Origin of the sequence: Nocardioides panzhihuensis, assembly GCF_013408335.1 — a bacterium.
In the GTDB taxonomy this organism is placed as follows: Bacteria; Actinomycetota; Actinomycetes; order Propionibacteriales; family Nocardioidaceae; genus Nocardioides; species Nocardioides panzhihuensis.
The window spans coordinates 2,317,001-2,429,317 of the sequence record NZ_JACBZR010000001.1 but is presented as its reverse complement, the minus strand read 5'-3'; the positions used below and the strand labels follow the sequence as shown (position 1 = coordinate 2,429,317).

The following is a 112,317-nucleotide window of genomic DNA, read 5'->3' as shown; positions in this document are numbered from 1 at the left end:
GCTGGTGGTGAACGCGACGATTGGGGCCGGCGCCGCCCTGCTCGCCTTCGCCGGACTCTCCTTCCTCGGCATCGGCGTCCAGGCGCCGTCGTACGACTGGGGACGGCTGCTCGGCGATGGCATCAACCGCATCTACAGCAACCCCGCTGGCGCGCTCGGTCCCGCGGTCGCGGTGATGCTCGCCGGGTTGGCCTTCAACCTGCTCGGCGAGACAGCGGCCGCAGTCGTCGGTGGGCGGGCCCGAACGCGGCCGGGCCGCGCGCCCACGGTTCCACCGACTGCGATCGACGAGACAGTCGACGAGGCTGTCGACAACGACGTGTCGGACAGCCTCGACACGCTCGAGGACATTGTCCTGAGGATCGATGACCTGCGTGTCTCCTTCCCTGCCGGCAAGGACTGGGTGACGCCGGTGCGCGGCGTGAGCTTGACGATGCGCGCCGGCGAAGCAGTCGGGATCGTCGGGGAGTCCGGCTCGGGCAAGAGCCTGACGGCGCTCGCGGCCTCTCGGCTGATCGAGGAGCCGGGCGTGGTCAGTGCCGGCCGGCTCGACTTCTGCGGCATCCCGCTGCTGGGGACCCCTGCACGGGGGACGCGCCGCGTGCTCGGGCGATCGTTGGCCATGGTGTTCCAGGATCCGATGAAGTCCTTCAACCCCACGATGCGAGTCGGGCGCCAGCTCGCCGAGACCGCGGTGGAGCACCAGGGACTCGACCCCCGCGCAGCTCTCGCCCGGGCGATCGATCGCCTGGATGCGGTGCGGGTGCCCGCCCCGGCACGGCGGGCGCGACAGTACCCGCACGAGTTCTCCGGCGGCATGCTGCAGCGTGCGATGATCGGCATGGGCCTGATGAACACGCCACGGCTGGTTGTGGCCGACGAGCCCACCACCGCACTCGACGTCACGGTCCAGCGCCAGGTGCTGCGCCTGCTCGCCGAGGTGCGGGCCGAGACCGATGCGGCGATCCTGCTGATCAGCCATGACATCGCGGTCATCTCCCAGATGTGTGACCGGGTGCTGGTGATGTACGCCGGACGGATCGTCGAGGACCTCCCGGTCACCGAGCTGCGCACCGCACGTCACCCCTACACCCGCGCCCTGCTCGACGTCGTCCCCGACCTCGACGCCGACCGAACCAGTCCGCTCGGCGTGATCGCGGGGCGTCCGCCCGAGCCGGGCCAGTTCCCGACGGGCTGCGCCTTCGCCGATCGGTGCGGCTTCGCCACCGCGGCCTGCCGCGACGAGGACCCGCAGCTGAGCCAGGTCGACAGCGGTCACCAGGTGGCGTGCTGGCACCCCGTAGACGGCGAACATTCCGTCGCGAAGCAGGCGTTCGTCCCCGTCGAGACGGTGAAGGCAGGTGAGATCGGTGGGTGAGCTGAGGTTCGACCACGTGAGCGTGCGGTACGGCGGCCGTCGTACCGGGCACACGGCGGTCAAGGACGTCGACCTGGTGGTGCCGTCCGGTGCGGTGGTGGGCCTGGTCGGTGAGTCCGGCTCCGGGAAGTCGACCCTGGCTCGCGCGGCCGTCGGGTTGACGCCGGTCACGGCCGGCTCGATCACCCTCGAGGGCCGCGACCTGCTGCGCTCGTGCGGCGACAGCCGGCCGGTCCAGATGGTCTTCCAGAATCCGTACTCGTCGCTGGACCCGCGGATGACGATCGGGGAGTCGATCGCCGAGGCGCTCCCACGATCCGAGCGGCACGACCGGCTCGCGCGCACGGCAGAGGTCGTGCGGCTGCTCGAGCTGGTCAATCTCGACGGTGATCGCGCGGCAGCACTGCCTGGGATGCTGTCCGGGGGCCAGCGCCAGCGGGTGGCGCTGGCCCGTGCCCTAGCGGCACGGCCTGGTGTACTCGTCGCTGACGAGATCACCTCGGCCCTCGACGTCTCGGTCCAGGGCGCCGTCGTCAACCTGATCCGCGAGCTGCAGCAGCAGATGGGGCTCACCATGCTCTTCATCTCGCACAACCTGGCCGTGGTCCGCTACCTCAGCGACTATGTCGCCGTCATGAACCATGGTGAGCTCCTCGAGTTCGGTGCCGCGGACGAGGTGCTCACCGAGCCCGACCATCCCTACACCCGCGAGTTGCTCGACTCCGTGCCCGCGCTCGGCAGCAACCTGTGAAGGAGATTTCCATGGAGACCCGACCGCTGGCATTCGAGGACCTCCACGACCTTGCCCAGGTGGAGCAGCCCGCGATCAACCCGGACGCCACCTCCGCGGTGTTCGTGCTCCGCACGGTGGATCGCGGCCGTGACCGCTACCAACGCTCGTTGTGGCGGGTCCCCGTCAGTGGCGGTGAGCCCCGGAGACTCACCCGCCACGGCAACGACGCCTCGCCGACGTGGAGCCCAGACGGCGCCCGCGTCGCGTTCCTGCGCAGCCAGGACGGACCGGCCCAGGTGTGGGTCCTCGCGGCGGATGGGGGAGAGCCCGAGCAGGTGACCGACCTTCCCCACGGCGTCGGCACACCGGCCTGGAGCCCCGACGGCACCCGACTGGCCTTCACGGCTGTCGTCGACAGCACCGGTCACCACGACCTCGCTGCGCCCGTCGTGGCCGACGACCTGACCTACAAGGTGGACGGCGCCGGCTTCCTGGGGGCGCTCCGTCGACAGGTCCACGTGCTGGAGCTGGCCTCCGGTGAGGTGCGGCAGGTCACTCGCGGTTCTTGGCAGGTCGGGGACCCGAGCTGGTCGCCGGACGGCCACCAGCTCGCGTTCTCCGCGGCTCACGAGCTCGATGACAACACGGGTTTCTCCGGACCGGCGTATGTCGTGTCGTCGACCGATCCACGTCAGAAGCCGGATCAGGTCGGCCCGGCGAGTGCGCGGCTCCACGTGGTCGGCTGGACGGGTGACGGCAGCGACCTGCTCGCGGTCGGCCGAAACGACTCCGACATCGGCCACGCGCAGCTGCTGCGGATCTCGCTCGACGACCACAGCATTCAGGACCTCTGCCCGGACCTGGACCGCAACGTCATGCCCGGAGGTCCGGCCTATCCCGGTGCCCTGCCCCAGGTGTACGACGACGGGCGGGCCGTCCTCTTCTGTGCCCGCGACCGCGGTCGCACCCACCTGTATTCGGTCGCACTTGCCGGGGGCGATGCCCGGTGCCTCGTCGGAGGTGACGCGAGCATCTCCGGGATGTCGCTGACAGGCGGGACCGCGGTGGCCGTGGTCGCGACACCCACCACGTTCGGCGAGATCGTCGCGATCGACCTCGCGACTGCGGACCGCACCGCACTGACGTCGTACCAGCCAGCGCATCTGGGCCTCTTCGCGCCGCAGGAGCGGACGTTCGCCGTCTCCGACGGCGGTGAGGTGCACGGGTGGCTGGTCCGTGATCCCGCATGCACGGGGCCGATGCCGGTGCTGCTCGACATCCACGGCGGGCCGCACAACGCGTGGAGCGGCACGGCCGACCCGGTCCACCTCTACCACCAGGTGCTGGCCGCGAAGGGGTGGGCAGTGCTGCTCCTCAACCCCCGCGGCAGCGACGGCTACGGCGAGAAGTTCTACACCGCTGCGCTGGGGGACTGGGGTCGGGCGGATGCAGCCGACTTCCTCGAGCCGCTGGACCAGCTGGTCGCCGAGGGCACGGCCCACCCGGATCGGCTTGCGGTGACCGGCTACAGCTACGGCGGCTACATGACGTGCCACCTGACCGCACACGACGACCGCTTCGCGGCGGCTGTCGCGGGCGGCGCGGTCGCGGATCTGACCAGCATGGCCGGCACCTCGGACGTCGGTCCGCCGCTCGCGCGACTCGAGTTCGGCGACTCGCCGTCACCCCTGACCCGCGTCCATGACGTGCGAACGCCGACCTTGCTGCTGCACGGCGCCGCCGATGAGCGCTGTCCGCTGGGCCAGGCCGAGCAGTGGTTCACGGCCTTGCGGGATCGCGACGTGCCCACCCGTCTGGTCGCCTATCCCGGTGGCTCCCACCTGTTCATCCTGGACGGTCCGCCCTCCCACCGCATCGACTGGAACCGCCGCGTCGCGGAGTGGGTCGAGGAGTACGCCCCGGAGGCCGGACAGCTCCAGCGCAGGCCCATCGACCAGCAGCACTGGCAGGCGCGGCTCACCGAGCTCGCGGTGGCGCACGGTGTTCCCGGCGCCGCTCTCGGCGTCCTGCGTCTGGGGGAGGACCCGGTCATCGCGCACCACGGCGTGCTGAACACCGCCACCGGCGTCGAGGTCACCGACGACTCCCTCTTCCAGATCGGATCCATCACCAAGGTGTGGACCGCAACCGTCGTCCTGCAATTGGTCGCTGAGGGATCCTTCGATCTGGACACCCAGGTCATCGAGCTCCTTCCCGAGCTGAAGCTCGCCGACCGAGACGTGGCCGAGGAGCTCACTGTCCGGCACCTGCTGACCCACACCAGCGGCATCGACGGCGACTTCTTCATCGACACCGGCAGGGGCGACGCCTGTCTCGAGGACTACGTCGCGGCACTGGCCGACGTCGAGCTGAACCATCCGCTCGGCGCCACCTTCTCCTACTGCAACTCCGGCTTCGTGATCGCCGGGCGGATCATCGAGAAGGTCATGGGCCAGACATGGGACCAGGCGATGAGGGCGCGGCTCTTCGTGCCGATGGGTCTCGCGCACACCGTCACCTTGCCCGAGGAGGCGCTGGCGTTCCGTACGGCGATCGGGCACGTCGGGAAACCAGCCGTGCCAGCGTCAGTCTGGGGACTACCCCGCGCGCTGGGACCAGCGGGCCTGATCAACGCAACGGCCTCGGACGTACTCACCTTTGCGGCGCTCCACCTGCGCGAGGGCAACGCCGCGGACGGGCGCGAGATCCTCCCCGTCGGGCAGGTCGTGGCGATGAGACAGCGACAGGTCGACGTACCGGCACCCCATCCGATGGGTGACTCGTGGGGCCTCGGCTGGAACCGGTCCACCTGGGACGGGCACGAGGTCGTCGGCCACGACGGGAACACCATCGGCCAGTCAGCCTTCCTGCGAGTTCTGCCCGACCAGGGGCTGGCCGTCACGCTGCTGACCAACGGTGGCAATGCCCGTGACCTCTACCAGGACCTGTTCACCGAGATCTTCACCGAGCTGGCGAATGTGACCCTGCCGGAGCCCTTCGCCCCGCCGCCCGAGCCGCCGCGGGTGGACACCGCGGGCTACGTCGGGGTCTACGAGCGGGCGGGCCAGCGCATCGAGGTGCGCCCGGGCGCGCTCGGGCTGCGGATGATCACGACCGTGACCGGTCTGCTCGCCGACCTGATGCCAAAGACCACGGAGGAGTTCGACCTGGTCCCGGTCTCCGAAGGGACCTTCGCCTATCGGGCGGACGGTGTGGAGTCGTGGACATCGGTGGTGTTCGAGCCGCTGGCGACGGGGGCGACGTACCTCCATTCGGGCGGGCGGGCGACGCCCAGGGTCTCGTGATCGGATTCGTTCATTGTCGAGCTGGACGAAACATGGGTACGGTTCTGTCGTGATCCACCAAGGTCGTGCGAGTCTCGGCCGTGTCCTCGACAACCTCGGGTCCACGCTGCTCGAGGTCGCCTGCGGCGATGCCGACCTGGTGGAGGAGATCCGGAACGTGGTGATCCACGACCCGCTGGACGGCTCGCCACCTCCGCGCCAGGCGCTGGTCCTCGGTGTCGGGCTGCAGCACCCGGCCGACATCGCCACGCTGGTCACCGACCTCGGCGACCACGGCGCCGCGGGTCTCGTGGTGCGCTCGCCCGTCGTGGTCGATGACGCCGTCCGCGCCGCGGTCTCGGCGACGGGCGTCCCTGTGCTCGGCCTCACCAGCAGAGCCTCGTGGTCGCAGCTGACTGCCCTGTTGCGCGCGCAGATCGCCGAGGGCGACGTCGGCGTCTCCGAGGCAGAGACCCTCGGCGGGATGCCGTCCGGCGACCTCTTCGCCCTGGCCAATGCGATCTCCACCCTGCTCGACGCGCCGATCACCATCGAGGACCGCAGCTCGCGGGTGCTGGCGTTCTCTGAGGGCCAGGACGATGCCGACCCGGTGCGTGTCGAGACGATCCTCGGGCGCCAGGTGCCGGACCGCTTCGCCCGCCTGCTGGAGGAGCGGGGCGTGTCCCGTGATATCCAGCGCAGTCGCACGCCGGTGCACATCGACCCGATGCCGTACGACGACGAGCAGACGACCGCCCCGAAGGTAGCCCTTGCGGTGCGGGCGGGTGACGAGGTCCTCGGGTCGATCTGGGCGACGGTCAAGGAGCCGCTGTCGGCAAAAGGCAGCCAGGAGCTGCAGGAAGCAGCCAAGCTGGTTGCGCTCCACCTGCTGCGCCTGCGGGCCGGGGCCGATGTGGAGCGCCGCCTCCAGGCCGACCTGGTGGCCACCGCGCTCGAGGGTGGTCCCGGTGCGCTGGAGGCTGTCGACCGACTCGGGCTCCTCCACCGGGACTACCTCGTGCTGGCACTTGCAGCCGGTCGCCTGCCGGAGGGCGCCGACGGAGGCGGCTCCTCGGCAGCGGCGGCCGGTGGCCGCGCCCAACGCGCCGCCGAGCATCAGCGGACCACCGATGCGTTCGCCATGCACCTCAGCGCCGTCTATCCGAGATCGGCTGCGGCGCAGATCAACGACGTCGCCTATGCCATCGTCAACGTGCGCGGTGACAGGGGGAGCGCGAGCCATAGGGCCGAGCACGTCGTCGGCGAGTTCCTCGAGCGCATCGGCGACGACACGCCGTTGCTGGTGGGCATCGGCACCCTTGCCCTGACCCGGTCGGACCTGACCCGCTCGCGCGCCGCCGCGGACCGCGCGCTGCGGGTGTTGCGGGCCGGCCGCACCGGCCGGCGAGTTGCGGTCATCGACCAGGTGCACGTCGACGCACTCATGCTCGAGCTCGCGGACCTGAGCGCAGATCGCGACGTGCCAGCCGGGCCGCTGGCGCGGCTCCTGGAGCACGACGAGCGGAAGGGCTCTAACCTCGTGGAGACCGTCGATACCTGGCTCAACTCCTTCGGCGACGTCACCGCAGCCTCGGCCGCGGTGTTCACCCACGCCAACACCTTCCGCTATCGGCTGCGCAAGGTCGCGGAGGTCGGTGGGGTCGACCTCGACGATGCGGAGGCGCGGTTCGCGCTGATGCTGCAGTTGAGATTGCTGAATCAACATTCGTTTCCGTCGACTGACCCGAGACCACATACCCGAAACCCAGCTGAATAGGTTCGACGGCATGGCGAACTCGGCACGTGGTTGAGACCAGTTCCAACGCCCTCAGCTCTGGATACGCGGGCGGCGTGGATTGGCGGCGATGAAGTGTTCGCGGTGGACTACCAGGTCTGCCCTCGTTGGCGGCTTGGCTGGGTGGAGCAACCGTGGACACATGAGGAGTATCGGCACAGGTCTGACTGCCGCGGCGCTCTCCGCGCTGCGTGCCGAGAATCCGGGATTGGCGTGGCACACGCTCGGCGGGCACATGCCCGAATCGCGAGGATTCTGGGCTGTGATCGGTGACGGAGTCATAGGCGCCGCGTATCAGTCGTTTGGTTTCGAATTGCTGCGCTTAGTTCCGTGATGCGGACAAGGGCTCGTGATTTGCGTCATATGTCGCGGTTGGATCTTGCCTCCGCGTTTCACTGCCGCATGCCGCCCCTGGACGCAGGGGTGTGGTCCCCGGTTTGATTTGGCAACAAAACGGCCACATCATCACAACGAGGCCCATTCTCGGCGTACTCGTGCGGGTTGGGCTCTCCAGCACTGGAACAGGATCCCCCTCCCATGAACCAGACCAAGTTCGTCGTCGCAGGTGCCGTGGTGCTTCTAGGTGCCATCGTCTTCAGCGGTCAGTCCTCAGGGCCGGCTCCATCCGCAAACGACACGGCGAGCGCCTCGGTCGGAGGCACGCTCCGGATCGGCGTCGGAAGCGGCGAGCCGGCGTACTACAAGACCGACGGCGTGACCAAGGGCTTCGACTATCAGATGGCGCGCAGCGTTGCCGAGGGCATGGGTGTCGATCCGGAGTTCGTGGAGATGGAGTTCCGTCAGCTCTACCCTGCACTGCGATCGGGCAAGATCGACATGATTGGCGCGCAGGTCACCAAGACGCCGGAGGGGGAGCGGGAGTTCGACTTCAGCACTCCATACTTCGTGACCTATGTGTCCTTTCTTGCCGCCGAGGGGTCGAGCATCCGAAGCCGTCGCGATGTCGACGGGAAGAACGTCGCCGTCGTCGACGGCACCATCCACGAGCGTTTCCTCGAAGAGCAGTACGAGGACGTCAACATCATCAGGGCCAGGGACGCGGCCGCCGCGGTCGGATCGCTGGGGAGGGGCGAGGTCGATGCGTTCTTCTACGGCGCTCCGTACGCCGCCTCCATTCTCAAGCGTGCGCCTATCCGGCTGGCGCAGCCGATCGTCTACCAGGCCGAGGAGGCCCCGATCGCGTTCGTGGTGCGTGAGGGCGATCCGCGCAAGGAGCGGATCGACAGGGTCATCGAAGACATGGTCGTCAACGGTGAGTGGCTGAAGATCAAGACGGACTACTTCGAGGCAGACCCGCTCTCCGAGGTTTTCAGAGAGAAGGGCGTTTGATCCCGGTCGGCCACCCAGCAGCTACTTGATCGCAACCGACGTGGTCGTCCATGCGGCGAGCCGCACCAAGTTCGCACTCGGGCGAAATGCGTGTCCATGTGGTTCTGATGTCTCAGAAAGGTACGTTGGCGAGCCAGTCCTCGACGGACCGCGGCGAGATGCCGAGAAGGCTTTGAGCGCTGTTGTCGGGGGCGATGGTGTTTCGTTCCTGGGTGTTGAGGGCTTGGTAGAGGTCGACGACAGGGCCGCTGGCCTCCGGTCCGAAGAGCGGGGAGATCAGCTCGCCGAACGCCTCGGGTGTGATCGCCTCGTAGGTCACGTCGCGGCCGAGCCGTCCGGCGAAGGCTGCGGCCAGGTCGGGACCAGTGAGTCCGGGATGGGCGCCGACGGCGACGATGCCTGTGGTGGAGTGGTCGGTGAGGAGCCGGACTACGACCTCGGCGACGTCGCTGTGCGAGATCCAGGACGTCGCGAACGCGGTCGGGAGGGGATAGCGGAGGACGCCGTCGAGCGTCGCGGAGCCGGAGACGACGGGCAGGAGCAGATTCTCCAGGTAGAGCCGGGTGGCGACGACGGCGGTCGAGACGCCGGTGTCGCCGACGCGGCGAATGAGGGTGGCGATCGGGCTGTCGTCGTTGGCTTGCAGGGGCGAGCCGGGCTGGTCCACGATCTGGCCGCTGGTGGAGATCACCACGCGGGCCGGCTTTGCTTTGGCGACCGCGGTGGCGATCGCCTCGACGTACTGCAGGGACTGCTCCGGCGGCCCCATCGGCAGATGGACGAACACCCCGTCCGCGCCGGCGTACGCCTCGGCGAGGGAGCCGGCATCGGCGAGGTCGACGGCAACCGAGGCGACGCCGTCGTTTACGGCGTCCAAGGTGCGTACGGCAGCCACGGCCGGGTTCCCGGCGGCGAGCATCGCGGCGAGGACAGGGGAGCCCTGGGCGCCGGTGGCGCCATGGATGATGTAGGTCATGGACCTATTGGTGCATATGGTGCACCAGTTACGTCAACTGCACTATTGGGCTAGGGTGAAGAAATGTCAGATGTCGACCTTCCTGAGCTTCCCGAGTGTGGTGTGTCGCGTTTCCTGATGCTGTTCGACGGTCCGTGGGCGACGCTCATCGTCCGGGAGCTCATGCATGGCCCGCACCGGTTCGGTGAGCTGCGAACCGCGCTTCCCGGGATCAGTGCCCATACGCTGACCAACCGACTGCGCCTTTTCGAGGCTCGCGGCATCGTGACCCGCACCGCGTATGCCGAGATCCCGCCGCGGGTGGTCTATGAGCTGACTCCGCTCGGCTGGCAGCTGCGTCCGGTGCTGGATGCGATGTACGAATGGGGGATCGCCGCACCTGTCTCAGCTTTGGTCTCCATGCCGGCTCAGGCGCCGGCGACCGACGAGGCCCATCGTTAGCCGGGTCTCTGTCAGTGCGTCCGGACCGAGACGAGCGCCGCGTTGCCGCGGGAGTCGACCTTCACCACCGCGATCGCATCGCCGCGGCCGACGTCGCCCTCGATCTCCTTGGCCCGATCCTGCGGGACGAAGAAGCTCTCGATGCCGCAGGCGAGCCGCGAGCCGTCGTCGTGGCACTTCAGGAACAGTCCCTCGGCAGGCGGGTCTACCGAGACGCTGGTCGCCTCCCAGACCTGGCCACGTCGTGCCAGCGAGGCGTACGCATCCCCGGTCTCGTGAGTCGTACGTTCGGTGATGTCGGTATAGGCGAGGTCGACATAGGCGCCACGGAACGGGTCGATCGGATCGACCGGGGCGACGCGGAGCCGGATCTCGTCGCCGGTGAGACGTGCGGAGAGCTGGCCGGCGACGGCGAGGCCGACCAGTCCGAGGTTGAGGAAGCAGACGAGCATCACCTTGGTACGAGCGTTCATGAGAGGGCCTCGCTGAGGTTGGCGGCCACGCCACGTCGGGCGCGGTCGAAGACGAATCCGGTGGCGAGCAGGAGCACTCCCAGCATCAGGAACAGGGTCGCGCCGGACATGATCGGCGCGAAGACCGCGAAGCTCTGCATGGTCGTGAAGACGACCAGCGCGCCGGTGGCGAGCACGACGAGCAGCGTATGGTCGCGCACGGAGCCGTCGATGGCGACCGCACCGGCAACGACGACGTAGACCGCGATGCTGACGAAGGCGGAGAGCCACGCCTCGCCCGAGACGGAGCCGAGGTCGCTCACCTGCGGGTCCCAGGCGACCAGTGCGAGTCCGATCGGCACGATGAGCGCCGAGGCCAGCACCTCCCACCGGGACCACCCTCGCGTACGCCCCACCGCGACGGCGGCGAGAAGCGCGGCGATCACCAGCGCCACGACGAGGGTCGGGCTCCACGCCAGCTCGCGGTCGCCGACCTGCGGGATGGCGGCGACGAAAAGGCCACCCAGGACGAGTACGCCGCCCGCGAGCCGCCATACCCGGGCGAACGCCTCCCGGCCTCGGTCGTGCAGTGCGGCTGTCGCAGTCGCGATCACGCCGCCGACCAGCACCGCGAAGACGCCGGCGAAGGTGCTCTCGCTGCTCGCCACCACCTGCCAGTCGAACCAGATCATCGTGGTCACGATGCCCACGACCAGCGGCGCCACGCCTGCGCTCGCGTAGGCGTAGAGAAGTGCCCCGAGCCCCCAGAGCCCGACCAGAGAGGGCTCGTAGGCCGGCACCTGGAGGCTCTGCGCCGCCTGGAAGATGACACCGCCGAAGCCGAGCGCCGCGATCCCGCGGAAAGCGCCGCGCAGCGGGCCCGGGAGCGTGGGCACTTCCGCGGCAGCGGTGAACGCGAGCCAGATGACGACGATCCCGGCGAACCGCACCAGCGGCGAGAGCGCGTCGAGGTTTGTCGCCACGAGCCACACCAGCCCGACACCCAGAAACGCGCCGCCGAGGTAGGAGATGACCCGCGTCAGCGAGCTGGTGTGGGAGGCGACGTACTGTGCCTTGATCCTCTCCGCGGTGTGCTCGGTGAGGAGGCCCTCGCCAACCCAGCGGGCGGTCTCGTCGTGCAGCCAGTCGAGCCGCTTCGGCGCGACTGGTCTTGCTCCTGTTTCCATATGACCATTGCAGCGGCTCGCGGGGCTCGGCGCGTGAGCATGGGTACTCAACTCGACGGCTCGTGCGATCGGGGAGACCGGGCGGGATGTATTCGGCTGCGGGTGCGGGGCCCGCGGGCTAGTGTTTGAGCGTTCGCGGGAGCGGGCCGGAGAATGGGGCGTCAGATGGCAGCGTGGTTGCTGATCCTGGTCGGAGCGGCGGCGCTCGTCGTCGTGGTCGACCCGAACAACGCCCCGGGCGTGCAAGCCGCAGCACACGGCCACGCCGAGCGAACCAACATTCAACACAACTCGGGGACCTCGGCCCCGGCATCTGATTCCTAAGGTTGATCGACGTGGCAGACGAGATGGCGCGCAAGGACATCGAGGCTGGGCTGGAGACCCGCCATGAGCTGGGGGACGCCTTCGACGCCGAGCTGGTCGCGGGCTTCGCCGACCGCATCGAGAAGACCGTCCAGGAGCGGGTGGGCGCCACCGCCTCGGCCCGCACCCTCGCCGAGCGCAACGAGTCGCGCACCTCGGTCTTCCAGTTCGTCCTGGGCGCCGGATCGGCCGTCGCCGGCATCCCGATCAGCATCACCCTCGGCGTCACCGACAACGTCGGCGCCCTGGTGATCTCCTGGGTGGGCCTCGTCGGCGTCAACGTCGCCCACGCGCTGCGTACGCGCAAACGCTGAGGCGAGATCACTCGGGAGCAACGGCCCGCCCGGCCGAGAGGTACCCCCACGGACGGGAGAGCGCCGGCCCCGGGAGGTAGGACTGCTCCAGCGCGTCGAGGGTGAAGCCTGCCGACTCGATCAGCCTCGGGATGTCGCGGGTGAGGTGGCAGCCGCCGAAGAGCCGCTGCTGGAGGCCGTCGAGGCGATGCTGCCAGCGGGCGACGGAGGCGTCGGGGGAGAGGCCGTGCTCGGCGAAGCCGATCGTGCCGCCGGGGCGCAGGACGCGGCGCAGCTCTGCGAGCGCGCCGGCGACGTCGGGGATGGTGCACAGCGAGAACGTGACCAGGCCCGTGTCCACCGACGCGTCCGCGAGGGGGAGCCGGGCGCCGTCGAGCCCGACCCTGCTCACCGGGACCGACGAGTCCGAACGTCGTGACGCCGAGAGCCGCCAGGCGACGTCGGAGGGCTCGACGGTGACGATCTCGGTGACGCCGGATGGATAGTGGCCGATGCTGCTCCCGCTGCCGAAGCCGATCTCGACGACCTGCCCGTGGAGCCCGGCGCAGGCCTTCTCACGAAGCGGGTCGAGCTGCTCGATCCCGCAGGTGCGGTCCACGATGTGCGGCACCACGCGCGTCTCCCACAGTCCTATGGGAGCTCACTCTTCCATCTCGCCGGTCCATTGGACCCCGAGGAGCAGCGTGCTCTCGGTCTCGGCGATCGTCGTGAACCCCAGGCGCTGGTAGAACCCGATCGCGCGGGTGTTGGCAGTGCTGACGCCGAGGTGGGCGCCGCGTACGCCCGCGACGTGGAAGGAGCCGAGCATCATCCCGATCAGCTCCTTGCCGACGCCCTGGCCCTGGGCGCGGGGGAGCAGGTTGATGTGGAGGTGGGCCGGGAACTCGCTCAACAGCTCGCCCGGCGTCCGCACCGGCCGGTGGATCAAGGAGCGGAGCCGGGCGTTCCAGTCGTTGGGGTCGTGGTCGGGTCCGGGGTCGGGGTTGACCACGCGCAGGGCGGGCCACCAGTCCTCCTCGCACTCCAGCTCGTAGGCACGGGTGAACGGGGTGCCGACGACGTATCCCACCACGCCCTCGGAGTCGACCGCGACGAAGCCGAGGCCGAGACGGAGCACGATGTATGGAGCCGCGTAGATGTTTCCCGGCAACCGAGGGTCGTCGTAGAACTCGGTGGCGTCCTCGCCCGAGGCGCCGGTCAGCAGACAGATCGAGAAGAGATCGTCGAGGTCGTCGGCGGTCGCCCGCCGGATCTCAGGAGTGCCCATGGTCCAACCTCACCATGACCCGCCTCGGCCGTCTCCGCCGCCTCCGCCACCACGTTCGGCGACGGTCTCGCCGGTGCGTTCCGAGACCGCGGCCGCGGCGAGCGGCCACAGCACCAGCATCGCGAGGACGGCCGTTCCGGCGCCGTACCACCAAGCGTAGCGTCTCACGTGCGGGATCCTCCTGGTTCCGTCCAGCCGAACAACTGCCGCCGACCTCAGCGCGGCGAGTGGATGCTCACGTGGCTTCACGCACCCGGCCGGTAGCCTTGCAGGCATGAGCGAGCGTCAGCGAGCGACAATCAATCTCATGCCGCCGCATCCGTACGATTTGCGGGTCCTGACGGAGGCGGCGGTATGAGCGTACGACGGGTGATGGGCACGGAGGTCGAATACGGAATTTCCGTGGCCGGACAGCCCCAGGCCAACCCGATGGTGGCGTCCTCGCAGGTCGTCAATGCGTACGCGACCTCGACTCTCAAGGCGAGAAGAGCGCGCTGGGACTTCGAGGAGGAGTCACCGCTGCGCGACGCGCGCGGCTTCGACATGTCGCGGCAGGTGGCCGACCCCAGCCAGCTCACCGACGAGGATCTCGGGCTGGCCAACGTCATCCTCACCAACGGCGCCCGGCTCTACGTCGACCACGCCCATCCGGAGTTCTCCTGCCCCGAGGTGACCAACCCCCTCGACGCGGTGCGCTGGGACAAGGCCGGTGAGCAGGTGATGCTGGACGCCTCCCGCGCGGCTGCGCGGCTGCCGGGCAACCCGCAGATCCACCTCTACAAGAACAACACCGACAACAAGGGCGTCTCCTACGGCGCGCACGAGAACTACCTCATGCGCAGGAGCACCGCGTTCGCCGACATCGTCAAGCATCTGATCCCGTTCTTCGTCTCCCGGCAGGTCTTCGCCGGCGCCGGGCGGGTCGGGATCGGCCAGGAGCGCCCCAAGCACGGCTTCCAGATCTCCCAGCGCGCCGACTTCTTCGAGGTCGAGGTCGGCTTGGAGACCACCCTCAAGCGGCCGATCATCAACACCCGCGACGAGCCCCACGCGGACCCGGAGAAATACCGCAGGCTCCACGTGATCCTCGGCGACGCCAACCTGGCCGAGGTCTCGACCTACCTCAAGGTCGGGAGTACGTCGCTGGTGCTCGCCATGATCGAGGACGGCTACATCACCCGCGATCTCAGTGTCGACGGGCCGGTCTCGGCACTCCGCGCGGTCTCCCACGACCCGACCCTGAAGACGCTGATCACCCTCAAGGACGGTCGCAAGCTGACCGGTGTCCAGCTGCAGATGGAGTATCTGGACCTGGCCAAGAAGTTCGTCGAGGAGCGCTACGGCTCGGATGCGGACTATCAGACGAAGAACGTCCTGGAGCGCTGGGAGTCGGTGCTCGACCGCCTCGAGCGCGACCCGATGGAGTGCGCCACCGAGCTCGACTGGGTGGCGAAGTACAAGCTCCTGCTCGGCTACCGCGATCGCGACTCCCTGGAGTGGGACGACCCCAAGCTCCACCTGATCGACCTGCAGTACGCCGACATCCGCCCCGAGAAGGGCCTCTACCAGCGGCTGGTCCGCTCCGGCCGGATCGAGCGCCTGCTCACCGACGACCTGGTGGAGAAGGCGATGCACGAGCCGCCGACCGACACGCGGGCCTACTTCCGCGGCCGCTGCCTGGAGAAGTACTCCGAGAACGTCGCCGCGGCCAGCTGGGACTCGGTCATCTTCGACCTGCCCGGTCGCGAGTCGCTGCAGCGGGTGCCGACGATCGACCCGTTGCGCGGCACCAAGAAGCACGTCGGTGGCCTGCTCGACTCCTCCGAGACCGCCCTCGATCTGTTCAACCGACTGACCGGTTCCTGACCCGTCGATCGCGACTCGTGCCACCTCACGGTCCAACCGACGACTTCTGCTTCCTCCCGTAGCGAAATCGGGCATTGTTTCCTCAGGTTTGTCGGTGCGAGTGGATAGGTTGAAGACATGGCACAGGAGCAGAAGCAGCCGAAGAAGTCCTCCGAGACGGAGGAGTCCGTCGAGACCGCGCCCGAGACCGATGTGAATGAGCGCAGGGAAGCGCTCGACTCCGACGTCGACGACATCCTGGACGAGATCGACGACGTCCTGGAGACCAACGCCGAGGACTTCGTGAAGTCCTTCATCCAGAAGGGCGGACAGTAGTAGATGTCGGAATCCCGTATCCCGGCCGCCTTCATGACGCCGGGCACCTCGTCCTTTGCCGATTTCTTGACGGCGCAGTCCCCAGAGCTGCTCCCGCGACACGACGGTGTTCCGGGCAACCTGAGCGACATCGCGCCGCACGGCACCACGATCGTCGCGGCCACCTTCCCCGGCGGTGTGATCATCGCCGGTGACCGGCGGGCCACGCAGGGCAACCTGATCGCCGAGCGCGACATGCGCAAGGTCTTCCCGTCCGATGAATACTCCGCGGTCGGCATCGCCGGCTCCGCGGGGATCGCGGTCGAGCTGGTCAAGCTCTTCCAGACCGAGCTCGAGCACTACGAGAAGATCGAGGGCACCACGCTCTCGATCGAGGGCAAGGCGAGCCGGCTCTCCGCTCTGGTCCGCGGCAACCTCGCGATGGCGATGCAGGGCCTTGTCGTCGTGCCTCTCTTCGTCGGCTTCGACCCTGACGCCGAGAAGGGGAGGATCTATGGGTACGACCCGACCGGCGGCCGCTTCGAGCAGACCGGATACACCGGCGTCGGATCGGGATCGCTGTTCGCCAAGGGCTCGCTCAAGAAGCTCTACCGGCCCGACCTCGACGAGGCCGGCCTGGTCGCCGTCCTGATCCAGGCCCTCTACGACGCGGCCGACGACGACTCGGCCACCGGTGGCCCGGATCTGTCACGCCGACTGTTCCCCCTGGTCCACGTGATCACCGCCGACGGCGGGCGCACGCTGCCCGACGCCGAGGTCGCGGCCGTGGCCGAGAACGTCATCGCCGGGAGGCTCCAGCGGCCCGACGGTCCCATCGCCGAGCTGGAGGCCAAGTGAGCGAGCGTAGCGAGCGAACAATTCAACACCGCCATGAGCCAGTCTCTTCGGCGGCACGAGCGAAGCGAGGCCGTCGATGAGCACACCCTTCTATGTGAGCCCTGAGCAGCTGATGCGCGACCGCGCGGACTTCGCGCGCAAGGGCATCGCCCGGGGCCGGGCCCTGGTCTCGCTGCAGTACGCCGACGGCATCGTCTTCGCCTCCGAGAACCCTTCGGCCGCGCTGCACAAGGTGAGCGAGATCTATGACCGGATCGCCTTCGCAGCGGTCGGTCGCTACAACGAGTTCGAGAACCTCCGCATCGCCGGCGTGCGGCTGGCCGACATGCGCGGCTACGCCTACGACCGGCGTGACGTCACCGGCCGCGGACTCGCCAACGCCTACGCCCAGACCCTCGGCACGATCTTCTCCTCCGGTGGAGAGAAGCCCTACGAGGTTGAGCTCTTCGTCGGCGAGATCGGCGACTCCGCCGAGGACGACCAGCTCTACCGGCTCACCTACGACGGCCAGGTCGTCGACGAGCACGGTTTCGCCGCCATCGGCGGTGCCGCCGAGTCCGTCGGGGGCTACCTCAAGGAGCGCTACACCCAGGGCGCCACGCTCGAGGACGCCATCAGGCTGGCTGTCGCCGCGCTGGGCCACACCGACACCGACGATCGTGAGATCGCCGCCAAGGACCTCGAGGTCGCGGTCCTCGACCGCAACCGCACCCAGCCGCGGAAGTTCCGCAGGATCCGGCCGGCGACGCTCGTCGAGATCCTCAGCTCGGTGACCACGAAGCCGCAGGTCGAGGAGGCGAAGCCGGCCGCTGTCGAGGCGCCCGCCGAGAAGACCGTCGAGAAGGCCGGCGAGAACGCTGGCGACAAGTCTGCCGAGAAGCCGGTCGCAGACTCGCCCCTGGCGCCACCCGCCGAGGACGACGGCGAGCCGCCGATCGCCCCGCCGCTCGACTGAGCCCAGAAGCCGGGGAGTCTCAGACGCACCGGGTGCGCCTGAGACTCCCCGGCTTCGCTCCGTGTCCGATCTAGGGCCTAGGCCAGACCGGCGACGGCGACCAGGATCAGCACCACCCCGGCGACCGCCGGTGCGGCGAGGCGCTCGCCGAGGACCGCTGCGGCAGCCACTGAGGCGGCGACCGGCTCCATCAGGCTGGCCACGGTGGCCGCGCTGCTGCGCGTGGTGCGCAGCCCGGCGTAGAGCAGGCCGTACGCCAGCGCCATCGTCGCCACGCCCAGGTAGACCAGCCACGCCCACACCGTCACCGAGGACGAGCCGAGCGGCCCGCCGCCGAGCAGCGCCAACGGGGTTAGGAAGACGGCCCCGACGCCGGTCGCACCGGCGGTCACCAACAGTGGGCTGCGCTGCTGAACGAGCGGGCGCCCGATCGCAGTGGTGAGCGCGTACGCAGATCCGGACGCGATCGCGAGCAGGATCCCGGTCACCGGCCGGTCGCCGCCGGCGCCGCTGCCGGCGTACGCCGAGGCCAGGACCAGCCCGGTCAACGCCGTCGCCAGCACCACGAGCTGCCGACCGGTCGGCCGCTGACGTGACGCGATGGCCTCGCCGGCCAGCAGGAGCGCCGGAGCGATCCCGAGGCTGACGACGGTGGACACGGTCACTCCGACGGCGACCACGGAGGCGAAGTAGAGCGCTTGGTAGAGACCGGTCGCGACACCGACGACCACCGTGCGGAGGTCGAGGCGAAGGTCGCTCAAGCGGCCGATGACGGCAAGGACGGCGAGCAGCACGACCGCGGCGATCAGCATGCGGTAGGCGCTCACCGTGAGCACCGACATCGGCGTGATCGCGCGGACGATCTGGAGGACGAGGCCGCCGGTGCCCCATAGGACCCCGGCGAGACAGATCTGAACGAGCCCGAGACGGGCGGAGAGAGAGGACATCGAAGAGGTGCTCCAGGTTCGAGAAGACGACAGGGCAGCGTCTGGAGCACGCCAAAGAGAGCCGATCCGCGCTCTCAGCGGCAGATCGGCGAGGCCGCTCCGGTCAGGCGACCGGCGGCGGAAGCAGGCCGAGGTGCTTCGAAGTCATGGCTCGAAGTGTGGCACACGCCCGAGACCCGGACCCTCCTGTCTCGGTGCGACGCCCTGTGTCAGCCGATCCGGTCCGTGAGCGAGACGACGATGCCCTCGGGGCCGCGCACGTACGCCATCCGCACGGTGTCCTCGTAGACGCCGACGCCTCCGACGAGGCCATAGCCGTCCGCAGCCACCCGCTCGAGGACCACGTCCAGGTCGTCGACCTCGAAGCAGACGTTGCGCAGACCCAGCTCGTTGGCCATCGCCTCGGGCGAGCCGGGCACGTGGTCGGGGCGTACGAACCGGGCCAGCTCGAGCGCGGTCTCGCCGCCCGGCGGTCGTAGCATCACGATCTCGCAGCGCGAGTCCGGGATCCCGCAGACGGTGTCGATGAACTCGCCCTCGACGAGACCACGTCCCTCGATCTCCAGGCCCAGGCCGACGAAGAACTCCGCGGCCCGCTCGATGTCGGCGACGGTGATACCGATGTGGTCGAACCGCAACTGATGTGTCATGACTGCCATCCTCGTCCAGTGCTCAAAGTGCTCAGTCCCTTGACCGGAGCTTTCGAGAGGAGACGAGGCCGGCGAGCCGATCTCTACATGGTGGACGCTGCGAATGTCGCCAGCTGTGGTCAGTGGCTGCTGAGCCGGCCGGTGAGCCGTTCGTGGCGATCGGCGCTGGACCGGTTCAGGCCGATGATGCGTACGGACTTGTTCTTGGTCTCGTACTTGTGGGTGATCGCGTCGAGCGCGGCGACCGTCGAGGCATCCCAGATGTGGGAGTCGGAGAGGTCGATGACGATGTCGTCGGGGTCCTCGGCGTACTCGAACTGGGTGTAGAGGTCGTTGCTGGAGGCGAAGAAGAGCTCACCGGTGACCCGGTAGACGGCGGTGACCCGGCCGTCGGCGCTCTCGACCAGCTTGCGGTCGGTCTCGGTCAGGTGGGCGACCCGGCGGGCGAAGAGCGTCATCGCGACCAGGACGCCGACGCCGACACCGATGGCGAGGTTGTGGGTCGCGACGGTGACCACGACGGTCGTGACCATCACCGCCGTCTCCGAGCGCGGCATCCGGCGCAGCGTGGCCGGGCGGATCGAGTGCCAGTCGAAGGTGCCGACCGAGACCATGATCATCACCGCGACCAGGGCCGCCATCGGGATCAGCGCCACGATGTCGCCGAACCCGACGACGAGGATGAGCAGGAAGACACCGGCGAGGAAGGTGGACAGACGGGTCCGTGCCCCGGAGACCTTCACGTTGATCATCGTCTGGCCGATCATCGCGCAGCCGCCCATGCCGCCGAAGAAGCCGGTGACGATGTTCGCGATGCCCTGGCCGCGTGCCTCGCGGGTCTTGTCGGAGTGGGTGTCGGTGATGTCGTCGACGAGCTTGGCCGTCATCAGCGACTCGAGCAGCCCCACCAGGGCCAGGCCGACGGCGTACGGCGCGATGATCTGCAGCGTCTCGAGAGTGAGAGGTACGTCGGGCATGAACCAGCTCGGCAGGCTGTCGGGCAGCTTGCCCTCGTCGCCGACGTTGGGCACGTTGATCGCGCCGACGACGGTGAAGGCGGTGAGCGCGACGATGGCGACCAGCGGCGCCGGGACCACCTTGTTGATCCGTGGGAAGCCGACGATGACGGCGATGCCGACGGCGATCATCGGGTAGACCAGCCAGGGGACGTCGACCATGTGGGCGATCTGCGCCTCGAAGATGAGGATCGCGAGGGCGTTGACGAAGCCGACCATCACCGAGCGCGGGATGAACCGCATCAGCCTGGCCACGCCGACCAGCGCCAGCACGACCTGGATCAGCCCGCCCAGCAGCACGGTCGCGATCAGGTAGTCGTAGCCGTGGTCGCGCATCACCGGTGCGATCACCAGCGCGACCGCGCCGGTGGCCGCCGAGATCATCGCCGGCCGTCCACCGAGGAACGAGATCGCGACGGCCATGGTGAACGACGCGAACAGCCCGACCCGCGGGTCGACCCCGGCGATGATCGAGAACGAGATCGCCTCCGGGATCAGCGCGAGCGCGACGACGAGGCCGGCCAGCACCTCCGTACGCAGCAGTCGCGGCGATCGCAGCGCGGCTCGCACGGTGGGCTCGCTCGGCGATGAGGCGGGCAGGGTCGAAGGCACTGAGAGGGGTCCGATCGGTCGGGACTGGCAGGATGGACGCGACAGAAAGACCGTACCCTCACGGGACGTGAGAGTTGGCGTCGCCGACGCTGTGAGAAAGGGCACCATGACGCGCAGGGCAGCTCCGGAGGGAGCCATGCAGATCGGTGAGGTGGCGACACGCACCGAACTCTCGCTGCGCAGCCTTCGGCACTGGGAGGAGGTCGGCCTGCTGAAGCCGTCGGGTCGCAGCGAGGGCGGCTTCCGGCTCTACACCGAGGAGGACGTCGAGAAGATCCTGGTGATCCGGCGGATGAAGCCGCTCGGCTTCAGCCTCGAGCAGATGAAGGCGGCCATGGCCGACATCGAGACCCTGCGCGCCTCCGATCCCGAGATCGCGGGGCCGGCAGCGGCCCCCGAGGCGCGTGAGCGGCTCGTCGAGCTGCGGGTCGAGGCAGGCGTACGCCGCCAGAAGCTCGAGCAGCAGCTCGCCATGGCCGACGAGTTCATCGCGATCCTGCAGCGTGAGGTGCGCTGACGTTCCGGAGGGTGGTCCACCCGCCGTGTCGTAGCGCTGAACGGCTTCGGGGCGACCGTCGACCGTCTAGGGTTTCAGTATGGACAGGCGCATCTTCGGCATCGAGAACGAGTACGGCGTGACCTGCACGTTCCGCGGCCAGCGGCGGCTGAGCCCGGACGAGGTGGCCCGCTACCTCTTCCGCAAGGTGGTGAGCTGGGGGCGCAGCTCGAACGTGTTCCTCAGGAACGGCGCGAGGCTCTATCTCGACGTCGGCTCCCACCCCGAGTACGCCACGCCCGAGTGTGACGACGTGACCTCGGTCGTCACCCACGACAAGGCGGGGGAGCGGATCCTGGAGGGGCTGCTCCTCGATGCCGAGCAGCGGCTGCACGACGAGGGCATCGCCGGCGACATCTATCTCTTCAAGAACAACACCGACTCGGCCGGCAACTCCTACGGGTGCCACGAGAACTACATGGTCAGCCGGGCGGGGGAGTTCTCCAAGCTCGCCGACGTGCTCATCCCGTTCCTGGTGACCCGCCAGCTCATCGTCGGCGCCGGCAAGGTCACCCACACCCCGCGCGGGGCCGGGTTCGCGGTCTCGCAACGTGCCGAGCACATCTGGGAGGGCGTCTCCAGTGCGACCACCCGCTCCCGACCGATCATCAACACGCGCGACGAGCCGCACGCGGATGCCGAGAAGTACCGGCGACTCCATGTCATCGTCGGTGACTCGAACATGTCCGAGACCACCACGATGCTCAAGATCGCGAGCTGCCACCTGGTGCTGCGGATGATCGAGGAGGGCGTCGTCATGCGTGACATGACGATGGAGAACCCGATCCGGGCCATCCGCGAGATCGCCCACGACCTGACCGGCCGTCGCAAGGTGCGGCTGGCCAACGGTCGCGAGGCCAGCGCCCTCGACATCCAGAACGAGTACCTGAGCAAGGCGCGTGAGTTCGTCGACCGCCGTGAGATCACCGACCCGACCATGCTCGCCGCCCTCGATCTGTGGGAGCGCGGGCTGAAGGCGATCGAGTCTGACGACCTGTCCTTGGTCGACCGCGAGATCGACTGGGTGATCAAGTGGAAGCTGATCGATCGATACCGCGCCAAGCACGGCCTTCCGCTGGGCCATGCGCGGGTCGCCCAGCTCGACCTCGCCTACCACGACATCCACCGCAACCGCGGCCTCTACTACCTGCTGGAGAAGAAGGGTGCGGTCAAGCGGGCCACCACGGACCTGAAGATCTTCGAGGCCAAGTCCGTGCCCCCGCAGACCACCCGCGCGCGGCTGCGCGGTGAGTTCATCAAGAAGGCCCAGGAGCGCCGCCGCGACTTCACCGTCGACTGGGTCCACCTCAAGCTCAACGACCAGGCCCAGCGCACCGTGCTCTGCAAGGACCCGCTGAAGGCCTACGACGAGCGGGTCCAGCGGCTCATCGACGGCATGTAAAGCACCAAGCGGCAGCAAACGCTGTGGGGTGGCTTCGCCGCGAGGCAACCACCGTACGGATATGGTGTGCTCCGCTGTCGTCTACCTACTTCACGTCACGAAGGTTTGCACTGTGCCCACTGCTCCTCGGCCTCGTCTGCGCCACGCGCTGAGCGCGCTGGCCGTCACCATGCTCATCCCGGCTCTGGTCGCCTGCGGCGGCGAGGAGAAGAAGGGGTACGGCGATGAGACCGTCTCCGGCTTCAACGGGGCCACGGTCTCGGCCGCGGTCGACAAGGAACCCACGCTGAAGTGGAAGTCCCCGATCGCCTACCCCAAGGACCCCAAGGTCAAGACCCTGACCGAGGGCGATGGCGAGGCTGTCCCGGAGGACCGCGGCGTGTTCGCCAAGATCTACATCGGCAACGCGACCACCCTGGACAAGGAGTGGGCCTACAAGAGCCAGGCCCCCGAGGGCGAGGAGCTCCCGGCGGAGAAGCCGTGGAGCACCATCCTGGACGGCGCCAAGGTCGGCGACCGGATCGAGGCGATCGTGGGCTCGGCCGACCTGCTCGGCGAGGGCGGCAACCCGCAGATGGGCATCGGCAACCACGACACGCTCCTGGTCGTCGTCGACGTGGTCAAGGCCGCCGCCGACAAGACACCGCACGACGTGGACGCCTCCGAGCTCCCGAAGGTCGTCGAGAAGAACGGCAAGCCGACCGGCTTCGACTTCACCGGGATCGCCAAGCCGAAGTCCGACGACGTGCTCAAGCGGGCCATCGTCACCGAAGGCGACGGTGAGGAGATCACCACGGACCAGACGGTCACGGCCAACTACCTCGGCATGACCTACGGCGCGAAGAAGCCCTTCGACGAGAGCTTCAGCAAGGAGGCCGTACCGTTCGCCCTCAACCAGGTCGTCCCGGGCTGGACCAACGGCCTGGAGGGCGTCAAGGTCGGCAGTCGTGTTCTCCTGCAGATCCCGCCGGAGCTGGGCTACGGTGCAGAGGAGAAGCCGGGTCAGGGTGGCACGCCGGGGATCCCGGCCAACAGCACGCTCTACTTCGTCATCGACGTCATCAAGGCCGACGACACCCCGGCGCAGCAGTAGTTGAGTCTCTAGGGGGAGAACCACACCGTGGCGGCGGGTAAGACCGAGCGGTTGATGAACCTGCTCATCATGCTGCTGGTGCAGCGTGACAACGTGTCGAAGGAGCGGATCCGCGAGGTCCTCTACCCGTCGTCGCACGGTGAGGCGTTCGAGAAGATGTTCGAGCGCGACAAGGAAGAGCTGCGCAGCCTCGGTGTGCCGATCGAGACCGGGGTGATCGACTCCTTCTTCGAGGACGAGGTCGGCTACCGGGTCAGTCCCGAGCAGTTCGCGCTGCCGCCGATCACCCTCGAGGCCGACGAGCTCGCCGTGGTCGCTCTGGCGTCCAAGGTCTGGGAGAACGCCTCGATGGCGGAGGCGACCACGCAGGCCGTACGCAAGCTCAACGCGGCCGGGTTCGAGACCGATGTCTCGGCGCTGGAGATCGTGCAGCCGCGGCTGGCCGCGGAGGAGGGCTCCTTCGAGGTCTTCGTGGCCGCGACCCAGGACCGGCAGGTCGTCGAGTTCGACTACCGCGGGTCGCGCGCCACCGAGCCGTCCCACCGGCGGCTGCAGCCGTGGGGAGTGGTGCGCTACTCGGGCCGTTGGTACGCGGTCGGTCACGACGTCGACCGCGACGACACCCGCATCTTTCGGCTCTCCCGCGTTCTGGGGGAGGCTCGGGCGGTCGGCGAGTTCGATGCCTTCGAGGTGCCGCCAGAGGTGGACGTACGCGATATCGCACGGACCCTGGCGCCGGCACCGCCGACGGGGAAGGCCGTCCTGCTGCTGCGTCAGGGGAGCGGCTACACCCTCCGGAGGGCTGCCGACTCCACCGAGACTGGGGTGACCGGGCCCGATGGCAGCGACGACTGGGACCGGGTCGTGCTGACCCGGGTCCCCGCCGACCTGGTCGGTGCGGTGCTGGGGCACGGCCCCGGCGCCTACGTCGAGGAGCCCGAGGCCCTGCGCCGCGAGGTCGCCGCCCGGCTGGAGCGACTGGTGGCACGGCTGGACGGAGCGGCCCCGTGAGCGGGCGGGTGAACCGGGCGAGCGCGTCCGGTGCCAAGGGACAGGTGGGACGGCTGCTGACGCTGGTGCCCTACCTCTACTCCCAGGACGTCGACGTACGCCTCGACAAGGCTGCCGCCGACCTCGGTGTCGAGGAGAAGCAGCTGGTCAAGGACCTGCAGGTGCTCTTCATGTGCGGCCTGCCCGGTGGCTACCCCGACGACCTGATCGACGTCGACATCGACGCGCTGACCGAGCCCGACGGTGACCGGGTCATCCGGATCTCCAACGCCGACTATCTCGACCGTCAGCTGCGGCTGACCCCGATCGAGGCCACCGCCGTGATCGTGGCCCTGCGGGCGCTGCGGGGCGGGGCGGTGAGTGCGGAGACCAAGGAGGTCGTCGACCGCACGCTGGCCAAGCTCGAGCAGGCAGCCGCCGAAGGCGCCGCGGGGAGCGTCGACCCCGGCGAGGAGCCGGTCGACACCTCGCTCGTCCAGATCCACGCCGCGATCGCGACCGCGATCGACCAGGACCGGCAGATGCGCCTCGACTACTGGGTGCCGGCGCGGGACGAGGAGTCGTCGCGGATCGTCGACCCCCGGGCGCTGGTCTCGATCCGGGAGATCGAGTATCTCGACGCCTGGTGCCACACCGCCGGTGCGCCGCGGAGCTTCCGTCTCGACCGGATCCGGGGTGCCGAGGTGCTCGAGACCCCAGTGGTCACCGACCCCGAGGACGGTGCGAGTGCCGAGGACGCGGCCGGACTGCTGGAGCGTACGGACTCCGGCACGGTCGTCCGGGTGCGGCTGGCTCCCGAGGCCCGCTGGGTCGGTGAGTACTATTCGGTCCTCGACCCGGTCGAGCTGTCCGGTGGCCGGCTCGAGGTGGGGCTGCGGGTCTACGACCAGCGCTGGCTCACCCGATTGCTGCTCCGGCTGGCGCCCTACGCTGAGCTCGTTGACGAGCAAACGTTCACCGAATCGTTTGTCGCGTCTGCACGGCAGGCACTCGGCCTGTACCGTTCGGACGCGTAGACTTCTGACGTTCCCCCCTAGACGTAGATGAGGTAGTTCATGTTCACTCCATTGATCGGTATGCCGCAGGGAGCCGAGTGGCTCATCATCCTGGCGATCGTCATCCTCGTCTTCGGTGCCGCCAAGCTTCCCGAGCTCGCCCGCGGCACCGGCCAGGCGCTGCGGATCTTCAAGACCGAGACCAAGGGTCTCCGTGACGAGGACGAGAAGGAGAAGGGCGACAAGGCCGAGAAGCCGGCCGAGCTGACCGCCTCCGAGCAGGAGCGCATCGCCGAGCTCGAGCGACGTGAGGCCGAGATCAAGGCCGAGCGCGAGCGCCTCTCCGGCAACTGAGGCCGAAATTGTCCATCGCCGGTGTTGTCGCGATCTTCCGCGGCACCCCCAAGCACGCCATCGGCGACGACGGCCGGATGGCGCTCTCCGACCACCTGCGTGAGCTTCGCGCGCGGGTGATCAAGGCTGCCCTGGCTCTGATCGTCGGCTTCATCGTCTCGCTGTTCTTCTTCGAGCAGCTCTTCGGCCTCGTCATGGAGCCCTATCTCAAGGCCGTCGAGATGATGGACACGGACAGCGGGGCCGAGTCGCTCAGCTCCGTCAACGGGGCCGCGGGCGGCTTCATGCTCTACCTGAAGCTGTGCGGCCTGGCCGCCTTCATCGGCACCAGCCCGATCTGGCTCTACCAGATCTGGGCGTTCCTGATGCCGGGTCTGCACGCCCACGAGAAGAAGATGTCGCGGATCTTCGTGGCGGTCGCCAGTCCACTCTTCCTGGTCGGTGTCCTGCTCGGCTACGTCACCTTGCCCAAGGGCCTGGAGATCCTGTTCGGCTTCATCCCCGACGGGCTGACCAACATCGTCGAGTTCAGCGACTACCTCAGCTTTCTGAGCCGTACGCTGCTGGTCTTCGGCATCGCGTTCGAGATCCCGGTCTTCGTGATCATGCTCAACCGCATCGGGGTGCTGCCCGGTGCCGCGCTGGCGAAGTACCGAGCCTGGATCATCGTCGGCTCCTTCGTCTTCGCGGCCATCGCGACCCCGTCCGGTGACCCGTTCACGATGACGATCATGGCCGGCCCGATGGTCGTCCTCTTCGGGGTCTCCGAGGTCATCGCCCGGGCCCACGACAGACGGAAGGCCAACAAGCGCAAGGACATGATCGGGGATCCCGACGTCCCATCGGTGATCTAGGACCGTGGCCGTCGTCGAGGCGACGGCTGCGCGTTGTCCAGCGTGCGCCCTGGCGGCGTTGCCACCGCTCGAAAGACAACCCCGGTCTTCCTTCGCGGCGGCGCCTTGCCAGGACACACGCTGGACAACGCTCGCTCGCCGCCTCGACGACGGCCACGGTCCACTAGTCTTCACCCGTGACGCGCCAGATCGCCCTGCTTGCCAACCCGACCGCCGGCCGTGGCACCGCCGACCAGATCCTCGCCGCGGTCACCGACCGACTCTCGGCATCCGGGGCCCTGGTCGAGCACCTGATCGGTGACGACGCCGAACACGCTCTCGAGCTGACCCGGAAGGCGGCTGCCGAGGGCGTGGACACGGTGGTGAGCCTGGGAGGCGACGGCATGGTCCATGTCGCCGTCCAGGCGCTGGCCGAGACCGAGGTCAGCCTCGGAGTGGTCCCGCTCGGCACCGGCAACGACTTCGCGCGGGCGCTCGGGATCCCGACCGGTGATCCCTTGGCCGCAGCCGATGTCGTCGTGGGCGACCACGTCCGTCGTATCGACCTGGGGCGCAGCGACGACACCTGGTTCGCCACGGTCCTGGCGGCCGGGTTCGACGCGGCGGTCAACGAGCGGGCCAACGCGATGAGGTGGCCGCACGGCGACCTTCGCTACACCCTCGCTGCGCTGTCGGTGATCCGCGGCTGGAAGCCGGTGCCCTACCGGCTCGAGATCGATGGGGCCGTGCGCCAGCAGGAGGCCATGCTGCTGGCGATCGCCAACACCGAGTCCTACGGCGGTGGTCTCCGGATCGCGGCGGACTGCGATCCGTCCGACGGGCTGCTGGACGCCATCCTCATCAAGCCGGTCTCACGACTGGAGTTCCTGCGCGTCTTCCCGGGCGTACGCCAGGCCAAGCACCTCACCCACCCGGCCTTCGAGCGCATCCGCGCCCGCCGGATCACGGTCTCCGCGCCCGGCGTGATCGCCTACAGCGACGGAGAGCCTCTCGGGCCGCTGCCGCTCGAGGTCGAGTGCGTCCCGTCCGCTCTCGGCGTACTTGTGCCGCCGCGCTCCTGACTGTCGGCACCGGTCGATAGGCTCGGAGCATGGACGCCTCGCCAGCGGAGAAGTACGCCGCTTTCCAGCGTGACAAGGACTACCCCGTCTTCCGGGACTTTGCCGCGCTCTACGACTTCGGGCTCGACGACTTCCAGGCCGCGGCGTGCCGGGAGATCGAGGAGGGCAAGGGCGTCCTGGTCGCCGCGCCGACCGGTTCGGGCAAGACGATCGTCGGCGAGTTCGCCATCCACATGGCGCTCGCCAGCGGCCGCAAGGCGTTCTACACCACGCCGATCAAGGCGCTCTCCAACCAGAAGTACAACGACCTGGTCAAGCGCTACGGCGCCGACAAGGTCGGCCTGCTGACCGGCGACAACGTCGTCAACGGTGAGGCCCCGGTCGTGGTGATGACCACCGAGGTGCTGCGCAACATGCTCTACGCGGGCTCGCAGACCCTGATGGGGCTCGGGTTCGTGGTCATGGACGAGGTCCACTACCTCGCCGACCGCTCCCGCGGCGCGGTCTGGGAGGAGGTCATCATCCACCTGCCGGAGTCGGTCTCGGTCGTCTCGCTGAGTGCGACCGTCTCCAACGCGGAGGAGTTCGGCGAGTGGCTCACCACGGTGCGTGGCGAGACCACCACCATCATCGAGGAGAAGCGGCCGGTCCCGCTCTACCAGCACGTGATGGCGGGACGCCGGATCATGGATCTGTTCGCCTCCTCCGACGTCGACGCGGCCGCCGGCTTCGTCAAGGAGGGCGCCCCGGTCAACGGCGAGCTGATGAAGCTGGCTCGCGACGACTGGGCTGCCGGACGGATGACGGACCGGCGTACGCCCAGGGACAAGCGCAAGGGCCGTGACTCTTCTGGGGGCAACCGGCGCGTGGGCAACGGACGACGCGTCTGGATCCCGAGCCGGGTCGAGGTCATCGCCGCGCTGGAGCGCGACAACCTGCTGCCGGCGATCAACTTCGTCTTCTCCCGGGTCGGCTGCGACGCCGCGGTCCAGCAGTGCATCCAGGCCAACCTGCGGCTGACCACGCCGGACGAGCGAGACGAGATCTTCGAGTACGTCGAGGAGGCCTGCGCGGATCTGCCCGACGAGGACCGCCACGTCCTCGGCTACCACGACTGGGTCGACGGGCTCACCCGTGGCGTCGCCGCCCACCACGCCGGGCTGCTGCCGGCCTTCAAGCAGGTCGTCGAGGAGCTGTTCCTGCGGGGGCTGGTGAAGGCCGTCTTCGCCACCGAGACGCTCGCGCTGGGCATCAACATGCCGGCCCGCACGGTGGTCATCGAGAAGCTCTCGAAGTGGAACGGCGAGGCCCACGTCAATCTCTCGCCGGGGGAGTACACCCAGCTCGTCGGCCGGGCCGGACGCCGCGGCCTCGACGTCGAGGGCCACGGCGTCGTGCTGTGGCAGCAAGGGCTGAACCCGCGCGAGCTCGCCGGGCTGGCCTCGACACGTACGTATCCGCTGCGGTCGAGCTTCAGGCCGTCGTACAACATGGCGGTCAACCTCGTTCACCAGTTCGGTCGGGCGCGCTCGCGCGAGCTGCTGGAGCAGTCGTTCGCCCAGTTCCAGGCCGACAAGGCGGTCGTCGGACTGGCCCGCCAGGTGCGCAAGGCCGAGGACGCCCTGACGGGCTACCAGGAGGCCGCGACCTGCGAGAAGGGCGACTTCATGGAGTACGCCGCGATCCGCCGGAAGATCTCCGACGTCGAGAAGTCCTCCCATCGTGAGCGGCGGGCCGACCGTCGCGACGAGATCATCGAGTCGCTCTCGAAGCTGAAGATCGGCGACGTCATCGACGTGCCGACGGGCAAGTTCGCCGGCTACGCGGTCGTCCTCGACCCGGGCTTCGACCCGGACGGGCCGCGCCCCTACGTCATCACCCAGGACCGACAGGCCCGCCGCCTGGCGATGATGGACTTCAACGTGCCGATCGTCGCCCAGACCCGGCTGCGGGTGCCGAAGTCGTTCAACGGCCGCAACCCGCAGATGCGCCGCGACATGGCCTCCCGGCTGCGGGAGAAGACCCTCGACCTGCGACCGGTGGCCTACGAGGGGACGCCGACGGCCCGAAAGGAGCGCAAGAGCTCGGTGGAGACCCAGATCTCCGAGCTTCGGCGGGAGCTGAAGATGCACCCCTGCCACGACTGCCCCGACCGCGAGGACCACGCCCGCTGGGCCGAGCGCTGGTTCAAGCTCTCTCGTGACACCGACACGCTGCGACGCCGGGTGGAGTCGCGTACGAACACGGTTGCGCGGACCTTCGACCGGGTCTGCGACGTGCTGGTCGCTCTCGACTACCTCGAGGGCGAGACGGTCACCGAGCGCGGGACCCACCTGATGCGCCTCTACTCCGAGATGGATCTGGTCGCCGCCGAGGCGCTGCGCGATGGCCTGTGGGACGACCTGACGCCCGCCGAGCTCGCTGCCGCCCTCTCGGTGCTGGTCTACGAGGCCCGCCGAGCCGACGACGCCACCCCGCCCCGCCTCCCCGGCGGCCGGGTCAAGGACGTCATCGCCGAGACCGTGCGTCTGTGGGGCCAGCTCGATGCCCTGGAGCGCGACCACAAGCTCGACTTCCTGCGCCAGCCCGACCTCGGCTTCGCCTGGGCGGCCTATCGCTGGGCCGAGGGCGACGAGCTCGACGACGTCCTCGGCGAGGTCGATCTCGCCGCCGGAGACTTCGTCCGCTGGGTCAAGCAGCTGATCGACCTGTGCGGCCAGGTCGCCGACGCCGCCGGTGACATCCCCCTCCGCCGCACGGCCCGCCAGACCATGGACCTCCTCAAGCGGGGTGTCGTCGCCTACTCCTCGGTCGTCGAGTAACCCGCCGGCCCGCTGGTCGAGCCGCCGGAGCCGCTAGGCGGAGGCGTGTCGAGACCAACACAGTCCCCTGCCGCGCTCGATGGGACTGTGTTGGTCTCGACACGCTCGGCCGCAGGCGGCCTCGCGGCTCGACCAGCGGGCTGATCAAAGCCTCGCGGTTCGACCAGCAGGGCCGGTCAATATGATGGTCGGGTGGATGTCTCTCCTTACGATGCCTTGCTGTTCGTCTCCTTCGGGGGCCCGGAGAAGTCCGAGGACGTGGTGCCGTTCCTGGAGAACGTCACGCGCGGGCGAGGGATCCCGCGGGAACGGCTGGTCGAGGTGGGGCAGCACTACTTCGACCGGGGTGGGAAGTCGCCGATCAACGACCAGAACCGGGCCTTCCTGGCTGCGCTCCGCGGCGACCTGGCCGAGCACGGGATCGACCTGCCGGTCTACTGGGGCAACCGCAACTGGGACCCCTACCTGAGCGACACGGTCGCGCAGATGCGGGCCGACGGGATCGAGCGTGCCGCTGTCTTCGCGACCAGCGCCTACTCCTCTTACTCCTCGTGTCGGCAGTACCGCGAGAACCTCTTCGAGGCGTGCGACAAGTCCGGTGGTGTCGAGGGGGCGCCGGTGCTGGACAAGCTGAGGCGCTACTACAACCACCCGGGCTTCGTCGCGCCGGTCGTCGACGGCGTGCTCGCCTCTCTCGAAGACCTGCCCGAGGACGTACGCGATGGTGCGCGGATCCTCTTCGTGACCCACTCGATCCCGACCTCGATGAACGACAACGCCGGCCCCGAGGGCAACGCGTACGTCGCCCAGCACCTCGACGTCGCCGCGGTGATCGCCGACGAGGTGGCGCAGCGTCGCGGGGTGACCCACGAGTGGGACCTCGTCTACTGCAGCCGCTCCGGCGCGCCGCACATCCCGTGGCTCGAGCCGGACGTGAACGACCATCTCGAGGAGCTGGCGGGCAAGGCTCCCGAAGATGGCGGGGGCAGTGCCGTGGTGATGTGCCCGGTGGGGTTCGTCTCCGACCACATGGAGGTCGTCTACGACCTCGACACCGAGGCCATGGCGACCGCCGAGCGGCTCGGGATCGAGGCGCGGCGCAGCCCGACCGCGGGTGAGGACCCGCGCTTCGTGGCGACCGTACGTGACCTCCTCCTCGAGCGCGCCGCAGCCGAGCGCGGCGAGGCCGCTGAGCGGCGTACGGTCGGCGACCTGGGACCGGGTCCGGACCGCTGTCCTGCGGGCTGCTGCTTCAACCAGCGCTCCCAGCTGCCGACCCTGTCCGGGGAGGACTCGCCCCAGTACTCCGGGTGATCACCCGCGGCATAGGGTCGGCCCCATGACAGACCGTCCAGAGCCGTCCCCGCCCGCATCGCAGTGCCCAGTTCCCAAGGCCGGAGACCTGCTCGCGCTCGCCGTGACGACCGCCCGCGCTGCGGCGGACCTCGTGCGTGAGCGAGCCGCCGGCGTAATCGAGGTGGCTGCCACCAAGTCGACCGCGACCGACGTCGTCACCCAGGCGGACCGCGACACCGAGGCGCTGATCAGGCGGCTGATCTCCCAGGAGCGTCCGAAGGACGCCTTCTTCGGAGAGGAGGGTGAGGAGACGTCGGGCACCAGCGGTGTCCGCTGGATCGTCGACCCGATCGACGGCACCGTCAACTTCCTCTACGGCCTGCCCGGCTACGCGGTCTCGATCGCCGCGGAGTACGCCGGCGAGGTGGTCGCCGGGGTGGTCGTCGACGTGCCCCGCGGAACCCTCTACGCCGCCTTCCGTCAGCCTGACGGATCGGCCGCCGCGGTCAAGGATGGCGAGCCCATGGCCGTACGCCGGCCCGCGGAGCTCGCCCAGCGGCTCATCGCCACCGGCTTCTCGTACGACGCCGAGCTCCGCCGGATCCAGGCCGAGGCACTGGTGCGGTTCCTCCCGGTCGTACGTGACGTTCGTCGCATCGGCTCGGCAGCCCTGGACATCTGCGGGGTGGCCGATGGCACCCTCGACGGCTACCTGGAGGAGGGGCTGCATCTGTGGGACCACGCCGCGGCGGGCCTGGTGGCCGAGGCGGCGGGAGCGCGCTGGGAGGCGACGACCGGGGCGGGCGGTCGCCGGTTCGTCCTCGTCGCACCCGCGCACGGCTACGACGAGCTGCGGAAAGCGGCTGTTCAGGCCGGTTTTCTGCCAGTTGAGTCGCTCCCGGGTGTCGTACCCGGCTGAATGCCGCCGGTTGATGTAGATCTATGACCGGCCGACGGCCGGGACGGTCCCGGAGCTCCGTCGGTCATGACCGCGTTCACCCACCCGAAGGTCACTGCTCACCTACCCCCGTGATAGGGAATACCCGCAGGTGACAGAACGTTTCGGCGACGCGGAACCCGGCAGAGTGTGCGAAATGCACGTGGATGGTGCACAATCACGGGCCGTGCCGCTGCCCTCGGGGGCGCGCGGGGGGACTGAAGATGAGTGAGAAGGGGAGTGGCGCAAATGGCGACGGACTACGACGCACCGCGTAAGAATGAAGAGGACCAGTCCGAGGAGAGCATCGAAGAGCTCAAGGCTCGTCGTCACGACAAGAACTCGGGCAAGGTCGATGAGGACGAGGCTGAGGCGGCAGAGTCGTTCGAGCTCCCTGGAGCCGACCTCAGCCACGAGGAGCTCGCGGTCGAGGTGAAGCCGAAGCAGGAGGACGAGTTCACGTGTATGAGCTGCTTCCTGGTCCACCACCGCAGCCAGCTGGCTGACGAGAAGAAGATGATCTGCTTTGACTGTGCGTAGCACAGTCAAAGACGCCGAGTCGGCGCATTTGTACAGCATGCGCTAGCAAGCGTTTTGTACGAACGAGCCGACTCGGCTGAAAGCCCGGCGCAAGCCAGGTTGAGAAACGAAGGCCGCACGGAATTCTCCGTACGGCCTTCGTTCTATCTCATGCTCTGCTGATTCAGGACTGGTCCTTCTCCAGCTGCTTGGGCAACCGGCCGACCGATTTCACGTAGTAGTTGGCCGCGCGCCGCTGAGCGAACATCCGCACGAGCGCGACGGTCGCCCCGGTGACAGCCGACCAGATCACAGCATCCACGAGGCGTACGTCGGGATCTGCGGGGTTGGCCGGCGGTTTGCGCCCGGTGGACGCCTGCCAGCCTGAGGAGAGGACCTTGCTGGTGATCTTGGCGGCACCGAGCCCGCTGACGAGAGCCATGACCGCCCAGATCTTGTCGCCCTGCTGTGCCTTTTTGCCATGGGCGTTGTTGGACTTGGACATGCCTCGAGCCTAGGCCATGCGCGCGGGGATGGCGCTCACAGACTCGCGCGGAGCGCGTTGACCGACTTGGCGAGCGCTACCGGGTGGCGGGTGAACAGCAGCCAGTAGGGCGCCGGGTCGGCCGGGTCCTCGATGGTGATCCGCACCGCGCGCTTGAGGTAGGGACGCAGCAGCAGGTACGCCCTGGCGTCGGCGTCGCGGCCCGCCAGGTGATGTGCCTCGGTCTCGTCGAGAGCGACGGCCTCGCCGAGGAAACCAGCCTCGATCCGCGCGGGCCCGGCGCGCAGGACGCCGTCCGCGACGGTGATCCTGGCGTTGCCGTAGACGATCATGGCCAGTGCGAACAGACCGACGGTCGCCGCGGTGATGCCCCAGGCGAGCGCGGGTGGGACCCACAAGATGACCGCGATCCACAGGGTTGCCAGGAACATGACGCCCTGGACCCACCACCTCAGCGGTACGGTCAGTCGCTCGTCGTACGCGGAGGTGCTCACGAATCGTGAGTTTTTCATGTCGGTCAAGGGAGTCACGAATCGGGTGAGCCTCGGCGCCACTAAGGTGCGGGGTGTGTCTGATCTCGAAGTAGCCTTGGTGCGGCTGGACGCGGAGCTGCCGCCACCTGCGTACGCCCATCCCGGGGATGCCGGAGCCGACCTGCGGACGACCGTGGACGTGACCCTGAAACCGGGGGAGCGGGCGCTGGTGCCGACCGGGATCGCGATCGCTCTGCCGCACGGGTACGCCGCCCTGGTGCATCCGCGTTCCGGGCTGGCCGCCAAGCACGGGCTCTCCATCGTCAACGCCCCAGGGACGGTCGACGCTGGATACCGCGGCGAGGTGAAGGTGGCGTTGATCAACCTCGACCCCGTCGAGGCCATCGAGCTGCGGCGCGGTGACCGGATCGCCCAGCTGGTGATCCAGCGCGTGGAGCAGGCCAGTTTCGTCGAGGTCTCCGAGTTGGCCGACTTACCGGACTCGGTTCGTGGCGATGGGGGTTACGGTTCTACAGGGGGCTTCTCCAACCGTTGAGGAGTCAGTGTTAGATAAGTCTCCTCACAGAGTCGCCGCAACCTGAAAGCAGATGGTCGTGAAGTTCCGTCGCAAGTCCACGCCCTCCCACCGGGGAGAGCCGTCTGCATCGGTCGACGAGGGGCCGGTGGCCCCCGAGCGGCCGGTGCCCGCAGCTCCCGAGATCGGACCGTTCGACATCGACTCGGTCCCCGACGGGCTGATCACCGGTGACTGGGTGGACCTGGGCTCGATGATGCTGGCCCCGGCGCCGGGCAAGGAGCTGCGCCTGCAGGTGGACGAGAAGTCCGGCCAGATCGCGGCCGTGATGCTGACCGCCGAGGACGGCGCCATGGAGCTGCGCGCCTTCGCCGCGCCCCGCGACGGCGACCTGTGGACCGAGTCGCTGCCGATGCTTCGCGAGGACGTCCAGCAGCGCGGCGGCGCGACCGCCGATCTGGAGGGTCCGTGGGGCACCGAGCTGATCACGCAGATGAAGGTGAAGCTCCCCGAGGGACAGCCTGCCGTCCAGCAGACCCGCATCATCGGCGTCAACGGTCCGCGTTGGATGCTCCGCGCCACCATGCTCGGCCGCCCGGCGATGGAGCCGACCGCGGGCAAGGAGTGGGAGAAGCTCCTCGAGCAGGTCGTCGTGTGCCGCGGGGACGAGGCCAAGCCCAAGGGCGAGGCGCTCGAGGTGAAGCTGCCGCCCAACGCGCGCCGCGTCGAGAAATGATCGGCTAGCGATGTCCAAGGGCCGGCTGCGTGCGAAGCTCAGCGAGTGGGCGAACACCGCCTCGATCGACGCGAGCGAGATCCGGGCAGCGTACGTCGCCAAGGATGTCGCCTCCATCGCCGACGCGCCCGACCGTGAGACGGTGCGGTTACGGGGGACGCTGCGTACGATCACCCTGCGACCGCGCGGCGGCGTCCCAGCGCTGGAGGCCGAGCTCTTCGACGGCTCCGGCACCCTGACGCTCATCTGGCTGGGCCGCCGGCGCATCGCCGGGGTCAGCCCGGGCCGGTCCCTGCAGGTGCAGGGCCGCATCGGCCGCAACGACGGCCAGCGCATCATGTTCAACCCCCGCTACGAGCTGATTCCGGACCCCAACGAGTGAGCCAACCAAACGTGACCCCCACCTCTGAGACCCCTGCCGACGACGACCGGCCGGTCGACCACGACCCGGACCACGAGCACAACCATCCGACGGTCGACACCGTCGAGGCGGTCGTACGCCGCCAGATGTCGGCCGGGCTCGGAGGTGTGCGTGGGATGCTGGAGGCCGGCGTGCCCGGCCTGGTCTTCACCATCGCCTGGCTGGCGGTCAAGGACCTCAAGGTCGCGCTGATCGCCTCGGCCGCGACCGCGGCCATCTTCTTGGCGGTCCGGCTCGTGCAGCGCTCGAGCCTGCAGTACGTCGGCAACGCCATCTTCGGGATCGTCATCGGCTTCGCGGTCGTGCGGCTGGCCCAGTCGATGGGTGGATCCGCCGAGGAGCAGGCCCTGGCCTACTTCCTGCCCGGCATCCTGATCAGCCTCGGCTACACGGTCGTGGTCGGCGGTCTGTGCCTGATCGGCTGGCCGATCTTCGGCTTCTTCATCGGTGTCGCCAGCGGCGATCCGCTCGAGTGGCACCAGGACAAGCAGATCGTGAAGCTGTGCACGCGGCTGACCTGGCTCTTCCTGGCGCCGGGCGCGATCGGAGCGGCCATCCAGGGCCCGATCTGGTTCCTCGCCTGGAGCGGCACGATCGACCGCGACTGGGCGATCCTCGCCCTCGGCATCCTCCGCACCGGCTTCGGCTGGGTGCTGCGGATCGCCTGCTACGGCACCATGATATGGCTCCTCGCCCGCAACCACACCCCGGTCCAGTCGGCGGCGCGATGAACCCACGTGCGGTCGTCGTCGCCGGCGCGCTGGTCTCCCTCGTGGCGGCCGGCTGCGGGAGCTCGTCCGCGACCGTCGGCGGCAAGGAGCCCTTCTCGCTGCCCGTGGGACCGACCGAGTGGGAGGCCACGGCGCCGGCCTGGTACGCCGACGGCACGCTCCACGTGGGGGAGCGGACCGTCGATCTCGGCGAGCGCGTGGACGAGTTCGTGCTCGGCGCGACCGGTGTCTACTGGATGCGCGGCCAGACGCTGATGTTCACGAGCGCGGAGGGTCAGACCGAGAAGGTCGAGGACGTCGGCTGGCGCAACATGGCCGTGTCGGCGGACCGCTCGGTGTTCGCCACCGTGGACCAGTCGCGTGGTCCGACCGACGAGTTCGGCACCCACGTGCTCCAGGTGGCGGTGTTCGACACTCGCACCGGTGAGCAGATCTATCGAACTCCTGACGAGGAGCCCGACAGCGGCGCGGACCTGGAGGACCTCTACGGCGAGGTCATGCCGCTGCTGGGAGGGGTGAGCAACGAGCGCCTCTTCTACGACGGCACCACCATCGACCTCGACGACGGCTCCGCGACCCCGGCGAGCGCCAGTCCGGACGGGGAGGTCTACGAGGGCCACGCCGAAACCCTGTTCCGCGACGGGTTCGACGTCTTTCTCGGCGGAGAGGGCAACAGGCGGGAGCTTGCCGACTCCTGGATCGCCGGGGTCGGGCGGCTCTCCCCGGACCGGAGCACGATCTTCGACGTGACGGAGTGGCCCACTCAGGCGGTGGTGTACGACGCGCGGACCGGACGCCAGCGCACGATCGACGCGCCGTGGGAGCATTTCAAGCTGGTCGGGTGGAGCGACGAGGACAACTTCTTCGGTGTCGCGGAGCGCATCGACCCGAAAGCGGCCAACGTACTGCGCGCGCGGCAGGTCGTCACCTGCGAGCTGCGAACGCTCGCCTGCACACCGGTGAGCCCGGTGATCCCGACCGACGACAAGGACCTGGGCGGGCATCCGACCTTCCTCGTCGAAGGAAGCTACGACGAGCTCTGACGGCGATCGACCAGCTGTGAGCGCATGAGCGTGCCACGAGCGTAGGAACCCGATCGTGACGCCGACTCGGGATACGGTGCTGTGCGTGGAGCTGCGAGTGGTGAGGCCGGTACGCGGAAGCGTGTGGCTCTCCCTGCTCGCCACGCTCCAGATCATGACCGGTGCGGGCCTGGCCCACGTGGCCGCGGGCGGCGCCCTGCCGAGCGCCGGCTGGCTGGCCGCGGCGGCACTGGCCGTCTTCGGCGTGGGCATCGTGGTGCTGCAGCGTCGCGTCGGCCTCCTCGGCGGCACGCTCGCGGCCGGGTTGTCCCAGCTGGGACTCCACGAGGTCTTCGCTGCCTTCGCCGCCCCCGGCGCCCAGCACCAGCACGCTGTCGGCCACATCGTCGGCCACGCCGACGGCAGCGCGTCGATGCTCTTGGCCCACGCCTGCGCGGCCGTGCTCTCCGTCGTCGTCTGGGGGCTGCACCGCAGGGCTCTCGCCGTGGTCGTACGCAGCCTTCTCGTCCCGCGGCTCGTGGTCGTCGGTGACCTGCTCGCCGAGGTGCGGCAGGTCATCCCGCGACCGGCTCCGTGGGTCGCCGTCTCTCCGCGAAGGGGACCGCCGAGGCCCTTCGGCCTCTGAGTTCCCTCTGCGAGCACCACCGGGTGAGTCCCGGTGGCTGTCTTGCGTACCCGAATCGCGAGAAGAGAAACCCCGAATGCCCGTTCCGACCCAGTTCCAGACCCCATCACCGGCCGAGCCACTGACCGACCCGCAGGCAGCACCAGCCCTCGACCCGCCGAGCCGACGACGCGACTGGTGGCCGATGCTCCGCCCGCTCGTGCTGCGCCTGCACTTCTACGCCGGGGTGCTGGTGGCCCCGTTCATCCTGGTCGCCTCGGTGACCGGGCTGCTCTACACGATCGCCCCGCAGGTGGAGCAGATCGCCTACCGCGAGCTGACCCAGGTCAGCCCGGCAGACGGCCGGGTTACGCTCGCCGAGCAGGTCGCCGCCGCCCGCGCGACCCACCCCGACGGTGCCGTCCTCCGGGTCGACGTCCCGGAGGCCGCCGACCGCAGCACCCGGGTGGTCTTCGCCGACGAGACCGTCCCCACCGACTACGACATGTCGGTGTTCGTGAACCCCTACACCGGCCAGGTCGAGGGCCAGGTACGCAGCTACGGCCAGTGGCTCGGCTTCCGCGCGTGGCTCGACGACCTCCACCGCAACCTCCACCTGGGGGTGTTCGGCCGCAACTACAGCGAGCTCGCGGCGAGCTGGCTGTGGGTGGTGGCCCTCGGTGGGCTGGCGCTCTGGGTCGGCAGGCGCCGGCGCGAGCGGCGCACCCGCCGGATGCTGACGCCCGACCTTTCGACAAGCTCAGGACATCGCCTCGATGCCCGGGGGCGGGCGCGGGCTGTCTCGTGGCACGGCGCGATCGGTGTCTCGGTCCTGCTGGGCGCGCTGGTCCTGTCGGTCTCCGGGGTGACCTGGTCGCGCTACGCCGGAGCCAACGTCGAGGAGCTGCGTACCGCTCTGGCCTGGATGAAGCCGCTTCCGGCGACCTCTCTGGAGGGCGAGAACTCGGCGGGCGGTCACGAGCACCACGGGCCGCGCACGGCGACGTCAGGCGAGGACCCGGACGCGCTCCTGGTCGACGGTGTGGGCATCGACGGTGTGCTCGCCACCGCCCGCGAGGAGGGACTCGGCGACCCGCTCCACCTGACGCCTCCGACGGACAAGGACAGTGCCTGGACGGCCGCGGAGAACAAGCGCGACTGGCCGACGAGCTACGACACCGTCGCCGTCGATCCGGCCAGCGGCGCGGTCGTGGACCGTGTCGACTTCGCCGACTGGCCGCTGATGGCCAAGCTGTCCACCTGGACCATCGGCGCCCATATGGGCATCCTGTTCGGCATCGCCAACCAGATCGTCCTGGCGGCGCTGGCGATCGGGCTGATCGCCCTCACGCTCCTGGGCTACCGGATGTGGTGGCTGCGGCGTCCTCGCGGCGCGAGCCGGCTGCGGTTCGGCCGGCCGATGCCACGTGGCGCCTGGCGACGACTGCCGCGGACGGTGCTGGCCGGCGGGGTCGCGGTGACGGTGCTCGTCGGCTGGTTCTTCCCGTTGCTGGGGATCAGTCTGGTGGCGTTCCTGCTGGTCGACCTCGTGCTCGGCGCGGCGAGAAGGCGCGGCCCGGCGGGCTGAGCCCGGTCAGGAGGCGCAGGAGGTGCAGAGGCCGAAGATCTCGACCGTGTGGTTGACGTCGGAGAACCCGTGCTGCGCCGCCACCTTGTCGGCCCAGGTCTCCACGGCCGGCCCCTCGATCTCCACCGCCTTGCCGCACTGACGGCACACCAGGTGGTGGTGATGGGTCGTGGAGGCGTCCCCGCACAGCCGGTAGGTGGACTCGCCGTCAGGCTTGTGGATCACATCGGCGAGCCCGTCGTCGACGAAGATCTGCAGGTGGCGATAGACCGTGGAGAGGCCGATCTTCTCGCCGTTCGCTCGCAGCGTGGCGTAGACGTCCTGGGCGCTGCGGAAGGTGTCCTCGGCGGCGAGGGCCTCCTTCACCGCGGCGCCCTGGTTGGTCGCGCGCCGCTTGACCTGCTGGGTTGGTGCCATGAGCGCCATGTTAGTCGGTATCGGTATGGATCCCTGCCCAGTGGCACCGTCAGCGGGCCGACGATGACGTGTCGCGGGATGGCTGTGCCATAATGAAAATGATTCCCGATAAGACGAAAGGCTGCCATGTCACGCACGTGTCAGGTCACCGGTGCCCGCCCGGGCTACGGCAACAACCGCCCCTGGTCCAAGAAGGCGACCAGACGACGCTGGGAGGTGAACCTGCAGAGGAAGACCTACTACGTGCCCAGCCTGGGCCGGAAGGTCACCCTGCGGCTCAGCACCAACGCGATCAAGCAGATCGACGTACGCGGCATCGAGGCCGTCGTCGCCGAGATGCGCGCTCGAGGGGAGAAGGTCTGATGGCCAAGAAGTCGAAGATCGCGGCCGACGCGAAGCGGCGCGAGATCGTGGCGCGCTATGCGGAACGGCGCGCCGAGATCAAGGAGCGCATCCGCACGGCCGAGCCGGGATCGGCCGAGCAGGCCGAGGCGGTCCGTGCCCTGTCGCGGCTCCCGCGCGACTCCTCGCCGGTGCGCCTGCGCAACCGTGACCAGGTCGACGGTCGGCCGCGAGGCTATCTGCGCAAGGCGGGCGTGTCCCGGATCCGGTTCCGCGAGCTCGCGCACAAGGGACATCTGCCGGGGATCACCAAGTCCAGCTGGTAAGTACCGGCAAAGCCTAACCGGAACCATTCCGAATCGGCGGGGCGCAACCCGGCGGTCGTCGGGCTGTGCTAGACACACGCCTCATGAGCGAGCGCACGCGAGCGACGGTAGGCCTCAGGCCGCCGCGTCCGTATCATTCCTCCCCTTCGACGGAGGCGGCGGCATGAGTACGAAGGCGCCGGAGCGGGCGGCCGAGAAGCCAGGGTTCCGGCTGGGGCAGACAGAGGTCGTGGCGATCGTGCTGCTCCTCATCCTGCTCTCCCAGCGCTGGCTGCTGCCGCTGCTGGACCATGACCTGTTCAACACCTGGGGCACGATCTTCGTCGCCATCGTGGTGCAGTCGGCGCCGTTCCTGCTGGGCGGCGTGCTGCTCAGCGCCGTCATCTCGACGTTCCTCTCGGAGAAGGCGCTGAGCAGGATCGTGCCGAAGAGCCCCGTGCTCGGCGTCCCGGTCGCCGGCCTGGCCGGGATCGGGCTGCCGGGCTGCGAGTGCGCCGCGGTGCCGGTGACCAACTCGCTGATCCGTCGTGGGGTCGCGCCCGCGGTGGCGCTGACGTTCATGCTGGCCGCGCCGGCGGTCAACCCGGCGGTGCTCGTCTCGACCGCCGTCGCCTTCCCCGGCCAGCCGATGATGGTGCTGGCTCGGTTCATGGCCTCGATGATCACGGCTGTCGCGGTCGGCTGGATCATGCTCGCCCGCGGCAAGCTGCTGCTCGAGCGGCTGACCAACCTCGGTCGCGACCAGCACGCCCACGAGCGGTCGTTCCTCGGCAACGTCAGCCACGACTTCATGCACGCCTCCGGGTTCCTGGTGCTGGGCGCCATGCTGGCCGCGGCGGTCAACACCTTCGTACCCCGCTCGGTGGTCAACACCGTCGCCGGGCAGGCGGTGCTGGGGATCCTGACGCTGGCGCTGTTCGCCTTCATCGTCGCGCTCTGCTCCGAGTCGGACGCCTTCGTGGCGGCCTCGTTCACGGCGTTCTCCGACACCGCGAAGCTGGTCTTCCTCGTCGTCGGCCCGGCGATGGACATCAAGCTCGCTTCCATGGAAGCCGGCCATTTCGGCATGGGCTTCGCGCTCCGTTTCGTACCCTTGGTGATCATCACGGCGGTCGCCTCCGCCGTCGGCATCGGATGGTGGTTGCTGTGAGCGAGCGTCAGCGAGCGATCCATACAATCAACGCGCGGCCGCGTCCGTACGATGGCGCTTGCGCAACGGAGGTGGCCGCGTGACACGTACAACCCAGGCCCTGGTCGTCGGGTTCCTCGGCGCCGTCCTGCTGCGGCTCGCGCTCGGCGACGGCTATCTGAGGTATGTCACCGACTGGATGAAGTGGCCGCTGGTCGTCACCGGCGTGGTGCTGCTCGGGCTGACGGCGTGGATGCTGCTGCGTCCCGAGCCGGAGGAGCAGGACGAGGACGACCACGACCACGACCATGGGCACGGCCACAAGGTCCCGGCGATGACCTGGCTGGCGATCGTGCCCGGTGTGATCGTCTTCGTCGCGAGCCCGCCGTCCCTGGGTGCCTACCTCGCCGAGCGTCGTGCAGACGATCCGGTCGCGGCCGCTCCCGACGCCGAGATCCTGCCCCTGCCGGCGTCGGACGGTCCGGTGGACGTCGAGGTCGCCGAGTTCATGTGGCGCGCCGGGGTGGAGGGCGGCTCGACGATCAAGGGCCGCGACATCCGCCTGACCGGCTTCGTCAGCAACGACGAGGAGAACGGCAACTGGTACGTCACCCGCATCGCCATCGCCTGCTGCGCCGCCGACGCGAGCGCCTCCCGGGTGCGCGTGGAGGACTACGACGACGCCCCGGAGCGCGACTCCTGGGTCGCGGTCACCGGTCGCTGGGTCGAGGGCACGGCACCGGGCGGCAAGTCGGAGACCGCCATCGAGGCCACCTCCGTCGAGCCGCGCGAGGCGCCGGCCAACACCTACCAGTGAGCGCTGTCCGGTGAGCTCTGGAAGACAGCCTGGGAAGCGGTCCGGGAACCCGGCTCGACGCGCCGCTGCCGAGGCGCAGCACGAGCCGGCCTGGCGAGAGCGGCTTCCGCACCCGCCGCGCGCGCTCGTCGTCGGCGTGCTGATCGCGGTCGCGATCGGAGTCGTTGTCCTCACCCGCGACCTCGGTTCCGGCGATACCCCGGCGGGTTCGGGCCCGCCGGGCTCAGCGGCCTCCTCTGCCGCCCCTGTCGCTGCCGGCCCGGTCGCCTCCATGGAAGAGTTCTGCGGCGGCGTACAGACGATGGCGAACGCCCACGCTGCCCAGATGTCCTCGCCGAACGACGAGAACGAGACTGCGCTGGGGCTGGCGGCGACGAGCCTGCAGTCGATGGGCGTTCCCGAAGGCACCCCGGCTGCTGCCGTCGAAGGCGTGCGGATGATGATCGAGGACGCCCTGCGCACTGGCCGCGGCGAGGACCCCCTCGAGCGCAGCGAGGCCCAGAACCTCGCCTACGAGCGGCTCGGTGAGTTCCTCACCGAGAGCTGTGGTGCTGCCTAGCGTTCGGTCGGCTGGGCTCCATGGATTCCCGGTCGACCGGCCTCTACAAATTTCTCAGGCATGGAGTTGACGGGCACTGAAACACCCGTCAACTCCATGAAGTGCCTGTCCAGTCGCTCGATCCGTCTCACCTTTCGGACGCCACCGCGACTCACCTGCGACGGAGCAGGACCACGGAGTCCTCGAGGGTGGCGGGCTCGCCGGACGGGCTGGTGACGGGGCGGTCCCGGTGCTCGAGGACGACCGTCTCCCAGGCGTCCTCGGACAGCTCGAGCGCCTCGAGCTCCTCCTTGGCGTCGAGGAAGCGGTGCTCGTGCGCGGCGGCGTCGGCCCATGAAGGTGCTGCGGCGTGCGAGGTGATGAGCAGGTGGCCACCGGTGTTCACCAGCCCGGCCGCCCGGCGGAGGATGTCGGCGCGGGGCAGCTCGACGGGGGACTGGAAGAAGCTGGCGGTGACCAGGTCGTAGCCTCCGGATCCGTCGAGGCCGGCCAGATCGGAGGCGACGAACCGGGCCTGCTCCTCGGTGAGCCCCGATGCCAGGGCGGCCTGCCGGGCCCGGTCCACGGCGTTGCTCGAGATGTCGATCCCGGTGGCCCGCCATCCCTGCTGCGCCAGCCAGATCACGTCGGCTCCCTCGCCGCAGCCCAGGTCGAGCGCTGTCCCCGGCTCCAGGCCGGGGGCGACGTCACCGAGCACCTTGTTGACCTTGCCGGACCAGACGTGGTCGCTGCCGGCGTACCTCTCCTGCCAGAAGGCGACCGGGTCGCTCGCCTCTGCGGGGCCGGCAACGGCGCGGTCGAAGTCGTCGGTGACCAGAGTCATGTTCACGACGCTGCCGGCCATGGTGCCGGCGCTCATGCTGATCGGGACGTTGGCCATCGGGTTGGACACGTTGCCGACAGCCCAGATCCGGTCGCTGCTGGTCTTGCCGGTCGCGTCGACGGCGAGGAAGCTGCCGATGGGGCTGTCGGCGCGGTCGAGGCCGAGGTGAGTCAGGAAATCGTCGTGCGGGCGCAGGGTCCCAGCGGTGAAGATGGCGCCGACCTCGGTGACCAGCCCGTCCGCGGTACGCACCGCGGTGACCTGGTCGCCCTCGCCGAGCACCTCGACGACGGGCGCGGCGACGAGCTCGACCCCACGCGCGCGCAGACGCTGCTCGTCGGCCTCCTCGACAGGTCCCAGTCCCGCGGTGAAGACGACGACGTCGTCGCTCCACTGCCGGATCAGCTGCGCCTGGTGCATGCCGAGGGGGGAGGTGGTCAGCACCCCGATCCGTCGGTCACGCACCTCCCAGCCGTGGCAGTAGGGGCAGTGCAGGACGGTGGCGCCCCAGCGCTCGGCCAGGCCCGGGATGTCGGGAAGCTCATCGGTGACGCCGGTGGCGACGATCGCGATCCGGCCGGTGAGCTGCTCGCCGTCGTCCAGGAGGACGCTCACGCCGTGTTCGGTCTCGTCGAGACGGGCGACGCGCCCGGGACGGATCTCCACGCCGTACGCAGCGAGCTCTTCGCGTCCCTTGCGCAGCAGCTCGGCGGGGTCGAGGCCGTCGTGGCCGAGGACGCCGTTCATGTGGGCGGCGAAGCGGTTGCGGGGAAGGCCGGAGTCGACCACGAGGGTCTTGCGACGGGAGCGGCCGAGCATGAGGGCTGCGGAGAGTCCGGCGGCTCCGCCGCCGATGACGATTGCGTCGAGGTGTTCGGTGTTTTCGGTCATGTCACCAGTTCACTGGCACAATGAAGGAATGGCAAGGCTTCTTGCGGATTTGGCAAATGGGAGATGGAGCACATGATCGACGAGCTCAAGCAGGTCGGCCCGCGGATCCGGGCGATCCGGCACAGCAAGGGCTGGACGCTGGACCAGCTGGCCGCGATGGCGGAGATGTCGCCCAGCACGCTGTCCCGGCTCGAGTCGGGCAAGCGTCAGGCGAGCCTGGAGCTGCTGATCCCGCTGACCCGCCACCTCGGCGTCGGGCTCGACAGCCTGGTGACGCCCTTGGTCCCGGACCCACGCGTACGCCGGCCGGTGATCCGCCGTGACGGGATGGAGATCGCGCCGCTGACCCCCGAGGGGTCGCCGGTCAACACCTTCAAGATCACCTACCAGCCGGCGACCGAGGTGCCGGAGCCGCGGGTCCACGACGGCTACGAGTGGCTCTACGTCATCTCCGGCAAGCTCCGGCTGCTGCTGGGCGACCGTGACCTGGTGCTGACCCGCGGCGAGGCTGCCGAGTTCGACACTCGGGTGCCGCACGCGATCTTCGCGACCGGGTCGCGCCCGGCCCAGGTGCTGAGCATCTTCAACAGTGAGGGCGTACGCATGCACACCCACACCGCCGAAGGATGAGTCCCGCCTCGATATGAGTGAGGCGCCACCTGTGTGTAGAATGAGAACCGTTATCATTAACCACAGGAGGTCCCCATGAAGCAAGGCATCCACCCCGTCTCCGGGCCGGTCGTCTTCCGCGACCGCTCGGCGGACAGGCTCTTCCTGATGCAGTCCACGATCCGCGAGCGTCTCGCCAACGACCACGAGCAGGTGACCTGGGAGAACGGCGAGACCTACCCGGTCGTCGACGTTGACGTCTCCAGTGCCAGCCACCCGTTCTGGACCGGGCGTGGCCGCGTGGTCGACACCGAGGGCCGGGTCGAGCGGTTCAAGCGGCGCTACGGGCGCGGCCGATGACTGCGCCCCGACCACGGTCGCGGCGCAAGCTCCCGAGTCCGAAGGTGCCGGTCATCCTGGTCAGCGGGGTGGAGGAGGCCGCGATGCTCTCCGCGACCGTCTCGCTCCAGTTCGGCCTGCCCGACACGGTCATGGTCCGCCACGTCATCGACCCGAGCCGCCAGCTGCTGACCCGCATCGTCAGCGACATCGGCGGCGTGGTCGAGCACGAGGAGATCAATCTCGCCCACGCCTGCGTCGCCTGCGCGATCCGCGAGGACATCGTCCCCACCCTCGAGCGCCTCGCCGTGCAGGGTCGCTGGGCCAGCATCGTGGCCTGCCTGCCGGTCGCCGCGGAGGCGATCCAGGTCTGCCGGGTGCTCTCCTGGGCGCCGCGCATGGCTCCGCACATCTCCATCGCCGCGGTCGTCGCCGCCCTCGAGGGCAGCACCGTCGCCGAGGATCTGCTCGGACCCGACCTGCTCGACGAGCGCGGCCTGGCCACCTCCGAGGACGACCGTCGTGGCGTCGCCGAGGTCGCCAGCGCGATCGTGGAGTACGCCGACGTCGTCTGCATCACCGAGACCCCCGAGCCCGAGGAGCACTCGCTGGTGGCCACGCTGGCCCAGCCGCGTACGCCGGTGGTGACCGACCCCTCGCTCCTGGATGCCGCCGGCCTGGTCGCGGGCGTGCACCGCCACCACGCGGTGGAGGCCTGGGTCGCAGAGGTGCGCCGCAACCCGCTGCCCCCGCTGCCCGAGGGCGGTGCCTGGCGGCTCGACCTGCGCTCCGAGCGCCCGATCCACCCCGTCCGGTTCCAGGAGGAGCTGGAGATCCTCGGCGGTGGCCCGCGTCGCTCGCGCGGCTGCTTCTGGGTCCCGACCCGTCCCGACGACATCTGCGTCTGGGACGGCGCCGGTGGCCAGGCGAGCGTGGGGTCGACCCAGAAGTGGGGGCGCACCGAGCGGCTCACCCGCATCGTCGTGGTCGGCATCGACGACGAGGCCGACCAGATCCCGCTCGCCTTCGAGCGCGCGCTTCTCACCGACCAGGAGATAGCCCAGCGCGGCCAGCTCTGGGAGGAGTCCTGGGACGGGCTCGAGGACTGGCTCGGCCCCATCGGCCGAGCCGCCTGAACCACATCACACCACCCCGAAGGAGGCCGCCATGGCCGTACCCAAGCGCAAGATGTCGCGCAGCAACACCCGCCACCGCCGCTCGAGCTGGAAGGCCACTGCGGTCGCGCTCGTGCCGGTCACCGTCGATGGCCAGACCCACCAGGTGCCTCGACGCCTGGTCCGCGCGGTCGAGCGCGGCTACGTCGACCCCGCCAAGGTCCGCTGAGAGCTCCCCTGAGAGAAAGGCCTCCCCATGCCCAAACGTCCGCCGTCTCCGGTCCGGAAGCGCCGCAAGCCGCTGCTGGCACCGGACGTCACCTACGTCGACTACAAGGACGTGCAGCTGCTGCGTACGTTCATCTCCGACCGCGGCAAGATCCGCTCCCGCCGCGTCACCGGACTCAGCCCGCAACAGCAGCGCGCGGTCACCAAGGCGATCAAGAACGCCCGCGAGGTCGCGCTGCTGCCCTACACCAGCACGAAGGGATAGCCCATGAAGGTCGTCAACTCCATCCGCTCGCTCAAGAGCCAGCCCGGCTCCCAGGTCGTACGCCGCCGCGGCCGGGTCTACGTCATCAACAAGCGCAACCCACGCCTCAAGGCACGGCAGGGCTGAAGCCGCCGTGCAGGCGTCGCAAAATAGACGAAGGGCCGGATCGAGAAACGATCCGGCCCTTCGTCTGATCCAAAGGCTTTCAGCCCTTGTTGACCCGCTCCTTGAAAGCGGAGCCGGGCTTGAACGCCGGGCCACGCGAAGCCGGGATGTCGATCGTCTTGCCGGTCTGCGGGTTGCGGCCGGTGCGAGCCGAGCGCTCGCGCGACTCGAACGTACCGAAACCGGGCAGCGTGACCTTGTCGCCGTCAGCGACGGCCGCGCTGATCGCCTCGAGGGCGGCACCCAGGGCGGCCGAGGCCTGCGTCTGAGTGATCTCGGCCTGCTTGGCGATTTCGCTCACCAGGTCGGTGCGGTTCATGCGATCTCCTTTAATCGTTGATCAGAGCAGCAAAGGTTGACGAGATGCGGCTCGTCGCCAGCGTAGGCCAGTAGCGCGGATCTTCAACGTTCACGCGCCGCGTGTCCCGCGTGGTTGCGGGCTCTGCGGGGGTTCTGAGGGCTTTCCGGGGCTCCCTGCGGCCCGATCTCGACCCCCCATGTCGACGACTCGGTCCATCCCGGCGAGAGTCTGCGGACGGTGGGAGACCACCAGCATGGTCGCCGGGATCGTGTCGAGCAGGTCGGTGACCCGTCGGGCGGAGTCCTCGTCGAGGTCGGCGGTCGGCTCGTCGAGGATCAGGATCCGTGGGCGATGCAGGACGGCGCGCGCCAGCCGTAGCCGCGCACGCTGTCCACCGCTGAGCCGGAGACCGCCCTCGCCGACGTGGCTCTCCGGCGCGACCGCGTCCGCGAGGCCGAGCCGGTCAAGGAGGCTCGCGATCTCGGCGTCGGTCGTCGTGGGGCCGGCGATCGCCTCGCGTACGGTGCCGGAGAAGAGCGCGCCGTCCTGCTCGACGGTGGTCAGCGCAGCCCGGAGCACGGCGTCCTCGACCGCCGAGATCGCGACAGGGGCGGTCTCCGGGCCGGTGAGGTCGATGGTTCCGGTGTCGGGGTCCCAGAGCCGGCTGGCGAGCGCTACGACGGTGGACTTGCCCGCTCCCGACGGTCCGCGGAGGCCGACGTGCTCTCCGGGCGCGATGATGAGGTCGAAACCGTCGAGCACACGGCGCTGGCCGTACCCGAAGCCCACATCGCTCATGACGAGCCCGAGCGGCCCGTCGGGCAGTGCGGCCGGTGGGGTCTCGCGGGTGAGCACGGCAGGACGGGCGAGCTCGTCGCCGACCCGGGCAGCCGAGGCACGCAGGGCAGGCAGCCGGGCGCAGGTGGCGGCCGCGTCGGCGACCGGTGCGACGGTCGCGAGCGCGAGGACGACCAGGGCGGCGACGTGCTCGGCGGCGACGTCACGGGCGAGGACGCTGACCAGCACGCCCACCCCGGCGAGGGTCACCGCCGCCTCGCGTGCTCCGGCGAGCACGCGCTGGGTGGTCTCGAGCCGGGCCGCCGACCGTGCCGCGTCGGCGCCGGTCTCCCGGATCTGACGGCGGACCGGCTCGTGGAGGCCGTAGCCCAGCACCTCGCGGAGGCCGCCGAGCACGTCGACGACCCGGTCGGAGAGCGCACCGGTCGCCTCGACGACCTCCTGCCCGAGAGTCTCCAGACGGTGTCGGCCCAGCGGAACCGTGGAGAGCACGAGCGTGAGCGCCACGAGGGTGACCAGCGCGAGCGCGGGCTCCACGAACGTGAGCAGGACGAGGCCGAGCAGCGCGTTGACCGCCGCGGCGACGAGCTGAGCGACGGTGTGGGCGTAGAAGAACTCCAGGCGCTCGGTGTCGGCCATCGCGGTCGAGGCGGCCCGGCCGACGTTCTCGCGACGCTTGGTCGGCAGCGCAACCGCATAACGGTCGAAGAGCGCCATCCGGAGCCTGGCCAGCACCCGGAACGCGAGCGCGTGAGAGGCGTCCATCTCGCCCCAGGTCAACAGCGCCCGGTGAGCGACGAGGCCGGCCAGCAGGACCCAGAACCATCCCGGCGGCGCCTCGCCGAGCACGACGGCGCGACCGACGGCGGCGGCGAGCAGCACCGAGATCGCCCCCAGGCACACCTGGCTGACGACCACGAGCACGATCGTGGCCGCGATCGCGCGGCGCTCGCCGCCCAGATGACCGAACAGGGCGGTGAGAGGCCGCCTGGGAGCGGCGGTCGCGGTCATGGGTGGCTCCTTTCCAGAAGGAGCGGGGTCAGCCGGCCGTCGGTGAGCTCGAGGACACGCTCCACCCCGTCCAGCGACTCCTCGCGGTGCGCGACGACGACGACGATGCGGTCGGCGGCGAGCCGGGCGAGCGTGGCGGTGACGGTGCGTGCCGAGGCCGGGTCGAGGGCGCTGGTCGGCTCGTCGGCGAGCAGCACCGGCCGCTCCGAGAGGACCGCCCGGGCCAGGGCGATCCGCTGCCGCTGACCGCCGGAGAGGCTGGCCCCGGCGCTGGCGACCGGGGTGTCGAGACCGGCGGGGAGGCTGCGTACCTCCTGCTCGATTCCGGCCGCTGCGCACGCCTGCCACAGGTCGGCCTCGCTCGCGTGCGCGCGGGCGACCAGGAGGTTCTCGCGCACCGTTCCCTCGAAGAGCACGGGGCGCTGCGAGACCACGGCCACGTCGGACGTACGCACCGGACGGTCGTCGAGAAGGACCCGGCCGCCGGTGGGGGAGAGGTGGGTGAGGACCAGGTCGAGGAGAGTCGTCTTCCCGGCGCCGCTCGGTCCGACGACGGCGGTGACGGCACCGGGCGCGAAGCTCACTCGGACGCCGTCGAGGATCGCCGGACCCTCGGGATAGGAGAACGAGACGTCGTCGAGGACGAGCGCGGCCGAGGGCGACCCGGCCCGGTCCGTCTCTGCGGGGCCGCTCGTCGAGGTGGCGTGCTGCGCGCCGACACCGAGCCTGCGGAGCGCCGGCACCGCAGAGGTCCCGAGGTAGCCCGCGTGCCAGGCGGCGGAGAGATCCCGGATGGGCCGGAAGACCTCGCTCACCAGCATGAGCGCCAGATAGAGCTCGGCCGGCGGCACCCCGGTCCGACCCACGCTTGCGACCAGCGCGAGCCCGGCAGCGGCGACCGTGCCGCCTTGGACGGCGAGGTCGATGAGCGCGGTGTCGAGCAGCGAGGTACGCATCACCCGAACCGTCGCGCGGTGCAGCGCCCTGCTGCGCTCAGCCATCCGCTCCCGGGTCCGGCCCACCTGGCCGAGCAGGCGCAGCGTCGCCATCCCGCGCAGGGCCTCGAGCAGGTCGGAGCCGAGAGCCTCATAGGTGTCCCAGTGGTCGTCCGAGCGTCGGCGCATGAGCCGCTTCCACAGCAGCGGCGCCGTCAGCGCGCCGAGCGCCGCCAGACCGGCAGCGAGACCGGAGAGCGGATGGACGAGAACCAGCAGGACCGTCACCAGCGGGATCAGCACGAACGCCTGAGCGAGCGCCGGCAGATAGCGGGTCACGTACGCGTCGGCCCCGTCGACCCCGTCGACGAGCGCCGTGCGGAGACCGCCGTCTCGCCGCCCCGGGTCGTGCAGAGCCTCCGGAACCAGGACGCCTCGCAGCGCCTCGTCCCGCACCGAGAGGCGTACGTCCGCGCCGAGCCGCCCCGCGACCAGGGCCTGGATCCAGGACAGGAGCCAGCGCGCTGCGACGATCACGGCGATCCACAGCGCGGCCGTCAGTGCCCGGTCGTCGTCGCGCTCGACCACCGCGAAGAGGCCCTGGGCGAGGGCGTAGGCCTGCGGAAGGTAGGTCATGGTCACGAGGACCTGCAGTCCGACGGTGGCCGTGGCGGGGCCGGGATGTCGCAGCGCGGTGCGCAGGAGCAGCTTGTCGACCATCATGCGGCGGCTCCGTTCTCGAGGATGGCGATGGCGTGGACCAGGGGTCGTGTCTCCGCCGGACGTGGGGAGAACCCGGAGACGGCCCGGACGCCGTGGCCCTGGGCGGCCAGCGAGTAGGTCTGTCGGGCAGCCTCGCGATGGATCTGCCACAGCTGTGCGTAACCGACGGTGTCGAGGCGCGCGGGCCTTGGCCAGCCGATGACGCGGTCGGCGCCGAGCACCCAGGACTGGCCGCTCTGCCGGGCGGTCTGGGTGCGTCTGTCTGCGGAGGGCTGCGCGCGGTGCTCGTGGAAGCGATCGAGCACGGGGGAGCGCCGCGCGCAGATCGCGGCGGAGACGACCTCGTCGAGGTGCGGGTCGTGGGGCAGCCTGATCCGGGCCAGGGCCAGCTCGGGTACGAGGCCGCGGTCGAGCCACCAGGCGGCCTGCGCCGCTCGGGGCAGGCGGAGGGCTCGACGGGCCGCGGCGAGGTCGGACCAGTCCGTGGGCAGGTGGGCCTCCGGGACCAGGAAGAGCAGCGCCTCGAGCGCGTACGCCGCGTCGGCGACCCACAGCGGCCACGCCCGGTGCCGGTAGCGACCGAAGGTGCGTCCCGGCTGGACCGTGAGGACGATCTCGACGTGGTCCGACGCCGGCCATATCGGTCCTCGCGGGTCGGGCCGTCGGACCAGCATCTCGGTCGCCGGATCGTAGACGTAGCGCCCCGGGCCGTGCGGTCGGCCGCGGCCAGGAGGGATCACCAGGTGCCACTGGACGGGGTAGCAGCCACCCGCGGAGGGGACCGCCCGGCGCGGGACCGTCGTCGGGGTCCCGTCGGGCCGCGGATGGTGACCGCGTGCCCGCCACAGCCGGTGGATGGCCGTCGCAGCCGTTGCCGCCGGGGCCCGGAGCTCGGCGATGTCGACGAGCTCGCCGGGCCAGCGGTTCGCTCGGGGCCCTGGGGGAAGCGGATCGCCCGGGAGCTCGGGGGAGAAGGCGGTCTCGAGGAGCGCCGTGCTCGAGGTCATGTCGTGTCCGCGCATCACATGTGGGGCGGCGGGCACAGGGCCAACGGCTCGTCGGGGTCGATCGGGTCCCAGCCGCGGTGGCGCGCGGCCTCAGCGAAACGCGGCAGCCCGAGATAGCGGAACGCGGCCGGGGCGTTCGGCACCAGGCCGGTGACGAAGGTGCGTACGACTCGCAGCGATGTCTGTGCCACGTCTCGCGTCGTGAGGTCGCGGGTGATGATCCGGTGGCCGCCCTCGTGCAGACGGCGGCGCACCTCGGCGACGTCGGTGGCCGGGACCTCGGCGATCGAGACGCTGCCCAGGGCCGGCGCGGTGAACCGGTCGGCGAGCGGATGCACCCGGGGATCGAGCCAGACCTGGACATGGGCACCGAGATCGCGGACCCGGGCGAAGTCCGGCCCCGCGGAGTCGAGGTAGCGGCGGTCCTCGCGGTGGTCGAGGTAGAGGCCGGGAGCCATCAGCCCGGCGCGTACGGCCTGGAAGACCCAGCCGTCGGCGTCGCGGCAGCCGAGCGTGTAGATCCAGGTGTGGACCGCCTCGAGCACCGCCTTGCGAACGGCCCGGACCGGGTCGGTGGAGGCCGAGAAGCCCGCGGCGTAGACGCCGGTCTCCCGGTCGCGGACGAGGGCGGCCATCGCCGGGGCGAGCTCCGTGGGCATCCGGACGACGTGCACGTCGAGCGGCGCTCCCTCGAGGTCGGCGCTCAGGCCGGGGACCGAGCCGGTGTCGATCCCCTGGGCCGGTCCGCCGTGGTGCCACCACACCTCGAGGGCGTCGCGCTCGACGACCTCGAGAAGACCCCGGTCGTGGGCGTCGGCGGCGCCTTGACCGGTGGCGATGCCGGCGTAGTTGAGGTGGAAGACGCGGTCCAGGTGAGTGAACCGTCGCTGGCGCCAGTTGAGACCGATGAGGGCGTGCGGCATCCAGACCTCGGTCGCCGAAGCGGCTTCACCTTCGGGCGACTGCTCCTGGCAGCGGCTCCACAGCGACGGAACCTGGTCGTCGAGCGCGCGATAGGGGAAGTCGGGCCGGGCCAGCTGCGCCGAGCTCCAGCGGGGAAGGTCGTCGAGGTCGACGACCCGTAGCCCTTGGTCCCGCAGCTCGGCCGCCGTCCCGACCCGGTAGTCGGCGGGATCGAGCCGCTCGGGGATGAAGTTGCCGCAGTAGCGCTCCACGCCCTCCGCGATCGCGGCGATCCGGGCGCCCGGGACGTCGCCGAAGGTGGTGCCGAGCGAGACCCGGTCGGCCGGCCAGTCACCGAGCCAGCGGGCGTCGGAGACCTCGGCGGTCAGCGAGGTGTAGCGCAGCGGCGCCCGTTCGGGGCGCAGCACCTCGCGCACCCGCCGGATCAGTCCGGTCTCCCTGTCCACCAGACGCTCGACGTCCAGGGGTGGCATGGCTGTGGGCGTCTCGGTCATCGGAGTCCTCTCGCGGTTGCCGGCACGGTCGTGACGAGTGGCCGTCCGGACCAGGTCCGGGCGGCGACGTCGAGTCGGAGCTCCTGCCCGGGCGCGGGCTCGGCGTGGGTGAGCCAGCGCAGGATGATGCGGCCGGGGGAGCCGGCCGCGTCGTACGCCGCCCGCAGCGCGGTGTCGGTGGTCCCGATGCCGAGGTCGTGGCCCCAGGGGCCGCTGACCAGGGCGCTGCCGACCCCGCTGCGGGCGCCCCATCCGGCGGCCAGTCCGCGGGCGTACGTGTCGAACGGGTCGGCGTCACCGGTGACGACGAGCAGCGGCGCGGTGGCGTCGCCGAAGTGGTCGGGGACGTCGAGCGCGGGGGCTGACCACAGCTCGCGGAAGGCGTCGAGACGCGCGCCGTCCCAGCCGAGACGAGCCGCTGCTGCCATCGGCCCGTCGCGGTCGGTGACGGCGGCCGCGGTCCGTAGGACGTCAGGGGCCAGCGCTGCCTCGTCCTCGCGTGCGAACCCGTGGATCGCCCACCAGCCGAGACGGTCCAGGTGCTGCGGGGTCCCGTCGGCCGAGTAGGCGGTCTCATGCGCTCCGAGGGCCGGCACCAGCGCGACCACTCGGGTCACCCGCGGGTCGGTCCGCGCGGTCTCGAGGGCGGTGTGGGCGGCGTAGGAGGCGCCGTAGGCCACCACCGGCGTCAGGGGGCAGCGCTGGTGCAGGGCATCGACGGTGTCCGTGCCGTCACGGGCCTCGGTGGCGTAGGGCCGCCAGGCGCCGGCCGAGGAGTAGCGGCCGCGGACGTCCTGGACGAGGCAGTCGAAGCCGTGGCGCGCCAAGGACGTGGCCAGCGGCAGGTGCGCCCGGGCGTCGTACGGCGTCCGCACGAGTACGACGGCACGTGCGGTGCCGACCGAGCGGACGAGCCAGCCGCCGAGGACGACGTCGTCGCGGGTGCTGACCGGGAAGGGGCTGACCGCCGGCTGGGTCACCGCGCGGATTCCTGCGGGCGCGGTGCCGGTTCGTCGAAGCCGAGGACCGTGTGCGTACGTTCGCGCGGACCGTCGCCGACGACGCGCAGCACCCGGCGGTGCTCGGAAACCGCGGGATCTCCGGCCGCCCAGTCCTCCAGGATGACCAGGCAGCGTGCGACCGTGAGGGTCGACGTCGCCCGGCGCAGCGGCCGGGGATCGCGGTGGCCGCTGGCGAGCCACGAGGAAAGCTCGGGGGCGGCGGGCGAGGCGGCCAGCCGACGGCGGCTGACCTGGTCGGGGGTCGCCTCGCTGCCGTCGACCATCAACGGGAAGATCAGCATCCGGCCGCCTTCGCGCCGGCCGCACAGCAGGGCCGCTCCGTTGGTGAGCTGCTCGAGACGCTCGCCGAGCTCGGGGTCGGGCCGCTGCGGAATCTCCCGCACGTCCACGACGGCGTCGGCGCTCGGGTACCTCCGGGAGCCGTCGTCGCGGACGACCTCGGCACCGGAGCGCGCGAGCTCCGCGGCCAGCGCCCGGCTGAGCCGACCGCGGCCGAGCACGAGGACACGGCGCCGGCCCTCGGGCCATCGTGAGGCTCGGGTCCTCGCGTCGCGCTCCAGGGCGGCGCGGCGTACGCGGAGGAGGTAGCGGTAGGTCGGCAACCGGCCCGGTCCGGGGAGGTCGTGCAGCCTGAGGAAGTCACCCGAGCCGGTACGCAGCGCGGGCATGTCGGTCGAGAGACGGACCTCGCCGCGGGCGGCGGGGATCGGACGCCAGTCGTGTCTGGGGTACATCGGGGCTCCTCGGTGGTCATGGCTCGGACAGGGGCCGGGGGTGCCGGGCTCGTCAGCTCGGCACCCCCGCGATTCAGACGGTGGCCAGGTCGCCCGAACGGCACTGAGTGCTCACCCGTCGGCGATCAGTCGAAGGGGTTCTCGACCAGCGCGTTGGAGTGGGACGCGGAGAGGTGCGCCAGCTGCTCGGTGTCCTCGATCTCGCTCACGATGTCGTTGTTCATCGGAAATCTCCTCTGTCGGATCGTTCGGCCCGGCGGCGCCGGGGCCCGCTTGGTGCGGACAGCGGCATAACGTATATGAGAATCATTCCCAATACCAGTAGGGTGTCCGATCATGAGCCCCACACTCGTCCTGGCAGACCATCGCGCCGGCCGTTGGCGCACCTCCGAGATCGCTGGTGGGCCCGGCCCGTGGTCGAGGGCGACGCTGGCCGAGCACGCGGGCATCCTCACCCTCCCGGCGACCGCTCCCGGTGGGGCGCGGGCGGTGTTCGCCGACGATGCGCTCGGCGCGCTCGTCGTGCTCGACGGCGCAGGTCAGGTGCGCAGAGTGCCGGTCGCGATCCCTGCCGAGCACCTCGCCTGCGATCCCACGGGCCGCTATGTCGTCGTCACCACGGGACTGGGCGCCTCCTGGGATCCATGGAGCGACCTGGTCACGGTCGTGGACCTGGCAGACCCGAGCGGCACCACCGCCGTGCGGGTGCGGGTCCGCACCGGCGAACCCGGCGTCGTGATCGTTCCGGATGTCGGAACAGGCGAGCCGATGGTCGTGCTGCGACACCGCGAGCCCGGCGAGGCCGAGGTCATCCCTCTGCACGACCTGCTCGGGGCCGGGCCCCACTGCCCGGTCGTCCGCGGCGAGCGCCTCGAGCTCCAGGGAGACCTCGGGCACGGTGACGCCGCCGACCCGCGAACGGGGGTCGTGCACCTGTCCACCGAGGCGGGCATCGAACGGCTCCGCGTCACCGGTGGCCGCCCCGAGCGTCTCCAGACCTGGCCTTGGCCGGTCCCCGGACGGGCGTACTTCCTCCGCTTCGACCCGACGACGGGAATCGTCTGCTCCGTACGCGGCGCCGACTCCGACGCCGAGCAGTGGCACACCTGGACCAACCATGTGGTGCGCTGGAGCCGGGACGGAGCGGCCGAGGTGACCCGGACCGGCGACGGCCTGGTGTTCCGGCCCGACGCCCTCGAGGGAGCGGTCGCCTGGACGGTCGTGCATCCTGACGGCGACCGCCTGGCGATGCTCATCGGCGACCGGGTCAGCGAGATCGAGCTCGCGCCGATGAGCGCCGCCCCACGTCCCGGGGTCGCACCCTGGGACCCAGTCGGGGACAGGCCCGCACAGCGGCGGGCGCTGGCACTGGTCTCCGGCGACCTGGCCGCGGTCACCCGCGGAGGCGACGGCGAGCTCCACCTCGTCCGCCCGACGGGGATCGACTCGACCATCGACCTGGGCTCTGCTTTCGACGAGGGCGGGCACCTGGGCGTCATCAAGACCCCCGAGACCTGGGTCGACGGGGTGGGGCGGTGAGGCGCGCGAGCGTGCGCGACGCGCTGCGTCGGGCCGAGCGGTCGGGACGTCCGGGACTGCCGCTGGGCCGGTTCCGCCTGTCCCGGCGTCCGGGTGACCTGCTCCCCGTCCTGGTCGACGAGGACGGCGGGCTCGTCCTCGACCCGGGCGTCAGGATCCAGGGCGTCGCGCCGTCGCCGGACGGACGCCTGGTGGCCCTCGAGGTCAGCGACGACGGCTCCGAGAACGGGCGCGTCCTGGTCGTGGACACCTCGTCACTGACCTCGACGGAGATCGCGGGGCTCGCGGTCCGGCACGCCCGGATGGCCTGGGCCGGCGAGGACCTGCACCTCGTCGACACCCAGGAACGCTGCCTGCGGGTCCGGCGCGGCGAGCCACCCAGGACGCTCTTCACCACCGCCGCCGGTGAGCGCGCGACACCGATCGGCGTCGGCGGGCAGACGGTCATCGCTCGGACCGATCAGGAGCGGACCCGGCTGACCGGCACGGACGGCGCCGGGCTCCTCGATCTTCCGCGGGTCCGCAGCATCAGCGCGGCCGAGGACACGGTGCTGGCGGTGACGTCTGAGGAGCTGGTGAGCCTGCGGATGCCCGAACTGGGAACGGCTAGTTGCCGGCTGGAGACCCTGCCGGGCGTCCCCGTGCACGCCCAGGCGGTCCCCGGCGGCGGCCTGGTCCATCTGGTCGGGGACGGTCATTCGCTGGTGGTCCGGCTCAGGGCCGAGGCCGGTGTCCTCGCGCCGGCGCAGACGGTCGCGATCTCACGGGACCACGACGTACGCACGGTCTCCGGCCTGTCCTGGGCGCAGGGCCGCGCCTGGGTGCGGACCGAGTCGCCGGCGGGAGCGCCGCGGGTGCGGCCGCTCGAGGAGCCGGCACGCTCGACCAGTGAGGGCCGACGGTCGCGGTTGATCACCGTCACCGCGGAGGACGGTGTCGAGATCGAGCTGATCCTGACCGGCGACCCCGGCGGAGCGACGCTCCTGGAGGTCTACGGAGGGTTCGGGATCGTCGACCTCCCGGCCTTCGAGCCCTCGGTCGCTGCCTGGTGCGACCTGGGCGGGCTGCACGTGACCGCACGGCTGCGCGGCGGAGGCGGCGCGGGAACGTCCTGGCACACCTCGGGGCAGGGCGCCGGCAAGACACGTACGGTCGCCGACGCCGTCACCGTGGCCCGCGAGCTGGTGCGCCTCGGCCTGACCCGGCCTGAGCGGTTGGTGCTCGCCGGGGCGTCGCTCGGCGGACTGGTCGCCGTCTCCGCCGCGCTCGCCGAGCCGGGTCTCGTCGCCGGGGTCGCCTGCACGGCCGCCCCGCTCGACCCGCACCGCATCAGCGAGCATCCGGGAGCGAGGCACTGGGCCGCCGAGTTCGGCGACCCGAGCGATCCGGCGGTGCGGGCCGCCATGGACGACTACTCGCCGTTCGAGCGGGCAAGCCGATTTCCCGGCGGGCGGTGGCCCCGCTTCCTGCTGACCACCTTCGCGGAGGACTCCCGTGTCTCGGCCGCACCCACCGACCGGCTCGCCGAGGAGCTGACGGCTCGCGGCGCGCAGGTCGACCGCGTCCACCGCCCCCGGATGGGCCATGGCGGCAACCATCTCGACGCCGTGCACGACTTCGCCGCCGCCGTCCTCGACTTCGCCCTCGACTCAGCCCACGAATCCACAGGAGTGTGATGACCCCCACCGATATCTCCGTGACCGCGGACGACATCTCGCCACCGGCGCTCTCGAGGCCCGGCGAACGTGTCGCCGTGCCCGCCGCCATCGCGCGCCGCAGATGGCGCGCCCGGCTGCTGACCGTCGGCCTCGGGGCCGCCCTCCTCGTCGTCATCGCGCTGTCCGCGTCGTCGGGCACCGTCGACCTCACCGCCCTCGACGCCGCCCGGCTCGTGACGGGGCATCTGCTGCCCGGGATGCCGTGGATGAGCGACGGCACCTACACCCTGCTGCAGGACCAGGTGGTCTGGCAGTTCCGGCTGCCACGTGCGCTGCTGGCCGCTCTGGCCGGAGCGGCGCTGAGCCTGGCCGGGGTCTTCATCCAAGCGGTCGTACGCAACCCCCTGGCCGAGCCGGCGATCATCGGCGTCTCCTCGGGTGCCGGGGTGGGTGCGGTCACCGTGGTCGTCCTGGGCGCGGCGGCGGTCGGCGCCTGGATCGGCGCCGCGGCGTTCCTGGGAGCCGCGGTCGCCACCGCGGCGGTGTTCTGGGTGGCGTACAAGAACGGCAGCATCGCCCCGCAGCGCCTTGTGCTGACCGGGGTCGCGCTGGGCACCTTCTTCAGCGCGATCACCAGCTACCTGACACTCACGACCGAGGCGCAGAACGTGTTCAGCGTGATGTTCTTCCTGCTGGGCTCGGTGTCCGCCGCCACGATGACCGACCTGATCGGCCCACTGGTGGCGCTCGTGGTCGCCCTCCTTGTCTCGCTCACCTCCGGACGTGCGGTCAACGCGCTCCAGGTCGGCGACGAGACGGCCACGGCGCTGGGCGTCCGGGTCAACCGGCTGCGGTCGGTCCTGCTGCTCGCGGCCGCGCTGCTCACCGGAACCGTGGTCTCGGTCGCCGGCGGGATCGGCTTCGTCGGGCTCGTCGTCCCGCACATCGCCCGGGTGCTGGTCGGCTCCGACCATCGGCGCATCGTGCCGGTGTCGGTGGCCGGCGGGGCCCTGTTCCTGTGCGGTGCGGACCTGATCGCCCGGACGGTCTCGGCACCCGCCGAGGTGCCGCTGGGGATCATCACCGCGCTGATCGGGGTGCCGTTCTTCCTGTGGCTGATGCGCGGCCGGGCCGCCGACGAGCAGGGGATGGCGCGATGAGGCTCGAGACGCTGGACCTCACCCTGAACCGGGGCAGCCGCGAAGTCGTCACCGAGGCCTCGGTCGTGGTCGAGCCGGGGGAGGTCCTCGGCCTGCTCGGCGCCAACGGCAGTGGCAAGTCGACCATCCTGCGGGCCTGCTTCGGCGCGCTCCGGCCGGTCTCGGGGCAGGTGCGCCTCGACGGTGCCGACGTCGCCACGATGAGCCGGCGCGAGATCGCCCGCCGGGTCGCGGTGATGGCCCAGGAGCCGCCGGACGAGTTCGGGCTCACCGTCGCCGAGAGCGTCCTGCTCGGCCGTACGCCGCACCGCGGAGTCCTTGGCCGCGACAGTCCCGAGGACTGGCTGGTGGTGGGCCGGGCGATGGAGCTGGCGGGCGTCTCCGCGCTGGCCGACCGGCCGGTCCACCGGCTCTCCGGCGGCGAGCGGCAGCGTACGTTGCTGGCCCGCGCGATCGCCCAGGAGGCCGAGCTCCTGCTGCTCGACGAGCCCACCAACCATCTCGACGTCTCCTACCGCTTCGAGCTGATGCACACGGTCGCGGAGCTCGGGATCACCACCGTCGTCGCTCTGCACGAGCTCGACCTCGCACTGGCCTACTGCGACCGGGTCGCGGTGCTCGACCGCGGGCGCGTCGTCGCGTTCGGCGAGCCGGCGGACATCCTCACGCCCGACCTGGTGCGTGAGGTCTTCGGTGTCGAGGCCAGCCGGATCACCGATCCCGAGGCCGGCACCCCACACCTGCTCCTGCGCGGGACGTCCGCGCGGGTTCGAGAGAGGAACACATGAACACCACCCCACTGCTGCGCACCGTCCCGGTCGCGGCGCTCATGCTCCTGGCCGCGACCGGCTGCGGCGGCACCGGCGTCCAGAACGATGCCGCTGCGAAAGGCGGGTCCGCCGAGGGCTACCCCGTGACCGTGGAGAACTGCGGACGTGAGATCACGGTCGAGTCGGCTCCGGAACGGATCGTCGGGCTCAGCCCAGCGCAGACCGAGCTGCTGGTGCGCCTCGGTGTCGCCGACCGGCTCGTCGGTCAGGCGCAGACGGCCATGCACGAGCTCCCCGAGGACGTCGCCGCGGACGCGAGCGACGTGCCCGAGCTGAGCACGGACTCGCCGCCGGCCCGTGAGCAGCTCCTCGACGTACAGCCCGACGCTGTCGTCGCCCCGACCGAGTACGAGTTCACCGCGGAGCAGGGATTCGCCACCATCGACCAGCTCACCGATGCCGGGGTGACGACCTACGTCGCCGCCGGTGGCTGCCCCGAGCGCCGTTCCACCGGTGAGGTCACCGACCTGTTCACCGACCTGGAGGCGCTCGGGAGCATCTTCGGGGTCCAGGTCGCCGCCGACGAGCTCGTCGCCGAGACCCGAGGAGACCTCGAGGACGTCGAGAAGGCCGTGGAAGACCGTCCGCGGCCCACCGTCGCCCAGCTCTTCGTCGAGGGCAAGACGCTCTCCGCGATCGGTGCCGGGGTGGAGTTCGACATGATCGAGCGCGCGGGCGGCGACAACGTCTTCAAGCCGGACGAGGAGCTCTTCGCCCAGTTCTTCTCCGCGGTCGTGTCGCCGGAGGAGGTGGCTGCCCGCAACCCCGATGCCATCGTCTTCGCCGTCCGGGAGCAGTCCGAGGCCGCGCGGGTCGAGGCGTACCTCCGCAAGACCTTCCCGAACGTCACCGCCGTCAAGGAGGACCGCTTCATCGCCCTGCGCACCCCGGACACGTTCCCGGGCACCCTCGGCAACGTCGCGGCGGTGCGGACGATCGCGGAGGGTCTGCACCCCGACGCCTTCTGACGGTATCGCCGCCGGCCGCCGGGTCGTCCTCAGGGACTGCCCGGCGGCCGGCTCTCCGTCTCTACTCTCTGGACTCTGTGGCGAGGAGCCGCCAGCCCTCGGCCTGCGTACGTTCGCGCCAGAAGTCGAGGTAGCGGCCACCGTGCGCGAGCAGGTCGTCGTGACTGCCGCGCTCCACGATCCGCCCGCCGTCCAGGACGACGATCTGGTCGGCCGCGACGACGGTCTGCAGCCGGTGGGCGATCACGATGACCGTACGGTCGGCGGCGAGCGCGGTCAGCGCCTCCTGGACCGCGGCCTCGTTCTCGGCGTCGAGGGCGGCGGTCGCCTCGTCCAGGAGGACGACGGGGGCGTCCTTGAGCAGCGCCCGGGCGATGGAGACCCGCTGCTTCTCCCCGCCCGAGAGCGTCGAGCCGGCCTCGCCGATCCGGGTCTGCCAGCCGTGCGGGAGGCGCGCGACGATGTCGTCGACACGGGCGAGCCGGGCTGCCTCCCGCAGCTGCTCGTCTGTGGCGTCGGGGCGCGACATGATCACGTTGTCGCGCAGGCTGCCCTCGAAGAGGTAGACGTCCTGGAAGACGATCGAGACGCGCCGCATCAGGGCCTCGGTGCCGAGATCGCGTACGTCGACGCCACCGAGCCTCACCGAGCCCGCCGTGACGTCATGGAACCGGGCGACCAGGCGCAGCAGGGTGCTCTTCCCAGAGCCCGACGGGCCCACCACGGCGGTCAGCGAGCGTGGCGGCGCGGTGAGGGAGACCCGGTCGAGGACCTGGGTGGCGCCGTCGTAGGAGAAGGCCACGTCCCGCAGCTCGATGCCGCTGTCGGCCGGCTCTGCGGGCGCGACCGGCTCGGCGAGGGGCTCGAGCGCCAGGACGTCGAGGACACGTCGCAACGAGCCCTCCGCGATCCGCAGCGCGCTGGAGAGCTCGCCGTAGTCGATGAGCGACTCCACGAACCGCACCGTGAGGACGAGAAGACCGATCGCGGTGGCCGGGGCGAGCGTGCCACCGAGGCTGAGCTGCACGGTCAGCGCGATCACCACGGTGAGCAGCGCCTGGATGGCCAGCAGCTGGATCCCCAGGCCGCCGAACCCGGTCACCAGCAGCCGTCGGGAGGCCCGCTTCTGCTCCTTCAGCGCGGTCTCGACGAGCTCGTTGCCGTGGACGGTGCGTCCGAAGACCCGCAGGGCCGGCTGGTTGAGGGCGAACTCGACGACGCGCGCCGAGCCCTCCGCCATCGCGGCGTCATAGGCGCCCTCGCCGCGGCCGACGATCGCCGAGAGGAGCCGGGTGGCGGCCAGCACGGCGAGGACCCCGGCGAGGAGCGCGAGCGCCAGGCGCCACTCCAGGAACGCCATCGCGACGATCACGGTGATCGGGCTGACGACAGCGGCGATCAGCGGCCGCAGCAGGTGGCCCGGCACCGAGGCGATGTCGGTGGCGCCCTTGGAGGCCATCCGGGAGAGCTGCCCGGTGCGGTCCTGGTCGTACCAGCCCAGCGGCAGCCGCACGGTGTGGTCGCCGAGCCGGGCCAGAGTGATGTCGAGCAGGTCGCAGGCCAGGTCGTAGCCGTCCAGGTTGCCCACCGCCAGGGCCACGTGATGAGCCACGAAGAGGCCGGCGAGCACCGGCAGCCACGTCGTCGCGGCATCCCAGTCCTGACGCAGCGCGGCGTCCAGGACCGGTACGACGCAGGCGAAGGCCAGACCCTGGAGCACTCCGGTGGCGACGAACATCGCGACCACGCGGGCGAGCTGGCGCCGGCGCGGGCGGTCCACGAGGGTCGCGAGCAGACGGACGATGGTGATCATGCCGCCGCCTCCGTAGCGCAAGCGCGAGAATACGGAAGCGGCGGCCTGATGCCTGTTGTCGCTCGCTGACGCTCGCTCATGCCGACTCCTCCACGGCTCGACCGACGGGGGCCGGGTGGGCGCGCTGGTCGGCGGCCCAGAGCCGGGCGTAGCGCCCGCCGCGGGCGAGCAGCTCCTCGTGGGTGCCGCGCTCGGCGACCCGGCCCGCGTCGAGGAGCACGATCTGGTCGGCCGCTGTCACCGTCGAGAGCCGATGGGCGATCACCAGCAGCGTACGTCCGGCGACGAGGCGGGACAGCGCCCGCTGGACGAGAGCCTCCGACTCGGGGTCGGCGGCCGCGGTGGCCTCGTCGAGGACGAGGATCGGGGTGTCGGAGAGGAGGGCGCGGGCGATCGCGACCCGTTGCCGCTCGCCGCCGGAGAGCTGGGCATCCTCGCCGACCACCGACTCGTAGCCGCGCGGCAGCTCGTCGATGCGGTCGGCGATCTGCGCGGCCGCTGCGGCGCGGCGTACGTCCTCTTCGGGGGCCCGCGGGTGGGCGAGCCGGATGTTGTCCCGGATCGAGGTACGCAGCAGCCCGGTGTCCTGGAAGACGAAGGAGACCTGCTCGTAGAGCTGCGCGCTCGTCAGCTCGCGCAGGTCCACGCCGTCGATGGTGATCCGGCCCGTTGTCGGGTCGGCGAACCGGGGCAGCAGCTTGGCGAGCGTCGACTTGCCCGAGCCGGAGTGGCCCACGAGCGCCGTCACGGTGCCGGGTTCGAGGACCAGGTCGATGTCGTGCAGCACCGCTGCGTTGGCGGGGGAGTAGGCGAAGGAGACGGCCTCGAGCTCGACGCGGGCCGAGGTCGGCGCGGCGGCAGGGACCACGGGCTCGGGAAGCTCCGGCTCGGCCAGGAGCCGCTGGATGCGCCGAGCCGCCTCGGTCGCCTCGCGCAGCTCGCGGGCGGCGTAGCCGGCGACGGTGACCGGTGCGGTCATGGCCAGCCCGAGGACGAGGAACGGGACCAGGTCCGGCCCGGTGAGCCAGCCTGCCCGGAGCATCCAGACGCCGCCGCCGAGGACGAGCACGAGGGTGAGCGCGGGGGTGAGCGCGAGCTCCATCAGCAGCATGCCGAGGGCGGAGTGACGCATCCAGGCCCGGTTGAACCCGCCGAACCGGGTGGCGACCTCGGCCAGGCGCCGGTGGGCCTGCCCGGTGGCGCCGAACGTCTTGATCTCCGCGATCCCGCCGGTGTTCTCGACCGTCGCCGCGGCCAGGTCGGCGAGCCCGGCGTCGTAGTCGCGGTAGAGCGCACCGGCGCCCCGCATCGAGATCCGGAACCCGACCAGGCCGAGCGCGAGCGGGACGAGCGTGACCAGCGCGAGCGGCGGCGAGACGAGGAAGAGATAGACGGCGACGACGGTCGGGAGCGTGATCGCCGCGGTGAGTTCCATGACCGAGTGGGCGACCAGATGGTGCAGTGCGGCGACATCGTCCTGCACCGCCTTCTTGACCGTGCCGGAGTTGCGCTCGGTGAACCACGCCAGCGGCACCCGGCCGAGCCGGGCGACCAGCAGCCGGCGCAGATGGATCGAGAGGTCGAGGTCGGCGACGTGGGAGAGCCAGGACGAGCCGAGCACCGTCGCCAGGCGCACCAGCAGCGCCGCGACGCTCACCCAGACCACGACCCAGGCGCGGTCGGCGTCCACAGCAGAGCCGGGTCCGCCAGTCACCGCGGGCAGCAGGATCCGAGCGAGCTCGACGATCCCGACGAGGGGCACCAGCCCGGCAACGGTCGAGACGACCATCAGCAGCAGGCTGGCGATCAGCCTTCCCTGGACAGGGCGCAGCGTCTGGAGGAGGGGAGAGCGAGCCAACTGATGTCCTGCCGAGATCGGGGGGTTGCGGCGTACGAGATCCTCGGCGTCAGCCGGGGTGGCCGGCCGGGGCGAGAAGACGCTCGAGCTCGTCCTCCTGCTCGGTGGGCACGACGAAGAGGAGCTCGTCGCCCTGTTCGAGAGATTGCTCGGGCGTGGGTACGTAGACCTGACCGTCGCGCAGGAGCGTGACCAGCGCGCAGTTCTCCGGGAACGGCACCAGGCCGGTGGGCTTGCCGACATAGGGGGAGTCGGCGGGCAGGGTGATCTCGACCAGGTTGGCCTGGCCCTGCCGGAAGGTGAACAGCCGCACCAGGTCGCCCACGGTGACGGCCTCCTCGACCAGCGCGGACATGATCCGCGGTGTCGAGACGTTGACGTCGACACCCCACGCCTCGGTGAAGAGCCACTCGTTGTTCGGATGGTTGACCCGGCCGACGGTGCGCGGGACGGCGAACTCTGTCTTGGCCAGCAGCGAGCAGACCAGGTTGGCCTTGTCGTCCCCGGTCGCGGCGATGACCACGTCGCAGTTGTCGAGCCTGGCCTCCTCGAGCGAGGAGAGCTCACAGGCGTCGGCGAGCAGCCACTCCGCGTCGGGCACCCGCTCGGGCTTGATCGAGCCCGGGTTCTTGTCGATGAGGAGCACCTCGTGGCCGTTGGTGATCAGCTCACTGGCGATGGACCGGCCGACGGCCCCGGCCCCGGCGATTGCAACTCTCATCGTGGTCAGTCTTCCTCGGGGCCGTTCTTGATCGTCTGATATGCCTGCGCGGTGTTCTCCTCGCGCATCACGATGTGGAGCACGTCGCCCTCCTGGATCACGCTCTCGCGGACCGGAAGGATCCCCTCGCCGAGTCGGTCGATCCAAGCGATCCGGCTGCCGGACTGGCGCTGGAACTTGATGGTCCGCTCGCCGACCCAGGACTCGGGCATGACGACCTGGTCGATGCGGATGTTGCCCGACATGTCCCGGAAGTCGGGCTCGGCGCCGGCCGGGAGAAGGCGGCGGAGCACCTGGTCGGCGGTCCACTTCACGGTCGCCACGGTGCTGATCCCGAGGCGCTGGTAGACCTCGGCGCGGCCGGGGTCGTAGATGCGTGCCACGACCTGCTGGATGCCGAACTCCTCGCGTGCGACCCGGGCGGAGATGATGTTGGAGTTGTCGCCGCTGGAGACCGCCGCGAACGCCTCGGCCCGCTTGATGCCGGCCTTGAGCAGGACCTGCCGGTCGAAGCCCATCCCGGCGACCTTGTCGCCGTTGAAACCCGGTCCGAGCCGCCGGAACGCGTCGGAGTTCTGGTCGATGATCGAGACCGTGTGGTTGCGGTCCTCGAGGCTTCTGGCCAGGGTCGAGCCGACGCGGCCACAGCCCATGATCACTACGTGCACCGTGTCATGATTGCACTCGCTCTGCCCACGTGTCGCCTACGCCCTCGAAGTTGGCGTGTTCAGGGGCCGGGCCCGATCCGGAAGCGCGCGCAGCCCGAGATTTGCCGTAGCCTCGGCCAATGTGGGTGTAGGCGACGTATCCAAACGGCTTCTGATCGGCCGTAAGCTCCGTAGCTCGCAGTTGGGCGAGACATTGCTGCCGAAGCGCATCGCGCTCCCGGTGTTCGCAAGCGACCCGTTGTCCTCGGTGGCCTACTCGCCCGACGAGATCTTCTTGACCCTCGCGCTCGCCGGGGTGACCGCCTACACGTTCTCCTGGAAGATCGCGATCGTCGTCGGCTTCGTGATGCTGGCGGTGGTGCTGTCCTATCGCCAGAACGTGCAGGCCTATCAGAGTGGCGGCGGCGACTTCGAGGTCGCGTCAACCAACCTGGGCGCGAAACCGGCGCTGACGGTGGCCAGCGCGCTGCTGGTCGACTACGTGCTGACGGTCGCGGTGTCGATCTCGTCCGCGGCTCAGTATCTGGCGACGACCGTCGACGTCGCCCGTGGACACGAGGTCCTGATCGCGGGCGCCGCGGTCCTCTTCTTGGCCGCGATGAACCTACGCGGCGTACGTGAGTCGGGGACGGCCTTTGCGATCCCGACCTACATCTTCATCTTCTCGATGCTCGGCATGGTCTGCTGGGGCTTGGGCCAGCACTTCATCGGCGGCGGCCTTGGTCGGGCGGAGAGCGCGGACCTCCAGGTCATCGCCGAACCCGAGTTCGCCGACGGCTTCGCCGGGGTCGCGGCGGCCTTCCTGCTGCTGCGGGCCTTCGCCTCCGGGTGCGCCACGCTCACCGGTGTCGAGGCGATCGCCAACGGCGTACCGGCCTTCCGCAAGCCCAAGGGCAAGAACGCCGCCACCACGCTCGCGCTGCTCGGCGCGATCGCGATCACGCTGGCGATGTCGATCGTCGCGCTGGCCAACATCATCCACGCCCAGGTCGTCGAGGACCCCGAGCACCAGCTGCGTGGGCCCAACGGGGAAGTGCTGGTCGACTACCATCAGGCGCCGCTGGTCGGGCAGATCGCCCATGTCGTGTTCGATAACTTCCCGCCGGGCTTCTTCCTCATCACCCTGTCCACCGGCATGATCCTGCTGCTGGCGGCCAACACCGCGTTCAACGGCTTCCCGGTCCTGGCCTCGATCCTGGCCAAGGACGGCTACGCCCCGCGAGCCTTCGCCGCCCGAGGAGACCGACTCGCCTACAGCAACGGGATTGTGATCCTCGCAGGATTCTCGATCCTGCTGATCGTCGCCTTCGATGCCGAGGTCACCCGGCTGATCCAGCTCTACATCGTGGGGGTCTTCGTCGCGTTCACCATCGGCCAGGCCGGCATGGTGCGTCACTGGACCCGGCTGCTCAAGAACGAGCGAGACCCGGTGGTCCGCGCGAAGATGCAGACCAGCCGCACGATCAACGCCTTCGGCCTCTCGGTCACCGGCATCGTCTTGGTGGTCGTGCTGATCACCAAGTTCACCCACGGTGCCTGGATCTCGATCGTGGCGATGGCGATCGCGTTCCTGCTCATGACCGGCATCCGCCGCCACTACGACAACGTCGCGATCGAGCTGGCGGCCGATGAGCGCGACCGAGTGCTGCCGACGAGGGTCCACGCGATGGTCCTGGTCTCCAAGCTCCACAAGCCGACCCTGCGAGCGCTGGCCTTCGCTCAGGCTTCGCGGCCCAACGCGCTCGAGGCGGTGACCGTCTCGACCTCCGACTCCGACACTGCCGAGCTGCTGAAGCAGTGGGACGAGCGCAACCTGCCGATGCCGCTGAAGGTGCTCCACTCGCCCTACCGTGAGCTGATCCGCCCGGTCGTCGAGTACGCCTCGGCGATCCGCGACGCCAACCCGCGTGGGGTCGTGGCCGTCTACATCCCCGAGTACGTCGTCGGCCGCTGGTGGGAGCAGTTCCTCCACAACCAGACGGCGCTGCGGCTCAAGGGCCGGCTGCTGTTCACGCCGGGCGTCATGGTCATCTCGGTGCCCTACCAGCTGGCATCGGGCAAGGAGCGCGCCGAAGAGATGCGCGAGGAATACTGGCTGGCCCCCGGGCTGCGCCGAGGAAGCGACGGACGACGATGAGCGGCACACGCAGACCCCCACGTGGGCGGAGGCCGCGTCCGAAGGTCGCGAAGGGCGAGTCCTACGTCGGGCGCCGCTTCGAGGTCGAGGTCGGGCCGGTCGCTCACGGCGGTCACTTCGTCGCCCGAGTTCAGATCGAGGCTGGCACGTCCAGGGAGAGCTCCCGCGTCGTCTTCGTACGCCACGCGCTGCCCGGTGAACACGTGGTCGTCGAGATCACCGAGGGCACCGCCGGTGACCGGTTCTGGCGCGGGGACGCGGTCTCGGTGGTCTCGGCCGCCGCGGAACGGGTCGTTCCGCCGTGCCCCTACGCCGGCCCCGGGCTCTGCGGCGGCTGCGACTTCCAGCACGTCGCCCTGCCGGCTCAGCGCGAGCTGAAGGCGACGGTGCTGCGCGAGCAGCTGGTCCGCCTGGGCGGTCTGTCCGCCGAGGACCCGCTGCTCGCCGATCTGGTCGTCGAGGCCGTCCCCGGCGACGTCGACGGCCTGCGGTGGCGTACGCGTCAGCGCTATGTCGCCGCGCCAGGCGGTGGACGCGGGATGCGGAAGTATCGCTCGCACGAGGTGATCCCCGTCGCCGACTGCCTGATCGCCTCTCCCGACGCGCGCGAACCCGCTCCCGGGACCATCGTGGAGCGAGTCGCCGTGGGCGGAGTCGAGCACACCTTCGAGGTCGCCGCCGACGGTTTCTGGCAGGTGCATCCCGGTGCGCCGGAGGCGCTGGTCTCGGCAGTGCTCGAAGCGCTCTCGCCGTCCCCGGGCGACTCCGCCCTGGACCTCTACGCCGGTGTGGGTCTCTTCTCCGCCTATCTCGCCGACAGGGTCGGCCCCTTCGGACAGGTCGTCACCGTCGAGGGAGACCGGACCGCCTCCGCGCTCGCCGCGAGCAACGTCCCCTCCGCCGAGGCGATCGCAGGCGACGTCAGCACCGTCCTGGCCGACCTGGGGGAACGGCCGTTCGACCTGGTCGTCCTCGACCCGCCCCGCGAGGGCGCTCGACGAGCCGTCGTCGAGGCCGTCGTCGCGCGTACGCCCCGCAAGGTCGCCTACGTCGCCTGTGACCCCGCCGCGCTGGCTCGCGACGTGGCGATCTTCGCCGAGCACGGTTACCGGCTGCGCTCCTTGCGCGCCTTCGACCTCTTCCCGATGACGCATCACGTCGAGGCCGTCGCGCTCCTCACGAAAGCAGCCTCTGACCTGCTGTGATGCGCCGTAGAGCTCGTCGACCGTCACTGCCGGAGCCTGGACTCCCTGACCTCGGCCGGCGGGCTCTTCACATCGTCACGTCGGGACGCGGCGCCGAGACGGCCGAGGCGTTGCGCGTGCACCCCGAGCTCAGGCAGATCCTCGAGTCCTGAGGCATGTCCCTAGGCTGGGTGAGTGGTGAAACCAGCGCTCTACTCCCGTGACGCGATCCTCGATACGGTGGTGCGCGCCGTGCACGAACGTGGCCATGCCGCAACCTTGGGCGATGTCACCGCGATCCTGGGTGCTCCCTCCGGGTCGATCTACCACCGGTTCGGGTCACGCAAGGAGCTGTTCGTCGCTGCCTGGATCCGTTCGGTCAGGCGCTTCCAGGCGACGTTCGCTGAGGTGGCCGATGTCGAGGATCCCGTCGGGGCCATCGTCGCCACGGGACTGCTGGTGCCGCGATACTGCCGTGCCGAACCCGGCGAGGCGCGGATGCTCACGCTCTATCGCCATGCACACCTGATGGCGGACCCGCCGGCCGGGCTCGAGACAGAGCTCGCCGGGCTGAACGATGCCGTCAGGGCTCATCTCGTGGGGTTGGCGAAGCGGCGATATGGGCGAGTCGCGGAGCGCGAGCTGGCTCTGGTTGCGCTGGCGGCGAGGGACACTCCGTACGGCATGGTGCGGGGTCTCATCGGGGGCGAGATCCCCGACTGGATGGATGAGCCGATCGCGGCTGCGATCCGAGCGGTCGCACTCCTCGAGGTCCGTTGACCTCGGTGACCTGCGCGAGTCCCCGGCGGAGGATCGCGAGGCCGTAGAGGCAGGCGGCGGGTGTGGCCAGCGCGGCGACGACTGCGACGGCGGGCTGCGGTTCGCCGCCCTGGGCGAGCAGTAGCTGGGTCGGCCCCTGGAGTGCTGCGACGCAGCATCCGGTCCACGTCACGAGCCAGGCGAACCGGGATCGGCGTGCGGCCCATCCTCTCGCCATCGGGACGAGCAGCGCGCCCACGGTGAGCACAGCTGTGACGAGGAGGACCGTCCGCTGGGCCGGGCCTTCCAGGCCCTGCGGCCCGCTGTCACCGGGGCCGGCGATGCCCCAGAAGGCCATGGCTGCCGTGAACGGGAGCAGGCCGGCGGTGGCAGCGAGCGTGATCGGGAGCGAGGGGCGCTCGGGCGGCTCGCTGATCAGATGGCCCCAGCGGTGAAGTACATGGGCGACGACGAGGACGGCCAACGCGATCGCGAGGAGACCGAAGCCACCGTAGACGAGGCCGAAGACCCACGGTGCGAGCCCGTCCTCGCGCGGTGCCGTGTCGCTGCCAAAGGCGGTCTGCACGGCGAGCCCGATCGGCAGCCCCAGCAGGATCGGGGCGAGCAGTCCGGTGGCGCCGGCCCCGAGGACGAGGACGAGCTTTGCCGGGACACGGTCCGCCCAGGGGCGGGTCAGTGCGAAGGCGAACCCGGCGGCGAGCGCCATCATCGCGATCGTGACCACATTTCCTATCACGTGGCGCGTGCCGTGCATCTCGTCGAGGCCGTCGCTGCTGGTGATGCCGGCGGTGGACCCGCCCAGCCACAAGAGCTTGAGCGTCAGATAGGGCAGGGTCGCGAGGACGGCGGTCGCGAGAGCGATCTTCCGCGGGTCGAGACGGGAGGCGGACACGAAGGTCTCCAATGTGAGGGCGGTATCTAGAAGAAGGATTCTAATAGCGAAGCCTGCTGGGCGGCATCGAATTCTCGGTGTGGACGATCTCTCGCTGCCACAGCTCCCTCGGCTGGCTGTGCAGGGTCCAGTAGTGCTCGGCGATGTCGTCGGGGTCGAAGGCCGTCCCAGGCGCGATCGGACCGTCGACGGTGACGGCGGCGACATGGATCCCGGCGGACAGGTACTCCTGGTCGAGCAGGTCCACCAGGGTCCGCAGCCCGGCCTTGCCGAGCGAGAGGCTGACGTACTCCCGCTTGGGGGCGGGCATGCCGCCGGTGACGAGGAAGGTGCCGCTCCCACTCCGCGTCATCTTCGGGATGACCTGGGCGGCCGCCGTGTGGGCTCCGACGACGTTGACGGCCCACGCATCGAGGTGGTCGCTCACCGAGAGCTCGCCGACGGTGTCGGCCTGGATGATCGCCGCGTTGTAGACCACGACCTCCGGCACACCGAACGCGGCGTACGTCTTCTCCAATGCGGTCCGGAGAGCGGACTCGTCGGTGCAGTCCGCACTCAGCCCCAGCACCGGGGCTTCGAGGTCGGCCAGCGTCGCGGCCACGGATTCGACCGTGGCGCGGTTTCGGGCGATGAGGCTGATGGACAGGCCCTCCCGGGCGAACCGTCGGGCGATCGCCCGGCCCAGTCCGGGGCCTGCTCCGAGGATCACTGCTCCTGGCATCGGTTGGTTCCTTGTGCTGTGTGAAGGGGATGAAATCGAGGTGCCGGCGACGTTAAGGCCTCACACCGATGTCAAGGTCAAGTCCGACGAGCCACCGGGGAGGAGGGCGCGCGTCGCCGGCTCTGGCGCTTGGCCGGGCGGCTCGGGTGGACGCGGGCAGGGTGACCTTGGGAGCGTCGACTTGCCCACTCCGCGTCCTCCGATGAGGCAGTTCATCCGCGGGCCGATCCACGGGTGGCTGTCACGCGCGCCAAGGCAACTGCCGCCATCCCTGAGAACCCGACTGATGTGGTCACGAACGACGCCAACCCGAGCGCGCGGTAGGCAGGGTGCTGAATGAGTTCGGGGCGATAAGCGAGGGGCAGAAACATCATCGCGTTCGACCAGGCGCCTACCGCGAGAGTGTGACGGACGCCCTTCGGCGCATCCGGAACGGCCAGGCCGAGGGCGATGGTGCTGGTCCCGAGTGCGACCAGATCCAGGTGCCATTGGCGGATACGTGCTGTGCTCCTGATCCCGAGCTTCCGTGCGCCATCGTCATACATGACGGCGGCGTAGACCCAGCCGGACAGTGCCCCTGCAGCCAGCTCGACGACCCCGGAGGCGACGAGCCCGGACGGTGGGCGGCTCGTGGGTCGAGGGTTGTGGCCTCGGCCGATGATGCGCTGGACGCCCGTCATGCGCGTGCTCCGAAGAGCCCCGACCTGCGGGCTCGTGCCAAGTGGGTCAGGAGTGCCGCAGCGACAACTGCGGGCACAACGTGCAGGACGCCGGTGGCCTGGAACAAGAGGTCAAAGGGCTCGTCCGCCGGGTAGCCCTGCTCAACGAGCGGGTTGATCACGTGCGTGACGAGCCCCTCGGAGAGCCCGAAGACGATCACGAAGCCGATGAACGACGCGGTCCAGAATGTCCACCATGCCGCCTTCTGGACCCCGGCGCTGGTTCTCCGGCTCACCGCCAGTGCCAGTGTCGGAAGCGCCAGCATGCAGAGCACGATGACGATTGACAGGTAGCGGCCCGGTGTATCGAACAGCAAGGCACCGCGGATGTGGTGGATCGTCGTGTTGATGGCCTGCAGCGCGCAGGCCGCGATCACCCATCGTTCGGCGCGGTCGGTTGGGTGACCCGCAGTTCCTTCGGTGAACATGGACAGCCTTCCCCTCGTGTGTGAGCATGTGTTCACAGTTATACATGAACGGGTGTTCACGGTCCACTCCGGCGATGCCTCGCCGGTGGGACGGAGTAAGGTGCGATGCGTCCGCGTGGTGATCGAGCGGGTACTGGTTGTCGGACGTCAGATCGAAATGGATGGGTGATGACGCTTCGCCGCACTCCGGAGGAGACACGGGAGCTACGCTCGTCCCTGATCGAGCACGCCCAGCAGATCGTGAAGCGAGACGGGCTGCAAGCACTGACGATGCGGGCGCTCGCAACAGCGTCCGGGTGCTCGGTCGGGCTGCCGTACAAGGTCTTCGCGAGCCGTGACGAGCTGATAGTCGAGATGGTCGAGCTCGAGCTGGAGAGGCTTCGTGATGCACTGGACGCGTGGTCTGCCACGGCGGGCAAGCGGACGGTCGCCGACAATCTGATCGAGTATGCGCGCATCCTGTTCGAGTCCGAACGGCCGGTGGTCACCCATGGGCTCGGCGGCCGGGCCCTCGCTCCGTTGATCGCTGACCTGACCAAGAAGTCAGGTCTGGAGCACTCGTTCGAATCGACGGTGACGGACTATCTGCGCGCGGAGCAGCAACTCGGTCGCATCGCGGCGCACGTGGATGCACGGGCGTACGGGTTCCTCATCACCGGTGCGATCCACAACCTGATCACCGCGGGCGATGCGTACCCGAGGCCAGACCCGAAGGAGCTTCGTCGCATTCTGCGGATGCTCGCCCGGGATCTCGCGGGCGATGAGGCGCTGGACGAGCAGAGTCCATCTTCTGCCGGGGGACATTGAAGGCGTGGCGTGACGTAGAGGAAATGCAAGTGCTGCAGGTTCGCTGACGCGTGGCGGGCGAACCAGTTGTGGGACACCCCACGCGGTCGACCGACGCGGCCGACCGCGTTGACGCCCCTGCATTCGGCGGCCATCATCGATATGTCTAGGCGCCATCATTAGGCGCTTGCCCAGTCGCAAGGGATGCCATGGGAGTACCTGCCATTGCCCGCATCGCGGTGGAGCGGGGGCGTGCCATGTTGAGGGACACAGGTGACGCCGACGAGGTGAAAGAGGCTTGCACGGGCGCCTTGCGTCCGCATGTACTCACCGTTGGCCGACCCGGAGGCCAGCTGGCGACGAGCCTGACTCACGTTCCGCTGCAGGACCTGTCGGTCAACCTTTTGCGCTACGGGGCGTCGGTCACCGTGAGTTCGGGGGACGGTGTGCTCGACGATTATCTCCTCACGCTCCCGGTCGCTGGTGCGGGCCGGTTCCGCTACGGAGACGCCGTGGTGATGGCGACTCCGGACCGTGGGGTCATCATCGGGCCACACCGGGAGTTTGAGTTCGCGTTCGACGAGTTATGGGATCAAGTGGTCGTCCGGATAGACCGAAAGCGTGTCGAGTCGGTGGCCGCCGCGCTCACCGGCGAGGTTGGTCCGGTCGACTTCGACCTGGCGCTCGCCGGCGGCATGACGAGTATGGACGGTCTGCTCGAGTCTGCGGTGAGCATCGTCGGCTCTGACATTGTCGAGCGTCGTCCTCAATTGCTGTGGCAGGTCGAGCAGCTCCTCATCGAAACCCTTCTTCTGGCTCAGCCGAACAACCGGACGGCGACAACCGGTTCGGGGCGTGGCAGCGCAGGGTCGCCGCGGGTCCGGAAGGCGATGGACTACATGCTCGCGAGACTCGGCGAACCGATGACCGTCACCGCGGTGGCGGAGGCGTGCGGGACGAGCGTACGCAGTCTGCAGGCCGGTTTCCGGCGCGAGGTGGGGACCTCGCCGCTGAAGTGGCTGCGCTCTCAGCGGCTCGAGCGCGCCCACGCGCTGCTGGCCGGCGGTGCCCCTGGACTCTCGGTGACCGACGTCGCCTTCAGCTGCGGCTTCTTCCACCTCGGCGAGTTCGGCACCGCGTTCCGCACCCGTTACGGCGTGACGCCCTCCGCGGTTCTCGCCGAACGTCGCTGACACCTCTCCTAGCGCAATTCCGAGTGCGCGACGGCGTCTTTCCGATATCGGGTGTGGCCCCAGTCACATGATCGTTGGGGCATGCAGATATCGCTCCTCCAGCTCGCCAGCCCGGATCATGAATCGGTCGAGGACCGACTTGCCCGCGTCGACCGTACGGTGCACGCCGAGCGCGCGTTGCGCGACGTCGATCTGCTGGTCCTGCCGGAGATGTGGACGGCCGGCTACTTCTCCTTCGAGCAGTACGCCGAGCGCGCCGAGCCCTTCGAGGGCCGGACGCTCGCGGCAGCTCGCAGCTGGGCAACCGCGCTGCAGCTGTTCGTGCACCTCGGCAGCTTCGTCGAAGTCGACTCCGAGGGCCGGTTGCACAACACCTCCGTAGTCGTCGCCCCTGACGGCGCTGTCGTCGCCCAATACCGCAAGATCCACCTGTTCGGCTACGGCTCTCGCGAGACCGAGCTGCTGACGCCGGGGGAGGGTCTTGGCGTCGGCCCGGTGGGAGGTCCTGCCACCGGTATCACGACGTGCTACGACCTGCGTTTCCCCGAGCTGTTCCGGAGCCTGGTCGACGAAGGCGCCGAGCAGGTGGTGGTCTGCGCCGCCTGGCCCGCCGCCCGCCTGGAGCACTGGCGTCTGTTCACATCCGTACGTGCAGTCGAGCAGCAGGTCAACCTGATCGCCTGCAACGCCGTCGGCGAGCAGCAGGGGGTCGCTCTGGGCGGCCACAGTCGGGTCATCGCTCCGACCGGGGAGGTGCTTGTCGAGGCAGGTGCCGACGAAGGCTTCACGTACGCCGACGTCGACCCGGCCTACCCGAGCAGGTTCCGCGCTGAGTTTCCCGCCCTCGCCGACCGACGCTGGCCGGGCCTGCCTGTGCCAACCCAGTACACCAACCCGATGAAGGAGTACGCATGAGCACCACCGCGACGCGCCTGCGGCTCGGCACCACCGACGGTGCCGACGTCGAGATCGCACCGAGTCACCTCGTCGTGGCCGGATACACCGGCCGCGACCAGGAGGCGGTTCGCCACCACATCGACGAGCTCGCCGCGATCGGTGTGCCGGAGCCGGACACGATTCCTGCCTTCTACCCGCTCGACGTTGACCGGCTGACCACCGCCAGTGACATCGAGGTCAGCGGAGACGAGACGTCCGGAGAGGTCGAGCCGGTGCTCATCCGGGCCAACGGCACCTACTACCTGACCGTCGGCTCGGACCACACCGATCGCGAGATGGAGACCGTCGGTATCCAGCTCTCGAAGGCGGCTTGCCCCAAGCCGATCGCCTCCACCCTCGTCGAGCTCGGTGACCCGCCGGCGCTCGTCGACTGGGACGCCGTCGTCGTCCGCAGCTGGGTCGACGGCGACCTCTACCAGGAGGGCACCCTCGCCTCGATGCTCCCGATCACCCAGGTCCTGGCCGAGTGGGACCAGATCGGCGGCAGCTCCGACGTCGCCCTCGTCCTCTTCGGCGGCACCCGGCCGCTCATCGACGGCACCTTCCGCTACGGCCGCGACTGGCGCATGCAGCTCCAAGTCCCCGGCCACGACCCCATCGAACTCACCTACTCCGTCTCTGTCAGGAGCAACTGATGCGCACCAGCACCGACTACCTCGCCTCCCTCGATGACGACCGCCGCGTCATCGTCGACGGCAAGCCTGTCGAGCACGTCGCGAGCGACCCGGCCTTCGCGCCGATCGCCAGCACCATCGGCGACCTGCTCGACCTCGCGGCCGACCCCGCCAACGGGATGCAGGTCCACGACGAGGCGACCGACCGCGCGGTCAACCGCCTCTTCCTCGCGCCTCGAAACGCAGATGACCTGCAGTCCTGGCGCGATGCGGCCCAGATCTGGGCCGACCACACCCACGGCTGGGTGGGACGCTCACCCGACCACGTCGGTGCCTTCGTCGCCGCGTTCTCGTCCCACCCCGAGGCGTTCGCGACCGAGCGCGGCTTGGCCGACAACGTGCTCGCCTTCCACCGCCGAATCGTCGAGAACGACCTGCACGTGTCGTACGCGATCATCCCGCCGCAGGTCTCGCGCGCCACGACCGCCCACGCCTGGGAGGGCGACTTCATCCAGGTCGGCGTCAAGGAGGAGCGCGAGGACGGCATCGTGGTCAGCGGCGCCCAGATGCTCGCCACCGGGGGAGCGGTCGCCGACGAGATCCTGGTGTCGTGCATCAAGCCGCTCAAGGCCGAGGACGCCGACTTCGCGGTCAGCTTCACGGTCCCCGTCGGCGCCGAGGGCCTCACCCTTTACTGTCGCCGCCCCTACGCGCCCGGCGTGACCAGCGAGTACGACTACCCGCTCAGCTCCCGTTTCGACGAGACCGACGCGTTGCTCGTCTTCCACGACGTGTTCATCCCGTGGGAGAACGTGTTCGTCTACAAGGATGTCGCCGGCCTCCGCAAGCAGTTCTTCGAGACCGCGGCCCACGTCCTCGGCAACTTCCAGGCTCAGATCCGGTTCGCCACCAAGCTGAAGTTCCTCGCCGGCATCGCCCGCAAGGTCGCCGCGGTCAACGACGTCGACAAGTTCCCCGGTGTGATCGAGAAGCTCGGCGAGCTGGCCAGCCTGGTATCGATCGTCGAGTCTGGCGTCAACTCTGCGCAATTCACCGCGACGACCGATGCGCAGGGTTTTCTCCGTCCCGGCGCCCAGGCGCTCTACGGCGCCATGGGCCTCCAGGCTGAGATCCACCCGCGCGTCATCGGCATCCTGCGCGACCTCGTCGGTGGCGGTGTCCTGCAGGTCCCCTCGAGCGTGCACGAACTGGTCGAGGTGGCCACTCGCGACGACATGGAGCGCTATGTCAGCAGTCCCGGTATCTCCTCGATCGACCGGGTGAAGCTGTTCAAGCTGGCCTGGGACGCGATCGGCAGCGAGTTCGCCGGCCGCCACCAGCAGTACGAGCTCTTCTACTCCGGAGCCCCGTTCGTCGTGAAGGGCTACGCGTTCCGCAACTTCGACTACGACGGGCCGCTCGCGTCCGTCGAGGAGTTCCTGGCGTCGTACGGCGTCACCGAGCTCGCCGCCATCACCGAGGAGGTCACCGCATGAGCAAGCCCGAGATCGAGTTCACCCCGATCACCGACATCGACTACACCCTGTGCCCGGGCGACAACCCGCTGATCAAGGAGCGGATCCTCGCGACCGACCCCGTCGGAGGTGTGGCTACCCGCATCCTGCGCTACGAGCCCGGCGCCGACTCCACCGAGCTGGGTGTGCAGAAGCACGAGTTCTGGGAGGAGGTCTACATCATCGAGGGCTCGTTCCACGACCTCTCGCTGGGCCGGACCTTCGTGGCGGGCGAGTTCGCCTGCCGCCCGCCGGGCATGCCGCACGGGCCGTGGCGCACCGACGAGGGCGTGACCACCTACGAGGTCCGCTATCACGCTCAGGCCGAGGACTGAGGGGGTGGGGACGATGACCGCATCCCTGGTCGACTCGATGGCGATGCGCCAGACCATGGGTCGCTTCGCCACCGGCGTCGCCGTCATCACGACCGAGCACGACGGCGTCCCGCACGGGATGACCGTGAACTCGCTGACCTCGGTCTCGCTCGACCCACCGCTGCTCCTGGTCTGCTTCAATCACGGGGCCCGCAGCGCGGAGGCGGTCACGGCTGCCGGGCGGTTCGCGGTCAACATCCTCTCGTCGCGCCAGCAGGCGATCGCGCTGCGCTTCGCCCAGCGCGGCGAGGACCACTTCGCCGGCCTCGGCCTGGAGTACGACGGTCACCGCGTGCCCGTCGTTCCCGGCGCGCTGGCACACGTCGACTGCGACGTGGAGCGAGTGGTCGACGCCGGCGATCACACCGTCGTCTTCGGCGCGGTCGTCGACGTCTGCTCTCGCGAGGGCGAGGCGCTCGGATTCCACGGCGGACGCTTCGCCGAGGTCACCCCGCACGGGCACGAGCCCGAGCACTGGTTCTTCTAGGCCTTCCGGCCTTGAACCAGAAATGCCCCGGCGGCTGCGGCAACAGCCCCCGAGGCGAGGTCACCGGACACGCACCTTCAGGAGAGACCCATGTCCAGAACAACCCTCGACCAACCTAGCAAGCAGTCTCAGCGAACCTCACACACCAGCCTCCCGGTCGTCGCCGGCTCGAGCCTCGCCGGCACCGCCGTCGAGTGGTACGACTTCTTCCTCTACGGGACAGCCTCGGCGCTGGTCTTCAACACCCTGTTCTTCCCCGCGTCCGACCCGCTCGTCGGCACGATCCTCGCCTTCGCGACTTACGCCGTGGGCTTCCTGGCGCGTCCGATCGGCGCCGTCGTCCTCGGCCACTTCGGCGACCGGCACGGACGCCGCGCCACGCTGATCGCGAGCCTCCTGCTGATGGGCGGATCCACCTTCCTGATCGCCTTCCTGCCGAGCTACGCGACGATCGGGATCGGCGCTCCGACCCTGCTTGTGGTCCTACGCTTGGTGCAGGGCTTCGCGCTGGGCGGCGAGTGGGGTGGCGCCGTCCTTCTCGTCTCCGAGCACGGCGACGAGAAGCGGAGGGCGTTCTACGCCTCCTGGCCCAACATCGGCCCGCCGCTCGGCAACCTCGCAGCGGCAGGTGTGCTGCTCGCCCTCAACAGCGCGCTCTCCGAGGCGGACTTCCTGTCCTGGGGCTGGCGGATCGCTTTCGGCCTCTCGGCACTGCTCGTCCTCATCGGTCTCTGGCTGCGTCTCTACGTCGCTGAGACACCGCTCTTCGAGCAGGCACAGAAGCGGGCCCATGCCCAGCCCAAGGGACTGCCTGTGGGCGTGGTCGTCCGCAAGCACTGGCGGATGGTGCTGCTGGCAGCCGCGACCCGCTTCGGTGAGAACGCCGGCTTCTACATCTACTCGCTGTTCGTGATCACGTATGTCACCAAGATGCTCCACCTCGACCAGTCGACGGCTCTGACGGCCGTGCTGATCGGCCAGGGTGTCGCAGTCGTGGCGATCCCCTCCATCGCGGTGCTGGCGGACCGGATCGGCCGGCGCCCGATCTACCTGACTGCGTCGATCGCGACGATCGTGTGGTCCTTCGTCTTCTTCGGCCTGCTGGACACTAAGAACACGGCACTGATCGTGCTGGCCGTCACCGGGGGTCTGCTGATCTTCGCCGCCTTCAGCGCGGTGATCGGCGCCTTCTTCTCCGAGCTGTTCCCGACCGAAGTGCGCTACTCAGGCGTCTCGTTGGCCTACAACTTGGCCTCTGTCCTCGCCGGCTCGCTCGCTCCGATCATCGCGATCGCGCTCTACCAGAAGTTCGGCACCGGCTACGCGATCGCGGCCTATCTCGCCGCCATGGGTGCGGTCTCCCTCGTCGCCTCCCTGATCGCGAAGGAGACCCGGGAGACGGACCTGGCCACGATCGGGCAGGACTGAGCGATCTTGGTGGCGCGCTCAGGCGCTCAACATCGCCAAGTCGCTCAGGGGATCTATTCTGAGTGTGAGAGGGGTGCGAGGTGTCCATCGATGAGATCGCCGAAGTCGTGCGTGACCACGGCACTCCTCTCCTCCAGGCCGCTGACGATATCGACGCGGTCGTCGGTGCCTGCGCAACGGCACTACGTCCGCATATGTTGCGCGTACGTGGTCGAGGCGCTGATCTCGCCGCGCGGCTGGATCATCTGCCGAGTGCTGTTGGGCTGAGCCGGCTGCGCTATGGCGCTGACGTCACGATCTCGGGGGTCGCCCCGGAGCAGGACGAGTTCATCGTCGTGCTGCCGGTGGCGGGGCGGGCGCGTTTCGACTACGGGCGGACGACTGCTGCTCTCGGGCCTGGGGCCATGTCGGTTGTCAGTCCCTACCGGCCGTTCACGCTGGAGATCGGCCGTGATTTCGATCAGGTCCTCGTACGCCTAGAGCGCCGACAAGTCGAGAGCGCGGCGGCGGCGCTGATCGGGGCGGCAAAGGCCACTCCTGTGCATTTCGAGCTCACGACCGCGCAGGTCAGCCCCGGGCTCGTGGGGCTGATCGACGCTGCCGCCCGACTTGCGGCCGATCCGCACGTCGTTCGGCGCACGCGACTGGCCGTCCAGGTCGAGACTCTGATCGTCGATGCCCTTCTGCTGGGGTATCCGAGCAACCTCAGCGGGAAACTTGCGGGCGCTGCGAAGAGCCCATCCGCGGAACGGGTCTCCCGTGCTATGGATTACATGCTCGCGAACCTCGCCGACCAGCCCTTGCTGTCGGATGTTGCCCGGCACTGCGGGGTCACGCTACGAAGCCTGCAGCTAGGGTTCCGCCGCGAGGTCGGGATGTCGCCTGGTGAGTGGCTTCGCAACCAGCGTCTCGAGCGCGCCCACGCTCAGCTGTCCCTGGCCAGCGAGGCTGAGACCACCGTGACTGCAGTGGCTGTTGCGTGCGGATTTCTGCACCTCGGCGACTTCGCAGCGAGGTTCAAGCAGAGGTTCGGCGAGTCGCCGTCGGCCGTGCTGCGAGGCTCCCGCCTGTAGCCCGGCTCGCCTGCAAAGGCGGATGTTCGCGTTCGTGCTGATGAGTGTTCGCATCGGCGATTGGCAGGCGCTCCTCGGGGAACGAGACTCGATTGAACCGCACGAGCGGTCGGCCGGTCTGGGTTCCAGAACCGTCGCCACGGATGGACCTGCGTCGAGGCGCATTGCCCTTCCATCACCAAGCCACGAGCAAGGAGATTCACCATGCCTCTCTCAGTCGAGGACAAGCTCGAGATCGTCGAGCTCTCCAACGCACATATGCGCTCACTCGACAACCACGACGTCGACGCCTGGGTGAGGGCCTGGCTTCCGGACGGGAGGTTCATCGCCACCTACGGCACGTTCGCCGGGCATGACGCGATCCGCGAGTTCATCAATGGTCATATCGCAGCGGGCAAGGAGGACGGTGCCCGCCACCTGATGACGAACTACATCGTTGACGGCGATGGCGACACAGCCAGCATCACCTGCGCGGTCACCAAGGTCCAGGTCGAGAAGCCCCCGTTCATCATCGCCTCGGGTATCTACACCGACAGCGTCGTGCGCACCGCTGGGGGCTGGAAGTTCGAGTCGCGCCAGCTGGACATCGACAACGGCGTCTTTGCCCGTGCCGAAGCCGAGGCGGCTGCCGCCGGCTCGCAGCGTTGAGGGGTCCGTTCATGACCGAACTTGCCGCGGAACGCTGGGGAGACTCGGGCCCACGGGTCGTCATGGTGCACGGCAGCCTGGGGTCTGCAGCAGCCGCCTTCGGAGAGCAGCAGGTGCTCGCCGACCGGTTCCGGATCCTCGCCCCGTACCGCAGGGGCTATAGCCCGAGTCCGAGCACGGAGCGGATCGACCCAGACCGGGACGCGACCGAGATCGTTGAGCTGCTTGGCGACGGGGCACACCTGGTGGGGACGTCCATGGGCGGGGTCGTCGCCATGCGGGCCGCTGCGTTAGCTCCTGAGAAGGTCTGGTCGCTCACGGTGATCGAGCCGCCGGCGATGCCGAACGGTGCTGGCCGGCCAGCAGCCGACCTGCTCATTTCGGCGCTGCGGGAATACTGGGCAGAAGCCGATGCGTCGGACCTCGAGTCGTTCGCGGCGGGATTCCTAGAGGTGCTGAGCGTCGACATGCAACTGCCCTCGCCTCTCCCTCCGCCGCTCGCCGAGGCTGTCGGTAATCTCACCACCGAAAGGCCCTGGGAAACGGGCGTCCGTGTGGAGAAGCTTGCGCAGACCTCCTTTCCCAAGCTGGTCGTGACCGGCGGCGGTACAGCCGGTTTCGAGGATGTGGCCGATGCGTTGGCCGAGGCATTGGGGGCCAAGCGGGTTCTGTTCGACGGCAGCCCTCATGCCGTGCAACGGATCGGCAAGCGGTTCAACGACGAACTTCTTGCCCATCTGAATGCTGCTGGAGCTGCCGTCGGCCGGACCTGACTGTCGTTCGGGGTGCCGCCACCGGTGCCGACGACACTCGTCAGCTCCTCGGTGGACGCCGGAACCGTGGCTCCGGCGGATTGGAGCGGATCCCGGCTCGGTGCAGAGGCTAGGGCCGATCCTGATCCGGCCGTGGCAACGGTCATCGCGAGTGCGGCCGCTGCGAGCCGTCGGTGATCGGTCTTTTGACCGAGGTCAGGTGAGCGCGTCTGCCTGCAGGGCGAGGAAGAGATCGACTCTGCCGTCGGTGGTTCGGACATCCCGGCGGGTGAGCTCCGCGAGCCTGGCCAGCCGGTTGCGGAGAGTGTTGACGTGGATGTGCAGCCGCTCAGCCGTGGCCCCATAGTGACCGTCGAGCTCCAGAAAGGTACGGAGCGTGGATTCGAGGTCGCCGTTTCGATCTTGCGTCCGGAGCTCGCCCAGCACGCCGTGCGAGAATCGCGCGAGCGTCTCGCGGTCGAGCATTGCGATCAGCAGCCGGTGACTGTCGACGTCGCCGAACTCCTGCACCACGGGCCCTTCCGTCTGAGCCTGCATGGCGCGGCAGGTCTCGCGTGCCTGCATGAGGACGGTGCCGAGACCGGCAGAATTCGGGCTCACCCCGCCGATCGCGACCAGGACCCGGCTGGTGCCGTGGGATCGAAAGATCCTGCGCTGCAGCTCCTCGCTGGCCGTGCGGAGGGACGTCCGTTCGGCTCTCGGCCACGAGACGAACGCGATCGTCTCTCGCGAGCCACCGACCACCAGAGCCGCAAGCCCCTGGTCGAGGAGGAGGTCGGCGACCGTCTCGGCATCGTGAGATATCTGCCCCGGACCGGCGGACGGTCCCGCGATGGCGAGGGCTGCGATCGGACTGGCGGGGTCGACGCCGAAGGCACGGAGCCGCTCGGCGACGTCGGCCTCACGGCTTGAGCCCGCCTGAACCATGTCGAGGACTTCGGCCGCAAAGCGTTGCTCGATCGCATGCACGGCCTGCTGCTTGGCAGCCTCGAGGCTGAGGTACGTGGCGGCTTGCTCGAGGGCCGCGACCTCGTTGGGACGCAGTTCTCGATAGGGCCGGAGGCAGAAGAGCCCGGCCTCGACGTCAGCGACGGCTGTGACGAGGAAGATCGACGCCGTCGTCCCGTCGAGCTCTGCCTGGAGTGGAGGCGGGTGTCGTGTCAAGGCGCGCGTCGCGTCTCTCAACTGGGTGGGGAAGAGGTCGGCATTCGCGCTCGCGAGCTGGCGACCGGTCCGATCGACCACGACCAGCGGAAGGTCGTGTTCTCGGCGCACGATCTGGAGGATTCCGGCCGCACCCGCCCCACGCGAGATCGCCGAGGCCAGTGCGCCGCTACGTCGCACTGTCCCCGAGAGATCGCTCAGTCGAGACTCCGCGAGCAAGGTTGCTGCCGCACGGGTGACCGCGGTGAAGGGCACCTCGATGGAAATCTGCGCGAGTGGCATCCCGACCCGCCGGCAGGCCTCGATCAGCTCGGCCGGCGTAATGGGCGTCTCCTTGCGCAGTCCGAAGACGATGCCGGCGGCGTCAGCACGATGTACCGCATCGACGAAGGACGCGGGATCGGCTTCATCGAGCCAGACACCGTTGGTGAGGACCAGCTCTCCTGGACGGACGTACGGTGCCGGGTTGGCCAGCTCGGTGTTGTGAAGCCAGAGCAACTCCCGATCCGCGCCCTCACCCTCGCCTGGAACGAGCAGCGTGAGTTCGAGCTCTGCCTGCTGCAACAGGCGGTGTAGCGACAACATAGGTGTGATTATCCACCGTCGTGGCGGTGATGTCTGTTGACATCTCCAGTGACCGGACGTGCTGGTGCTGGTTGTCTAGCGACTTGACCCGAACGTCAAATGGGAAGGGACACGCCTTGACCGCTACCACCCTCGTCGCACGCACGGGCCGGGCCATTCGGCTCGGTGCCGGTGACTCGATCGCCATCGTCAACCTGTTCGGCCAGCAGGTAGTCGACACCTGGGCGATCAGTGCCGTCGACCCGACGACCGTGCTCTCGATGGCCCACACGCGGATGGCGAACGGCCGGGTCTTCGTCCAGGAGGGCGACGCCTTGGTCGGGTCCGATCGGGAGCCGATGCTGACCCTCGAGACCGACACCTCAAGTGGTCGCCACGACACGCTGATCCCCGCGTGCGACCCGGCTCGCTACCGGCAGCTCGGAGCCGTCGGCCACCACGACAGCTGCACCGACAACTTCCGTGACGCGCTGCACGAGCTGGCCATCCCGGCACCTGGCCAGGTTCCGCAGCCGCTCAACCTGTTCATGAACGTACCCGTCGGCCCTGACGGGACCTTGGGCATCGAGCCGCCGACGAGCCGACCTCGCGATCGTGTCACCCTGCGCGCCGTCCGGCCCCTTGTTCTGGTTGTCTCGGCCTGCCCGCAGGACCTGGCGCCGACCAACGGAGCTCATCGCGAGCCCCGGGACATCGAGCTGCGTCTGCGGCCCTGCTTCGATCACGCGGGCGGGCGATCGGTGTCATGATCGCCGAGCTGATCTCGCGGTTCGGTCGTGTGGAAGACACGCCCACCGGCGTACTCGAGGACGTGCTTCGGCGCATCCAGGAGGTGGACCATGTGTTCATCAGCGTGGCGCCTGCCGAGGCACGCGAGCGTGCGGCAGCATCCACCGAGCGTTGGCGAGAAGGACGGCCGGCCGGGTGTCTCGACGGCCTCCCGGTGGCGGTCAAGGACTGCATCGATGTGGCCGGCATGCCGACGACGAACGGATCCGTCGTGGACGCGTCGCCTGCCCTAGCCACGCGCGATGCGGAAATCGTTCAGATCCTGCGCGCGAGCGGCGCCGTAATGGTCGGCAAGACGAACCTCAGCGAGCTCGCATTCTCGGGGATCGGCACCAACCCGCACTTCGGGTCACCACTCAACCCGCTGTCGGGCAGCGAGCCGCTGATCACGGGCGGCTCTTCATCAGGGTCGGCGGCCGCAGTCTCGTCGGGGCAGGTGCTCCTTGCCATCGGCACCGACACCTCTGGGTCGGTCCGTGTGCCGGCGGCGTTCTGCGGAGTCGTCGGCTACAAAGCGTCCGAGGAGCGCTTCCCCCGAAATGGCGTACGGACGTTGTCGCCCACCCTGGACAGTTTCGGGCTCCTAGCCCCGAACGCAACCGACCTCGCGTTCGCGGTCGCCACGTTTGACTCCTGCACTGCCCCGCCCTACGCCCAGGCGACGGGCCCCGTGCGACTGGTGGTGCCCGACGAAGAGGTGGTTGCGGACGCTGATCCCGAGGTATCGGCCTGGTTTCAGGACGCGGTCGAGGAGCTCGAGACGCACGATGGACTCCGGATCGAGCGCCGGCCTCTTCCCGTGCTCGCCGAGGCCCAGGAGCTCATGGACAACCACGGCACGCTGGTCGCGGCTGAGGCGTACGCAGGCTACGGGCAGCTCCTCCAAGGTGCGTCGGAGGCTCTGCTCGACCCGGCTGTCGCGCGTCGCATCCGTAGTGCGTCGGCCGTCGGTTCCACGGTCGGGCCTGTGCGTGCGCGCATGAGTGCCCTACGAGAGCGGGTAGCGGTCGAGCTTGCCGGCGGTCTGTTGCTGTGCCCCACCGTTCGTCATGCGCCACCGAGCCTGTCTGTGGTGACCGCCTCGGCGGACGCCTTCGACTGGTGGAACGCGCGCATCCTCCGCACGACCATGCTGCTCAGCTACCTCGGCATGCCTGGCGTGAGCGTGCCCCGGGGGGACGGCCGCCGGCGGGGCCTCGGCCTCCTTGTCTCCGCGCCTTCTGGCCATGACCACTCAGTCATCCGGGCTGCCCAGCTCCTCGACGACATGCCCAAGAAACCTCACCAAGAGAACAGATAGGAACCGTCCAATGACCGAATCTCCTGACCGACACCCAGCCCTCGAGCCCGTCTCGCTGGGCTCGTTGGACCTTGCCAACCGGCTCATGGTCGCCCCGATGACGCGCATCTCGGCGACGCCGGCGGGGGTGCCCACCGAGCTGATGGCCGACTATTACGCGGAGTTCGCCTCCGGCGGCTTCGGCCTGGTCATCACGGAGGGCATCTACCCCGATGCCGCCTACAGTCAGGGTTACCTCGACCAGCCGGGCCTGGTCACCCAGGAGCACATCGACGGCTGGCGTGTCGTCACCGACCGCGTGCACGCCGATGGCGCCCGCATCGTTGCCCAGCTCATGCACGCCGGTGCCCTCTCCCAGGGCAACCCCTATCGCTCGGAGACGCTGGCTCCTTCGGCCGTGGAGCCGCTGGGCACCATGATGGAGGCGTACGGCGGGAGCGGTCCGTGGCCGGTGCCGCGCGAGGCCACCAGCGACGACATCGCCGATGTGGTCGACGGCTTCGCCGCCGCCGCCCGCAACGCCGCCGCGGCTGGTTTCGACGGCATCGAGGTGCACGCGGCCAACGGCTACCTGCTCGACCAGTTCGTCACGGAGTACACCAACCAGCGCACCGACGAGTACGGCGCCTCGACCGCCAACCGCATCCGGCTGACGGCCGAGGTGGTCGAGCGGATCGTCGCGGAGACCCCCGAGGGCTTCATCGTCGGCGTCCGGGTATCGCAGACCAAGGTCAACGACGTGGTCTACCGCTGGTCGGGCGGTGCCGAGGATGTCGTCGTCATCTCCGAGTCGCTCGCCAAGGCCGGTGCGCACTACATCCACGTGGCGAGCGAGGGGCGTTCCTGGTTCGAGACCGCGCAGCTCGCCGACGGCTCGACCGTGACCGGTCTGGCCCGCGAGGTCTCCGGCCTCCCGGTGATCGCCAACGGTGGTATGCACGACCGCGACCAGGCAGCACGTGTCCTGGCCGAGGGTCACGCCGACTTCCTGGCCATCGGCCACGTCGCGCTCGCCAACCCGGACCTGCCGAACCGGCTGGCCGCCGGTGACGAGCTGGCCGAGTTCGACCCGGCGATGCTGCGCCCGAGTGTCACAATCGAGTCCAGCCTCCGGTGGCGACAGGCGGGACGAGCATGGCAGTAGACAGTGGTGCGTGGCGCGGGACGGCGTCCGCGGTGGCGACGTTGACCTTCGACGTCGACGCCGAGACGCCGATCCTGGCGGCGGGTGGCCGCTACTCGCGGCATCTGACCACGATGTCCCACCAGGCGTACGGGCCGGATGTGGGGGTGCCGCGGATCCTCGACATGCTCGACGAGCTCGAGGTGCCGGCGACCTTCTTCATGCCCGGTTGGGTGGCTGAGAAGCGCCCTCACCTGGCGGCGAGCATCGTCGAGCGGGGCCATGAGGTGGCGCATCACTCCTACAGCCACCGGACCGCGACGGACATGACGGAACAGGACCAGCGCGACGACTTCGAACGAGCGCTTGCCGTCTTCGCGAGCCAGGGCATCGAGGTGAGCGGATATCGCGCTGCCATGTGGCAGACGACCGCCACCACGATGGAGCTGCTGGCCGAGCACGGTCTGTCCTACGACTCCTCGATGATGGCGGACGACCGGCCCTACCTGCTCAAGCTCGGTGACACCGATGTCGTGGAGCTTCCGGTCCACTGGTCGCTCGATGACTGGGAGCAGTACGCCTTCCTGCCCGAGCCCTTCGTGGGCGGCATCATCGAGGCGCCATCGAAGGTCTTCGACCTGTGGCGCGACGAGCTCGACGGGATGAGCGAGTACGGCTGTCTGTTCAACCTGTGCCTGCACCCGTTCCTCACCGCCCGTCCGGGCCGACTGGCCGTCGTGCGACGTCTGGTCGAGTGGGCCCGCGAGCGGGGCGACATCTCCTTCGAGAGGTGTCGTGACGTCGCGTCTCGCGTCGCGGAGGTCGGTGGCGTACGTGAGGTCTATCCGGCCCACACCGAGATCGACCCGGACACCTATCCGGACTGACGTTCCAGCTGCACCAAGCAGGCCGTCCAAGGCGCCTGGCGGGATTCCCGCCGGGCGCCTTTCTGCTGTGCTGGCGGACGGATCCACGACGGATGAGAATGTACATCGAGACCGCGCAGATCCTGTGTGAATGTCCACTGACTGCCAGGCAGGGCCGGTGGTTCAGTGGCGGTCATCACACCAGGAGGAACATCATGACCCTATCGCCATCGGCCCCGCCCAGCGACAGCGAGGCGGTGCCATTCGATGCCCACGGTATCGGACCCATCCCAGCCGAGTCGCGCGACTCGACTCCGGTCGAGCAGTTCTGGATCTGGTTCGGCGCCAACCTGGCGCCGGTCAACTGGGTTCTCGGAGCGCTCGGCATCGTGCTCGGCCTCAGCCTGATCGAGACCATCCTCGTCGTGGCGCTGGGCAACCTCGTCGGCTGTGCGCTCTTCGGGCTGTTCAACGTCATCGGCCACCGCACCGCCGTGAACCAGATGGTGCTCGGCCGGGCCGCCTTCGGGCGACGCGGAAGCGTCGTACCCGGCCTCATCCAGGGGCTCCTCACCATGGGGTGGGTGGGCGTCAACACCTGGGTCGTCCTCGACCTCGCGCTCGGTGTGCTCGCCGAGCTGGGCATCGAGGGCGGCGCGGTCCTGAAGTACGTCGTCGCGGCGATCATCATGCTGACCCAGCTCGGTCTCGCGCTGTACGGCTTCTACGCCATCCGTACCTTCGAGAAGTACACCGTGCCCGCCACCGCTGTCGTGATGGTCATCATGACCGTTGTCGCCCTCTCGCAGGTGAGCATCGACTGGACCACCGGCCAGGCGACGACCACGGCTGACAAGGTCACCGCGATCACTCAGCTCGTCACCGCGATCGGCGTCGGCTGGGGCATCTCGTGGATTCCCTACTCGGCTGACTACAGCCGATTCGTACGCAAGGACGCGACCGACAAGTCGGTCTTCTGGGCCGCGGCCGCCGGAATGTACGTCCCCACCGTCTGGCTGGCTGTGCTCGGCGCCTGCCTGGCGAGCGCCGGCAACGGCGGCGACCCCGCCGAGCTGGTGATCGCGACCTTCGGCGTGCTGGCCATCCCCGTCCTCCTGCTGATCATGCACGGACCGGTCGCGACCAACATCCTCAACCTCTACTCCTGCTCGCTCGCCGCGCTCTCGGTCGGCGTTCGCGCTGCTCGTTGGAAGGTCACCCTCGTCGCCGGTGTCGTCGCCTCCGCGGTGCTCGTCGTCTTCGTCAGCGCTGACAGCTTCGCCCACGCCTTCGACCACTGGATGCTGTCGATCCTGGTCTGGATCAGCCCATGGGCCGCCATCGTGCTCGTGGACTTCTTTGTGATCCGTAGGGGGCGGCTCAACGTGGTCGACCTCTACCGTGACGGTGCGGACTCGCCATACGGATCCGTCAACAAGGCCGGCATGGTCAGCCTCGCGCTCGGTATCGTCGCCGGCTGGGCCTGGCAGTACGGCATGGTTCCGGTTATGCAAGGGCCGCTCGCCCGGTTGATGAACGACACCGACCTTTCGTGGTTGTCCGGCGGGCTTGTCGCCGGTGTCCTCTACCTGGTCCTGGCGCGCAGCTCGGCGGCTGCCGAGACGCTGGGTGAGTTCCCGCCGCCGCCAGGTAAGACAGAGGCACTCAGGTGAAAAGTACGTGGGGCAGTGGCCGGATGAACTCCGGTCACTGCTTGCCGGGCATGGTTCGGTCTGGAGGAGACGCTGTGAAGATCGGTGAGCTTGCTAGATACAGCGGTGTGAGTCAACGTTCGCTGCGCTATTACGAGGCGAAGGGGCTGCTGGCGCCGCAGCGGACCAGCTCGGGACATCGCGTCTTCACGCCCTTGGACGTCCGTCGCGTCCGCGTGATCCGCCGGCTCTTCGCTGCGGGCTTCTGCAGCGCGGTCATCGGTGACCTGCTGCCCCGCATTCTCGAACCCGCCGAGGGCGACGCGTATGTCGTGCGGGATCGGTTCGCCGCGGCGCGTCGCCGTCTCCTGAGCGAGATCGCGGTTATCCAGAAGGAACTGATGACACTCGATCGTCTTGAAGGCCAATTTGGACTTGAACATGACATGCATGTCAAGGACGACGATGGCCTGTATGAACGAGTCGAAAGCCCCCAGACAACTGAGATTGATCATCGAAGCCGCCGACTTCGATGAAGCGGTGCATTTCTATCGCGACGTCCTCGGCATGCCCGAACAGCCGGCGTTCGCTACGGGCGGTGACGACCGAGTGTCGATCCTCCACGCCGGCCTGGCGACGATCGAGATAGCGACGTCCGAGCACATTCGTAGCATCGACCAGATCGAAGATGCCCCACACGACCCGTCGTCGAAACTACGTATCGCCTTGGAAGTCGATGACACCGAAGCCGCGGTTCGTGTGGCACAGGGCGCAGGCATGGAACTGATCTCCGGGCCGGTGAAGACGCCTTTCAGGAGCTTGAATGCCAGGATCCAGGGGCCCGCGAAATGGCAGGTCACCCTTTTCCAGGAGCTGGAATCACTCGAGCAGCGCACTCAGCACGAGGGATTTTCCACGGACAGCGAGCGATGAACGAGGCTCGCCGCTGTGCCCGCGATGCAGCGTTCGGAGCCGGGCGGCGGCACCTTCTGCCGTCCCCGGCTCTGTTCGTGCTGACCACCTGAGTGTGACTGTTTCCACGCCTCGATGGATCTGCTGGAGGAAGATCGAGGTCTGCTTCGCGTCGATGGTCTTTTGCGAGCCGCCAGTCTTCTGCGCCCGCTCCGGCGCCCAAGACGCCTGCCGTAGATAACGCGCGGTGACACCTGGGCCCCGACCTGACGGCCAGGGCCCGTTGTGGGGCTGTGTGCCGGTGCTAGCTGTCGATCAGCACCTGTGCGGCCGTCGCGGCGCCGTTGCCGCGTGCCTCGGCGGCCAGCTTGCCCGCGCGTGTCCGCGTCTCAGTGCTGAGAGCGGTGTCCAGGCACGCACCTAGGGACTCTATGGTCGGGGTCGGGCCCTGGTGTGCGGCGCCGATGCCGAGATCGTCCACCCGGCCGGCCCAGTAGGTCTGGTCACCGCCCTGGGGCACCACGACCTGCGGGACGCCGGCGCGGAACGCCGTGTTCGTCGTGCCGGCGCCACCGTGATGGATGACGGCGGCCATCCTGCTGAAGAGCCGTTGGTGGTTGACCTCGCTGACGACGAAGCAGTCGTCTCGGCCGTCGACGACGTCGAGCCCGGCCCAGCCCCGGCCGATGACCACGCGGCGGCCGTAGGCGCGGATCGCCTCGACGGCGACCCGGGCGCCCTCCTCGTCGACGGTGCGCATGCTCCCGAAACCGACGTACACCGGCTCCTCGCCGGCGTCGAGGAAGGCCAGCAGATCCGTCGCCAGCGGACGGCTGTCCTCGAGCGTCCAGGCACCGGTCTGTACGACGTCGAGGCCGGTGGATCCGCCCCACGGCCCCAGGACGGGGTCGGCGGCGAGGAGCGGGTGAGCGGTGAACATGAACTCACGGACATCGTTGACTGGCGGCAACCCGATCGACTCCCGGTGGTGGTCGAGCGGCTTCTTGAACAGGTCGTTGAAGCCCTGCCCGTCCAGGCCGTCGACAACGTCCGGGCAGAAAAGTGCGTAGTGGTAAGGGATGCCGAGCGCCTCGGCGACCGAGGGAGCGACGAACTGTGACATCGCCGTGCCCACGATCAGATCAGCGCCCGCAGCGGCCTCGGCCACCGTGTCGTACTGCGCGGTGATGAAGTCCGCCACTCGCTGCTTGCGTTCCTCTGGTGTAGGCGGGCGTTCCCATGACCGCCAGGGCTTGAGGAATGGCACATGCGAAACGTCTGCCCGGGCGAGCAGCTCGACGAACTCCTGGTCGGGTGGTGCGCACATCTGGACCTCGGCGCCGCTACGCCGAAGTTGTATGGCAAGAGCAACCATCGGCTCGACGTCGCCCCGCGACCCGTACGTAGACAACAACACTCGCATTCATTGCTCCAGTTTCTGTAGTCCGTCGCGCCATTTCTCGGCGTCTGCACATCATGACGAAGTGGGCTGGCTCGATGTGAGGTCCGGTCAAGTGTCGACAGGGCAGATCCGGTTGCCGATGTGACCTTTGAAGCACTTCTCTCGTCTTGATGGTGAATCGTCCATCGATAGGAGTGTGAAGTATGCGGGTGCACGCTTACGGCGCAGTGAGCTCGGCGATCAAGGCGATCGAGCGAGAGATGCCAGGCCTGTTCAACATCGTCGACGACGAGCCGGCCGGCCGCCAGGAGCGTGAGAAGGTGTCGGCGCGGTTCTTCGACGCTCTCCAATGCGGAGACGCCGCCGGGCTCCAGGGTGTGCTTGCGCCAGACGCTCAGTTCCTCGGTGACGGAAGAAAGCCACCAAGGGTAGGGATCTCTGGCGCAGGGGGCGAACGTATCGCGGCGCTGTTCGCGGTGTTGTTCCCGCGTCTCGACCGCCTGGGCTTCGCCCTCGAGCGGCGGGCCGTGCGCGGCCATCCTGGTGCGATTCTTCGTGACTTGGACGGCAGGATCGTGTTGGCCCTCGCACTGGAAGTGTTTGGCGGCCAGGTTCAGACCATCAGGTCTGTCAGTGCCGCCGAAGAGCTTGGCACCAACCAGATGTGACGTGGTCGGTTGATGGTCGTGCGGTCACCTCACAAATGGTGCCGCTGACTCGTCACACAAGCGGCTCGACGAATGCCGCTTCAGCGACGTGTCGATCGCGTGCGAGTTCAATCGCTACTTTCAAGGAGGAATCGTGTCAGATGTCGTTGTCGTAGGTGGGGGCTTCGCGGCCGTTTGGAGCGCGGCCGCAGCCGTACGTGCGCGCCTGGAAGCAGGTCGCAGTGCCGACGAGATCGTTGTCACTCTGGTCGCGCCATCATCGGACATGGTCATCCGGCCGCGTCTGTACGAGGAGGATCCGGGGTCCATGACGGTGCCGCTCGATGACGTACTCGGGCCGATCGGGGTTCGACGGGTGAGAGGCGCCGTGACGAGCGTCGACCCGGCCGCCGGTCGTGTGTCGGTGACGGGGGAGGACGCGCCCGGTGCGCTCGCGTACGACCGGCTTGTGCTGGCAACCGGCAGCCGGCTGGTGGCCCCGCCTCCGGTGCCTGGTGTCGAGTACTTCCATGACGTCGACACGATGCCTTCGGCCCGCGCGCTCGAATGGCACCTCGACCAACGCGTCAGATCGCTCGGGACCGGTCGGTTCACCGCTGTCGTGGTGGGCTCGGGATTCGTTGGCTTGGAGGTCGCGACCGAACTGGTAGAGCGGCTTGGGCGGCGCGCCGATGCTGTCGACGCCCGAAGCAAGGTTCGCGTCGTGTTGGTCGAACGAGCGGACGTGGTAGGGCCGGAGCTCGGCGGTGGGCCCCGGCCCGCCGTGCTCGATGCGCTCAGGGAAGCCGGCGTCGAACTCGTGCTCGGCACGACCGTTGCGGCGATCGACGACCGAACGGTCGCTCTGGACGATGGCACGCACCTCGACGCCGAGACGGTGGTGTGGGTGGGGGCATGCGGGCTCATGGGCCGCTCGACGGGCTCTCGGTAGATCGCGACCTGCTCGGGCGTCTCGTCGTGACTCCGCAGATGTTCGTGGCTGGGCTCCCTGGCGTGCTGGCAGCGGGCGATGTGGCCTCGGTGGGCGTGGAGCCGGGGCGGGTGTCGCCGCAGAGCTGTCAGTATGCGCACCAGCACGGCAAGCATGCCGGACACAACGCGGTCGCCGATCTGCTCGGTCGACCGCTGCTCGACTTCCACGGAGTCCCCTATGTCACGTGTGTCGATCTCGGTGCGGCCGGAGCCGTCTACACCGAGGGTTTCGAGCGCGAGGTGCGCGCAGTGGGGGAGGTGGCGAAGAAGGTCAAGCGAATGGTGAACACCGAGCTGATCTACCCGCCGACCAAGGATGCCGATGCGATTCTCGCGGCGGCAGATCACCTGAGCGAGTCCAGGCCTGAGCAGCCAGTATCCGGCTCCGAGAACTGAACGGCGAGCGTTGGGCGGTCTACACCGTGCTCACTGACAGTGACACGTTCGATGCGACTGAAGCTGTCGGTGGCGCCGAGGTCCGTGGGTCGGCGTGTTGCAGCATCTGCCGAAGCTCTGCCCAGGCCCAAGGTCACCGCAGATCAGCTGGCTGCTCGAGCCCACGCAGCCAGGCGATCGCAAGGAGTCGCGTTCATGCTTGCCGGCATCAAGGTCTTCCCGATGACCCATCACGTCGAGGCCGTCGCGCTGCTGGAGAAAACGGGACTCTGACCTGGCGATCCCGGTTGACCGAGAAGATCCGTCACGTCTCATCGATGTCGGACTGTGCGTGGTGCCGCCGACGCCAGTACGCCACGGTGACGATGCCCAGCAGGGGCCCCCAGAGAACCAGCGGGGCGTAGGCGAGGTAGAAGATGAAGGCACTCCATCCTCCTGCGTTGCCGGGGAAGTCATGGGGGAGCGGGTCGCCTCCGAGCTTGATGCCGGCGATCTGAATGACCACTCCGATGACGGTCCACAACATGGTCAGTACGGTGGCGCCGAGGGCGGCTGGGATGACCGCGGCCAGCGTCGGCACTGTGCGTCCACCCAGAACCGGGACCCATCGAGGGAACACCTCCCCCCACGCGGCGATCAGCCCCACGGCGGTGAACGCCAGCAGTTCGGCGACGATCGACAGAAGGATCACGTAGGCCCATCCTGGCAACCAGTCCGGGACCTGCCCCATGCCCGCTTTTTCACCGTCGCCGAAGACGACGTTCGCGATGCGCCAGAAGCCGGAGGGGAGTACGACGAACGGGATGCTGTAGGCGGCGATCCGCGCCCAACGGGGCACTCCGTCCACCGGAGCGTGTGCGATTGTCCAGGCGGCGCGGAGCCGCCCGATCCCGGCGGTCGCCTCGATGAGGTCTGCACTATTGGTCATGGGACAAGCCTGCGTTCGCGGGGCGACGGCGGTCACGGGCCGTTCGGCACGGTGTCGCTCGCTCCGAGGGGCATCGGGGTGCCGTTCGGCACGGGTGAAGAGGCCACGCGCTGCGTAGAGTCGCTGCGTGCGAACTTCGACGCGGCCACGGGACTCGATCGGAGCGATATCGGCCGTGGTGGTGGTGCTGGCTGCTCTCGCTGTCACGCCCGTCTTGGGCGCCTGGGCGACGCTGTCGGCCGCCCTCGCTCTGGCGGGTGCCTGCTGGATCGTTGGTGGATGGCCGCGAACCCGGGTGAGCGCCGGCGCCTGGTGCGGGGCTGCGGGCATCGTCTCCCTGGTGGCGACGCTCTTGTATCCGCGTCCCGGCGGCTTGGGTGGTGCAGTGCTCGGAACCTTGGAGGCCGTGGTCCTGCTCCCGTTGATCGTCCTGTCGGCCCGCGCCGCTCCGGCCAGGCAAGCAGTGGTCGCGAGCGTGGTGGCGCACGCCGCCTGCACGCTGTGGGTGCTGCGCTTCCTGCCACGTGACTCTGCGTCCGCCACCTTGGCCGCCTGCATCTTCTGGTCGCTGCTCGCCACGTCTGCCGTTGTCGGCGGGCTCTATCTACGGTCCTTGGACGCAGATCGGGCGCGAGCGGTGACAGCCGCCCGCAGGAGTCAGCGTCTGGAGCTCGCTCGCGACCTGCACGACTTCGTCGCTCATGACGTCAGCGAGATGGTGGCCCAGGCGCAGGCCGGCCGGTTCATCGGCGAGGAGCATCCCCAGAAGGCGTTGGCCGCACTCGAGCGGATCGAGGAAGCCGGTCTCACCGCCCTGGCTTCGATGGACCGGACGATCCACATGCTCCACGACGTGGACGATGGGGGCGCCGCGGCTCAGGAGCAGAGCGCGGCTTCCCGCCCTCTACCAGGCCTGGCGGACCTGCCCCGGCTGATCGACCGCTTTGCCGCATCCAGTCCCGCCGAGGTGCACCTCGATCTCGATTCGGCGCTGCTGGGCACCGTGGCCCGCGAGGTGACCGCCACCGCGTATCGCGTCGTTGTGGAGGCCCTGACCAACATCCGCCGACACGCTCCGACGGCCGCGCGAGTGGACATAGAGGTCCAGGTTGTGGCCGGAGCAACGCTGATGATCACGGTTGTCAACGACGCCGGAGCATCGCCCGTGCGGGGCCCGGTGGCCGCGGACCAACGCTGTGGCGGCCTCGGTCTGCCGGGTCTGACCGAGCGCGTCGAGTCGCTCGGCGGCACCTTGGTTGCAGGCCCGGGTGGCGACGGGGGCTGGAACGTGACCGTCACCATGCCCTTGGGCGCGAAGGTGGTGTCGGCGTCGTGACCACAGAACCCATCCGCATCCTGATCGCCGACGACCAGCAGAACATCCGCGACGCCTTCCGGCTCGTCCTGGACGCCCAGCCGGACATGCTGGTGGTCGGAGAGGCGGCCGATGGCATCTCCGCCGTCGAGCAGGCTCGCCACCTCAGACCTGACGTGCTGCTGGCCGACATCAGGATGCCACGGCTCGACGGCCTCGAGGTCACCCGCCTCCTGGCAGGTCCCGACGCTGCCGGTGCCACACGAGTCATCGTCGTCACGACGTTCGACCTCGACGAGTACGTGCATACCGCACTCCGGAACGGAGCGAGCGGATTCCTGCTCAAGCGTTCCGGACCGACATTGCTCATCGAGGCGATCCGCGCCGCGATGTCCGGCGACACACTCATCAGCCCACAGGTCACTGTCCGACTTCTGCACCACCTCACCTCACGGCCCGGACTACCCGGCCGGGCCGCCGACGTGACATTGACCGACCGGGAGCTCGACATCGTTCGGCTGCTCGCGCACGGAGGATCCAACGTGGAGATCGCCGCCGACCTCTTCATCTCTCCGGGCACGGTCAAGAACCACATCGCCAACATCCAGCGCAAGCTCGACGTCCGCAACCGTGTCGGTATCGCGGCCTGGGCCTGGGAGACCGGTCACACCAAGCCCGGATGATTGCGGCGCCGGTCCAGACCATGTCCGGGTACGTGATTCCGTTGGGGTCCAGCGTGATGTCGAGCCGCTGCAGGCGAGCGCGGTCGGCGGTGATCTCGATCTCCACGACCCCGGTGTCGGCGACGGTGAACTCGATGACCAGGCTCAGGTGACCGAGAGGAGCCATCACGAGGGCGGGCTTGCCACCGACCAGAGCCACGGTCGTGAAGCGAGCGCGGGGCGCGGCCGACAGCGCGCTCTTGGCGACAACCAGCGCACCTTGGAGGGTGAGGGGTCGGCCGGCACCGATGACCGCGGCGTCGGCACGCAGCTCTACGTCGGGGTCGAGCAACGTGAGCAGTGCCTCGAAGTCGCCGGTGCGGGTGGCCGCGAGATAGGCGCGCACCGCATCCCTCCCGCGGGCGCGGTCCGTTCCGGCCGGGTCCGTGCCCTTCACCTTGTTGCGTGCACGGCTGACGAGCTGTCGTACTGCGGCCGCCCGGTTGGCAGAGCTGACGCTGGGCCGTCCCGCCGGCCGAGTGGCCGACATGGCCGGACCGCGGACCTACAGCCTGGAGGAGCTGCAGTGCAGCTACCTGGAGACCGTCGGGAAGCGCCGGGTCCGGCTGCCGATCCGGGTGCCGGGCAAGGCCGGCAAGGCCTACCGCGCGGGTGTCAACCTGTCCTCGGAGACGCCCGCCGGCACGGAGACCTGGGAGGAGTTCCTGGCAGCCCACGTGCTCGCCGCCTGAGTCGACTCCTCCGGGTCAAGCCCAGAGGGAGCTGAAGGCGACCGGCGTGCCGAGGATGGTCTCGGCGACGCGGTGTCCGGAGCGGAGCGCGCCGCGGTCACGGTCGCCGGATCCTCGGACCAGGTGACCTCTCCCGCGATGTGCAGAACTCCTTCGACGGGGGTCGCGAGGAGGTCGTGGTCCTCAGGCGATGCGCCCACGGTCAGATACCCGTACGAGCCCCGGGCGAACGGATCGTCTCGCCACCTGGTGACGAGCACGTGGTCGGGTTCCGCGACGGCGTCACTGTAGATCTCCCGGAGCGAGGCGAGCACCGAGGCCGCGACGGCGTCGTCGTCCCAGGTGCGGATGGCCTCGGCGCAGGGGCCGGCGGCGAAGGTGAGGAGCGTCGGCACACCGTGCAGGTCGGTCAGGTCGTACCAGGAGTGCCACCAGCGCCCGGCGTCGCCCTGGCGCCGGATCGCGTAGACGCCGTCGTCCCAGAACCGGTCGGGGAAACGAAGGACGACCTTCTCGAAGTGGTTCGGTTCCAGGCGCTCGATCGCCCCGGCCAGCGGCTCCGGAAGGGGCGGATCGATGAGGAGCTCGGGAGACTTCAGTACGCCGATCGGCACCGTGACGACGACGCGATCGGCTCGAAACTTGCCGCGGTCGCTGGTCACGCTCACGCCGTCGTGCGACCAGCGCACGCTGCCGACGACGTGAGCGAGCCGGACGTCCAGGCCGTCGGCCAGGCGTGTCGCGAGCCGGTCGTAGCCCTCGGGAAAGACCACCTCGTCACCCTCGACCTGATCGTCGTCGAGCCCGTGGGCGTCGAGGTCGGCGATCCACACGCCGTACTGCTCCTCTGTGCGGTGCCGCAGGAACTCCCGCACCCGCTCGACGCGCTCCGGCCGCCAGTCGAGCCCGGCCAGCGCCGTCTCGACGGCGGTCTCGTAGGAGTCGCCGGGCCGCGACGTCGCGACCGTGCGGTCCAGGAGCTCGTCGACCGTGTGCACGTCGGCGGCGAAGCGCTCGGCGTCGGCTGCGCTCAGGCGGTTGCCGCCGGGGCCGTAGTAGGCGATCGGCCGGCCGTCGGGCTGGAAGCTGCCGACGGTGAACTCGGCCATCGGCATGCCGAACGCGCGGACGACGTCGACCAACGGGTTGTCGTCCACGCCATGGATCCACGACGCGCCGAGGTCTGTGACGAGGCCGTCGCTCCGCTGGGTGTGGACTCGCCCGCCGACGCGATCTCGGGCCTCGAGCACGAGGACGCTTCGGCCCGCTCCGCTGAGCAGTCGTGCCGCCGTGAGCCCGGCGACGCCCGCTCCGACGACGATGGTGTCGTAGATGGTCATCGCCAGGATTATCGCTGACTCGCTGTTGCCTGTGGGCCTTACGCGGTCCGGATGCTGCCTCGGCGACTCTGCACCTGCAGGTGACGAACCGGCCGCGAGAGAAGGAGGGGATGGCGTCCCCTCCTTCCGGATCCACTGTTGCCGCAGGCCACCACGCTGGCAGCGTGGACGCAGAGCTCGGGGCCGGCCGGTGTGGCTCGGGCCAACGACGAAAGGCCACGTACATGGGAACCCTCGACGATGAAGATGTCTCGTCGCCACCAGGCGAAGCCAGTCCCGAGGGCGGGAGACTGACGGCCAGCCGCCGGACTTTCCTAGCGTCCTGCACGGCGGCCGCAGCGGGCGCGACGATCACCCCCGTGGCGGGGGCTGGTGCCGCCGAAGCGACACCTGTCCTCCGTTCCTTCACCGTCCCCGCCGGGGCATCGACCGAGGTCGCCCTGTCTGTCAACGGGCAGCGGCACGTCGTCGCGGTGGAGCCGAGGGTCACGCTGTTGGATGCTCTGCGCGAGCGGCTCCGCCTCACCGGCACCAAGAAGGGCTGCGACCGCGGTGAGTGCGGTGCGTGCACCGTCCTGGTCGACGGTGAGCGGATCAAGTCCTGCCTGACCCTCGCCGTCATGGCACAGGACGTCGAGGTCACCACGATCGAAGGGTTGGCACGAGGCGAGGACCTGCATCCCGTGCAGGAGGCGTTCATCCGACACGACGCCTTCCAGTGCGGTGCGTGCACCCCTGGGCAGATCATGTCGGCCGTCGCCTGCATCAACGAAGGGCACGCAGGCTCCGACGCGCAGATCCGAGAGTGGATGAGCGGCAACCTGTGTCGTTGCGCGGCCTACCAGAACATCGTGGCGGCCGTCGCCGACGCAGCGCATGGGAGCCGGCGATGAGGGCGTTCGGCTACACGGCCGTGACCGACCCGGCCCAAGCGGTGCGGGTTGCCGCGAGCACACCGCACTCGACGTACATCGCCGGCGGTACCGACCTGCTGAACCTGATGCGGGACGGCGCCGAGGCACACGGGCACCTGGTCGATGTCAGCCGCCTCAACACTCGGAGGATCAGCCTCGACTCGCGCCGGCTACGGGTTGGCGGGGCGGCCACGATGAGCGAGGTCGCCGAAGACCCCGGCGTACGGCGGGCGTTCCCAGGGCTGTCGGAGGCGCTCCTCGCCTCGGCGTCCCCGCAGGTCCGCAACATGGCCAGCATCGGCGGCAACCTGCTGCAGCGGACCAGGTGCGGCTACTTCCGCGACGAGGCCTCGCCGTGCAACAAGCGCACTGCGGGCAGTGGCTGTCCTGCGATCGAGGGTCACAGCCGCGGGCACGCGATCCTCGGTGGCAGCGACCACTGCATCGCAACGCACCCCTCCGACCTGGCGGTGGCGCTCCTGTCGATGGACGCCCAGGTGCACGTGCTCGGCTCTCGCGGGCCTCGAGTCGTCCCGATCGCGGACTTCTACCTCCTGCCGGGGACGACGCCGGACCGGGAGACGGTGATGGACAGCGAGGATCTCATCACCCGGGTGGACGTTCCGCGCACCCCTCTGGCCACGCGCTCGCGCTACCTCAAGCTGCGCGACCGGGCGACTTTCGAGTTCGCCGTGGTCTCCGTGGCGGCGTCGATCCAGCTGAGAGGCCGCGTGGTGCAGGACGTGCGGTTGGCGTTCGGAGGTGTCGGCACGCGCCCGTGGCGGGATCAGCGCGTCGAAGGGGCGTTGCGAGGCCGTCCGCTCACGGCGGCGGCGATTCGCGAGGCCGGCCAGGCCCTCGTCCGAGAGGCCGCACCGCGCGAGGACAACAGATTCAAGGTCGAGCTCGTCCAGCGGGCGCTGGCGAGCATCCTCGATGATCTCGGAGGTGTGCGATGACCGGGCTGGTCGGGCAGGGTGTCGAGCGCGTGGACGGCCGGGTCAAGGTCACCGGCGCGGCCCGGTACGCAGCGGACAACGAGGTTGCCGATGCCCTGCACGGGTTCCTGACGATGAGCACGATCGCCCGAGGGGAGATCCTCGAGATCGACACCGGTGCAGCGCTCGCCCACCCTGGGGTCGTCGCGGTCTACACACACCGCGACATGCCGAGGCTCAAGGCACCGGCCTTCCCCTACACCAAGGGCTTCGTGCCGATGCAGGACACGCGGATCCACCATCACGGACAGCCGGTTGCGTACGCGGTGGCCGAGACGCTCGAGCAGGCCCAGGAGGCGGCCGCCCTTGTCCGGGTGCGCTACCGCGGCGAGGAGGCGGTCGTACGGCTCGCGGATGCCATGGACCAGGCGGAGATCCCACCCGACTTCCGCGCAAAGCCCAACGAGCGCGTCAAGGGCGACGCCGAGTCGGCGCTGAGGCAGGCTGCAGTGCGGATCGACCAGTCCTACGGCAGCCCGATGCACCACCACAACCCGATCGAGCCTCCGACCACCACAGCGGTGTGGCAGGACGGGAAGCTGACGATCTACGAGAGCGCCCAGGGCGTCGTGTTCTCGCGCATGATCGTCGCCGAGGCGTTCGGCCTCATTCCGGACCGCACGGTGGACCCCGGCGACCGGGTTCGGGTGATCGCGCCCTACCTGGGTGGAGGCTTCGGGGCCAAGGGACCCGTCTACCCGCACACCCTGCTCACCGCGGCGGCCGCTCAGCTGGTCGGCAGGCCCGTGAAGCTGGTGCTCTCCCGCGCGCAGATGTACACCTCCAGCGGTCATCGCTCCGAGTTCAACCACCACCTGCAGCTCGGGTCCACCCGCGACGGGCGTTTGACCGCGATCGTCAGCACCTCGGTGCAACAGCTGAGCCGGACCGAGGACGGCGTCTACAACGCCAGCGACTCCGCACTCGACCTCTACACCAGCCCCAACGTCCATGTCCGGCAGCTGGGGGTCAAGCTCGACCTGCACACGGGCAGCTACATGCGCTCGCCCGAGACGACCGCGCACTTCGGGCTCGAGACCGCCTTGGACGAGCTGAGCTACGAGATCGGGCTCGACCCGGTGGAGCTGCGGCTGCGCAACACCGCCACCACCGACGCGAACATCCGGCTGGCGCAGTGCTACCGGACGGCGGCCGAGGCGTTCGGCTGGGAGCGGCGCGACCCGAGGCCGGGACGGACCCGGGACGGCGACGAGCGCATCGGGTGGGGGATGGCCACCGAGTTCCACAGCTTCGGCTCGATCGACTCGTTCGCCTCGATCACCATCGGTCTCGACGGTCGGGCGACGCTGCGGACCGCGAGCCAGGACATCGGCACCGGCACCTACACCGTGCTGACCCAGGTCGCGGCCGACAGGCTCGGCCTGCCGCTCGATCACGTCACCACGCTGCTGGGCGACACCGCGTTCCCGCGCGCGTCGATCTCGGCAGGGTCCTCGACGATGCCGAGCGTCGTGGGCCCGGTGGACCAAGCAGCCATGTCCGCGCGAGCCGAGCTCATCCGGATCGCCGTCGGCGACCCGTACTCCGTGCTGCACGGAGTGCCGACCGGTGACGTGGGGCTGGCCGACGGGTGGCTCTACGCCCTCCGAGATCCTCGACGCCGGGAGCGCGTCCGCCGGGTGATGGGTCGCCGCGGCACAAACCTCGTCGTGCACGGTGAGCGTAAGAACAGCCCCGGACACACGTACGGAGCGGTGTTCGTGGAGGTACGGATCCGACCGCAGGTAGGTGCGTTGCGGGTGAGCCGGGTCGTGGCGGCGTACGACCTCGGGAAGGTGCTCAACCGCCGCACCGCACGCGGCCAGGTGATCGGTGGGGTGACCTGGGGACTCGGCTTCGCGCTGATGGAGCACACGATGGTCGATCCCAATACGGCCAGGATCGTCAACCCCAACCTCTCCGCCTACCTGGTTCCCGTCTGCGCCGATGTTCCGTCGGTGGAGGCCTTGTTCGTCGATCAGGTGGACAGCGTCCGAGAGCCTTCGCTCGGGGCGCGGGGCTTCGGGGAGACCCCCGGGACCGGGGTGCCGGCCGCGATCGGCAACGCGATCTTCCACGCCACCGGTCGACGCCTCAGGGACGTGCCGTTCACTCAGGACAAGCTGCTCTGATCGCGCGCATCCCCATCCCAGAAAGAATCGGCCCATTCCTCGTATGAGACCGGGCATCCTGCGAGGGTGGGGATGACGTCCCCTTGGCAGGGTCCTGCAGACAGGCAACGATTGCGTCATGCCGAGGACCAGATACGCCGAGCTGGGCACGTTCCTGCGATCACGCCGGGACCGGGTGCGCCCTGCCGACGTGGGTCTCACGCCCGGGGCGCGCCGACGAGTCCCGGGACTGCGGCGCGACGAGGTCGCGGTCCTGGCCGGCGCCTCGGTCGAGTACTACACCGAGCTCGAGCGGGGCGCCGGTTCCCAGCCTTCCGAAGAGATGCTCGCGGCGCTGGCGCGCGCTCTGCGGCTCAGCAGGGACGAGCGCGATCATCTCTACCGCCTGGCCAACCGTGCGCTGCCCTCTGAGGGCGGCGCCGCGTCCCACGTGCATCCGGGCATGCTGGACCTGTTGATGCGGCTCGACTCGACACCTGCCATGGTCATCACCGACCTGCACACCGTGCTGGTCCAGAACCCGCTCGCCGTCGCGCTGCTCGGTGACCTGTCGGTGCATCGGGGGCGATCGGCCAGCTTCCTCTACCGCTGGTTCACCGACGAAGGCACGAGGCGGATCTATCCGGAGGAGGACCATGCCCCGCAGTCGCGCTCCTTCGTGGCCGACCTGCGCGCGGCCGTCGGGCGACGCGCTGCCGGCGACACCGAGGCGGCGCGCCTGGTCGATGTGCTGCTCGAGAGGTCACCGGAGTTCGCGGGACTGTGGCACGTGCACGACGTCGCGGTGAGGCGGCATGAGCGCAAGCGCATCCTGCATCCCATCGTGGGCCTGCTCGACCTCGCGTGTCTCAACCTGGTCAGCGAGGACGGTCTGCAGCGGCTGCTCTGGTTCACACCGAGGGCAGGCACCGACGCCGCCGAGAGGATGGCGCTGCTGGCCGTCGTCGGGTCCCAGTCGATGGAGCCGGTCTCCTCAAAGCCCCCTTCGTCCTAGGTCCGCGGCGGTCGCCTGAGCTGCCGGCGCGGGTTGACGGGGGTCGTCAACCCCCGTGTCGGCTGCACCTGTTCAGGCTCCTGGCAGATATCGACACTGGGTTCACTGTCGCGGACGCGGCAGTGAACGCAACGGTCCAAACCGTCAGGAGGCTCGCATGAACCACCCCCGAGATGAGCACACCAGGTCGACAGCGTCGACCTTCAGCAACGACGTCAGGGGCGGACCCCTCGTCACATCTGTACGACACCGGGCGGCGATCGCGGCGACCGCGGCCGCCCTCGTCCTCAGTGCCTGCAGCAGCGGGTCCGAGCAGCCCGGGGTGGCAACGAACAATGGGCCGGCACTGACGACCGGCGAGCCCGCCGCCTCGTCCGAGGTGCCATCGGCGGCCGTGGCGACCCTCGGTGAGCCGGTCGAGCTCAGCACGGGGCTGACCTCACCGTGGGGTCTCACCTTCCTCCCCGACGGCTCCGCACTCGTCTCGGAGCGGCTCACCGGCGAGATCTTGCGGGTTCCCGCCGAGGGCGGCGAGCCCCGGCGCGTCGGCGTCGTCCCCGATGTCGAGGTCAGCTCGGAGGGCGGCCTGCTGGGCATCGTCGCCTCGCCCGACTTCGCGACCGACCGCACCGTGTTCGCGTCTGCGTCGGGCACGGACCAGAACCGGATCGTGGCCCTCACCATCGCCGACGACTTCGGCTCCCTCGCCGTCGACCGGGTGCTGCTCGACGGGATCCAGACCGCCGACCGCCACCACGGCGGCCGCCTCGCCATCGGCCCTGACGGACATCTCTGGGTCGGCACAGGCGACGCGTTCGAGCCCGAGAACGCTGCCGCCGCCGACTCGCTCAACGGCAAGATCCTTCGCATCGCGCTGGACGGCTCCGTCCCGGCGGAGAACCCGAGCGACTCGCCGATCTATTCCGGCGGACACCGCAACGTCCAAGGGATCACGTTCGGCCCGGACGGCACGGCGTACGCCTCAGAGCTCGGCCACCGCACCTGGGACGAGGTCAATGTCGTCCGCGCCGGTCGCGACTACGGATGGCCCGAGACCGAAGGCATCGAAGGGGCGACCGGCAAGCCGCCGATCGCCACGATCCATCCGGACGAGGCCAGCCCGTCGGGCATCGCCTACGCGGCGGGCTCGCTGTGGATCGGTGCCCTGGGCGGACAGCGCCTCTGGCAGCTGCCGGTCGATGGCCCGGCCGCGACGGCGGACCCCATCGAGCACTTCGTGGAGGAGTACGGCCGGATCCGTACTGTCGAGGTGGCGCCGGACGGGGCGTTGTGGGTCATCACCTCTAACACCGACGGCGCCACCTGGGGCGGCACCGAGCCCCGCCACGGCGACGACCGCATCCTCCGTCTGGAGGTCAACCAGCCGTGACCTGCCTCGACACGGATATCGGTTGCGCATCATGGACATCGGCGCTGAGATGCTGTCGTGAGCGATGATCTGTGGGGGACCGACCGGCTCGATCTGACCGCCTATCTGGAGCGGATCGGGGTGGCCGAGCCGCCCGGCCCCTCGCGCGAGACGCTGGAGGAGATCTACGACGCGCACCTGCGCACCTTCACCTTCGACAACATCGACGTGCTGCTGGAGCAGCATCCTGGCGTCGACCTGGCGGACGTGCAGAAGAAGTTCGTCGGGCGGGGGAGAGGCGGCTACTGCTTCGAGCACGGAACGCTGCTCGCGGCAGCGCTGGAGCAGCTCGGATACGCCGTCGAGCGGCGGCTCGCGCGGGTCGGCGACGACCCGACCGAGGCAGGACGTACGCATCTGGTGGCCGTCGTCGACCTCGACGGCGAGCGGCTGCTGACGGATCCCGGGTTCGGGCTGAGCGTGTGGCGGCCGATCCCGCTGGTCGACGGGGCCGTCGACCAGCTCGGCGGCATCACCCATCGGGTGCGATGGACCGAGCACGGTTGGGCGCTGGAACGGGCGAAGGGCGACGGGTGGGATCCAATGCACACCCACGACGAGGCGCTGGTGGTGCCCAGCGACGTCGCGATCGGCCATCACTACACCAGCACCCACCCGACGGTGCACTTCCGCCACCGGATGATCGTGACCAAGCTCCTCGCGGACCGCCACATCAGCCTCACCCACGACACCGTCACCATCCGCCGCGAGGGCGAGGAGACCGAGCACCGCGAGATCGGGCTCGACGAGGCGATGGCGTACGTCGACGAGCTCGAGGTGCCGCTCACCGACGACGAGCGTGCCCGCCTGCGCGAGCGCCTGGAGACCCTCGAGCGCCAGGGGAGCCGTTAGCGGCTGGCGTCGTCGGTGATGGCGCGCATCGCCATCGTCGGTTCGTCGGAGAGATCGGTGATCAGCTGCCTGCGGTCGAGGACGGCCTCGTCGAGGTGAGGGCCGAGGGCGCCGAGCAGCTCCTTGGTCGTCGCGGTCGGCACCTTGTCGAGCACGCGCGTGCCGCGCCGGCTCGAACGAGGCACGACGCGGGCGAGCGCATCCGCCACCGATCGGGTCGCGCCAGCGAACGGTGCAGTGATCGGCTCGGTGATCGGGCCGAGCCAGTTCGTCGCGCGCTCGGCCTCGGCGTGGGACGTGCGCGCCTTCAGGTCCCTGAGGCGTACGGCCTCCAGCGCCTGCTCCAGACGACGCTGCTCCCTAAGGGCGAGAGCGACGACCACAGCAGCGCCGATGGCGGCAAGCAGAGCGAGGCTAGCGACCAGCATGGACCCTGACCTCGGCCACGACACCCTCGTCGGCGAGCCGTTCGCGCAGCGACTCGGCGGCCTGGTCGTAGACCATCTTCGAGAGCAGCGCGGGGCGCACCCGGTGCAGCATCGTGGCCGCCTTGGTCTGGGCGGAGGCCAGCTCGAGCGGGTTGAGGATGCGGATGCTCAGCAGCCGGTCCTCGGGCGGGAGCTCGGCGTAGGCGCTGCGCGGCGCCGTGAGGTCGGCCTGCTCCAGCCGCCACAGCAGCCCGATGGTCTCGGCGCGCAGGGCCTGGTTGGACCGCCGCAGACGCCAGGCGACAGCGGCAGCGGCCGCGGCCGCGGCGACCACCAGTGCCACGACTGCGATCAGCGTGCTCAAGGCTCTCCTCGCATCATTACTGGTTCCCGACGAGCTCTGCCCGCCGGGACGCCCGGTCGGACCAATCATGGAGCATCCGAGGATCGCTGTCAGCGGCGGTGGTCACAACCCGGCGCGCCGGGTGATTCGAATTGTCGTTCGACATCATGTATCTTGATATCAAGAGATTGGGCGGGTGGCCGCCACAAAAGGTTAGGTGAGCCTTTGTTTCCCCGGCGCGGGTAGCCGGGGCAGGATGGGTTCCAAAGACTTGAATTCGTACGTCTGTAGACGCGAGCAAGGAGATGAACGCGTTGGCCAGCAAGGACAGCTTCGGTGCCAAGAGCACCCTGGACGTGGACGGTAAGTCCTACGAGATCTTCCGCCTGGATGCGGTCAAGGGTGAGGGGCTCCCCGAGGGTGCTGTCGCGTCACTCCCATACTCGCTGAAGGTGCTGCTGGAGAACCTCCTGCGCACCGAGGACGGCGCGAACATCACCGCCGACGACATCTTGGCGCTGGCGGGCTGGGACGAGACCGCCGATCCCGACAAGGAGATCCAGTACACGCCGGCGCGCGTGATCATGCAGGACTTCACCGGCGTGCCCTGCATCGTCGACCTTGCCACCCTGCGCGAGGCCGCGGCCGAGCTCGGTGGCGACCCGACCAAGATCAACCCGCTCTCGCCCGCCGAGATGGTCATCGACCACTCCGTGATCGCCGAGGTCTTCGGCACGCCGGAGGCCTTCGAGCGCAACGTCGAGATCGAGTACGAGCGCAACCGCGAGCGCTACCAGTTCCTGCGGTGGGGCCAGACCGCCTTCGAGGACTTCAAGGTCGTCCCGCCGGGCACCGGCATCGTCCACCAGGTCAACATCGAGCACCTCGCCCGCACCGTCTTCACCCGTGAGGTCGACGGCGAGCTGCAGGCCTACCCCGACACCTGCGTCGGCACCGACTCCCACACCACCATGGTCAACGGCCTGGGCGTCCTCGGCTTCGGCGTCGGCGGCATCGAGGCCGAGGCCGCGCTGCTGGGCCAGCCGGTCTCCATGCTGATCCCGCGCGTGGTCGGCTTCAAGCTCAACGGCGACCTGCCCGAGGGCTCGACCGCGACCGACCTGGTGCTCACCATCACCGAGATGCTGCGCAAGCACGGTGTGGTCGGTAAGTTCGTCGAGTTCTACGGCGACGGCGTCACCGCGCTGCCGCTGGCCAACCGCGCCACCATCGGCAACATGAGCCCCGAGTTCGGCTCCACCATCGCGATCTTCCCGGTCGACGAGGAGACCATCAACTACCTCGAGCTCACCGGCCGCTCCGAGGAGCAGCTGGCGCTGGTGGAGAAGTACGCCAAGGAGCAGGGCCTCTGGCACGACCCGGCCGCCGAGCCGCGCTTCTCGGAGAGGCTCGAGCTGGACCTCGCCACGGTCGTCCCCTCGATCGCCGGCCCGAAGCGCCCGCAGGACCGCGTCTCGCTCACCGACGCCAAGACCTCCTTCGAGGGTCACCTGCCGACGTACACTTCCAAGGCGACCGATGCGAAGATCCCGGTCACCCTGGCCGACGGTCAGCAGTTCGAGCTGGAGAACGGCGCGGTCACGATCGCCTCGATCACCTCCTGCACCAACACCTCCAACCCGTCGGTCATGATCGGCGCGGCGCTGCTGGCCAAGAAGGCCGTCGAGAAGGGGCTGACCCGCAAGCCGTGGGTCAAGACCACCCTCGCGCCGGGCTCGAAGGTCGTCACCGACTACTACGACAAGTCGGGCCTCACGCCCTACCTGGAGAAGGTCGGCTTCAACCTGGTCGGCTACGGCTGCGTGACCTGCATCGGCAACTCGGGCCCGATCATCCCCGAGGTCTCCGCCGCGGTGAACGAGCACGACCTCGCCGTCGTCTCGGTCCTCTCCGGCAACCGCAACTTCGAGGGTCGCATCAACCCCGACGTGAAGATGAACTACCTCGCGTCGCCGCCGCTGGTCATCGCCTACGCCCTGGCCGGCAACATGAACGTGAACCTGTTCGAGGACCCGCTGGGTCAGGACCAGGACGGCAACGACGTCTTCCTCAAGGACATCTGGCCGACCCCGGCCGAGGTCGAGGAGACCATCGCCACCTCGATCTCCTCCGACATGTTCACGAAGGACTACGCCGACGTCTTCGCGGGCGACGAGCGCTGGAAGAACCTGCCGACCCCGACCGGTGACACCTTCACCTGGGACGAGGAGTCGACCTACGTCCGCAAGGCTCCCTACTTCGAGGGCATGGCCAAGACCCCGGCCCCGGTCACCGACATCGACGGCGCCCGGGTGCTGCTGAAGCTGGGCGACTCGGTCACCACCGACCACATCAGCCCTGCCGGCAACATCAAGAAGGACTCGCCTGCCGGCAAGTACCTCATCGAGCACGGTGTCGAGCAGCGCGACTTCAACTCCTACGGCTCGCGCCGAGGCAACCACGAGATCATGATCCGCGGCACCTTCGCCAACATCCGGATCAAGAACCAGGTCGCCCCGGGCACCGAGGGTGGCTACACCCGCGACTTCACCCAGCCCGACGCTCCGGTCAGCTTCATCTACGACGCGGCGCAGAACTACGCCGCGGCCGGCACCCCGCTGGTCGTCCTCGGCGGCAAGGAGTACGGCTCCGGCTCCTCGCGCGACTGGGCTGCCAAGGGCACCTCGCTGCTGGGCGTCAAGGCGGTCATCACCGAGTCGTTCGAGCGCATCCACCGCTCCAACCTCATCGGCATGGGCGTCATCCCGCTGCAGTTCCCCGCGGGCCAGAACGCCGACAGCCTCGGCCTGACCGGTGAGGAGACCTTCTCGATCTCCGGCATCACCGAGCTCAACGAGGGCCGCACCCCGAAGACGGTCAAGGTCACCACCGACACGGGTGTGGAGTTCGACGCGGTCGTCCGCATCGACACCCCCGGTGAGGCCAACTACTACCGCAACGGCGGGATCCTGCAGTACGTCCTGCGCAGCCTGGTCAACGCCTGACCCGACTGATTCAAACGGCCCGTCACCCGAGAGGGTGGCGGGCCGTTCGTCATCTGCCGAGACGTCAGCTACGTCGGTCGAGACGTCACCCGGCTGACGTCTCGACCGACGGGCGTGACGCCTCGACCGACGGGCGTGACGCCTCGGTGGGCTGCGGTCAGGCGAGTGAAGCGATCCTGGCGCGGCTGTCCTCGGCGAGGGTGGCCAGGAGGGCCTCCACGGCCT

Annotated in this window: 117 protein-coding genes (2 of these 117 only partly in view); 80 read left to right on the top strand and 37 right to left on the bottom strand. The window is 69.4% G+C overall.

Going from position 1 to position 112,317, the window contains the following annotated elements; genetic code table 11:
- From BJ988_RS11570 to BJ988_RS11550, 5 genes are all read left to right on the top strand, one after another.
- Nucleotides 1-1,378, top strand: partial view of a dipeptide/oligopeptide/nickel ABC transporter permease/ATP-binding protein gene (locus BJ988_RS11570; RefSeq protein ID WP_179658127.1) — the 3' portion only. It extends 587 nt beyond the left edge of the window; only the last 1,378 of its 1,965 coding nucleotides appear in the window; its start codon lies beyond the left edge, outside the window; its stop codon occupies nt 1,376-1,378.
- Nucleotides 1,371-2,129, top strand: a complete 759-nt coding sequence (locus tag BJ988_RS11565; protein WP_179658126.1) for an ATP-binding cassette domain-containing protein — start codon at nt 1,371-1,373, stop codon at nt 2,127-2,129. The genes BJ988_RS11570 and BJ988_RS11565 overlap by 8 nt, the downstream gene beginning before the upstream one ends.
- A gap of 11 nt (nt 2,130-2,140) precedes the next feature.
- The gene (locus BJ988_RS11560; protein ID WP_179658125.1) at nt 2,141-5,416 is read left to right on the top strand and encodes a serine hydrolase; all 3,276 of its coding nucleotides are present in this window, start codon (nt 2,141-2,143) and stop codon (nt 5,414-5,416) included.
- Between the two features lie 49 nt (nt 5,417-5,465).
- A complete protein-coding gene (locus tag BJ988_RS11555; RefSeq protein WP_179658124.1) occupies nt 5,466-7,172 on the top strand; it encodes a helix-turn-helix domain-containing protein in 1,707 nt (568 codons plus the stop codon).
- Between the two features lie 555 nt (nt 7,173-7,727).
- Nucleotides 7,728-8,540 (top strand): substrate-binding periplasmic protein, encoded by an 813-nt coding sequence (locus BJ988_RS11550; RefSeq protein WP_179658123.1) that lies wholly within the window; start codon nt 7,728-7,730, stop codon nt 8,538-8,540.
- Between the two features lie 112 nt (nt 8,541-8,652).
- Here the strand turns inward: BJ988_RS11550 and BJ988_RS11545 are convergent, their stop codons facing one another.
- Nucleotides 8,653-9,516: an SDR family oxidoreductase gene (locus BJ988_RS11545; protein WP_179658122.1), complete on the bottom strand. Its 864-nt coding sequence runs from the start codon at nt 9,514-9,516 to the stop codon at nt 8,653-8,655.
- A gap of 63 nt (nt 9,517-9,579) precedes the next feature.
- Between BJ988_RS11545 and BJ988_RS11540 the strand changes: the two genes are divergently transcribed.
- Nucleotides 9,580-9,957, top strand: a complete 378-nt coding sequence (locus BJ988_RS11540; protein ID WP_179658121.1) for a winged helix-turn-helix transcriptional regulator — start codon at nt 9,580-9,582, stop codon at nt 9,955-9,957.
- Between the two features lie 11 nt (nt 9,958-9,968).
- On the opposite strand, the gene BJ988_RS11535 is transcribed toward BJ988_RS11540, so the two are convergent.
- Nucleotides 9,969-10,430: a GDYXXLXY domain-containing protein gene (locus tag BJ988_RS11535; protein ID WP_179658120.1), complete on the bottom strand. Its 462-nt coding sequence runs from the start codon at nt 10,428-10,430 to the stop codon at nt 9,969-9,971.
- The gene (locus tag BJ988_RS11530; protein WP_179658119.1) at nt 10,427-11,596 is read right to left on the bottom strand and encodes a DUF2157 domain-containing protein; all 1,170 of its coding nucleotides are present in this window, start codon (nt 11,594-11,596) and stop codon (nt 10,427-10,429) included. Before BJ988_RS11530 ends, BJ988_RS11535 begins: the two co-directional genes overlap by 4 nt.
- Nucleotides 11,597-11,931: 335 nt before the next feature.
- Here BJ988_RS11530 and BJ988_RS11525 point away from each other — a divergent pair, with 335 nt between their 5' ends.
- A complete protein-coding gene (locus BJ988_RS11525; RefSeq protein WP_179658118.1) occupies nt 11,932-12,273 on the top strand; it encodes a hypothetical protein in 342 nt (113 codons plus the stop codon).
- Between the two features lie 7 nt (nt 12,274-12,280).
- Here the strand turns inward: BJ988_RS11525 and BJ988_RS11520 are convergent, their stop codons facing one another.
- Genes BJ988_RS11520 through BJ988_RS11510 form a run of 3 tightly spaced genes read right to left on the bottom strand, consistent with a single transcriptional unit; the run spans nt 12,281 to nt 13,708 of the window.
- Nucleotides 12,281-12,886 (bottom strand): class I SAM-dependent methyltransferase, encoded by a 606-nt coding sequence (locus tag BJ988_RS11520; RefSeq protein ID WP_343051575.1) that lies wholly within the window; start codon nt 12,884-12,886, stop codon nt 12,281-12,283.
- A gap of 27 nt (nt 12,887-12,913) precedes the next feature.
- Entirely contained in the window at nt 12,914-13,540 is a 627-nt protein-coding gene (locus BJ988_RS11515; RefSeq protein ID WP_179658117.1) for a GNAT family N-acetyltransferase, read from the bottom strand.
- Nucleotides 13,541-13,549: 9 nt separating this feature from the next.
- Entirely contained in the window at nt 13,550-13,708 is a 159-nt protein-coding gene (locus BJ988_RS11510; RefSeq protein ID WP_179658116.1) for a hypothetical protein, read from the bottom strand.
- Nucleotides 13,709-13,894: 186 nt separating this feature from the next.
- Between BJ988_RS11510 and dop the strand changes: the two genes are divergently transcribed.
- From dop to prcA, 4 genes are all read left to right on the top strand, one after another.
- A complete protein-coding gene (gene dop / locus BJ988_RS11505) occupies nt 13,895-15,406 on the top strand; it encodes a depupylase/deamidase Dop (RefSeq protein ID WP_179658115.1) in 1,512 nt (503 codons plus the stop codon).
- 117 nt (nt 15,407-15,523) lie between these two features.
- Nucleotides 15,524-15,721, top strand: coding sequence for a ubiquitin-like protein Pup (locus tag BJ988_RS11500; protein ID WP_179658114.1), 198 nt, complete (start codon nt 15,524-15,526; stop codon nt 15,719-15,721).
- Between the two features lie 3 nt (nt 15,722-15,724).
- Entirely contained in the window at nt 15,725-16,558 is an 834-nt protein-coding gene (gene prcB / locus BJ988_RS11495; protein ID WP_179658113.1) for a proteasome subunit beta, read from the top strand.
- Between the two features lie 76 nt (nt 16,559-16,634).
- Nucleotides 16,635-17,513 (top strand): proteasome subunit alpha, encoded by an 879-nt coding sequence (prcA, locus tag BJ988_RS11490; RefSeq protein ID WP_179658112.1) that lies wholly within the window; start codon nt 16,635-16,637, stop codon nt 17,511-17,513.
- A gap of 77 nt (nt 17,514-17,590) precedes the next feature.
- Here the strand turns inward: prcA and BJ988_RS11485 are convergent, their stop codons facing one another.
- The 3 genes from BJ988_RS11485 to BJ988_RS11475 form a co-directional block, all read right to left on the bottom strand.
- Nucleotides 17,591-18,460, bottom strand: coding sequence for a DMT family transporter (locus tag BJ988_RS11485; protein WP_179658111.1), 870 nt, complete (start codon nt 18,458-18,460; stop codon nt 17,591-17,593).
- A 209-nt stretch (nt 18,461-18,669) separates the two neighbouring features.
- Nucleotides 18,670-19,110 (bottom strand): VOC family protein, encoded by a 441-nt coding sequence (locus BJ988_RS11480; RefSeq protein WP_179658110.1) that lies wholly within the window; start codon nt 19,108-19,110, stop codon nt 18,670-18,672.
- Between the two features lie 119 nt (nt 19,111-19,229).
- A complete protein-coding gene (locus BJ988_RS11475; RefSeq protein ID WP_425490838.1) occupies nt 19,230-20,738 on the bottom strand; it encodes a SulP family inorganic anion transporter in 1,509 nt (502 codons plus the stop codon).
- 106 nt (nt 20,739-20,844) lie between these two features.
- Here BJ988_RS11475 and BJ988_RS11470 point away from each other — a divergent pair, with 106 nt between their 5' ends.
- From BJ988_RS11470 to BJ988_RS11415, 12 genes are all read left to right on the top strand, one after another.
- The gene (locus BJ988_RS11470) at nt 20,845-21,255 is read left to right on the top strand and encodes a MerR family transcriptional regulator (RefSeq protein ID WP_179658108.1); all 411 of its coding nucleotides are present in this window, start codon (nt 20,845-20,847) and stop codon (nt 21,253-21,255) included.
- Between the two features lie 79 nt (nt 21,256-21,334).
- Nucleotides 21,335-22,696: a Pup--protein ligase gene (pafA, locus tag BJ988_RS11465; RefSeq protein ID WP_179658107.1), complete on the top strand. Its 1,362-nt coding sequence runs from the start codon at nt 21,335-21,337 to the stop codon at nt 22,694-22,696.
- A gap of 112 nt (nt 22,697-22,808) precedes the next feature.
- Nucleotides 22,809-23,789: an FKBP-type peptidyl-prolyl cis-trans isomerase gene (locus BJ988_RS31330; RefSeq protein WP_179658106.1), complete on the top strand. Its 981-nt coding sequence runs from the start codon at nt 22,809-22,811 to the stop codon at nt 23,787-23,789.
- A gap of 54 nt (nt 23,790-23,843) precedes the next feature.
- Nucleotides 23,844-24,800, top strand: coding sequence for a helix-turn-helix transcriptional regulator (locus BJ988_RS11455; protein ID WP_218860775.1), 957 nt, complete (start codon nt 23,844-23,846; stop codon nt 24,798-24,800).
- On the top strand, nt 24,797-25,816 hold the full coding sequence (locus BJ988_RS11450; protein WP_343051573.1) for a helix-turn-helix transcriptional regulator: 1,020 nt from the start codon (nt 24,797-24,799) through the stop codon (nt 25,814-25,816). Before BJ988_RS11455 ends, BJ988_RS11450 begins: the two co-directional genes overlap by 4 nt.
- Before the next feature lie 39 nt (nt 25,817-25,855).
- The gene (gene tatA / locus BJ988_RS11445) at nt 25,856-26,149 is read left to right on the top strand and encodes a twin-arginine translocase TatA/TatE family subunit (RefSeq protein WP_141804833.1); all 294 of its coding nucleotides are present in this window, start codon (nt 25,856-25,858) and stop codon (nt 26,147-26,149) included.
- An 8-nt stretch (nt 26,150-26,157) separates the two neighbouring features.
- Entirely contained in the window at nt 26,158-27,003 is an 846-nt protein-coding gene (gene tatC / locus BJ988_RS11440; RefSeq protein WP_179658104.1) for a twin-arginine translocase subunit TatC, read from the top strand.
- A gap of 176 nt (nt 27,004-27,179) precedes the next feature.
- A complete protein-coding gene (locus BJ988_RS11435) occupies nt 27,180-28,064 on the top strand; it encodes a YegS/Rv2252/BmrU family lipid kinase (protein ID WP_179658103.1) in 885 nt (294 codons plus the stop codon).
- 29 nt (nt 28,065-28,093) lie between these two features.
- Nucleotides 28,094-30,886, top strand: a complete 2,793-nt coding sequence (locus BJ988_RS11430) for a DEAD/DEAH box helicase (protein WP_179658102.1) — start codon at nt 28,094-28,096, stop codon at nt 30,884-30,886.
- 192 nt (nt 30,887-31,078) lie between these two features.
- Entirely contained in the window at nt 31,079-32,200 is a 1,122-nt protein-coding gene (locus tag BJ988_RS11425; RefSeq protein WP_179658101.1) for a ferrochelatase, read from the top strand.
- A gap of 25 nt (nt 32,201-32,225) precedes the next feature.
- The gene (locus tag BJ988_RS11420; protein WP_179658100.1) at nt 32,226-33,101 is read left to right on the top strand and encodes an inositol monophosphatase family protein; all 876 of its coding nucleotides are present in this window, start codon (nt 32,226-32,228) and stop codon (nt 33,099-33,101) included.
- A 267-nt stretch (nt 33,102-33,368) separates the two neighbouring features.
- Complete coding sequence (locus BJ988_RS11415) at nt 33,369-33,659, top strand: DUF4193 domain-containing protein (protein ID WP_040755057.1); 291 nt, start codon at nt 33,369-33,371, stop codon at nt 33,657-33,659.
- A gap of 163 nt (nt 33,660-33,822) precedes the next feature.
- Here the strand turns inward: BJ988_RS11415 and BJ988_RS11410 are convergent, their stop codons facing one another.
- Both BJ988_RS11410 and BJ988_RS11405 read right to left on the bottom strand, forming a co-directional pair.
- Nucleotides 33,823-34,143, bottom strand: coding sequence for a DUF4235 domain-containing protein (locus BJ988_RS11410; protein ID WP_179658099.1), 321 nt, complete (start codon nt 34,141-34,143; stop codon nt 33,823-33,825).
- Between the two features lie 35 nt (nt 34,144-34,178).
- The gene (locus BJ988_RS11405; protein WP_179658098.1) at nt 34,179-34,637 is read right to left on the bottom strand and encodes a DUF3093 family protein; all 459 of its coding nucleotides are present in this window, start codon (nt 34,635-34,637) and stop codon (nt 34,179-34,181) included.
- A gap of 73 nt (nt 34,638-34,710) precedes the next feature.
- Here BJ988_RS11405 and dut point away from each other — a divergent pair, with 73 nt between their 5' ends.
- The 7 genes from dut to BJ988_RS11370 all read left to right on the top strand — a co-directional run bounded on the left by dut (nt 34,711) and on the right by BJ988_RS11370 (nt 40,274).
- Nucleotides 34,711-35,172: a dUTP diphosphatase gene (gene dut / locus BJ988_RS11400; protein WP_179658097.1), complete on the top strand. Its 462-nt coding sequence runs from the start codon at nt 34,711-34,713 to the stop codon at nt 35,170-35,172.
- Nucleotides 35,173-35,224: 52 nt separating this feature from the next.
- Entirely contained in the window at nt 35,225-35,887 is a 663-nt protein-coding gene (locus tag BJ988_RS11395) for a DUF3710 domain-containing protein (RefSeq protein WP_179658096.1), read from the top strand.
- Between the two features lie 10 nt (nt 35,888-35,897).
- The gene (locus tag BJ988_RS11390) at nt 35,898-36,269 is read left to right on the top strand and encodes an OB-fold nucleic acid binding domain-containing protein (RefSeq protein WP_179658095.1); all 372 of its coding nucleotides are present in this window, start codon (nt 35,898-35,900) and stop codon (nt 36,267-36,269) included.
- An 11-nt stretch (nt 36,270-36,280) separates the two neighbouring features.
- Nucleotides 36,281-37,039, top strand: a complete 759-nt coding sequence (locus BJ988_RS11385; protein WP_179658094.1) for a DUF3159 domain-containing protein — start codon at nt 36,281-36,283, stop codon at nt 37,037-37,039.
- Nucleotides 37,036-38,082 (top strand): hypothetical protein, encoded by a 1,047-nt coding sequence (locus BJ988_RS11380; RefSeq protein ID WP_179658093.1) that lies wholly within the window; start codon nt 37,036-37,038, stop codon nt 38,080-38,082. Before BJ988_RS11385 ends, BJ988_RS11380 begins: the two co-directional genes overlap by 4 nt.
- Nucleotides 38,083-38,167: 85 nt before the next feature.
- A complete protein-coding gene (locus BJ988_RS11375) occupies nt 38,168-38,707 on the top strand; it encodes a cell division protein FtsQ (protein WP_179658092.1) in 540 nt (179 codons plus the stop codon).
- A 76-nt stretch (nt 38,708-38,783) separates the two neighbouring features.
- Nucleotides 38,784-40,274 (top strand): PepSY-associated TM helix domain-containing protein, encoded by a 1,491-nt coding sequence (locus BJ988_RS11370; RefSeq protein ID WP_179658091.1) that lies wholly within the window; start codon nt 38,784-38,786, stop codon nt 40,272-40,274.
- Nucleotides 40,275-40,280: 6 nt separating this feature from the next.
- Here the strand turns inward: BJ988_RS11370 and BJ988_RS11365 are convergent, their stop codons facing one another.
- Nucleotides 40,281-40,691 carry a Fur family transcriptional regulator gene (locus tag BJ988_RS11365; RefSeq protein WP_179658090.1) on the bottom strand — a complete coding sequence of 137 codons (411 nt, stop codon included), beginning with the start codon at nt 40,689-40,691 and terminating at the stop codon, nt 40,281-40,283.
- Between the two features lie 126 nt (nt 40,692-40,817).
- Here BJ988_RS11365 and rpmB point away from each other — a divergent pair, with 126 nt between their 5' ends.
- From rpmB to BJ988_RS11340, 5 genes are all read left to right on the top strand, one after another.
- Nucleotides 40,818-41,054 (top strand): 50S ribosomal protein L28, encoded by a 237-nt coding sequence (gene rpmB, locus BJ988_RS11360; RefSeq protein WP_179658089.1) that lies wholly within the window; start codon nt 40,818-40,820, stop codon nt 41,052-41,054.
- Entirely contained in the window at nt 41,054-41,359 is a 306-nt protein-coding gene (gene rpsN / locus BJ988_RS11355; RefSeq protein WP_179658088.1) for a 30S ribosomal protein S14, read from the top strand. The genes rpmB and rpsN overlap by 1 nt, the downstream gene beginning before the upstream one ends.
- A 163-nt stretch (nt 41,360-41,522) precedes the next feature.
- Nucleotides 41,523-42,509: a permease gene (locus BJ988_RS11350; RefSeq protein ID WP_179658087.1), complete on the top strand. Its 987-nt coding sequence runs from the start codon at nt 41,523-41,525 to the stop codon at nt 42,507-42,509.
- A gap of 79 nt (nt 42,510-42,588) precedes the next feature.
- Nucleotides 42,589-43,305, top strand: a complete 717-nt coding sequence (locus BJ988_RS11345) for a TIGR03943 family putative permease subunit (protein WP_179658086.1) — start codon at nt 42,589-42,591, stop codon at nt 43,303-43,305.
- A 10-nt stretch (nt 43,306-43,315) separates the two neighbouring features.
- Nucleotides 43,316-43,864, top strand: coding sequence for a hypothetical protein (locus BJ988_RS11340; protein WP_179658085.1), 549 nt, complete (start codon nt 43,316-43,318; stop codon nt 43,862-43,864).
- Between the two features lie 151 nt (nt 43,865-44,015).
- Here BJ988_RS11340 and BJ988_RS11335 read toward each other — a convergent pair whose 3' ends face one another.
- Complete coding sequence (locus BJ988_RS11335; protein ID WP_179658084.1) at nt 44,016-45,578, bottom strand: bifunctional NAD(P)/FAD-dependent oxidoreductase/class I SAM-dependent methyltransferase; 1,563 nt, start codon at nt 45,576-45,578, stop codon at nt 44,016-44,018.
- A gap of 72 nt (nt 45,579-45,650) precedes the next feature.
- On the opposite strand from BJ988_RS11335, the gene BJ988_RS11330 reads away from it, so the two are divergent.
- From BJ988_RS11330 to ykgO, 6 genes are all read left to right on the top strand, one after another.
- Complete coding sequence (locus BJ988_RS11330) at nt 45,651-46,208, top strand: helix-turn-helix domain-containing protein (protein ID WP_179658083.1); 558 nt, start codon at nt 45,651-45,653, stop codon at nt 46,206-46,208.
- Nucleotides 46,209-46,283: 75 nt separating this feature from the next.
- Nucleotides 46,284-46,547, top strand: a complete 264-nt coding sequence (locus BJ988_RS11325) for a type B 50S ribosomal protein L31 (protein WP_179658082.1) — start codon at nt 46,284-46,286, stop codon at nt 46,545-46,547.
- Entirely contained in the window at nt 46,544-47,662 is a 1,119-nt protein-coding gene (locus BJ988_RS11320; RefSeq protein ID WP_179658081.1) for a GTP-binding protein, read from the top strand. Before BJ988_RS11325 ends, BJ988_RS11320 begins: the two co-directional genes overlap by 4 nt.
- Before the next feature lie 31 nt (nt 47,663-47,693).
- Nucleotides 47,694-47,870: a 50S ribosomal protein L32 gene (gene rpmF, locus BJ988_RS11315; RefSeq protein WP_179658080.1), complete on the top strand. Its 177-nt coding sequence runs from the start codon at nt 47,694-47,696 to the stop codon at nt 47,868-47,870.
- Nucleotides 47,871-47,897: 27 nt separating this feature from the next.
- On the top strand, nt 47,898-48,134 hold the full coding sequence (gene rpsR, locus BJ988_RS11310; protein WP_179658079.1) for a 30S ribosomal protein S18: 237 nt from the start codon (nt 47,898-47,900) through the stop codon (nt 48,132-48,134).
- A 3-nt stretch (nt 48,135-48,137) separates the two neighbouring features.
- Entirely contained in the window at nt 48,138-48,260 is a 123-nt protein-coding gene (ykgO, locus tag BJ988_RS11305) for a type B 50S ribosomal protein L36 (protein WP_179658078.1), read from the top strand.
- A gap of 79 nt (nt 48,261-48,339) precedes the next feature.
- On the opposite strand, the gene BJ988_RS11300 is transcribed toward ykgO, so the two are convergent.
- From BJ988_RS11300 to amiA, 8 genes are all read right to left on the bottom strand, one after another.
- Nucleotides 48,340-48,618: an HU family DNA-binding protein gene (locus BJ988_RS11300; protein WP_179658077.1), complete on the bottom strand. Its 279-nt coding sequence runs from the start codon at nt 48,616-48,618 to the stop codon at nt 48,340-48,342.
- Nucleotides 48,619-48,708: 90 nt separating this feature from the next.
- Nucleotides 48,709-50,409 (bottom strand): ABC transporter ATP-binding protein, encoded by a 1,701-nt coding sequence (locus BJ988_RS11295; RefSeq protein ID WP_179658076.1) that lies wholly within the window; start codon nt 50,407-50,409, stop codon nt 48,709-48,711.
- On the bottom strand, nt 50,406-52,067 hold the full coding sequence (locus tag BJ988_RS11290; RefSeq protein ID WP_179658075.1) for an ABC transporter ATP-binding protein/permease: 1,662 nt from the start codon (nt 52,065-52,067) through the stop codon (nt 50,406-50,408). Before BJ988_RS11290 ends, BJ988_RS11295 begins: the two co-directional genes overlap by 4 nt.
- A complete protein-coding gene (locus tag BJ988_RS11285) occupies nt 52,064-53,074 on the bottom strand; it encodes a nitroreductase family protein (protein ID WP_179658074.1) in 1,011 nt (336 codons plus the stop codon). Before BJ988_RS11285 ends, BJ988_RS11290 begins: the two co-directional genes overlap by 4 nt.
- 14 nt (nt 53,075-53,088) lie before the next feature.
- On the bottom strand, nt 53,089-54,492 hold the full coding sequence (locus tag BJ988_RS11280; protein WP_218860771.1) for a YcaO-like family protein: 1,404 nt from the start codon (nt 54,490-54,492) through the stop codon (nt 53,089-53,091).
- Nucleotides 54,489-55,472 carry a CocE/NonD family hydrolase gene (locus BJ988_RS11275; protein WP_179658073.1) on the bottom strand — a complete coding sequence of 328 codons (984 nt, stop codon included), beginning with the start codon at nt 55,470-55,472 and terminating at the stop codon, nt 54,489-54,491. Before BJ988_RS11275 ends, BJ988_RS11280 begins: the two co-directional genes overlap by 4 nt.
- A complete protein-coding gene (locus tag BJ988_RS11270) occupies nt 55,469-56,248 on the bottom strand; it encodes a hypothetical protein (RefSeq protein ID WP_179658072.1) in 780 nt (259 codons plus the stop codon). Before BJ988_RS11270 ends, BJ988_RS11275 begins: the two co-directional genes overlap by 4 nt.
- 125 nt (nt 56,249-56,373) lie before the next feature.
- Nucleotides 56,374-56,472: a streptamidine family RiPP gene (gene amiA / locus BJ988_RS30410; RefSeq protein ID WP_246321463.1), complete on the bottom strand. Its 99-nt coding sequence runs from the start codon at nt 56,470-56,472 to the stop codon at nt 56,374-56,376.
- 112 nt (nt 56,473-56,584) lie between these two features.
- Between amiA and BJ988_RS11265 the strand changes: the two genes are divergently transcribed.
- The 5 genes from BJ988_RS11265 to BJ988_RS11245 are packed head-to-tail and all read left to right on the top strand — an operon-like array spanning nt 56,585 to nt 62,403.
- On the top strand, nt 56,585-57,787 hold the full coding sequence (locus BJ988_RS11265) for a hypothetical protein (RefSeq protein ID WP_179658071.1): 1,203 nt from the start codon (nt 56,585-56,587) through the stop codon (nt 57,785-57,787).
- Nucleotides 57,784-59,463, top strand: coding sequence for a prolyl oligopeptidase family serine peptidase (locus tag BJ988_RS31325; protein WP_179658070.1), 1,680 nt, complete (start codon nt 57,784-57,786; stop codon nt 59,461-59,463). Before BJ988_RS11265 ends, BJ988_RS31325 begins: the two co-directional genes overlap by 4 nt.
- Nucleotides 59,463-60,605, top strand: a complete 1,143-nt coding sequence (locus BJ988_RS11255; RefSeq protein ID WP_218860769.1) for a FecCD family ABC transporter permease — start codon at nt 59,463-59,465, stop codon at nt 60,603-60,605. The genes BJ988_RS31325 and BJ988_RS11255 overlap by 1 nt, the downstream gene beginning before the upstream one ends.
- Nucleotides 60,602-61,393, top strand: a complete 792-nt coding sequence (locus tag BJ988_RS11250; protein WP_179658069.1) for an ABC transporter ATP-binding protein — start codon at nt 60,602-60,604, stop codon at nt 61,391-61,393. The genes BJ988_RS11255 and BJ988_RS11250 overlap by 4 nt, the downstream gene beginning before the upstream one ends.
- Nucleotides 61,390-62,403: an ABC transporter substrate-binding protein gene (locus tag BJ988_RS11245; protein WP_179658068.1), complete on the top strand. Its 1,014-nt coding sequence runs from the start codon at nt 61,390-61,392 to the stop codon at nt 62,401-62,403. The genes BJ988_RS11250 and BJ988_RS11245 overlap by 4 nt, the downstream gene beginning before the upstream one ends.
- A 61-nt stretch (nt 62,404-62,464) precedes the next feature.
- Here BJ988_RS11245 and BJ988_RS11240 read toward each other — a convergent pair whose 3' ends face one another.
- The 4 genes from BJ988_RS11240 to BJ988_RS11225 all read right to left on the bottom strand — a co-directional run bounded on the left by BJ988_RS11240 (nt 62,465) and on the right by BJ988_RS11225 (nt 67,463).
- A complete protein-coding gene (locus BJ988_RS11240) occupies nt 62,465-64,216 on the bottom strand; it encodes an ABC transporter ATP-binding protein (protein ID WP_179658067.1) in 1,752 nt (583 codons plus the stop codon).
- A gap of 76 nt (nt 64,217-64,292) precedes the next feature.
- Nucleotides 64,293-66,074, bottom strand: coding sequence for an ABC transporter ATP-binding protein (locus tag BJ988_RS11235; RefSeq protein WP_179658066.1), 1,782 nt, complete (start codon nt 66,072-66,074; stop codon nt 64,293-64,295).
- A gap of 49 nt (nt 66,075-66,123) precedes the next feature.
- Nucleotides 66,124-66,795 (bottom strand): potassium channel family protein, encoded by a 672-nt coding sequence (locus tag BJ988_RS11230; protein WP_179658065.1) that lies wholly within the window; start codon nt 66,793-66,795, stop codon nt 66,124-66,126.
- 5 nt (nt 66,796-66,800) lie between these two features.
- On the bottom strand, nt 66,801-67,463 hold the full coding sequence (locus BJ988_RS11225; RefSeq protein ID WP_179658064.1) for an NAD-binding protein: 663 nt from the start codon (nt 67,461-67,463) through the stop codon (nt 66,801-66,803).
- A 121-nt stretch (nt 67,464-67,584) separates the two neighbouring features.
- On the opposite strand from BJ988_RS11225, the gene BJ988_RS11220 reads away from it, so the two are divergent.
- From BJ988_RS11220 to BJ988_RS11210, 3 genes are all read left to right on the top strand, one after another.
- Nucleotides 67,585-69,600 (top strand): APC family permease, encoded by a 2,016-nt coding sequence (locus BJ988_RS11220; RefSeq protein WP_179658063.1) that lies wholly within the window; start codon nt 67,585-67,587, stop codon nt 69,598-69,600.
- Nucleotides 69,597-70,805, top strand: coding sequence for a class I SAM-dependent RNA methyltransferase (locus tag BJ988_RS11215; protein ID WP_179658062.1), 1,209 nt, complete (start codon nt 69,597-69,599; stop codon nt 70,803-70,805). The genes BJ988_RS11220 and BJ988_RS11215 overlap by 4 nt, the downstream gene beginning before the upstream one ends.
- Nucleotides 70,806-70,979: 174 nt before the next feature.
- Complete coding sequence (locus tag BJ988_RS11210) at nt 70,980-71,564, top strand: TetR family transcriptional regulator (protein ID WP_179658061.1); 585 nt, start codon at nt 70,980-70,982, stop codon at nt 71,562-71,564.
- Here the strand turns inward: BJ988_RS11210 and BJ988_RS11205 are convergent.
- The 4 genes from BJ988_RS11205 to BJ988_RS11190 form a co-directional block, all read right to left on the bottom strand.
- Entirely contained in the window at nt 71,482-72,456 is a 975-nt protein-coding gene (locus BJ988_RS11205; protein ID WP_179658060.1) for a hypothetical protein, read from the bottom strand. The genes BJ988_RS11210 and BJ988_RS11205 overlap by 83 nt on opposite strands.
- Nucleotides 72,457-72,496: 40 nt before the next feature.
- Complete coding sequence (locus BJ988_RS11200; RefSeq protein WP_179658059.1) at nt 72,497-73,177, bottom strand: SDR family NAD(P)-dependent oxidoreductase; 681 nt, start codon at nt 73,175-73,177, stop codon at nt 72,497-72,499.
- Nucleotides 73,178-73,389: 212 nt separating this feature from the next.
- Nucleotides 73,390-73,857, bottom strand: coding sequence for a hypothetical protein (locus tag BJ988_RS11195; protein WP_218860766.1), 468 nt, complete (start codon nt 73,855-73,857; stop codon nt 73,390-73,392).
- Nucleotides 73,854-74,324, bottom strand: coding sequence for a hypothetical protein (locus tag BJ988_RS11190; protein WP_179658058.1), 471 nt, complete (start codon nt 74,322-74,324; stop codon nt 73,854-73,856). Before BJ988_RS11190 ends, BJ988_RS11195 begins: the two co-directional genes overlap by 4 nt.
- Before the next feature lie 168 nt (nt 74,325-74,492).
- On the opposite strand from BJ988_RS11190, the gene BJ988_RS11185 reads away from it, so the two are divergent.
- The 11 genes from BJ988_RS11185 (at nt 74,493) to BJ988_RS11135 (ending at nt 84,171) form a co-directional block, all read left to right on the top strand.
- Complete coding sequence (locus tag BJ988_RS11185; RefSeq protein ID WP_179658057.1) at nt 74,493-75,131, top strand: TetR/AcrR family transcriptional regulator; 639 nt, start codon at nt 74,493-74,495, stop codon at nt 75,129-75,131.
- 188 nt (nt 75,132-75,319) lie between these two features.
- A complete protein-coding gene (locus tag BJ988_RS11180; protein ID WP_179658056.1) occupies nt 75,320-76,303 on the top strand; it encodes an AraC family transcriptional regulator in 984 nt (327 codons plus the stop codon).
- Nucleotides 76,304-76,384: 81 nt separating this feature from the next.
- Complete coding sequence (locus BJ988_RS11175; RefSeq protein ID WP_179658055.1) at nt 76,385-77,218, top strand: nitrilase-related carbon-nitrogen hydrolase; 834 nt, start codon at nt 76,385-76,387, stop codon at nt 77,216-77,218.
- A complete protein-coding gene (locus tag BJ988_RS11170; protein ID WP_179658054.1) occupies nt 77,215-77,895 on the top strand; it encodes a DUF2848 family protein in 681 nt (226 codons plus the stop codon). The genes BJ988_RS11175 and BJ988_RS11170 overlap by 4 nt, the downstream gene beginning before the upstream one ends.
- Nucleotides 77,895-79,370 (top strand): 4-hydroxyphenylacetate 3-hydroxylase family protein, encoded by a 1,476-nt coding sequence (locus tag BJ988_RS11165; RefSeq protein ID WP_179658053.1) that lies wholly within the window; start codon nt 77,895-77,897, stop codon nt 79,368-79,370. Before BJ988_RS11170 ends, BJ988_RS11165 begins: the two co-directional genes overlap by 1 nt.
- Entirely contained in the window at nt 79,367-79,723 is a 357-nt protein-coding gene (locus BJ988_RS11160; RefSeq protein WP_179658052.1) for a cupin domain-containing protein, read from the top strand. Before BJ988_RS11165 ends, BJ988_RS11160 begins: the two co-directional genes overlap by 4 nt.
- A gap of 13 nt (nt 79,724-79,736) precedes the next feature.
- Nucleotides 79,737-80,249, top strand: coding sequence for a flavin reductase family protein (locus BJ988_RS11155; RefSeq protein WP_179658051.1), 513 nt, complete (start codon nt 79,737-79,739; stop codon nt 80,247-80,249).
- Between the two features lie 90 nt (nt 80,250-80,339).
- Entirely contained in the window at nt 80,340-81,677 is a 1,338-nt protein-coding gene (locus BJ988_RS11150) for an MFS transporter (protein ID WP_179658050.1), read from the top strand.
- A gap of 80 nt (nt 81,678-81,757) precedes the next feature.
- Nucleotides 81,758-82,750: an AraC-like ligand-binding domain-containing protein gene (locus tag BJ988_RS31320; protein ID WP_179658049.1), complete on the top strand. Its 993-nt coding sequence runs from the start codon at nt 81,758-81,760 to the stop codon at nt 82,748-82,750.
- 204 nt (nt 82,751-82,954) lie between these two features.
- On the top strand, nt 82,955-83,398 hold the full coding sequence (locus BJ988_RS11140) for a nuclear transport factor 2 family protein (RefSeq protein WP_179658048.1): 444 nt from the start codon (nt 82,955-82,957) through the stop codon (nt 83,396-83,398).
- Nucleotides 83,399-83,409: 11 nt separating this feature from the next.
- Nucleotides 83,410-84,171, top strand: a complete 762-nt coding sequence (locus tag BJ988_RS11135; protein ID WP_179658047.1) for an alpha/beta fold hydrolase — start codon at nt 83,410-83,412, stop codon at nt 84,169-84,171.
- A 195-nt stretch (nt 84,172-84,366) separates the two neighbouring features.
- On the opposite strand, the gene BJ988_RS11130 is transcribed toward BJ988_RS11135, so the two are convergent.
- Entirely contained in the window at nt 84,367-85,920 is a 1,554-nt protein-coding gene (locus BJ988_RS11130; protein ID WP_179658046.1) for a PucR family transcriptional regulator, read from the bottom strand.
- Nucleotides 85,921-86,036: 116 nt separating this feature from the next.
- Between BJ988_RS11130 and BJ988_RS11125 the strand changes: the two genes are divergently transcribed.
- From BJ988_RS11125 to BJ988_RS11095, 7 genes are all read left to right on the top strand, one after another.
- Nucleotides 86,037-86,669, top strand: coding sequence for a DUF1989 domain-containing protein (locus BJ988_RS11125; protein ID WP_218860764.1), 633 nt, complete (start codon nt 86,037-86,039; stop codon nt 86,667-86,669).
- Nucleotides 86,666-88,009: an amidase family protein gene (locus BJ988_RS11120; protein ID WP_179658045.1), complete on the top strand. Its 1,344-nt coding sequence runs from the start codon at nt 86,666-86,668 to the stop codon at nt 88,007-88,009. The genes BJ988_RS11125 and BJ988_RS11120 overlap by 4 nt, the downstream gene beginning before the upstream one ends.
- Before the next feature lie 10 nt (nt 88,010-88,019).
- The gene (locus BJ988_RS11115) at nt 88,020-89,153 is read left to right on the top strand and encodes an oxidoreductase (RefSeq protein ID WP_179658044.1); all 1,134 of its coding nucleotides are present in this window, start codon (nt 88,020-88,022) and stop codon (nt 89,151-89,153) included.
- Complete coding sequence (locus tag BJ988_RS11110; protein WP_179658043.1) at nt 89,144-90,019, top strand: polysaccharide deacetylase family protein; 876 nt, start codon at nt 89,144-89,146, stop codon at nt 90,017-90,019. Before BJ988_RS11115 ends, BJ988_RS11110 begins: the two co-directional genes overlap by 10 nt.
- 194 nt (nt 90,020-90,213) lie before the next feature.
- Nucleotides 90,214-91,671, top strand: a complete 1,458-nt coding sequence (locus BJ988_RS11105; protein WP_179658042.1) for a purine-cytosine permease family protein — start codon at nt 90,214-90,216, stop codon at nt 91,669-91,671.
- Between the two features lie 74 nt (nt 91,672-91,745).
- A complete protein-coding gene (locus BJ988_RS11100; RefSeq protein WP_179658041.1) occupies nt 91,746-92,186 on the top strand; it encodes a MerR family transcriptional regulator in 441 nt (146 codons plus the stop codon).
- Nucleotides 92,158-92,583, top strand: coding sequence for a VOC family protein (locus BJ988_RS11095; protein ID WP_218860762.1), 426 nt, complete (start codon nt 92,158-92,160; stop codon nt 92,581-92,583). Before BJ988_RS11100 ends, BJ988_RS11095 begins: the two co-directional genes overlap by 29 nt.
- A 283-nt stretch (nt 92,584-92,866) precedes the next feature.
- Here BJ988_RS11095 and BJ988_RS11090 read toward each other — a convergent pair whose 3' ends face one another.
- A complete protein-coding gene (locus tag BJ988_RS11090; RefSeq protein ID WP_179658039.1) occupies nt 92,867-93,985 on the bottom strand; it encodes a glycosyltransferase in 1,119 nt (372 codons plus the stop codon).
- A gap of 182 nt (nt 93,986-94,167) precedes the next feature.
- On the opposite strand from BJ988_RS11090, the gene BJ988_RS11085 reads away from it, so the two are divergent.
- The 3 genes from BJ988_RS11085 (at nt 94,168) to BJ988_RS30140 (ending at nt 96,000) form a co-directional block, all read left to right on the top strand.
- On the top strand, nt 94,168-94,632 hold the full coding sequence (locus tag BJ988_RS11085) for a sigma-70 family RNA polymerase sigma factor family protein (protein ID WP_179658038.1): 465 nt from the start codon (nt 94,168-94,170) through the stop codon (nt 94,630-94,632).
- A 133-nt stretch (nt 94,633-94,765) separates the two neighbouring features.
- Nucleotides 94,766-95,563: an FAD-dependent oxidoreductase gene (locus tag BJ988_RS30145; protein ID WP_218860760.1), complete on the top strand. Its 798-nt coding sequence runs from the start codon at nt 94,766-94,768 to the stop codon at nt 95,561-95,563.
- Nucleotides 95,527-96,000: an NAD(P)/FAD-dependent oxidoreductase gene (locus BJ988_RS30140; protein ID WP_218860758.1), complete on the top strand. Its 474-nt coding sequence runs from the start codon at nt 95,527-95,529 to the stop codon at nt 95,998-96,000. The genes BJ988_RS30145 and BJ988_RS30140 overlap by 37 nt, the downstream gene beginning before the upstream one ends.
- Nucleotides 96,001-96,304: 304 nt before the next feature.
- Here BJ988_RS30140 and BJ988_RS11075 read toward each other — a convergent pair whose 3' ends face one another.
- Nucleotides 96,305-96,928, bottom strand: coding sequence for a hypothetical protein (locus BJ988_RS11075; protein WP_179658037.1), 624 nt, complete (start codon nt 96,926-96,928; stop codon nt 96,305-96,307).
- 127 nt (nt 96,929-97,055) lie between these two features.
- Between BJ988_RS11075 and BJ988_RS31315 the strand changes: the two genes are divergently transcribed.
- The gene (locus tag BJ988_RS31315; protein ID WP_179658036.1) at nt 97,056-98,264 is read left to right on the top strand and encodes a histidine kinase; all 1,209 of its coding nucleotides are present in this window, start codon (nt 97,056-97,058) and stop codon (nt 98,262-98,264) included.
- Nucleotides 98,261-98,926, top strand: a complete 666-nt coding sequence (locus tag BJ988_RS11065) for a response regulator (RefSeq protein WP_179658035.1) — start codon at nt 98,261-98,263, stop codon at nt 98,924-98,926. The genes BJ988_RS31315 and BJ988_RS11065 overlap by 4 nt, the downstream gene beginning before the upstream one ends.
- Here BJ988_RS11065 and BJ988_RS11060 read toward each other — a convergent pair.
- Nucleotides 98,826-99,311, bottom strand: coding sequence for a sigma-70 family RNA polymerase sigma factor family protein (locus BJ988_RS11060; RefSeq protein ID WP_179658034.1), 486 nt, complete (start codon nt 99,309-99,311; stop codon nt 98,826-98,828). The genes BJ988_RS11065 and BJ988_RS11060 overlap by 101 nt on opposite strands.
- Nucleotides 99,312-99,366: 55 nt before the next feature.
- On the opposite strand from BJ988_RS11060, the gene BJ988_RS11055 reads away from it, so the two are divergent.
- Entirely contained in the window at nt 99,367-99,657 is a 291-nt protein-coding gene (locus BJ988_RS11055; protein WP_179658033.1) for a hypothetical protein, read from the top strand.
- On the opposite strand, the gene BJ988_RS11050 is transcribed toward BJ988_RS11055, so the two are convergent.
- Nucleotides 99,567-100,997, bottom strand: coding sequence for a flavin monoamine oxidase family protein (locus tag BJ988_RS11050; RefSeq protein WP_179658032.1), 1,431 nt, complete (start codon nt 100,995-100,997; stop codon nt 99,567-99,569). The two genes, BJ988_RS11055 and BJ988_RS11050, sit on opposite strands and share 91 nt — an antisense overlap.
- A 359-nt stretch (nt 100,998-101,356) precedes the next feature.
- Between BJ988_RS11050 and BJ988_RS11045 the strand changes: the two genes are divergently transcribed.
- The 6 genes from BJ988_RS11045 to BJ988_RS11020 all read left to right on the top strand — a co-directional run bounded on the left by BJ988_RS11045 (nt 101,357) and on the right by BJ988_RS11020 (nt 108,316).
- Nucleotides 101,357-101,890 (top strand): (2Fe-2S)-binding protein, encoded by a 534-nt coding sequence (locus BJ988_RS11045; RefSeq protein ID WP_343051568.1) that lies wholly within the window; start codon nt 101,357-101,359, stop codon nt 101,888-101,890.
- Nucleotides 101,887-102,870 carry an FAD binding domain-containing protein gene (locus BJ988_RS11040; protein WP_179658030.1) on the top strand — a complete coding sequence of 328 codons (984 nt, stop codon included), beginning with the start codon at nt 101,887-101,889 and terminating at the stop codon, nt 102,868-102,870. The genes BJ988_RS11045 and BJ988_RS11040 overlap by 4 nt, the downstream gene beginning before the upstream one ends.
- On the top strand, nt 102,867-105,041 hold the full coding sequence (locus BJ988_RS11035) for a xanthine dehydrogenase family protein molybdopterin-binding subunit (RefSeq protein ID WP_179658029.1): 2,175 nt from the start codon (nt 102,867-102,869) through the stop codon (nt 105,039-105,041). The genes BJ988_RS11040 and BJ988_RS11035 overlap by 4 nt, the downstream gene beginning before the upstream one ends.
- Nucleotides 105,042-105,159: 118 nt before the next feature.
- Complete coding sequence (locus tag BJ988_RS11030) at nt 105,160-106,035, top strand: MmyB family transcriptional regulator (RefSeq protein WP_179658028.1); 876 nt, start codon at nt 105,160-105,162, stop codon at nt 106,033-106,035.
- 157 nt (nt 106,036-106,192) lie between these two features.
- Entirely contained in the window at nt 106,193-107,425 is a 1,233-nt protein-coding gene (locus tag BJ988_RS11025; protein ID WP_218860756.1) for a PQQ-dependent sugar dehydrogenase, read from the top strand.
- A 57-nt stretch (nt 107,426-107,482) separates the two neighbouring features.
- Nucleotides 107,483-108,316, top strand: a complete 834-nt coding sequence (locus tag BJ988_RS11020; RefSeq protein WP_179658027.1) for an arylamine N-acetyltransferase — start codon at nt 107,483-107,485, stop codon at nt 108,314-108,316.
- On the opposite strand, the gene BJ988_RS11015 is transcribed toward BJ988_RS11020, so the two are convergent.
- Both BJ988_RS11015 and BJ988_RS11010 read right to left on the bottom strand, forming a co-directional pair.
- Complete coding sequence (locus BJ988_RS11015; protein WP_179658026.1) at nt 108,313-108,744, bottom strand: hypothetical protein; 432 nt, start codon at nt 108,742-108,744, stop codon at nt 108,313-108,315. The genes BJ988_RS11020 and BJ988_RS11015 overlap by 4 nt on opposite strands.
- Nucleotides 108,731-109,108, bottom strand: a complete 378-nt coding sequence (locus tag BJ988_RS11010) for a hypothetical protein (RefSeq protein WP_179658025.1) — start codon at nt 109,106-109,108, stop codon at nt 108,731-108,733. The genes BJ988_RS11015 and BJ988_RS11010 overlap by 14 nt, the downstream gene beginning before the upstream one ends.
- A 284-nt stretch (nt 109,109-109,392) precedes the next feature.
- Between BJ988_RS11010 and acnA the strand changes: the two genes are divergently transcribed.
- A complete protein-coding gene (gene acnA / locus BJ988_RS11005) occupies nt 109,393-112,092 on the top strand; it encodes an aconitate hydratase AcnA (protein ID WP_281365476.1) in 2,700 nt (899 codons plus the stop codon).
- A gap of 157 nt (nt 112,093-112,249) precedes the next feature.
- Here the strand turns inward: acnA and BJ988_RS11000 are convergent, their stop codons facing one another.
- A protein-coding gene (locus tag BJ988_RS11000; RefSeq protein WP_179658024.1) for a hypothetical protein crosses the window boundary here: on the bottom strand, nt 112,250-112,317 show its final stretch. Its footprint extends 619 nt past the window's final position; only the last 68 of its 687 coding nucleotides appear in the window; the start codon falls outside the window, past its right edge — the gene reads right to left on this strand; it ends in the stop codon at nt 112,250-112,252.

Bases quoted from the DNA above. Each gene is read 5' to 3' on its own strand.
- BJ988_RS11535 (WP_179658120.1), bottom strand. From the start codon at position 10,430: ATGAACGCTCGTACCAAGGTGATGCTCGTCTGCTTCCTCAACCTCGGA.
- amiA (WP_246321463.1), bottom strand. From the start codon at position 56,472: ATGAACAACGACATCGTGAGCGAGATCGAGGACACCGAGCAGCTGGCG.
- prcB (WP_179658113.1), top strand. From the start codon at position 15,725: ATGTCGGAATCCCGTATCCCGGCCGCCTTCATGACGCCGGGCACCTCG.
- BJ988_RS11545 (WP_179658122.1), bottom strand. From the start codon at position 9,516: ATGACCTACATCATCCATGGCGCCACCGGCGCCCAGGGCTCCCCTGTC.
- rpmB (WP_179658089.1), top strand. From the start codon at position 40,818: ATGTCACGCACGTGTCAGGTCACCGGTGCCCGCCCGGGCTACGGCAAC.
- BJ988_RS11390 (WP_179658095.1), top strand. From the start codon at position 35,898: ATGTCCAAGGGCCGGCTGCGTGCGAAGCTCAGCGAGTGGGCGAACACC.
- BJ988_RS11185 (WP_179658057.1), top strand. From the start codon at position 74,493: ATGACGCTTCGCCGCACTCCGGAGGAGACACGGGAGCTACGCTCGTCC.
- BJ988_RS11350 (WP_179658087.1), top strand. From the start codon at position 41,523: ATGAGTACGAAGGCGCCGGAGCGGGCGGCCGAGAAGCCAGGGTTCCGG.
- BJ988_RS11200 (WP_179658059.1), bottom strand. From the start codon at position 73,177: ATGCCAGGAGCAGTGATCCTCGGAGCAGGCCCCGGACTGGGCCGGGCG.
- BJ988_RS11560 (WP_179658125.1), top strand. From the start codon at position 2,141: ATGGAGACCCGACCGCTGGCATTCGAGGACCTCCACGACCTTGCCCAG.
- BJ988_RS11190 (WP_179658058.1), bottom strand. From the start codon at position 74,324: ATGTTCACCGAAGGAACTGCGGGTCACCCAACCGACCGCGCCGAACGA.
- BJ988_RS11030 (WP_179658028.1), top strand. From the start codon at position 105,160: ATGCCGAGGACCAGATACGCCGAGCTGGGCACGTTCCTGCGATCACGC.
- BJ988_RS11130 (WP_179658046.1), bottom strand. From the start codon at position 85,920: ATGTTGTCGCTACACCGCCTGTTGCAGCAGGCAGAGCTCGAACTCACG.
- BJ988_RS11110 (WP_179658043.1), top strand. From the start codon at position 89,144: ATGGCAGTAGACAGTGGTGCGTGGCGCGGGACGGCGTCCGCGGTGGCG.
- ykgO (WP_179658078.1), top strand. From the start codon at position 48,138: ATGAAGGTCGTCAACTCCATCCGCTCGCTCAAGAGCCAGCCCGGCTCC.
- BJ988_RS11395 (WP_179658096.1), top strand. From the start codon at position 35,225: ATGGTCGTGAAGTTCCGTCGCAAGTCCACGCCCTCCCACCGGGGAGAG.
- BJ988_RS11240 (WP_179658067.1), bottom strand. From the start codon at position 64,216: ATGATCACCATCGTCCGTCTGCTCGCGACCCTCGTGGACCGCCCGCGC.
- BJ988_RS11370 (WP_179658091.1), top strand. From the start codon at position 38,784: ATGCCCGTTCCGACCCAGTTCCAGACCCCATCACCGGCCGAGCCACTG.
- BJ988_RS11215 (WP_179658062.1), top strand. From the start codon at position 69,597: ATGAGCGGCACACGCAGACCCCCACGTGGGCGGAGGCCGCGTCCGAAG.
- BJ988_RS11365 (WP_179658090.1), bottom strand. From the start codon at position 40,691: ATGGCACCAACCCAGCAGGTCAAGCGGCGCGCGACCAACCAGGGCGCC.
- BJ988_RS11135 (WP_179658047.1), top strand. From the start codon at position 83,410: ATGACCGAACTTGCCGCGGAACGCTGGGGAGACTCGGGCCCACGGGTC.
- BJ988_RS11090 (WP_179658039.1), bottom strand. From the start codon at position 93,985: ATGCGAGTGTTGTTGTCTACGTACGGGTCGCGGGGCGACGTCGAGCCG.
- BJ988_RS11325 (WP_179658082.1), top strand. From the start codon at position 46,284: ATGAAGCAAGGCATCCACCCCGTCTCCGGGCCGGTCGTCTTCCGCGAC.
- BJ988_RS11140 (WP_179658048.1), top strand. From the start codon at position 82,955: ATGCCTCTCTCAGTCGAGGACAAGCTCGAGATCGTCGAGCTCTCCAAC.
- prcA (WP_179658112.1), top strand. From the start codon at position 16,635: ATGAGCACACCCTTCTATGTGAGCCCTGAGCAGCTGATGCGCGACCGC.
- BJ988_RS11155 (WP_179658051.1), top strand. From the start codon at position 79,737: ATGACCGCATCCCTGGTCGACTCGATGGCGATGCGCCAGACCATGGGT.
- BJ988_RS11085 (WP_179658038.1), top strand. From the start codon at position 94,168: ATGCGGGTGCACGCTTACGGCGCAGTGAGCTCGGCGATCAAGGCGATC.
- acnA (WP_281365476.1), top strand. From the start codon at position 109,393: ATGAACGCGTTGGCCAGCAAGGACAGCTTCGGTGCCAAGAGCACCCTG.
- BJ988_RS11265 (WP_179658071.1), top strand. From the start codon at position 56,585: ATGAGCCCCACACTCGTCCTGGCAGACCATCGCGCCGGCCGTTGGCGC.
- BJ988_RS11550 (WP_179658123.1), top strand. From the start codon at position 7,728: ATGAACCAGACCAAGTTCGTCGTCGCAGGTGCCGTGGTGCTTCTAGGT.
- pafA (WP_179658107.1), top strand. From the start codon at position 21,335: ATGGACAGGCGCATCTTCGGCATCGAGAACGAGTACGGCGTGACCTGC.
- BJ988_RS11470 (WP_179658108.1), top strand. From the start codon at position 20,845: ATGACGCGCAGGGCAGCTCCGGAGGGAGCCATGCAGATCGGTGAGGTG.
- BJ988_RS11410 (WP_179658099.1), bottom strand. From the start codon at position 34,143: ATGTCCAAGTCCAACAACGCCCATGGCAAAAAGGCACAGCAGGGCGAC.
- BJ988_RS11515 (WP_179658117.1), bottom strand. From the start codon at position 13,540: ATGGGCACTCCTGAGATCCGGCGGGCGACCGCCGACGACCTCGACGAT.
- BJ988_RS11530 (WP_179658119.1), bottom strand. From the start codon at position 11,596: ATGGAAACAGGAGCAAGACCAGTCGCGCCGAAGCGGCTCGACTGGCTG.
- tatA (WP_141804833.1), top strand. From the start codon at position 25,856: ATGTTCACTCCATTGATCGGTATGCCGCAGGGAGCCGAGTGGCTCATC.
- BJ988_RS11160 (WP_179658052.1), top strand. From the start codon at position 79,367: ATGAGCAAGCCCGAGATCGAGTTCACCCCGATCACCGACATCGACTAC.
- BJ988_RS11025 (WP_218860756.1), top strand. From the start codon at position 106,193: ATGAACCACCCCCGAGATGAGCACACCAGGTCGACAGCGTCGACCTTC.
- BJ988_RS11245 (WP_179658068.1), top strand. From the start codon at position 61,390: ATGAACACCACCCCACTGCTGCGCACCGTCCCGGTCGCGGCGCTCATG.
- BJ988_RS11165 (WP_179658053.1), top strand. From the start codon at position 77,895: ATGCGCACCAGCACCGACTACCTCGCCTCCCTCGATGACGACCGCCGC.
- BJ988_RS11150 (WP_179658050.1), top strand. From the start codon at position 80,340: ATGTCCAGAACAACCCTCGACCAACCTAGCAAGCAGTCTCAGCGAACC.
- BJ988_RS11300 (WP_179658077.1), bottom strand. From the start codon at position 48,618: ATGAACCGCACCGACCTGGTGAGCGAAATCGCCAAGCAGGCCGAGATC.
- BJ988_RS11540 (WP_179658121.1), top strand. From the start codon at position 9,580: ATGTCAGATGTCGACCTTCCTGAGCTTCCCGAGTGTGGTGTGTCGCGT.
- BJ988_RS11170 (WP_179658054.1), top strand. From the start codon at position 77,215: ATGAGCACCACCGCGACGCGCCTGCGGCTCGGCACCACCGACGGTGCC.
- BJ988_RS11420 (WP_179658100.1), top strand. From the start codon at position 32,226: ATGACAGACCGTCCAGAGCCGTCCCCGCCCGCATCGCAGTGCCCAGTT.
- BJ988_RS11105 (WP_179658042.1), top strand. From the start codon at position 90,214: ATGACCCTATCGCCATCGGCCCCGCCCAGCGACAGCGAGGCGGTGCCA.
- rpmF (WP_179658080.1), top strand. From the start codon at position 47,694: ATGGCCGTACCCAAGCGCAAGATGTCGCGCAGCAACACCCGCCACCGC.
- BJ988_RS11035 (WP_179658029.1), top strand. From the start codon at position 102,867: ATGACCGGGCTGGTCGGGCAGGGTGTCGAGCGCGTGGACGGCCGGGTC.
- BJ988_RS11415 (WP_040755057.1), top strand. From the start codon at position 33,369: ATGGCGACGGACTACGACGCACCGCGTAAGAATGAAGAGGACCAGTCC.
- BJ988_RS11290 (WP_179658075.1), bottom strand. From the start codon at position 52,067: ATGATGGTCGACAAGCTGCTCCTGCGCACCGCGCTGCGACATCCCGGC.
- BJ988_RS11270 (WP_179658072.1), bottom strand. From the start codon at position 56,248: ATGTACCCCAGACACGACTGGCGTCCGATCCCCGCCGCCCGCGGCGAG.
- BJ988_RS11430 (WP_179658102.1), top strand. From the start codon at position 28,094: ATGGACGCCTCGCCAGCGGAGAAGTACGCCGCTTTCCAGCGTGACAAG.
- BJ988_RS11115 (WP_179658044.1), top strand. From the start codon at position 88,020: ATGACCGAATCTCCTGACCGACACCCAGCCCTCGAGCCCGTCTCGCTG.
- BJ988_RS11485 (WP_179658111.1), bottom strand. From the start codon at position 18,460: ATGTCCTCTCTCTCCGCCCGTCTCGGGCTCGTTCAGATCTGTCTCGCC.
- BJ988_RS11175 (WP_179658055.1), top strand. From the start codon at position 76,385: ATGCAGATATCGCTCCTCCAGCTCGCCAGCCCGGATCATGAATCGGTC.
- BJ988_RS11295 (WP_179658076.1), bottom strand. From the start codon at position 50,409: ATGACCGCGACCGCCGCTCCCAGGCGGCCTCTCACCGCCCTGTTCGGT.
- BJ988_RS11180 (WP_179658056.1), top strand. From the start codon at position 75,320: ATGGGAGTACCTGCCATTGCCCGCATCGCGGTGGAGCGGGGGCGTGCC.
- BJ988_RS30140 (WP_218860758.1), top strand. From the start codon at position 95,527: ATGCGGGCTCATGGGCCGCTCGACGGGCTCTCGGTAGATCGCGACCTG.
- rpsN (WP_179658088.1), top strand. From the start codon at position 41,054: ATGGCCAAGAAGTCGAAGATCGCGGCCGACGCGAAGCGGCGCGAGATC.
- BJ988_RS11280 (WP_218860771.1), bottom strand. From the start codon at position 54,492: ATGACCGAGACGCCCACAGCCATGCCACCCCTGGACGTCGAGCGTCTG.
- BJ988_RS11120 (WP_179658045.1), top strand. From the start codon at position 86,666: ATGATCGCCGAGCTGATCTCGCGGTTCGGTCGTGTGGAAGACACGCCC.
- BJ988_RS11500 (WP_179658114.1), top strand. From the start codon at position 15,524: ATGGCACAGGAGCAGAAGCAGCCGAAGAAGTCCTCCGAGACGGAGGAG.
- BJ988_RS11050 (WP_179658032.1), bottom strand. From the start codon at position 100,997: ATGACCATCTACGACACCATCGTCGTCGGAGCGGGCGTCGCCGGGCTC.
- BJ988_RS11285 (WP_179658074.1), bottom strand. From the start codon at position 53,074: ATGACCTCGAGCACGGCGCTCCTCGAGACCGCCTTCTCCCCCGAGCTC.
- BJ988_RS11455 (WP_218860775.1), top strand. From the start codon at position 23,844: ATGAACCTGCTCATCATGCTGCTGGTGCAGCGTGACAACGTGTCGAAG.
- BJ988_RS11040 (WP_179658030.1), top strand. From the start codon at position 101,887: ATGAGGGCGTTCGGCTACACGGCCGTGACCGACCCGGCCCAAGCGGTG.
- BJ988_RS11335 (WP_179658084.1), bottom strand. From the start codon at position 45,578: ATGACCGAAAACACCGAACACCTCGACGCAATCGTCATCGGCGGCGGA.
- BJ988_RS11380 (WP_179658093.1), top strand. From the start codon at position 37,036: ATGAACCCACGTGCGGTCGTCGTCGCCGGCGCGCTGGTCTCCCTCGTG.
- BJ988_RS11250 (WP_179658069.1), top strand. From the start codon at position 60,602: ATGAGGCTCGAGACGCTGGACCTCACCCTGAACCGGGGCAGCCGCGAA.
- BJ988_RS11230 (WP_179658065.1), bottom strand. From the start codon at position 66,795: ATGAGAGTTGCAATCGCCGGGGCCGGGGCCGTCGGCCGGTCCATCGCC.
- BJ988_RS11255 (WP_218860769.1), top strand. From the start codon at position 59,463: ATGACCCCCACCGATATCTCCGTGACCGCGGACGACATCTCGCCACCG.
- BJ988_RS11320 (WP_179658081.1), top strand. From the start codon at position 46,544: ATGACTGCGCCCCGACCACGGTCGCGGCGCAAGCTCCCGAGTCCGAAG.
- BJ988_RS11075 (WP_179658037.1), bottom strand. From the start codon at position 96,928: ATGACCAATAGTGCAGACCTCATCGAGGCGACCGCCGGGATCGGGCGG.
- rpsR (WP_179658079.1), top strand. From the start codon at position 47,898: ATGCCCAAACGTCCGCCGTCTCCGGTCCGGAAGCGCCGCAAGCCGCTG.
- BJ988_RS11195 (WP_218860766.1), bottom strand. From the start codon at position 73,857: ATGACGGGCGTCCAGCGCATCATCGGCCGAGGCCACAACCCTCGACCC.
- BJ988_RS11330 (WP_179658083.1), top strand. From the start codon at position 45,651: ATGATCGACGAGCTCAAGCAGGTCGGCCCGCGGATCCGGGCGATCCGG.
- BJ988_RS11015 (WP_179658026.1), bottom strand. From the start codon at position 108,744: ATGCTGGTCGCTAGCCTCGCTCTGCTTGCCGCCATCGGCGCTGCTGTG.
- BJ988_RS11480 (WP_179658110.1), bottom strand. From the start codon at position 19,110: ATGACACATCAGTTGCGGTTCGACCACATCGGTATCACCGTCGCCGAC.
- dop (WP_179658115.1), top strand. From the start codon at position 13,895: ATGAGCGTACGACGGGTGATGGGCACGGAGGTCGAATACGGAATTTCC.